This window comes from Streptomyces violaceoruber, assembly GCF_033406955.1.
GTDB classification, from domain to species: domain Bacteria; phylum Actinomycetota; class Actinomycetes; order Streptomycetales; family Streptomycetaceae; genus Streptomyces; species Streptomyces violaceoruber.
The window spans coordinates 7,675,103-7,784,953 of the sequence record NZ_CP137734.1 but is presented as its reverse complement, the minus strand read 5'-3'; the positions used below and the strand labels follow the sequence as shown (position 1 = coordinate 7,784,953).

Below are 109,851 nucleotides of genomic sequence, written 5' to 3'. Positions count from 1 at the left end.
TGAGGGCGTTGCCGAACCCGTCGACGAAGCCGAAGGAGAGCAGCAGGACGACCACGAGCAGGGCACCGACGACCGTGTCCCAGCGGACGGCGCGCGTCAGGGAGGTGTCAGCCATGGCGGGCGTTCCTCTTCTTCAGGGCGTTGGCCACGCGCAGCGCGACGATCCGGTCGACGGCGATGGCGAGGATGAGCAGGATGCCGTTGATGGCCAGCACCCACACGGAGCTGACGCCGAGGGCGGGCAGCACGCTGTTGATCGAGGTCAGCAGCAGCGCGCCGAGGGCCGCGCCGTAGACGCTGCCGGAGCCGCCGGTGAAGACGACGCCGCCGACCACCACGGCGCTGACGACGGTCAGTTCGTAGCCGTTGCCGGTGCCCGAGTCGACGTTGCCGAAGCGGGCCAGGTAGAGGGCGCCGGCGAGTCCGGCGAGGGCGCCGCAGAAGGTGTAGGCGGCCAGGATCCGCTTGCGGACCGGGATGCCGGCCAGCCGGGCGGCCTCCGGGTTGGAGCCGAGGGCGTACAGCTCGCGTCCGCTGCCGAAGTGCTTGAGGTAGTACGCCGTGGCGACGAGCACCGCCAGGGCGATCATGGCCAGCCAGGGCACGGCGGAGATGCCGCCGGAGCCGAAGTCGACGAACCCGCCGGGCAGGTCGGCCGCGGTGATCTGCCGGGAGCCGACCCAGATGGAGTCGATGCCGCGGATGATGTACAGGGTGCCGAGGGTGACGACCAGGGCGGGCACCTGGCCGAGGCTGACCAGCGCGCCGTTGAGCAGTCCGAATCCGACGCCCGTCAGCACGGCGAGCAGCACGGCCACGACGGGGTTGCCGCCGCCCTGGAGGTAGGTGCCGGCGGCGAAGGCGCTGATGCCGAGGGTGGAGCCGACGGACAGGTCGACGTTGCGGGTGATGACGACCAGGGACTGTCCGGTGGCGACCAGGACCAGGATGGTCGCGTTCAGCAGGAGGTCCTTGATGCCCTGCTCGGACAGGAACTCGCTGTTGCCGGCCTGGGTGATGCCGATCATCACCAGGAAGACGAGCAGGATGGCCAGTTCGCGCATCTTGAAGATGCGGTCCACCAGCCGGGTGGCGCCGGCCTTCGGCACGTCGGCCGCGGGCGCCTTCTCCGGTGCGGTGACCGTCATGCGGCGGCCCTCCCCGTCGCTGCGGCCATCACGGTCTCCTCGGTGGCGTCGGTGCGGGATATCTCGGCGGTCAGTCGGCCCTCGTGCATCACCAGGACGCGGTCGGCCATGCCGAGCACCTCGGGCAGGTCGGAGGAGATCATCAGGACGGCCACGCCGTCGGCGGCGAGCTGCGAGAGGAGCCGGTGCACCTCCGCCTTCGTGCCGACGTCGATGCCGCGGGTGGGCTCGTCCACGATCAGCACCTTGGGGCCGGTGGCCAGCCACTTGGCGAGGACGACCTTCTGCTGGTTGCCGCCGGACAGGGTGGCGACGGTGTCGGCGATGCGGGCGTACTTGACCTGGAGCTTGACCGCCCAGTCCAGGGAGCGGCTGCGCTCGGCGCCGCGGTCCACGAGGCCGGCCTTCACGGTCGTCCGCAGGCCGGTGAGCCCGATGTTGCGTTCGATGGACATGTCCATCACCAGCCCCTGGGCGCGGCGGTCCTCCGGGACGAGGGCGAGACCGGCGGCCATGGCGGTGGAGGGCGCGCCGTTGACGAGCGGCTTCCCGTCGACCTCCACTTCGCCCGCGTCCCAGCGGTCGACGCCGAAGACGGCGCGGGCGACCTCGGTGCGCCCGGCGCCGACCAGTCCGGCCAGCGCGACGATCTCACCGCGCCGCACCTCGAAGGAGACGTCGGTGAAGACGCCCTCGCGGGTCAGCCTGCGCACGCTGAGGGCCCTCTCGCCGGGGGTGACCTCCTGCTTGGGGTACAGCTCGTCGAGGTCGCGGCCGACCATGCGGCGCACCAGGTCGTCCTCGGTCATGCCCTCCAGGGGCTCGCTGGCGATCCAGGCGCCGTCGCGCAGGGTGGTCACCCGCGCGCAGATGTGGAAGATCTCCTCCAGGCGGTGGGAGATGAACAGCACTGCGGCGCCCTGGTCGCGCAGGGTGCGCACCACCCCGAAGAGCCGGGCCACCTCGCTGCCGGTGAGGGCGGCGGTCGGCTCGTCCATGATCAGGACGCGGGCGTCGAAGGAGAGGGCCTTGGCGATCTCCACGATCTGCTGGTCCGCGATGGACAGACCGCGCGCGGGCCGGTCGGGGTCGAGTTCGACGCCGAGGCGCAGCATGAGTGCGGCGGTGGCGTCGTGGGTCGCCTTGTGGTCGATGCGGCCGAGGGCGCGGCGCGGCTGGCGGCCCATGAAGATGTTCTCGGCGATCGACAGGTCGGGGAAGAGGGTGGGCTCCTGGTAGATCACGGCGATGCCGGCGTCGCGGGCGTCGCCGGGACCGTGGAACACGACCGGTGCGCCGTCGAGCAGCACGTGGCCGGCGTCCGGCCGGTGCACTCCGGCCAGCGTCTTGATGAGGGTCGACTTTCCGGCGCCGTTCTCACCGGCGAGGGCGTGCACCTCGCCGGGGAACAGCTCCAGGGAGACGTCCCGCAGCGCACGGACCGCGCCGAAGGACTTGGAGACGTCCCTGAGCGCCAGAACCGGGGCCGAACCCGTGTCGGACGGGTGGGTCATTGGGGGCTCCTCGACGACGCCGGCGGGACTGCCCTCACGGCGTCGTGAAAGGTTTCAACTCGGTTGCCGGGGACGTTAGGCAGCGAGGGTATGTCACGTCAATGGTTCCGAGACCAAAAACTTTCGATAGTCGAAGGTCACGACCGAGTCACGAACAGTTGGAGTGACCGGAAGGGTTGACACCCCTTCGGGTGGCTCATAACTTCGCGTTCTGAATCGTTTCACACATGGTCGTACTCACAGCAGGCCACGACCCGATGCCACAGGAGCGCCGAAGTGACCGAGCTCGCCGCGGTGAAAGCCGCGCTCAAGACCCAGGCCGTCGAGACGCCGTCGTGGGCGTACGGCAACTCGGGCACCCGCTTCAAGGTGTTCGCCCAGCCCGGTGTCCCGCGCGACCCCTTCGAGAAGCTGGACGACGCGGCGAAGGTGCACGAGTTCACCGGCGCGGCCCCGACCGTCGCCCTGCACATCCCGTGGGACCGGGTCGAGGACTACGCCGCGCTGGCGGCGCACGCCGAGAAGCGGGGCGTGCGGATCGGCGCGATCAACTCCAACACCTTCCAGGACGACGACTACAGGCTGGGCAGCATCTGCCACCCCGACGCGGCGGTGCGCCGGAAGGCCGTCGACCACCTGCTGGAGTGCGTCGACATCATGGACGCCACCGGCTCGCGCGACCTGAAGCTGTGGTTCGCCGACGGCACGAACTACCCGGGACAGGACGACATCCGGTCCCGGCAGGACCGGCTGGCCGAGGGCCTGGCCGAGGTGTACGAGCGGCTCGGCGAGGGGCAGCGGATGCTCCTGGAGTACAAGCTCTTCGAGCCGGCGTTCTACACGACGGACGTGCCGGACTGGGGCACGGCGTACGCGCACTGTCTCAAGCTGGGCGAGAAGGCCCAGGTCGTGGTCGACACGGGACACCACGCGCCGGGCACGAACATCGAGTTCATCGTGGCGACGCTGCTGCGGGAGGGGAAGCTCGGCGGGTTCGACTTCAACTCGCGGTTCTACGCCGACGACGACCTGATGGTGGGTGCCGCCGACCCGTTCCAGCTGTTCCGGATCATGTACGAGGTGGTGCGCGGGGGCGGGTTCACCTCCGACGTGGCGTTCATGCTCGACCAGTGCCACAACATCGAGGCGAAGATCCCGGCGATCATCCGGTCGGTGATGAACGTGCAGGAGGCGACGGCGAAGGCGCTGCTGGTCGACGGCACCGCCCTGGCCGAGGCGCAGGCCGCGGGGGATGTGCTGGAGGCGAACGCGGTGCTGATGGACGCGTACAACACGGACGTGCGGCCGCTGCTCCGGGAAGTGCGGGAGGAGTCGGGGCTGGACCCCGAACCCATGAAGGCGTACCGCTCCTGCGGGTGGGCGGAGAAGGTCGTTGCCGAGCGGGTCGGTGGGCAGCAGGCCGGGTGGGGGGCGTAGGCGTCCGCCGGGTTTCTGTCTTCTCGCGGGCTGCGGGCCGTATGTGGCTGGTCGCGCAGTTCCCCGCGCCCCTTCCAGGGGCGCTGCTCCTCGCCCTCGTTGAAAAGGACTGCCAAACATGGGTATCCACCCCTCAGCCGCCGCCCTCCTCGCCCGTTCCCATCGGCTCGGTGCCGATCCTCGCAACACCAACTACGCCGGCGGCAACGCGTCCGCCAAGGGCACCGGGACCGATCCCGTCACCGGGGGTGAGGTGGAGCTGATGTGGGTCAAGGGGTCCGGAGGGGACCTCGGGACGCTCACCGGGGCCGGGCTCGCCGTGCTGCGGCTGGACCGGATGCGGGCGCTCAAGGACGTCTACCCGGGCGTCGAGCGCGAGGACGAGATGGTCGCCGCCTTCGACTACTGCCTGCACGGCAAGGGCGGCGCCGCGCCCTCGATCGACACGGCCATGCACGGGCTCGTCGAGGCCGCACACGTCGACCACCTCCACCCCGACTCCGGGATCGCGCTGGCCTGCGCGGCGGACGGGGAGAAGCTGACCGCCGAGTGCTTCGGCGACACCGTGGTGTGGGTGCCGTGGCGGCGGCCCGGTTTCCAGCTCGGGCTGGACATCGCCGCCGTCAAGGAGGCCAACCCGCAGGCCGTCGGCTGTGTGCTCGGCGGGCACGGCATCACCGCGTGGGGCGACACCTCCGAGGAGTGCGAGCGCAACTCGCTGCACATCATCCGCACCGCCGAGGCGTTCCTGGCCGAACGCGGGAAGGCCGAGCCGTTCGGTCCGGTCATCCCGGCGTACGCGGCGCTGCCCGAGGCCGAGCGGCGGGAGCGGGCGGCGGCGCTGGCGCCGTACGTCCGTGGTCTGGCGTCCCGGGACCGGGCGCAGGTGGGACACTTCACCGACGCGGACGTGGTGCTGGACTTCCTCGCGCGCGCCGAGCATCCGCGACTCGCCGCGCTCGGCACCTCCTGCCCGGACCACTTCCTGCGCACGAAGGTGCGGCCGCTGGTCCTGGACGTGGCGCCGACCGCGCCGCTGGAGGAGGCGGTGGCCCGGCTCAAGGAGCTGCACGCGGCCTACCGCGAGGAGTACGCCGCCTACTACGAGCGGCACGCCGAGCCCGACTCCCCCGCCATGCGCGGCGCCGACCCGGCGATCGTGCTGGTGCCGGGTGTCGGCATGTTCAGCTTCGGCAAGGACAAGCAGACCGCCCGGGTGGCCGGCGAGTTCTACGTCAACGCGATCAACGTGATGCGCGGGGCCGAGGCGGTGTCGACGTACGCGCCGATCGAGGAGTCGGAGAAGTTCCGCATCGAGTACTGGGCGCTGGAGGAGGCCAAGCTCCGGCGGATGCCGAGGCCGAAGCCGCTGGCCACCCGTGTCGCCCTGGTCACCGGCGCGGGCAGCGGGATCGGGAAGGCGATCGCGCGGCGGCTGGTGGACGAGGGCGCCTGTGTGGTCGTGGCCGACCTGAACGCCGAGAACGCGGCGGCGGTCGCCGAGGAGCTGGGCGGGGACGACAAGGCCGTCGCCGTGACCGTCGACGTCACCTCCGAGGAGCAGATCGCCGCGGCGTTCCAGGCGGCCGCCCTCGCCTTCGGCGGGGTCGACCTGGTGGTCAACAACGCGGGGATCTCCATCTCCAAGCCGCTGCTGGAGACCTCCGCGAAGGACTGGGACCTCCAGCACGACATCATGGCCCGCGGTTCCTTCCTCGTCTCGCGCGAGGCCGCCCGGGTGATGACCGCGCAGGAGCTGGGCGGCGACATCGTCTACATCGCGTCGAAGAACGCCGTGTTCGCCGGCCCGAACAACATCGCCTACTCCGCCACCAAGGCCGACCAGGCCCATCAGGTGCGCCTGCTCGCCGCCGAGCTGGGCGAGCACGGCATCCGCGTCAACGGCGTCAACCCGGACGGCGTGGTGCGCGGTTCCGGGATCTTCGCGGGCGGCTGGGGTGCCAAGCGGGCGGCGGTGTACGGCGTGCCGGAGGAGAAGCTGGGCGAGTTCTACGCGCAGCGGACCCTGCTCAAGCGCGAGGTGCTGCCCGAGCACGTCGCCAACGCCGTGTTCGCGCTGACCGGCGGCGACCTGACGCACACCACCGGTCTGCACGTCCCGGTCGACGCCGGCGTCGCCGCCGCGTTCCTGCGATGAGCACCGCCATCGACACCAAGGCGTTCGCCGCGGTCGACCTCGGCGCGTCCAGCGGGCGCGTCATGGTCGGCCGCGTCGGCGCCGACCGGCTGGAGCTGACCGAGGCGCACCGCTTCCCCAACCGGCCGGTCCGTACGCCCGACGGGCTGCGCTGGGACGTCCTCGCGCTGTACGCCGGCGTGCTGGACGGTCTGCGGGCGGCGGGCCGGGTGGACTCGGTCGGCGTGGACAGCTGGGCCGTCGACCACGGTCTGCTGGACGCGGACGGGGTGCTGCTCGGCAACCCCGTGCACTACCGCGACGCCCGCACGGAGGGCGTCGCGGAGCGGGTGTGGGCCTCGCTGCCCGCCGGGGAGCTGTACGCGGCGACGGGGTTGCAGTACGCGCCCTTCAACACCCTGTACCAGCTCGTCGCCGCCCGGGGCACGGCCCAGTTCGCGGCGGCCCGGCGGCTGTTGCTCATCCCCGACCTGCTGACCTACTGGCTGACCGGCGAGCAGGGCACGGAGCTGACCAACGCCTCCACGACCCAGCTGATCGACCCCCGCACCCGGGACTGGTCACGGGAGGTCGCGGACCGGCTGGGGATCGACCTCGGCCTGTTCGCGCCGCTGCGCCGGCCCGGGGACCCGGCGGGGCTGCTGCGGCCGGAGGTGCTGGAGGAGACGGGACTGGCGGGGCCCGTGCCGGTGACGGCCGTCGGTTCGCACGACACCGCCTCCGCGGTCGCCGCCGTACCGGCATCGGGCGAACGGTTCGCCTACATCTGCACCGGCACCTGGTCGCTGGCCGGGCTCGAACTGTCCGCTCCCGTGCTGACCCAGGAGAGCCGGGCCGCCAACTTCACCAACGAGCTGGGGCTGGACGGCACGGTCCGATACCTGCGCAACATCATGGGGCTGTGGCTGCTCCAGGAGTCCGTGCGGGCCTGGGGCGACCCGGACCTGGGTGAGTTGCTGCTCGCGGCGGCGCGCGTGCCGGCGCTGCGGTCGGTGGTGGACGCGGGTGACGCGGGGTTCCTGGCGCCGGGGCGGATGCCGGAGCGGATCGCCGAGGCGTGCCGCGCCTCGGGGCAGCCGGTGCCCGAGACGCCCGCCGAGGTGACCCGGTGCATCCTCGACTCGCTGGCGCTGGCCCACCGCGCGGCCGTCGGGGAGGCGCAGCGGCTCGCCGGGCATCCGGTCGACGTCGTGCACGTCGTCGGCGGCGGCACCCGCAACGCGCTGCTGTGCCAGCTGACCGCCGACGCCTGCGGGCTGCCGGTGGTGGCGGGGCCGACGGAGGCCGCCGCGCTCGGCAACGTGCTGGTGCAGGCCCGCGCCCACGGCCTGGTCGGCGACCTCGCCGGGATGCGCCGGCTGGTTGCGCGCACCCAGTCGCTGACCCGGTACGAACCGCGCGGCGACCCGGCGCGCTGGCAGGCGGCCGCGGCCCGACTCGCCCACCGGTGAACCGGGGCTCCCGCAAGCCCGGTCGGCCGACTAGTCTGCACTCATCATTCATCCGATGATCGAACACGAGGAGCCGCGATGCGTGTCGCTCTGTTCCTGACCTGCGTCAACGACACGCTCTATGCGGAGACCGGTCGTGCCGTGGTGAGGCTGCTGACCAGACTCGGTGTCGAGGTCGACTTCCCGATGGCCCAGACGTGTTGCGGGCAGGCGCACTACAACACGGGTTACCGGCACGAGGCCGAGCCGCTGGCCCGGCACTTCGCGGACGTGTTCGCGGGCTACGACGCGATCGTGACGCCCTCGGGCTCCTGCGGCGCGATGGTGCGGGAGCTGTATCCGCGGATGGGTGAGCGGGCGCGGGCGGAGGGGCGCGGGGACACGCTCGCGACCGTGCTGGCGCCGGTGGTGCCGAAGACGTACGAGCTGACGGAGTTCCTGGTGGACGTGCTCGGGGTGACGGACGTGGGGGCGTACTACCCGCACACGGTGACGTACCACCCGACCTGCCACGGCCTGCGGAGCCTGGGCCTCGGCGACCGGCCGCGGCGGCTGCTGGAGGCGGTGAAGGGGCTGGAGCTGGTGGAGCTGCCGGGCGCCGAGGAGTGCTGCGGCTTCGGCGGCACCTTCGCCGTGAAGAACTCCGACGTGTCGGCGGCGATGGGCACGGACAAGGTCCGCAACGCCGAGTCCACCGGCGCGGACGTGCTGTGCGCGGCCGACAACTCCTGCCTGATGCACATCGGCGGGACCATGACGCGACTGCGCACGGGCATGCGGCCGGTGCACATCGCGGAGATCCTGGCGAGCACCGGGGAGGCGGCCGTATGAGCGGGACGTTCGTGGGCATGCCGGCCTTTCCCGTCGCGGCCCGGGAGGCCGTGGGCAACGAGACACTGCGCGGCAATCTGCGCCACGCCACCCACACCATCCGGGACAAGCGGGCCCGCGCGGTGGCTGAGCTGGACGACTGGGCGGCGCTGCGGGAGGCCGGGAAGCAGATCAAGGACCACACGCTGCGCCACCTCGACCGGTACCTGGTGCAGGTGGAGGAGGCGGTCACGGCGGCCGGCGGCACCGTGCACTGGGCCGCCGACGCGGACGAGGCCAACGAGATCGTCGCCCGCCTGGTCCAGGAGACCGGTGAGAGCGAGGTCGTCAAGGTCAAGTCGATGGCGACGCAGGAGATCGGCCTCAACGAGGCGCTTCAGGCCCGGGGCATCCACGCCTACGAGACCGATCTCGCCGAGCTGATCGTGCAGTTGGGCAAGGACCGGCCCTCGCACATCCTGGTGCCCGCCATCCACCGCAACCGCGGCGAGATCCGGGACATCTTCCGCTCCGAGATGAGCGAGTGGGGCCGCCCCGCGCCCGAGGGGCTGACGGACACGCCCGCCGAACTGGCGGAGGCGGCCCGGCTGCACCTGCGGGAGAAGTTCCTGCGGGCCAAGGTCGGCATCTCCGGCGCCAACTTCGTGGTGGCCGAGACCGGGACGCTGGTGGTCGTGGAGTCGGAGGGCAACGGGCGGATGTGCCTGACCCTGCCCGAGACACTGATCTCGGTCGTCGGCATCGAGAAGATCGTGCCGAGGTGGCAGGACCTGGAGGTCTTCCTGCAGACCCTCCCCCGCTCCTCGACGGCCGAGCGCATGAACCCGTACACCTCCATGTGGACCGGCACCACCGACGAGGACGGCCCCCGCACCTTCCACCTGGTCCTGCTGGACAACGGCCGCACCGACACGCTCGCCGACGAGGTCGGCCGCCAGGCGCTGCGCTGCATCCGCTGCTCGGCCTGCCTGAACGTGTGCCCGGTCTACGAGCGGGCGGGCGGGCACGCCTACGGCTCGGTGTACCCGGGCCCGATCGGCGCGATCCTCAGCCCGCAACTTCGGGGCACCGCAAGCGAGATCGACGCCTCCCTGCCCTACGCGTCCTCGCTGTGCGGTGCCTGCTACGAGGTGTGCCCGGTCGCCATCGACATCCCCGAGGTACTGGTGCACCTGCGGGAGCGGGTGGTGCAGGGCGGGGCGGCCGTCCGGGACGGCAACCGGGTGGTGCTGAAGCCGGCCAAGGGGCACGCCGCCGAGCGCGCGGCGATGCGGGCGGCACAGTGGGCGTTCACGCACCCGGGCGCGCTGCGGACCGGGCAGCGCCTGGCCTCGCGCACCCGTCGCCTGCATCCGCGCACGCTGCCCGGTCCCGGCCGGGCGTGGAGCGGCACCCGGGACCTCCCGGCGGTGCCCGCGGAGCCGTTCCGGGACTGGTGGCAGCGCACGCGCGGCGGGAAGGACGGAGCGAAGTGAGCAGCAGGGAACGCATTCTGGGCCGGGTGCGCCGGGCGCTGGCGGACGTGCCGGACGACGCGCGGCCCTACGAGGAGGCCGTGGCCCGGGAGTATCTGCGCGAGCACGGGCAGCGGTCCGTCGCACAGACGGTGGACCTGCTCGCCGAGAACCTGGCGGACTACCGGGCCCTCGTGCACCGGTGCACGGACGGGGAGTTGCCCGTGCTGTTGACGCGGCTTCTGGCGGCGCGCGGTTCGCGGAGCGTGGTGGTCCCGCCAGGGCTGCCACCGCACTGGCTGGCGGCGGTCGACGCGACCCGCGTCCACGACCGGGCTGCGAGCACCCCACAAGAACTCGACGGGGTCGACAGCGTGGTGACCGGCTGCGCCGTCGCCGTCGCCGAGACCGGCACGATCGTCCTGGACGGCTCCCCCGACCAGGGGCGGCGGCGCATCACCCTGGTCCCCGACCACCACATCTGCGTCGTGCGGGTGCCCGACCAGGTCGTGTCGTCGGTGCCCGGGGCGCTCGAGCGCCTCGACCCGGCCCGCCCGTTGACGTGGATCTCCGGTCCCTCCGCGACGAGTGACATCGAGCTGGACCGCGTGGAGGGGGTGCACGGCCCACGCACCCTGGAGGTGGTGCTGCTGAGCGGCGAGTAGCGCTGCCGGGGTGTCGCTGAGTACACCCCCCGATACGGGCTCTGCACCCAGTGTGGTGCGGCCTCGCTCTCCGTAGCGTCTTCCACGAGGCACCGCACAGGGCGTGCCACACGGAAGGTGATGAGGATGTTTCGCTCCGGCGCACGAGGCAACCACGACCCGGGCCCCGCCTCCGAGGCCCTCCGGCTCGTCAAGGTGACCCGGACGTACGGCTCGGCGGACAACGCAGTGACCGCTCTGGACGGGGTGACGCTGAGCCTGGGACGCGGCACGTTCACCGCGGTGATGGGGCCGTCCGGGTCGGGCAAGTCCACGCTGCTCCAGTGCGCGGCGGGCCTCGACCGGCCGGACAGCGGCATCGTGTGCGTGGACGGCAAGGAGCTGACGGGTGGCGGCGAGGCGGAGCTGACGAAGTTCCGGCGCGGCCGTGTCGGGTTCGTCTTCCAGCAGTACAACCTGCTGGAGACGCTGACCGTCGCGCAGAACACGGTGCTGCCGCTCAAGCTGGCCGGGCGGCGCGTCGACCGGAAGCGGGCGCGGGAGGTCCTGACGTCGGTCGGTCTCGGGGACCGGCTCGGCCACCGTCCCGACCAGCTCTCCGGCGGTCAGCGGCAGCGGGTGGCGATCGCAAGGGCACTGGTCACCGAACCGCGGGTGATCTTCGCGGACGAGCCGACGGGCGCCCTGGACACGCGCAGCGCCCGGCAGGTGCTGCTGCTGCTCCAGGAGGCGGCGCGGGTGCACGGGCGGACCGTGGTGATGGTGACGCACGACCCGGTCGCCGCGTCGTACGCCGACTCGGTGGTCTTCCTCGCCGACGGCCGGCTGGCGGGGCGGATGGACGCGCCGACCCCGGACGCGGTCGCGGAGCGCCTCGCCCACCTGGGCGACGACGTGCCGGCGGGGGTGTGAGCGATGTCCGTACTGGCTCTCCGGTCGATCCGGCGCCGCCCCGGGCGGTTCCTGGCGACGCTGCTGTCCGCCTTCCTGGGGGCGGCGATCATCATGGCGTTCAACTCGATGCACGACACGGCCGGGCAGGACGGCGTCGACCCGGTCAGCTCGGAGACGCTGGGCACGGCGGCGGGGGTCGTCGGCGGGTACGGAAGCCTGCTGGTGTTCTTCGCGGTGGCCTCGACGCTGACGGTCAACGTGCGTCAGCGCACCGCCGAACTGGACCTGCTGCGCTGCTCGGGGGCGACCCCGGCGCAGATCAGGCGGATGGTCGTGGGTGAGGCGGTGGCGGTGGCGCTGGTGGGCGCGGCGCTGGCGATCGGCCCGGCGATGCTCGGCGGTCGGGCGCTGCTGGACATGTTCCAGGACAGCGGCCAGGTGGCGCGGTCGGTGGACTACTCCTTCGGCCCCATCGCGCTGTCGAGCGGTGTGTCCATCACCCTGCTGGCGTCCGCGGGCGCCGCGTTCCTCGCGGTACGGCGCCTGACCCGCGGTGGCCGGGAGCGGACCGGCGCGAAGCGGTTCCTGGCCGGTGCGGCGCTGGTCACCGGTGCCTCGGCGGCGGGCGCCACCTTCCTGTTCTCCGCGACCGACGAGATGCTGATGGCGGCGCCGGCCTACGGGGCGATCCTGCTGTCGGTCGGTTTCGCGCTGCTGTCGCCGCGGCTGCTGAAGGGCGTGCTCGACCGGCTGCCCCTGAGCGGCGCGAGCGGCTGGCTGGCGGTGCGCAACCTGCGTCGGCGGGCGAGTCACCTGGCCGGGATCCTGGTCTCGCTGATCCTGTTCACCGCGGTGTCGACGGCGACGCTCACCATGCAGTCGGTGGAGAGCGACGCGGTGAAGGCCTCGGGGCTGGTGAAGTCGGTCGACGCCAAGAACCTGGAGACGCTGAACCTCACGGTGGTCGGCATCATCGCGGTGTTCGTCTGCGTGATGCTGGTCAACTCGCTGTACGCGGCGACGACGTACCGCTCGCGCGAGTTCGGTCAGCAGCGGCTGGCGGGAGCGACGCCGGGGCAGGTGCTGGCCGTGGTCGGCGCCGAGGGCGTGATCCTCACGGTCACGGGGGTGTTCTTCGGCACCGTGGCCGCACTGGCCGGAGTGGTGCCGTTCACGGTGGTCCGCACCGACGCGGTGCTGCCGGACCAGTTCCTCGGGGTGTGGCTCGCGATGGTGGCGCTGGCGGCGGCGGTGACGCTGGGGACGGGCCTGGGCACGGCCCGGCGGGTGCTGCGGACGCCGGCGGTGGGGGCGGTGACGTCGGCCGCGTGAGCGGCGGGGCGCAGGGGAAGGGGGCCGGCCGCCGTGGCGGTCGCCCCCTTCCCCGTGGCCGGCCGGCGCGCTAGTCGGCCTTGGCGTACTCCTTCGCCATGCTGCCCGCGAAGTCGTACACGACGCACTGTGCGTCGCCCACGACCCAGGCGTCGTGGCCCGGCGAGCAGACGAAGACGTCGCCCGGGCCCACCTCGCTCTCGGTGCCGTCGTCCATGCGGACGTGCATCCGTCCCTCGACCACGTAGCAGTTGTGGTGGATCATGCAGCTGTCGGTGCCCGCGATCGGCGCCACGGACTCCGACCAGCGCCAGCCCGGTTCGAAGGTGGCGACGGCGAAGTCGAGCCCTTCCATATGCACGGCCTCGATGTGCCCGCGGGGGAAATCGCGCCGCTCGTCCGGCTTGTCGAGCGTCTTTGCCTCCAGCATGACGCTCCTCCTTTCCCTGTCCCCACCACTCCATCGTCCGCCTGTCAACTCGGCGGCGCCATCCGGGGGACGCGCGCGCGGCTCAGCGGGGCGCGCCGCAGAGTTCGGCGAACCGGGCGGCGTCCACGTTGCCGCCGGAGAGGATCACGCCGACACGGCGCGGCAGGGCGTCGATCCGGCCGTTCATGAGGGCGGCCAGTGGAGTGGCGCCGCTCGGTTCGAGGACGGTCTTCAGCCGTTCGAAGGCGAACCGCATCGCGTCCCGGATCTCGTCGTCGGACACCAGCACGATCCCGTCGAGCAGGCGCCGGTTGAGGGAGAACGTCAGCTCGCCGGGGGTGGGCAGCGCCTGGCCGTCGGCGATGGTGCGCGGGACCGGCACGCTGACCCGCCGGCCCGCGGCCAGGGAGCGCCTGGTGTCGTCCCCGGCCTCCGGCTCGACGCCGATCACCCGCATGCCGGGGTGCAGTGCCTTGACCGCGGTGGCGCTCCCGGCGATCAGTCCGCCGCCGCCGACGGGGGCGACCAGCGCGTCCAGCTCCCCCGTCTCCTCGACCAGTTCGAGGGCGGCGGTGCCCTGGCCCGCGATGACGTGCGGGTGTTCGTAGGGCGGGATCAGGGTCAGCCCCCGGTCGGCGGCCAGCGCTTCGGCGACGGCCACACGGTCGCCGGTGTAGCGGTCGTAGGTGACGATCTCGGCGCCGTAGCCCGCGGTGGCGTCCCGCTTGGAGGGCGGCGCGTCCTCGGGCATGACGATCACCGCGGTCGTGCCCAGTTCACGGGCGGCCAGGGCGACCGCCTGGGCGTGGTTGCCCGAGGAGTAGGCGGCGATGCCCCTGGCCAGCTGCTCCGGGGTGAGGCGGGAGGCCGCGTTGTAGGCGCCGCGGAACTTGAAGGCGCCGACCCGCTGCTGGTTCTCGCACTTGAGGTGGACCTCGGCGCCGACGAGGGCGTCGAGGGTGCGCGAGCGCAGCACCGGGGTGCGGTGCGCGACGCCCTTGATGCGGGCCGCGGCGGAGCGGACGTCGTCGAGGGTGACCGGCGGGGTGGTGGTCGTCACGGGTGTCCTCAGGGGGTGTCGGCGGCCGGGCCGGTGTCGGCGCGGGCCTGGGAGAGGTAGTGGTAGGCGGAGGCGCGGGAGATGCCGAGCCGGGTGGCGACGTGCTCGACCGAGCGGCGTACGGCGAACACTCCGCGCCCGTCGAGGTCGCGGAACAGCTGCAGCCGCCGGTCCCGGTCCAGCGCCGCCCAACTGGTGTCGCGGCGCAGCGGGTGGGCGTCCACGATGGCGTCGACCACGGCGTCGATGTCGTCGCCGAAGGTGGTCGCCGGTACCTGGGCGGGGGCGCGGGCGGTCCCGGCGAGGGCGCCGAGGAGGGCGTGGGCGCGGTCGACGGCGGTGACGTCCAGGTTGACGCACAGGGCTCCGAACACGGCGCCCGTGGAGTCGCGCAGCACCATGGTGGAGGACTTGAGCAGAGTGCCGTCGGCCGTGCGGGTGACGTAGTTCAGCTCGTCGTGCGCCTCGTCGCCGCGGGCCAGCACGCGCATGCCGATCTCGCTCATCGCCCCGCCCACCGTCCGCCCGGTCACCGCCCCGGCGACGGCCACGACCGAGCGCTCGGGGCACCGGTAGTCGTGCAGCACCGCCTCGCAGACCGGTCCGAACGTCGCGGCGATCCCCTCGACGACGGGGCGCAGCGCGGCGAGGACGGCGTCGCGTTCGGCGTCCAGTGCGGGTTCGTTCATGCGACTCAGACTACACGTCCAGTCACTGGACGTGGAGTCCAAGGAGGGCGCCGTTTGACATCGGGACGGGATCTGATCATGCTTCTACTAATGAATTAATGAAAGCATGGAAGGTGACGTGGTCGAGTACCGGATCGATCGACAGAGCGGCATCCCGGCCTATGTGCAGATCGTGCGGCAGACCGAGCAGGCACTCCGGATGGGTGTGCTGCGGGTCGGGGACAAACTCCCGACCGCCAAGGAGGTCGTCGCCGCCACCGCCATCAACCCCAACACCGTGTTCCGGGCGTACCGCGACATGGAGCAGGCGGGCCTGGTCCGCTCGCGGCGCGGGCTCGGCACCTTCGTGACCCGGTCGCTGGCGCGGCCCGGCGCGGAGGACGACTCGCCCCTGCGGGCGGACGTCGCCGGATGGGTGGCACGGGCCCTGGCGGCCGGGCTGGAGCGGGACGACGTACTCGCCCTGGTCACGGCGGCCCTCGACGAGCACGACGAGCGACACGAGCACGACCCGGGCGACCGGGGACGGAAACAGGAGGACGCATGACCGGGCCTGACGAGCCCGCCGCGCTGCACGCCACGGACCTCGGGTTCCGCTACCGGGCCCGCGGCGACCGGGCGCTGCGGGACTGCGGGTTCACGGTGCCGCGCGGCCGCATCACGGCCCTGGTCGGCCGCAACGGCGCCGGCAAGAGCACGCTGCTGCACCTGGCCGGCGGGCTGCTGAACCCCACGCACGGGCGCATACGGGTGCTGGGCTCCGCGCCGGGCACCGCCGCGGCCCGCACCCGGGTGGCCCTGCTGACCCAGGACAGGCCGCTCTACCCGCGCTTCACCGTGGCCGACACCCTCCGCATGGGTGGCAAGCTGAACCCCTCGTGGGACCGGTCGGTCGCCGAGCGGGTCGTGCGCGAGGGCGACATCGCCCCGACGGCCAGGGTGGGCGAGCTGTCGCCGGGCCGGCGCACCCGCGTGGCGCTCGCCCTGGCCCTCGGCAAACGGCCGGACCTGCTCCTGCTGGACGAACCGCTCGCCGACCTCGACCCGGTGGTGCGCGCCGAGATCATGGCGACGCTGATGGCCGAGGCGGCGGAGCGCGAGGTCAGCATCGTGATGTCCTCGCACGTCCTGCCCGATCTGGAGCAGACCTGCGACTGGGTGCTGCTGCTGCGGGCCGGCCGGGTGGAGCTGAGCGAAGACGCCGACGCGCTCCGCGAGGGCCACACGCTGCTCACGGGGCACGTCGACGAGGAGCCGGCGCTGCGGGAGCACACCGTGGTGCGGCGCCGTACGCACGGGCGACAGCTGACCGCCCTGGTGCGCCCGCGGGGCCCGGTCGGCGGCGACTGGCACGTCGAGCGGCCCGGCCTGGAGGAGATCCTGCTCGGACACCTCCAGGAAGGTGCCGCGGCCGAGAACGGGGAGGCGGCGTGAAGGGCACGCTGTGGCTGGCCTGGCGCCAGCAACGGGCACTGATCGTCTGCGGCGCCGCGGTCCTGCTGGCCGCCGCCGCGCTCGCCGCGTACTCCCGCGCCGGCATGGTCGACGACCTGCGCAGCGGGCTGTTCGACGGCTGCGACCCCGGGCCGCTGTACTGCACCCGGGCGCCGGACGGACTGCCCCGGTTCCTGGACGTCGAGCCGCTCCGGCTGCTCGGCGCGCTCAACATCGCGCTGCCCGCCCTGGTCGGCATGTTCTGGGGCGCGCCGCTGCTGGGCCGCGACCGGGAGCTGGGCACCCACCGGATGGTCCTGACCCAGGGCGTCGGCCGGGCCCAGTGGTTCGCGTCCCGGTTCGCGCTGGCCGCGCTCGGCACCGTGATGCTGTCCGGCGCGCTGGCCCTGCTGTTCCGATGGTGGTGGGAGCCCGCGGCCAACCGCAGCTACGGCCTGTTCTGGTACGAGGCCACCGCGCTGACCGGCTCCGGGCCCTCCCTGGTCGCCGCCGCGCTGTTCGGGCTGGCGGTGGGCACCCTCGCCGGTCTGCTCACGCGCCGGGTGCTGTCCGCGATGGCCTGGACGCTGCTGGTCACCGGCGTGGTGGCGGTGGCGGTGCAGTGGACGCACCGGGCCCGCCTGCTGGTTCCGCCGCACCGGTACGTCAGCGACGGCTGGCAGCCCAAGGAGCCGATGGGCGACAAGTGGTCCACCGGGCACTACGGCCTGATCACCGGTTCCGGCCGCCGGGACTCCGCGCTGGAGTGCGCCTCCCCCTCCGGGCGGGAACTGCGGGAGTGCATGACGCGGCACGGGTATGTCTCCCGCTACTACGAGGCCAATCCGGCCGGCGACTACTGGAGCTTCCAGTGGACCGACACGGCGCTGCTCGGCGGCCTCGCCCTCGTCCTCGTCCTCGTCACGGTCCTCCTGCTGCGCCGCCGGGTCTGACACCGCGGCCGGCACCGCCCACTGCCCGAGTCCGCCGCCCGAGTCCCCCTGCCCGAGTCCCCCTGCCCGAGTCCCTCGTACGGAGGTCGTCCCCCCATGTCCAAGGACGCCAAGTCCCCGAAGAAGCTGCGCAGCAACCGCGCCGCGCTCACGCACAAGGTCGGGTACGCGCTGCGCCACCCCGAGCGCGTCGGCCCCTACGTCCGCCGGGCCGGCCGGGACGCGTGGCTGCGGGTCAAGCACCCCGACCACGTCGGCTACTACCGGGCGGTGATGGCCTCCGACGCCCGGCGCAGTCCCGAGGCCGCGGTCGGCAGCCGGACGCACGACCGCTGGCTGGCGCTCGGGCAGATGCAGTTCGACTACCTGGTCGAGCACGGACTGCGCCCCGGGCACCGGATGCTCGACATCGGCTGCGGCAACCTGCGCGGCGGGTGGCGGTTCATCGACCACCTCGACAGCGGCCACTACTACGGCGTCGACATCTCGCCGGACATCCTGATCGCCGCCAAGAAGACCCTGACCGAGCGCGGACTCCAGGCCAAGCTGCCCCACCTGACCATCACCGGGGACCTGCGGCTGGAGTTCCTGCCCGACGACCACTTCGACGTCGTCCACGCGCACAGCGTCTTCTCCCACTCGCCGCTGAACGTCATCGACGAGTGCCTGGCGCACGTCGGGCGCGTCCTGACGGACACCGGGTTCTTCGACTTCACCTTCGACCGGACGGAGGGCACCGAGCACCAGGTGCTCCGCGAGGACTTCTACTACCGCACGGACACGCTGCTCACCCTGGCCGCCCAGCACAACCTGCACGCGCGGTTCATGGAGGACTGGGAGAAGCGGCCGCACGGCCAGTCCAAGATCCGGGTGAGCCGCTCACCGCTGCCGTCGTAGACGGCCGATCCCGTGGCCCGGGGGCCGGACGGTTCGTCCGGCCCCTACGGGCGCGGGTCGACCCGCCGCCAGGCGGGCCGCGAGTCCGCGCCCCGGCGGCCGGCCGCCGCGGCGCAGCGCGGGCAGACCCGGCGGACGGCGTCGGCGGCGCCCCCGGACTCGGGCAGCACGTCGGTCCAGGCGACCGCCGGGAACCGGGAGAGCCGCGAGCGGTGGAGGGACAGGCCGCACACGGTCTCGTTCCTGCCCGGCTCCCGGGCGTGCACCTCGCCGGCCGGCAGCCAGCGGCGGTCGTCCTCGTCCCACCAGCGGCCCGAGGCCGCCACCTCGTAGCGCCGGGTCCTGGCCATGGCTCCCGGGTGCCCCGGAGGGACCGCGCCCACACGCGCGTACCTCCTCCTGTGTGATCACTCCGCAAGCCCTGCCCGTTCAGGGCGTTTTGTCTGCTTAACATGCGGGGTCCGCGCATCGCCCCGCTGTACGAGAGGACACCAGATGGCGCCCACGGGCCGACCCAGCGCACTGGCCGAGCACGCCTTCTCCCCCCACGACGCCGTGCTGGGCGCCGCCGCCCGGCACCTCGGCCGAAGGCGCTTCCTCACCGTGACCGCGGCCGCCGCCGCGCTCGCCTTCTCCACCAACCTCCCGGCCCGCGGCGCGGTCGCCGCGCCCGAACGCACCGCCCGGATCAGCAAGGATCCCTTCACCCTCGGTGTCGCCTCCGGCGACCCGCTGCCGGACTCGGTGCTGCTGTGGACCAGGCTGGCCCCCGAGCCGTTCCTGGAGGACGGCGGGATGGGCACGGATCGGGTCACCGTCGAGTGGGAGGTGGCCTTGGACGAGTACTTCGCGGGTGTCCTGTTCCGGGGGACCGCCGACGCCCACGCCGAGTACAACCACAGCGTCCACGTCGACGTGAAGGGCCTGACGCCCGGGACCGTCTACTACTACCGCTTCCGCGCCGGTGCCTGGCTCAGCCCGGCGGGCCGCACCCGCACCGCTCCGGCGGCGGGCAGCGCCACCTCGTCGCTGAAGCTCGCGGCGGTCGCCTGCCAGGCCTACATGGACGGCTACTACACCGTGCTCCGCCACGTCGCCCAGGACGACGTGGACGTGGTGTTCCACCTCGGCGACTACCTGTACGAGTACGCGGTGAACTCCGAGGGCGGGGAGCGCCGGTACACCGACGTCACCCTGCCCGACGTCTTCAACCGCGAGACGATGACCCTCGCCGACTACCGGCTGCGCTACTCGCTCTACAAGACCGACGAGGACCTGCGGGCCGCGCACGCCCGGCATCCGTTCGTCGTCGCCTGGGACGATCACGAGACCGAGAACAACTACGCGGGCAGCACCCCGGAGAACGACATCCCGCCGTCCGAGTTCCTGCTGCGCCGGGCCGCCGCGTACCGCGCGTACTGGGAGAACCAGCCGCTGCGCGCCGCCCAGCTGCCGCAGGGTCCCGACGCCCGGCTGTACCGCCGGCTGCACTGGGGCACGCTCGCCCAGTTCGACATCCTGGACACCCGCCAGTACCGCTCCGACCAGGCCTACGACGACCGGCCGCACGCCCCCGGCGCCGAGTCGGACGATCCGGCGCGCACCATCACCGGCGCCGAGCAGGAACAGTGGCTGCTCGACGGCTGGAAGGGCTCGACCGCGCTGTGGAACGTGATGCCCCAGCAGGTGTGCTTCTCCCAGCGCAAGTTCGACGTGACCGCCGACGCCGCGCTCTCCATGGACGCCTGGGACGGCTACCGGGCCTCGCGCGGAAGGGTGGTCGCCGGCGCGAAGGCCGCCGGGGTCGACAACTGGCTGATCCTCACCGGCGACGTGCACGTGGGCTACGCCCTCGACGTCAAGGAGGACTTCGACGACCCGGCGTCCGCCACGGTCGGCACCGAGGTCACCTGCACCTCGGTGGCCAGCGGCCGGGACGGCGTGGAGAAGCCCGCCAACTGGGACCTGTTCATGCAGGCCAACCCGCACATGAAGTTCTACAACGGCAAGCGCGGCTACGTCCGGGCCGAACTCGGCCGGCAGGCCACCCGCCTCGACTTCAAGACGGTCTCCGCCATCAGCACGCCCGGCGCCGCGGTGACCACGGCCGCGTCCTTCGTCACCGAGGCGGGCGAGCCGGGCCTGAAGCCCGCCTGATCCGGGCCCGCCGCGCCGGGAGGGCGTCCGCGTACTGCACATGGCACCCCCGGCGTCCCCCATCGCGCGAAACAGTCCGGGGTCGGGCTTCGCCGCGGATCTTTGCGGCAAGGCCTGTGACTTCGCCGCAGGCGCACCGTGATCCACGGTCGCCCACCGAACCCCCGCTGTCTCGCACAGCGCCCGAAGGAGGCACATCGCATGGTCGGCAGACACGCCGCGCGCAGCCGCCGCGCAGCCCTCACCGCGCTCGGCGCCCTGGTTCTGACCGCACTCCCCTCGGCCGCCTCGGCGGCGCCGCCGCCCGTCCCCGGACCGCGGCCCGCCGTGGCCCGCACGCCCGACGCCGCCACCGCGCCGGCGCGCATGCTGAGCGCGATGGAGCGCGACCTGAGGCTGGCGCCCGGACAGGCCGCGGCCCGGCTGGTCAACGAGGCGGAGGCGGGCACCCGCGCGGGCATGCTGCGCAACACGCTGGGCGACCGCTTCGCCGGTGCCTGGGTGAGCGGGGCGACCTCCGCCGAGCTGACCGTCGCCACCACCGACGCGGCGGACACCGCGGCCATCGAGGCGCAGGGAGCCAAGGCGGCCGTCGTGGGCCGGAACCTCGCCGAACTGCGCGCGGTCAAGGAGAAGCTGGACGCCGCCGCCGTCCGCACCCGGACCCGGCAGACGCCGGTCTGGTACGTCGACGTGAAGACCAACCGGGTCACGGTCCAGGCGACCGGCGCGTCGGCCGCGGCCGCCTTCGTCGAGGCCGCCGGTGTGCCGGCCGCGGACGTGGGCGTCCGCGTCTCGCCGGACCAGCCGCGGGTGCTGGAGGACCTGGTCGGCGGCGACGCCTACTACATCGACGACCAGGCCCGCTGCTCCATCGGCTTCTCCGTCACCAAGGACGACCAGGAGGGCTTCGCCACGGCCGGGCACTGCGGCGACCCGGGCGCCACCACCACCGGGTACAACGAGGCCGACCAGGGCACCTTCCAGGCCTCCACCTTCCCCGGCAAGGACATGGCCTGGGTGGGCGTCAACTCCGACTGGACCGCCACGCCGGACGTGAAGGCCGAGGGCGGCGAGAAGATCCAGCTCGCCGGGTCGGTGGAGGCGCTCGTGGGTGCCTCGGTGTGCCGTTCCGGTTCGACCACGGGGTGGCACTGCGGCACGATCCAGCAGCACGACACGAGTGTCACCTACCCGGAGGGCACCGTCGACGGGCTGACCGAGACCACGGTGTGCGCCGAACCCGGCGACTCCGGCGGCCCCTTCGTGTCGGGCGTCCAGGCGCAGGGCACCACGTCCGGCGGCTCCGGCGACTGCACCAACGGCGGGACCACCTTCTACCAGCCGGTCAATCCGCTGCTCAGCGACTTCGGCCTCACTCTGAAGACCACCTCCGCCGCGACTCAGACGCCCGCGCCGCAGGACAACGCGGCGGCGGACGCGTGGACCGCGGGCCGGGTCTACGAGGTCGGCACCACCGTCTCCTACGACGGCGTGCGCTACCGCTGCCTGCAGAGCCATCAGGCCCAGGGCGTCGGGTCACCGGCGAGCGTCCCGGCCCTGTGGCAGCGGGTCTGACGGACAGTCGTCCGGCGCGGGTCCGCCCGAAGCGGCCCGCGCCGGCCCGTGTCCCGGCGGGCTATCCCTCGGCGAGGAGCGCGTAGCCGGTGGCGATGAACGGGTCCCGGGCGCGGAATCTGCGGGTGCACACGGCGGCCAGGGCCGTGTCCGTGTCGGGCCGGAAGCCCAGGAACGCCTGCTGGCCCAGGGTGGCACCGCTGTGGAAGTACATCGGCCCGCCGTCCGTGGGGTGCCGGAACCACCCCACCGTGTGCACGTGCCGGTGTCCCAGCCCCCGTCGGAGCACCGGCACCCGCACCGCTCGCAGCGCGCCGGCGGCCGGTGAGCGGTCCGGGTCCAGGTGCGCCTCGAGGAAGGTGAGCAGGTCGTTGGGGGTGGACCGGACGGCTCCGGCGGCCTGGAAGCCGCCCGCGTCGAAGGGCGGCACGGGGGTGCGGCCGTCCTTGCGGTGGCCCACGGCGTCGGTCTCGGGGCCTTCCGCCCGCAGGGCGGTGCCGCTGAGGCCGAGGGCGCGCAGCACCTGTCCGGTGATCAGGTCCTCCCAGGCGGTGCCGGTGGTGGCGGCGAGGGCGTGGCCGAGCACGGAGACGCCGTAGTTGGAGTAGTGCCAGCGGGTACCGGGGCGGTGCTTGGGCTCGTGGCGCAGAAAGGCGTCGGTCAGCCGCTCGGCCGGGTAGCGGGCGTAGGGGTTGGTGTGCCAGGCGGGCAGCCCCCGGCGCAGGAAGCCGGCCGGCAGGGCGGGCAGTCCCGAGGTGTGGGTGATCAGGTGGGCGAGCGTCACGGGGTGCGGGCCGGGCGTCCTGCCGGGGTCCAGACAGCCTGCGGCCGGCTCCGCGCCGGTGACCACGCCGCGCCGGATCAGGCGCGTCAGCAGCAGCGCGGCGAACGTCTTGGACGCCGACCCGATCTCGTAGCGCAGGTCCTCGCGGGGTACGGCGGGCGGCGGGGCGGTGCCGCCCGCGCACAGGGTGCGGCGGCCGCGCCTCGAGACGGCGAGGACGACGTCGGGCGCGTCACAGGCGTGCACGGCCTCGGTCAGCCGCTCGCGCAGCGCCCTCTCGTCGCCCGGTGCCTGCTGCGGCGGGGCGGCCTCCTCGGTGGCGGGGACCCCCGGCCAGGGCGTGCGAGGGCCCGTCACGACGCGGTGTGCGCCAGCTCGGCGAGGGCGCGGGAGGTGGCCAGCAGGGAGGCGAAGGCGGCGACCAGCGTCGGGTGGTACACCACGTCGAACACCGTGTCGGGATCGCCCTCGGGCATCGTGCGTACGGCGGGCATGGCGCCGTCGGGCTGCTGCGCGGCGGCGAAGCCCCGCCAGGCCGCCTCGTCCAGGGCGGGCCGGGGCAGGCAGGCGTCCACGACGAGGAGTTCGCCGAGCAGGTCCCAGCGTTGCAGGTCCAGCCAGTCGTCGATCCACACCGGGAGCCAGGTGGCGAGGTAGTCGGCCACGCCGGGCGGCAGACCGCCCGGGTTCTCGCCCCAGTCGGTGAGGTGGAAGACGGTGTGGGTGATGTCGTAGGCGGTGTGGCCCTCGACCGTCCACGGCTCGGGGGTGCCGGCCAGCCATGTGCTGGGGACCAGGTCGGCCTCGGGCGGTCGCGCGGTCAGGCCGAAGCGGCGCTGGAAGGCGGACAGGCCCAGGCGCCGGGTCGGGGTCACCGGGAGGCGCGCCCAGCTGTCCAGCCGGTGGTTGAGGACCGTGGCGTGTTCGATCTCGGGCTGGCTGTGGCCCAGCTCCTTGAACGGCAGGTAGACCTCGAAGGGGACCGGCGAGAAGGGTTCGACGCGCTGGGCGCGCACCAGCATGCGGCCGCCGTCCAGGGTCTCGCGCCAGGTGTGGTCGAGCAGTTGGCGCGCGAGCTGGGCCTGCCGGGAACCCGCCACGCCCTCGCGGAAGAGCACCGTGCAGATCAGGGCGAGTTCGCCGATCGGCTTGAAGCGTTCGAGGAAGCCGATCTCGGGGTCCACGTCCGGCTCCAGGCGGAATCCGTCGCGGTGGGCCCACAGCCACTCCAGGGCATCGGCTCCGACGCGGTGGATCAGGCGGGTGTCCGTCATCCCGGCGCTCCTTGTCCGGCGTGTTGGGCCGCGTGCCGCATCTTCGGCGGGGGTGCCGTGGCCGCCGTGGTGAGTGCCGCCGCGAAGGCGGCCATCAGGGTGGAGTGGTAGCAGTCGGTGAAGTCGTAGGGGTCCGGCCCCGGGTCCGCTCCGGCGGCATCCTGGGCGGCTCCCTCCTCGGGGATCGCGCCGGACCCGGCCTGGGCGGCGGCGACCCGCTGCCAGGCGTCCTCCAGGACCGCCCCTTCCGGCGGGCGCGGCAGACTCGCCGCGACGGCGAGCAACTCGCAACTCAGGTCCCACATCCGGGCGTCCAGGCAGGTGTCGAGCCAGGGCGGCAGCCAGTGCAGCAGGTAGCCCGCCAGCCGGGCCGGCACTCCCCCGGGCGCGCGCCCCCAGTCGGTCAGGTGGAAGACGACGTGGGTGAGCGCGTAACCGGCCGCGCGTTCGAAGGTCCACGGTTCCGGCAGGCCGCCCAGCCAGGTGCGGTCCAATGCCTGCGGCACGTCCCCGTGCGGGTCGATGCCGCTGCGCCGCTCGGCCTCCAGCACGCCGAGGCGGCGGGTGGGGTACTGCTCGGTGAGCCGCCAGCCGCGGGTGCGGGTCAGCACCGCCGCGGACGCCTCGTAGCCGGGGTGCCTCAGCCCGGCCGAGGCGAAGGCCGCGTAGACCTCCAGCGGATAGGTGGCGAAGGGCTCCAGCGACTGCATGAGCGGGAAGAGTTCGCCCCGGTGGGTCTGCTGCCAGGCGAAGTCCAGCAGTTCGGACACGCGGGTGTGCAGCGGGTCCCCGGGCGGGGTGCACCGGGAGACGGAGGCGCAGACCTGGGTCAGCTCCCCCAGGGGCTTCCAGGTGCGGTTGACCTGGCCGTCGGCCGCCAGCGCGTCGTCACCGAGCGCGAAGCGGTCGCGGTGGGTCCACACCCAGTCCAGTGCGGCCGCCTCGACGTCGCGGACGCTCACAGCAGGACCCCGGCCGGCATCAGCCGGGCCGCCTCCAGTTGCAGGGCCACCCGCGGGTCCGAGCCGCCCATGAGGCGTACGAAGTCCAGTCCGGCCTCCAGGCCCAGGGTGTCGGGCACCCCGTCCAGGAGGGTGAGCCAGCGCCCGGCACCGGCGGCCTGCTGCCAGTCGCGGCGGCGCACCGCCCGCACGAAGCCGCGGGCCACGTCCACGGGACGGCCGCGTGCCACACGGGTCACGGCGCACTCCTCGCCGGGCAGCGCGAGCGGTGCCAGGACGGCGAGCTGGTGGGTCAGGAACTGCCAGCCGGCGTCCTCGAGCCAGCGGGCGTCGGGTTCACCGCCCGGCTCGTCGGTGAGCGGGACGTCCACGGGCGGTCCGGTCCGGCGCAGGGCGCGGGCCATGGCCCAGTGGCTCCACACGACGGTGGGCGCCGCGTCGGCGCGCGGCGGATGGGCCGCCACGGCGTCCTTGAACACGGCGAGTTGTCCGGGATCGGGCGGAACGCGCAGCAGAACGCTGGGCAGCAGGATGTCGGCGCCCAGGACGCGTACCGCCGCGCGGGCGACGCCCTCGCCGGTGCCGCCTGCCGTCAGGGTGCTGTTCCCCGCTCGCACGTGGTCTCCGCTCCGAAGAGCGGAGACCACGTCGGAAGCGAGGTCAAGCACCGTTCCCTGCAGGAGGGCCGATGTGCTCGACTGCTCCATGTCACTCTCCCGTCGGTCCGTCAACCCTTCTTCGGGCGCGGGGTCGGGGGCGAGAGCAGGAGGCTGGTGCCTCCGGACTGCAGGGCGAGTGCGGCGCACTCGCGGCTGTCGCGGAAGACTCCGTCGGGCTCGGCGGGGTCGAGTGCCGCGTCGATGTCGATGTTCTCGGTGCGGGTGACTTCCTCGAGCACCTTGTCCTTGGAAGGCATTTCACCATCTCCCTCTGGTAGCCAAATGGCCTTCACATCCAAGGGTGTCCGATAAGTCCCAGAACATGCCTCTCTTCACAAAATTCTCAGGAGGTCACTCATTCAACGAAACCGCGCGCTTCAGCCGCCACACGTGGTCCTCACGGAAGCCTTCGGTGCCGTCGGGCGCGACGCTCGGCCGACGGGCGGTCCGCCGGGTCTCGACACTCCACTCCCCCTCGGGCAGGGCGAGTTCGGCAAGGACGCCGTCCAGGGTGGGGAAGGCGGCGTCGAAGGGCGGTTCGGTCTGCCAGGAGGGCCAGCCGGCGTGCATGACGACCAGCAGGGCGCCGCCCGGCGCCACGGCCCGTGCGGCGGCGCGCAGCACCGCCTGCTGGTCGAGCGCGACCGGGGATTGCAGGTAGTGGGCGCTCACCAGGTCGAAGGAGCCCTCGGGGAAGGAGGGTCCCAGCTCGTGGCGCTCCCAGAGCACGCGGTCGCCCACCCCGGCCCCGTCGGCGTGCCCGGCGGCGCGTTCGAGTGCGGTGGCGGAGATGTCCACGCCGGTGACCCGCCAGCCGCGCGAGGCCAGCCACACGGCGTCCGCCCCCTCGCCGCAGCCGAGGTCGAGCGCGGTGCCGGGGGCGAGTCCACCCGCCTCCTGGACCAGCAACTCGTTGGGGCGGCCGCTCCACACGCGGCCGGTGTCGCGGTAGCGGGCTTCCCAGAACTCCGCGGCGGGAGCCGGCGCGGGGATGTCGGTCATGGTGCCTCCTGGGGCGGGCGCGGTCGTCTGCTCGGCGGGGCGCGAGAACGCGCGTCCCGTGTGCAGGCTGCCCCGGCCGGTCAGGAGGCGCCAAAGATGTTTGCCGGATCGGCAAATCCGGCGCCCACGGGCGTCCCCGTCAGCCCGTGAGCGCCTCCCGCCCGCCCTCGGCGGCGTCGGTGCGCACCCACACCGCATGCCGCGGGAAGGGGATCTCGACGCCCGCGTCGTCGAGCGCCTCCTTGACCCGGCGGCGCAGTTCGCGGGTGACGCCCCACTGCTGGAGCGGCACCGTCTTGACGGCGAGGCGCACCAGCATGCCGTCGGCGTCCAGGGACTGCACGCCCCACACCGCCGGGTCCTCCAGCAGGACGTCCGCGAAGTCCGGCTCCTCGCGCAGCGCGCGGCCGGTGTCCTCCAGGACGCGGTAGACGGTGTCGAGGTTCGCGTCGTGGGACACGGCGACGTCCAGGACGGCGCGGGCCCACTCCTGGCTGTCGTTGCGGACGCGCAGGATCTCGCCGTTGCGGATGTGCCACAGGCCGCCGTTGAGGTCGCGGACGTGGGTGAGGCGCAGGCCGACGTGCTCCACCTCGCCGACGGCCTCGCCGAGGTCGACCGAGTCGCCCACGCCGTACTGGTCCTCGACCATGATGAGCAGCCCGGACAGGTAGTCCGCGACCAGGCTCTGGGCGCCGAAACCGATGGCCAGGCCGACCACTCCGGCGCTGGCCAGCAGCGGGCCGAGGGCGATGCCGACCTGGTCGAGCACCATGGCCACGCCGACCATGAACAGCACGATGGTGACGGCGCTGCTGAGCACCGAGCCGATGGTGCGGGCCCGCTGTTCCCGGCGTTGCCTCGCCCGGGACCGGTCGCGGTGCAGGACGGCGGCGCCGCGGGACGGCCTGCGGGGGCGGCTGCGTTCGCTCTCGCCCGCCGACGGTTCCAGGACCCGCTGGACGACCCGGGTGATGGCCCGCTTGGCCACCGCGCGCAGCACGAGCAGAATCACGACGATGAGCGCGATGCGCAGCGGTATCCCGATCAGTGCCGTGGTGTGCTCGCCGACCCAGTCCGACCACGAGCCCGCCAGTTGCGGGTTCGTGGCCGGTTCGGCGGGCGGGGAGGTGTGCGACATCGGCTCGGCTGCTCCGTTCCTCGGGGGCGTCTTGTCCGTCGTCGGAGCCGCCTACCCAACCGCCGCGCGAACATGACGGCTTTCACCGGCGCCCGTCGGGGCACCCGCCCGGCGTCGTCCCTCGGTGGAAGGGGTCCCGGGCGTGGTCACCGTTGCCGTCCTGCTGCTGCCCACACTGGGTCTGCTGTTGTTCACCATGACGTATCTGGAGGACCGGCTGTTCGGTGATCCGGACCCGCCCCGGCACGCCCGGCGCCGGCATCTGCGTCTGCTCCCGGGCGGCGGGAGCGGCGCGGACCGCAGGACCGGCGCGGGCCGGGCGTCCGACCGCGACGCCGCCTGACGCCGCTCTCCGGCGCGCCGGAGAACCTGCGGGTCGGCGCGCGCCGGAGAACCTGCGGGTCGGCGAACCGGCAGGCCGCCCCGCCGCACGCACCCCGCCGAGCGGCGGGGCGGCCCGCCGGGCGATGCTGGTGCACACGGGACACACGTGGCACGGCCGAGGAGAGCGGATGGACACCGGGGAACAGCACGACGCGGACGACGAGTTCGTCCGGTTCTGGCAGGAGCGCCGGGTGTGCTTCCTGTCGACGCGGCGGGCCGACGGCACGCCGCACCTGGTCCCGGTCGGGGTGACGTACGACCACGCCACCCGCACGGCGCGGGTGATCACGAGCCGGGACACCGCGAAGGCGCGCAACGTGCGGCGGGCCGCCGGGGCGGTCGTCGCCGTGGGCCAGGTGGACGGCCGGCGCTGGTCCACGCTGGAGGGCGTGGCCCGTGTGCGCGACGACACCGGGGCGGTCCGCGACGCGGAGACCCGCTACGCGGCCCGCTACCGGCAGCCCCGGGCGAACCCGGAGCGGGTCGTCATCGAGATCGACGTACGGCGCTTCCTCGGCACCGTCCGCCCGTCGGAGCGGCGTCCGCAGGCGTGACGGCCCGGGCGGGGCGGCTCAGTCCCGTCCCGCCCGGGTCCGGTGTCCGAGCCGTCCGGGCCACCAGGCGACGGCGCCGATGTCGCGGGCGAGCGCCGGGACCAGCAGGGAGCGCACCACCAGCGTGTCCAGCAGGACGCCGAAGGCCACGATGAAGGCGATCTGCAGCAGGAAGGCCAGCGGGATCACCCCGAGTGCCGCGAAGGTCGCGGCGAGGACGACCCCCGCCGAGGTGATCACGCCGCCGGTGGCGGTGAGCCCGCGCAGGATGCCCTCGCGCACGCCGTGGCGCAGCGCTTCCTCCCGCACCCGGGACATGAGGAAGATGTTGTAGTCCACGCCGAGCGCGACCAGGAAGACGAAGCCGTACAGCGGGACCGAGGCGTCCGTGCCGCTGAAGCCGAACACATGGGTGAAGACGAGCGCCGAGACGCCCAGGGTGGCCAGGAAGTTCAGCGCCACCGTCGCCACCAGCAGGACGGGCATCAGCAGGGAGCGCAGCAGCAGGATCAGGATGACCAGGATGATGGCGAGGACCACCGGCACGATGAGGGTGCGGTCCTCGGCCGCGGTCTCCTGGGTGTCGTACTGCTGGGCGGTGTAGCCGCCGACGAGGGCGTCCGCCCCGGAGACCTCGTGGACGGCGGCGCGCAGCCGGACCACCGTGCTCTTGGCGGCGTCGCTGTCGGCGGGCGCTTCGAGCGTCGCGTCGATGCGTACGCGTCCGTCGACCACCAGGGGCGTACCGGCGCCGGGGCGGCCGGAGTCGGTCACCGGGGCGGCCGAGGCGACGCCGCGGGTGTCGCGGGCGGCCCGGAGGACCGGGTCGAGGCGGTCGGCCTCGGCGATGACGACGGCGGGGTTGCCGGAACCGCCGGGGAAGTGCTCGGCGAGGGTCTGCTGGGCGGCGACCGAGGGCGTGTCGTTCACGAAGATCTCGTCGAGCGGGACGCCCTTGGAGCTGAGGGTCGGCGCGAAGGCGGCGCAGGCGAGCAGCGCGGCCAGCGAGAGGGCCCAGATGCGGCGCGGAGCGCGGTCCACGAGCGCGGCGACACGGTGCCACAGCCGGTGTCCGGCCTCCGGGTCGCCGGTCCGCACCGGCTTGGCGGGCCAGTAGGCGGCCCGGCCGAGCAGGACCAGGACGGCGGGCAGGAAGGTGAGCGTGCTCAGCACCGAGCAGACGATGCCGATGGCACCGACGGGCCCGAGCGCGCGGTTGTTGGTCAGGTCGCTGAGCAGCAGGGCCAGCAGGCCGAGCGCGACGGTGGCCGCACTGGCGACGACGGCGCCCCAGGAGTCGCGCAGCGCGGCGCGCACGGCGCCGAAGCGGTCCGGATGGCGGGCGAGCTCCTCGCGGAAGCGGGCGGTGAGCAGCAGCGCGTAGTCGGTGGCGGCGCCGATGACCAGGATGGAGAGGATGCCCTGGACCTGTCCGTCGACGCGTACGACGTCGCGGTCGGCCAGGGCGTAGACGATGGCGCAGGACAGGGCCAGCGCGAAGACCGCGCTCAGGATGATGACCAGCGGCAGCAGCACGCTGCGGTAGACGAGCAGCAGGATCACCAGGACCGTGATCAGCGCGACGGCGAGCAGCAGTCCGTCGATGCCCGCGAAGGCGTCGGAGAGGTCGGCCTGGGAGGCCGCGGGCCCGGCGAGCTGCGCCCGGGTGCCGGGGACCTGCCCGGCGGCGTCACCGATGTCCGCCAGCACGTCCGGGAGCCGTTCGCCGAGGTCCGGCTCGACCTGGACGACGGCCTGGAGCGCCCGGCCGTCGTCCGAGGGCAGCGCGGGGCTCGCGGGTCCGACGATTCCCGGGTCGCCTTCGAGGCCCGCGACCGAGCGGGTGGCGGCCTGCTGGTGCGCGGTGACCGCGGCGTCGCCGTCGCCGTCGGCGGTCCAGACGACGATCACGGGGAGCGTCTCGTCCTGCTGGAAGGCCTGCTGCGCGTCGACGACCCGCGTGGACTCCGCGCTACGGGGCAGGAAGGAGGCCTGGTCGTTGGTGGCGACCTCGCCGAGCTTGCCGGCGTAGGGGCCGAGCGCTCCGCCGACGACGAGCCAGACCAGGAGGAGGAGCACCGGGACGAGCCATCGGGCGCGTCGGGGGCTTCGGGACGGTCGCGAGGGGGTGGACATCGGTGTCGGGTCTCCAAATCTCGGGGGGCGCTGGCACCAAATGCAGCTCGATCATAAACAATCTCAATCATCGAGTTATTTTGGGGTGCCGTCGGAGCGCCGGACGTCTCGACACGCCGCCGTCCACGGATGCGGCGGCCGGCTCAGCGGTCGTCCGACGCCACGTGGCTCAGCTCCTCGTTCAACGCCGCCAGGAAGCGGGCCACGACGGCCAGTTCGCCGTCGTCGAAGTGTGCGCGGGCGGCGACGGCGGCGTCGGCCAGCGGACGGAAGTACCGGCGGGCCGCCTCACGGGCCTCGGGCACGTAGTGCAGGTGGACGACCCGGCGGTCGGCGCTCTCCCGGACCCGGCGCACGTGTCCGGCGCGCTCCAGCCGGTCCACGCACGCCGTCACCGCGCCCGAGGTCAGCCCCAGGTGCCGACGCAGCCGTCCGGGCGTCATGGGTTCGGGCGCGTCCAGGATCGCCGCGAGGGCCTGGATGTCGGTGGCGTGCAGCGTGTGGGCACCGGCGAAACCGTGCACGACGCGGTTGATCTCGCCGTTCATCCGCCGCAGCTGGACGGCGAGGACGTGCAGGTCGCTCGCCTCGGGGCCGGATCCGGCCCCCCGCTCGTGCGCGTGCTGTCCGCGCTGGTTCGCTGTCGCCACGTGATCAGCGTATAGAAGGGTCGACCTTGGCCCGGACGCGTCAGCCCCGTCCCGTTCGGGGGAAGGGGTCACGGTGACGACTGTCCCGCGAGCGACGGAGCCCCATGAGCCAGACAGCCGAAGGACCCGGCAGCACGAGCGGCGGGGGTGCCGGGGCGGGCCTGCGCTGCCTGGTCACCGGCGCGACCGGATACGTCGGGGGGCGTCTCGTGCCCGAACTGCTCGACGCCGGACACCGGGTGCGGTGCCTGGCCCGCTCCCCGGACAGGTTGCGCGACCATCCGTGGGCCGGCAAGGCCGAGGTGGTGCGGGGCGACGTGACCGACGCCGACTCGGTGGCGCGGGCGATGGAGGGCGTCGATGTGGCCTACTACCTGGTGCACGCGCTGGGTAGTGGCGACGACTTCGAGGCGACCGACCGGCGGGCGGCGCGCACCTTCGCCGAGCGCGCCGCCGCGGCAGGCGTGCGGCGCATCGTCTACCTGGGCGGCCTGACCCCGGCCGGGGTGCCGGAGGGCGAACTGTCGCCGCACCTGCGCTCGCGGGCCGAGGTCGGCCGCATCCTGCTGGCCTCCGGCGTGCCCACGACCGTGCTGCGCGCGGCGGTCGTCATCGGCTCCGGGTCGGCGTCCTTCGAGATGCTGCGCTACCTCACCGAACGGCTGCCGGTCATGGTCACGCCCAGCTGGGTCCACACCCGCATCCAGCCGGTCGCCGTGCGGGACGTGCTGCGCGCCCTGGTGGGCAGCGCGACCATGCCTCGGGAGGTGTCCCGGACCTTCGACGTCGGCGGCCCGGACATCCTGACCTACCGGGAGATGATGGAGCGCTACGCCCGCGTCGCCGAGCTGCCCAGACGGCTGATCCTGCCGGTGCCGATGCTGTCCCCCGGGCTGTCCAGCCACTGGGTCGGGCTGGTCACACCGGTCCCGGCGGCCATCGCCCGCCCGCTCACCGAGTCGCTGCGGCACGAGGTCGTGTGCGGCGAGAACGACATCGTGCGGTACGTGCCGCCGCCCCCGGGCTACCCCCTCGGCTTCGACGACGCGCTGCGGCTGGCCCTGCAACGGGTGCGCGAGGCCCGGGTCACCACCCGCTGGTCGTCCGCGTCCGTACCGGGGGCGCCCAGCGACCCGCTGCCCACCGACCCCGACTGGGCCGGCGGCAGCCTCTACACCGACGACCGCGCGCTGGGCGTCGACGCGCCGCCGGACGCGCTGTGGCGGGTCGTCGAGGGCATCGGCGGCGACCACGGCTGGTACTCCTTCCCCCTGGCCTGGGCGGTCCGGGGCTGGCTGGACCGGCTGGTGGGCGGGGTGGGCCTGCGCCGGGGACGCCGGGACGCCGCGCGACTGCGGGTCGGCGACTCGCTGGACTTCTGGCGGGTGGAGGAGATCGTCCCCGGGCGGCTGCTGCGGCTGCGCGCCGAGATGCGGCTGCCGGGGCTGGCCTGGCTGGAGATGTACGCCGAGACCGACGACGCCGGGCGGACGCGGTACCGCCAGCGGGCGCTGTTCCATCCGCACGGGCTGGCGGGCCACGCCTACTGGTGGAGCGTGTCGCCCTTCCACGCCGTGGTCTTCGGCGGCATGGCCCGCAACATCGCCCGCGCAGCCGCCCGCGCAGCGGAACCGCCGGGCCCGGGCCCCGACGCCACCGGATCCTGAGCCCGACCGGGCCCCCGGCCCGCACCGGGGGCCCGGGGGCCCGTGCCCACGGCCCCGAGCCGCCCGGTGATCCATGGCTCTCCGGCCCTCCCCCATGCCCTGAAGCCGATCCGGGTGACCGAACGCTCTCCGGTCCGACGATGCCCGACACGCCCCACCGGGCCGAGGGCCAACAGCCGGGAGCCCGGCCCACGCGGCTCCCCGGCCCATCGCCGGCACCGCCGCCCCTGTGACCGGTCCGTCCCACGGCCCCGCACCAAGCCGGGTGGGCCTGCGCCTTCGGGCCGTCCGACCCGCACCGGGGCCGGGTACGGGCTCCGGTGACGCCGGACAGCGGGAACCGGGCCCGGCTTGCCCAGGCGGGGCGGGCGCTCCGACCGGGCGCGGCGGTGGTCAGCGCGTCCCCGCGCCGGGGGGCCGCCGGTCCGGTACCGTCGCCCGCCCGACATCCCCTGCGAGGAGCGCCATGGCCACGTCGGTCGTCCTGTTCACCCGCGATCTGCGGCTGCACGACCATCCGCCGCTGCGTGCGGCCCTGGACCGCTCCGATGCCGTGGTGCCGCTGTTCGTCCGCGACCGGGCCGTGGACGCGGCCGGATTCGCCGCGCCCAACCGGCTCGCCCTCCTCGCCGACTGTCTGCGGGACCTGGACTCGGGGCTGCGGGACCGGGGCGGGCGGCTGGTCGTCCGCTCCGGCGACCTGGTCGAGGAGGTGTGCGCGGTGGCCGGGGAGGCGGAGGCCGACGAGGTGCACCTGGCGGCCGACGTCAGCGCGCACGCGCACCGGCGCGAGGAGCTCCTGCGGTCCGCCCTGTCGGCGCGGGGCTGCCGGCTGCACGTGCACGACGCCGTGACCACCGTGCTGGCCCCGGGATCCGTCACCCCGGCCTCCTCCGACCACTTCGCGGTCTTCACGCCGTACTTCCGGCGCTGGAGCGAGCGAGCCGTCCGCGAGCCGCTGGCCGCCCCGCGCAGGGTCCGGGTCCCGGACGGCGTCGGCTCGGAGCCGCTGCCCGCCCGCGGGGACCTGACGGGGCTGTCCCCGGGGCTGCCGACCGGTGGGGAACGGGACGCCAGGAAGCGCCTGACGGCGTGGCTGCGCGGCGGCATCGCCGATTACGCGGACCACCACGACGACCTGGCCGGCGACGCCACCTCCCGGCTCTCCCCCGACCTGCACCTGGGTGCCCTCTCCCCCGTCGAGCTGGTCCACCGGGCCCGGCGTGCGGGCGGCCCCGGAGCCGAGGCGTTCGTGCGGCAGCTGGCCTGGCGGGACTTCCACCACCAGGTGCTGGCCGCCCGCCCGCACGCGTCGGCCGCCGACTACCGCACCCGGCACGACCGCTGGCGCACCGGCGCGGCCGCCGAGGCGGACGCCGCCGCGTGGCGGGACGGGCGCACGGGCTACCCGGTCGTGGACGCCGCGATGCGCCAGCTGCGGCACGAGGGGTGGATGCACAACCGGGGCCGGCTGCTGGTCGCCAGTTTCCTCACCAAGACGCTGTACGTGGACTGGCGGGTCGGCGCCCGGCACTTCCTGGAGCTGCTCGTGGACGGCGACGTGGCCAACAACCAGCTGAACTGGCAGTGGGCCGCGGGCACCGGTACCGACACCCGGCCGCACCGGGTCCTCAACCCGACCACGCAGGCGCGGCGGTTCGACCCCGACGGGGCGTACGTCCGGCGCTGGGTGCCCGAGCTGGCCGGGCTCGCGGGCCGCTCCGTGCACGAGCCCTGGCGGCTGGCGAAGGCGGCGCGTGCCGCGTACGACGCCTACCCCGACCCGATCGTCGACCTCTCCGAGGGCCTGGACCGTTTCAGGCGGGCCCGCGGACGCGACTGAGCCCCGGGCCGGGGGCGGGGGGAACCGTCAGCCGCGGGGGCCGTCCGGGCGGGAGGTGTGGTCCGGGTGGTTCCGGGTCCGGCGGACCTCCTTCAGCTCCGCCTCGTACAGGTGGCGGCGGCCCTCGGCGAGACGCGCCACCGCGTCCCGCTCCAGGTCCCGGAACGGCTGGTAGTACGTCCGGTCGTAGGCGTCGACGATCTGGAACGTCCAGTGGCCGGGGATGACGTTGCGGCCCAGTATCTCGGTGCGCACCCGCTCCGCCAGCTCCGGGTGCCCCGCGGCGCGCAGCAGCTCGACGGCGCGGTCGAGTTCGAAGTCCGCCGAGCCGGTGTGCTGGTGGAAGGCGAACAGGTGGCCGCGGGCGCACTCGGTCGTCTCCAGGGCCTTGGACAGGGAACCGAGGGCCTCGACGGTCTCGTCGCTGACCCCCTCGGGGCGCCGGTGCGGGTCGTCATCCATGGTGGGCCAGGGGGTCGTGGCCCCAGTTCATGAGCGAGTACCGCCACCGGGTGTCCTCGACGTCGCCCGACGGGCGCTGGGCCAGGTGGCGGCGGACGTAGCCGACGACCTTGCGCATGTGCTCGTAGTCGTCGTCGGAGAGGTCGCCCTTGTTCTTGTGCAGGATCTCGACGATCCGGCGTCCGGAGGCGTGTCCGACGGACTCGCCGCCGTCCTGGTGGTGCCCGGCGTCGCGCGACTCGTCGGTGTCGAGCCACCGGTCCAGTCCGGCCGGTGTCATGTTCACCAGTTCGTGGAAGTCGTCCCGGGTCCGGTCCTGCTCGTTGCCGTCCATGGTCCCTCACTTCTTCTTCAGCGCGGACGGCTTGTGCACCGCCGACCGGCCCGACCTGTCGCTGCGGACCTGGTACTGCGGATCGTCGGCGGAGGCGTCCACGGTGCGGCCGGCCGCCTCGGTGCGCTTGGTGATCTTCTTCTCCACCTCCCCCTCGGTGCGGGAGCCGTGGCTGCTCCAGGTGACCTTGTCGCCCTTCTTCAGGCGCTCGCGGTCGTCGCGGTTCTTCGCCATCGTGGTACTCCTTCGCCTGCGCGCCCCCGCCTTCGGCATCCAGGCCACCTGGGTTCCCAGCCGGGGTCGTCCCACTCGGCGGGGGCGGTGATTCGCGGCCGAACTATCCTGGTCGCGGCCCCGCCGTCGTTTCAGGAGCAGCCCGTTGAACACCAGCACAGCGACCCCGGACAGCTACTACGAGCGGATCGACGAGCACCGCTACAAGCCCACCCCGCACGCGGGCGGCGCGTGGAGCCCGGACGAGCAGCACTTCAGTCCGCTCGGGGGTCTGATCGTCCACGCCGTGGACCGCCATCTGGCGGGTCGTGCCGGTGCGGGCATGTCACTGAGCCGGATCAGCTTCGACATCCTGGGCCGCCCGGCGCTCGACGAGTGCGAGATACGGGTGGAGACCGTCCGGCCGGGACGCACCATCGAGCTGGTCGAGGCGACCGTGGTGACGGCGGACCGGTCGGTGGCACGGGCCAGGGTGTGGCTGCTGGCCGACGGGGACACGAGCGCCGTCGCCGGCGGCGGTGCCGACCGGCTCGCGTCGCCGGACACGCTGGCCCGCTGGCCGATGGACACCGAGTGGCCCGGCGGATACATCGCCTCCCTGGACGTACGCCCGCTGGCCCCGCCGCGGCCCGGTCGCACCACCGCCTGGGTCTCCACCGGCCTCGACCTGGTCGCCGGGGAGAGCGCGAGCCCGCTGGCCTCCTACGTCACGCTGGTCGACACGGCCAACGGCATCGCGGTGCGGCAGTCGCCGCGGGAGTGGATGTTCCCGAACGTCGATCTGACCCTGCACCTGCACCGCGCGCCGCGGGGGCGCTGGACCGGCCTGGACACCACCGTCGTCTTCGGGCCCACCGGTCAGGGCGTCACCAGCACCGTGCTGCACGACCTGGACGGCCCCGTGGGTCACGCCCAGCAGATGCTGACCGTCCGTCCGCAGCCCTGAGCAGCCCTGCCGGCCGGAGGGGTCAGCCCCGGCCCGCGGGCGGATCGGCGAGGATGCCCTCCAGCAGCCCGGTGGCCTGGCCGACCTCGATCAGGTACCCGTCGGGGTCGCGCAGGTAGCACCGCAGCTCGGCCTTCCGGTCGATCGGCGGGGTGAGGAACTCGGCGCCGAGCGCGCTCCACTCACGGTGGCAGCGCTCGATGTCGGCCACCCGGATGTTGAGGAAGCTCGTGGCCGTCCCGGGGTCGTCCGGCGGGCGCAGGGTGACGTCGGGTTTGTCCGGCGTCGGTCCCCCGCCCGGGTTCATGATGATCCAGCTGTTCGCGAGCTTGACGATGCACGGGTTCTCCGCGAGCACGACCTCGCCGCCGAGCACCTCGGAGTAGAAGGCACGCGAGCGCGGCACGTCGGCCACGGTGAGGAAGTGGGTGAGCAGCAGTCCCGACTCCGGTGCCGGCAGGTCTTCACGGCGCATTCCCATTCCTGGACCCCCACGCTCTTGTCACGGGTTTCGGGTTCCGGTTTTTCGGTGTCGGGTTTCCTCCGACATGCCCATCATGGACCGCACGGGGCCGGCCGGAAAGACGATCAAGAGGTCAAGAGGGCCTGAGGACCAGACGCCCCCGCACCTCGCCGGCCTCCAGCCTGCGGTGGGCCTCGGCCGTCATCGACAGCGGCAGCCGGTCGGCGATGCGCGGGCGCCACGGGGTGTCCGTGAGGACGCCCACGACGCCCCGCGCCGCCTCGGCGAGGTCGGCGGCCGTGGCGTTGCTGATGGCGAACCCGACGATGCTCGCGTCCTTCGTGTAGAGCCCGCCCACGGACAGTGCGGCCGGACCGGCGCCCAGTCCCACCATCGCGACCAGCCGCCCGCCCCGCGCCAGCGAGTCCACGGCCTCGGCGAGCACCCCGTGCCCGGACGTGTCCAGGTGCACGTCGTAGCCGTCGGGGGCGGCCCCGCGCACGCGGGCGCCGAGGTCGGGCGCGTGGTGGTCGAGGACCTCGGCGGCGCCCAGCTCACGGACCGCCGCCGCGTCCTCCGCCCGCGCCGTGGCGACCACGCGGGCCCCGGCCCGGGAGGCCAGGGCGACGGCGGCGCCGCCCACGTTCCCCGCGCCGCCCCCGACGTACACGGTCTCCCCCGCCCGCAGCCGGCCGTGCCGGAACAGCGCGAGCCAGGCGGAGGCCGCCGGGTGGGCGGCCGCCACCAGGTGCTCCGCGTCGATGCCGGCCGGCGCCGGGTAGAGGCGTTCGGCGGCGACCGTCGCGTACTGGGCGAAGGAACCCTGCCGGCCCGCGTGCCCGAGGCTGTTGCACCACACCCGCTGCCCGACGGCGAGGCCCGCGGCGCCGGGGCCGGCCACCGCGACCTCGCCCACCAGGTCACGGCCGACGACGAAGGGCAGCGGCAGCGGTGTGGCGTACGCACCGGACCGTACGAAGGTGTCCACGGGGTCGGCGGCGACGGCCGCCACCCGCACGAGCACGTCCGTGGGGCCCACCGGCGGCACGGCGAGTTCTCCGTACCGGATGGCGTCGGCCGGTCCGACGGCGTCGATGTACGCCGCCCGCATGACCTCCGGGACTGTGCCGTTCATGGCCTCATGCTACGAACCGCCCGGGGGCGGCGCAGCCGAGGGCCGCTCGCGCGGCCGGCGACCGCGGCGGGTGAGTCCCCAGGGCTTGAGGAGCGAGAGGACCGTCATGAACACGTAGGCGGACAGGGAGACCACCGGCCCGAAGAGCACGTCCCCCGCGTCGGGCAGCGGACGGCCGGCGGCCACGGCCGCGGCCGCGGCGTTCGCCCCGGGCCGCAGGGCGAAGAACGTGGCGACGGTCGTGCCCAGGGTCAGCCAGAACTTGGTGTACACCCACCGGTACCGGGCGAGGCCCCACGGCGTGCCCAGGGCCAGCACCAGTCCGCTCACCAGGGTGAGCAGGGCGAGGGGGAGCAGCAGCCAGTCGGCGAACAGCTTCATGCAGCGGACGGCGGCGTCCACCGCCACCGGTGAGGCGGCGGTGGCCGCGGTGACGCCGAGCGCGAGCAGCCCGAGGGTGAGCCCGAGCCAGGCGGCGGAGGCGACGACATGGACGACCAGGGAGGCCCTGCGTGCGGGGCGGCCGAGTTTCACGCCACCCACGCTGCCGGTCGGCGGCCGTCGGGGCGTCCCGCGGCGGGAGTATCCGGCCGTACTGGCCCGGGCGTACGCGGCGGGGGCGCCGTGACCCGGTCGGCGCAGGCCTCGGACGCCCGCACTGCGCGGGTCGGGCGCCCGTCCTAGCCTGGGCGTGTCGTCGAGGAATCGCCGCTAGGAGTTCCCATGCGTCTGCCCATCGAGCTCAGGCACGTCGCCCCGCGACTCGCCACCGGGGCCTTCATTCTCAATTCCGGCCTGGCCAAGCGGGGGGCCGATGAGCAGACTGCCGCCATGATGCACGGGATGGCGAAGAACACCTATCCGTTCCTCGGCAGACTGCGGCCCGCGACCTTCCTGCGCCTGCTTTCCGCCGGTGAGATCACGCTCGGTGCGGCGCTGCTCCTGCCGGTCGTGCCGACGGCTGTCGCGGGCATCGGTCTGACCGCCTTCTCGGCCGGGCTGGTGGGTCTGTACCTGCGCACCCCGGGCATGCGCGAGGAGGGCAGCCTGCGCCCGACGCAGGACGGGACGGCCCTGGCGAAGGACACCTGGATGCTCGGCATCGGGATCGGTTTCGTCGTCGACGGAGCCACCAGCAGGGGGTGCTGACGCCCTACGACACCGGTGCCCGGCACCAGTCCTGCTCGGTGAGGGACAGCATGGCCCCGACGGTGTCCTCGTCGGGCAGGGGTCCGTGGTCCCCCACGACCTTCAGCGCGGACGCCGCGGTGATGTGACCCAGGCGCAGGGCCCGGGTGAGGTCCGTTCCGCGCCACAGTCCGGCGAGGAATCCGGCGGCGAACGCGTCGCCCGCGCCCACCGGCTCCACGACCTCGGTGGCCAGCGCGGGCACGGTGCACGCGCCCTGCCCGGTGAACGCGGTGGCGCTCCGCCCGCCGTCCTTGACGACGAGGACGCGCGGGCCGCTCAGCAGCCGGCGGACGTCCGTCGCGGTCAGGCCGGCGCCCCACAGGTCCTGGGCCTCGTCCAGGCCGACGAAGGCGATGTCGGCGCGGTCGGCCAGGTCCCGGAGCACCGCGGCGGCCGTGTCCGGCGGCCACAGCGCGGGGCGGTGGTTGACGTCGAAGCTGACGGCGTGGGTGCGCCGCGCCGGCGGAGTGCGCAGGGCCCGTTCCACCAGGGCCCGGCAGGACGGGGACAGCGCCGGGGTCACCCCGGTCAGGTGGAGGAGGGCGGCCCCGCCGAACCGTTCGTCGTCCAGGACGTCGGGGCCGAGCGCCGAAGCCGCCGAACCCCGGCGGTAGTAGTGCACGCGGGTCCCGGCGGCGCCCGGCTCCTTCAGGAGCAGGCCGGTCGGCCGTGCCGGGTCGGTGCGTACGCCGGAGACGTCCACGCCCGCCCGCGCGACGGCCGCCCGAACCCGCCGGCCGAGCGCGTCGTCGCCGAGCGCCGAGACCCAGGAGACGGGCAGGCCCAGGTCCGCGAGGTACACGGCCACGTTCGACTCGGCGCCCGCCACCGACAGGCGCAGGGACTCGGTGTCGTCCAGCGAGTCCGGCGGGGCCGGGGCCATGGCCGCCATGGTCTCCCCCACACACACCACCGGTCCCCGCGGCGGCCGCCAGTGCCCCCCGGCCGGACCGGCCGCGCCCTCCACGGGCCCGCGTACGGGGGTGTCGTCGTGCTCCTCAGGCGCGGGCCGCGCGCCGGTCACGGCCGCAGCTCCCGTACGGCGGCGCGGAAGGCGCGGGCACGGGTGCGGAGGCCGTCGAGGCTGCCTCCGTCCGCGGCGTCGCCGATCAGCGGGGAGCCGACCCCGACCGCGGTGGCACCCGCCGCCAGATGGGCACGGGCCGCCGCCTCGTCGACACCGCCGACGGGCACGAGGGTCTCGTGCGGGAAGGGGCCGCGCAACGCCTTCACGTAGGCGGGTCCACCCGCCTGGGCCGCCGGGAAGATCTTCAGCGCGGTGGCGCCGAGGGCGCGCGCGGTGATGACGTCGGTGGGCGTCATGACACCGGCCAGGACGGGCATGCCCCGTTCGCGGGCCGCCGTGACCCCCTCCCCCAGCCCCGGCGTGACCGCGAAGTCGGCGCCGGCCCGGTGGGCGGCCACCGCGTCGTCCGCGCTGAGGACCGTCCCGGCGCCCAGGGGCCGGTCGGGGCCGAGGGCCGCTCTGGCGCGTTCTATGACCTGGAGGGCGTCCTTGCCGGTCAACGACACCTCGATGAGTTCCACGCCCTCCTCCGCCAGCGTCAGCACGGTGCGCAGCGCGGCGTCGGCGTCGTCTCCGCGCACGATGGCGACGAGGCGGTGTGCGGCCAGGGCAGCTCGCAGATCCACAGACTGGTCTCCTACTCCGGGGCATCGGGGGCGCGGGCCGGCCGGCCCGCAGCGGCACTCGACGGCCAGGTTAGAACGCCCCCGCACCTCGCCGGAGGCCGGGGTGACATCCCGTTACGTACGGGGTGTATCCGGCACGAACCCGGGGCGATGTCTAGATTGTGCGTTTTGCCCCATTCCTCATGGTGACCCGGGTGGAGGACATCCACGTGCGACGAGGTGAGGAACATGCTGGTGCTGGGTCTCCTGCTGATGGCGGGCGCCGCCGCCTTCGCAGGCCTGCTGATCGCGTACAACCTGTCCGGCGGTCCGGACTACACCGTGACCCTGCTCGGGAGCGAGCCATTCACGATCAGTACGCTCGGGGCGTTTCTCGGCGGCATCGCCCTGACCCTGATCTTCGGCATGGGCATGTGGATGCTCCTGGCCGGGACCGTCCTGGCACGCCACCGCGGCAAGAAGCGCCGCAGGGACCGGGAGACCGCCGAGCAGGCCGCCGCCGAGCGCGACGCGATGGCCGGCCGGCTGGAAGGCCGGGGCAGCACGAACGACGCGGCCGAGCCGGCCGGACACCGGCGCCCCGCCGCGCACCGGCCGCAGTGGCTGCGGCCGCACGGCCACCACTGACCGGCCCGGACAGGGGCCGGCCGGCCCGGCTCACCCGCCGGACCGGCTGGCCCTTCCCCTGTGCGCTCCACCGGCGGGCCGGTAAATGCGTTGGCGGTGACGCGAGCCTGTGATGGGATGAGCGACGACGGGGGCGGCTCCCCGGCGTGCATCCTTCTCACCTTCCTGAAAAGACCCGGCGCGCCCACTCTCCGCCCCCGTTCTTCCGTCTCTTCCGTGTTGAGCCGTCGTGGAGGGCTTCCTGTTGCTCGCTGCCGAGTCCGTACTGCTGCGCCGTGACCAGACCGTGTACGTGGACCGGGGGTCCGAGCCGGGCGGCGGGACGGGACCGGCACTGCGCCGGCTCGAGGCCGAACTGCTCGGCCGTGGCCACGTCGTCTCCGCGCAACTGCACGAGGTCCTGGCCTCGTTGGACTCCGAGGAGCTGGCGGCCGCGCACCTACGCACGGTCGGACTGGTCGACGACCTGCTCGGCTCCGACCGTACCCACACCCCGCTCTTCCGCCGCTTCCCGCGTACCTTGCCGCGCGACACCGAAGCGCTGTACGTGGACCGGGTCTTCGCCTACCTGCTCCAGCAGCCGGACCACCCTTGCGTGCTGTGCGGCGAGGCGCGCACCGTCCTGCCCGTGTCCCCCTGCGCGCACCTGGTGTGCCGGCTGTGCTGGGACGGGTCCGACTACGCGGGCTGCCCGCTGTGCCACCGCCGCATCGACGCCGACGACCCCTTCCTGCGCCCGGTCCGTGCCGTCGGCGCCGCCAAGGCGGCCGTACCGGGCCCCTTGCGGCTGCTGCGCCTGGGCACCGCCCTGGCCGCCGACGCGACCTCGGCGGTGGACGCCCTGCTGGCCCGCCGCACTCCGCTCTCCCCTCAGGACCGCTACGACCTGGTGACCCTGCTGCCGCTCACCCCGGCCGGGCGGGGCCTGCTGCCCGAGGATATCCCGGTCCGCGAGACCAAGGCGCTGGTGCTGGGCGCGCTGGTGCGCGAGGCGCCGCCGGGACTGCCCCTGCGCGACCTGCTGACCGAGCGGCTCACCACCGCCACCAACGTGCTGCGTCTGCTCGCCGTGATCGGCGGCGGTGACGCCGGGCTGGTGACGCCGTCGCGTTTCACGAACGTCCCGCGCTCCCTGCGCCGCGATCTGCTCTCCGTCCTCGACGGCCTGCCGACGCCGTTTCTGGTGGAGGACGTGCTGCGGCACCCCACGGCGTGGAAGCGGGCCGCGGAGGTCCTGCACCCCTTCGAGCGGCACACCCGGCATCCCCGGGCCGCCCTCGCCTTCGCGGTGCTGCGCGACACCCCGGTGGATCCGGGCACCGCGTTCGGCGCCGCCCTGCTCGGCACGGCCGCCGGGTACCCGGACGCCGTGCGTGTGACAGGTACGCGGATCCGCCCGGCCACCTGGTCGGGACGGCTGGAGCAGGCTCTGGCCGAGGGCGACGCGGGACGCGCGTCGGCCCTCGCCGGGGAACGCCCCGGTGAACTGGTGCGCCGGCTGGACGTGTTGCTGCGCCTGCACACCGGTGACGTGCTGGTCCCCGAACTGGCGTCGGCTCTTCGGCGCGGGCTGGCGAAGGTGGGGCCGGGCCCGCTGCTGTCGGCGCTCGGGGCGCTGCGGGTGCGCACCGAGGACCGCGACGGTGACCGCCGGGTGTTCTTCCCGCGCGGGGACGTCACCCGGGCCCTGTCCGTGCCCGAGCGGCGCCCCGCGCTTCCCACCTCACTGGTGTCGGACGTGGTCACGTCGTTGGAGGGGGAACTGCTGCGCAGGTTCGCCGCCGGGGAGCCGTACGAGCTGTCGGTGCTGGACGCCGGGCTGGCCGACCTCGTCGTGCCGTTCACCGAGCGGACCGCGGCGAAGGCCCTGGTGACCGTGGGGCGTGGCAGCACCCAGGCGCTCCCCGAGGGCGGCGTACTCCGGCTCTTCCTGCACTGGACCGAACCGCAGGGCAACCGCACCGACCTGGACCTGTCCGTCGCGTTCTTCGACGCCGGGTGGAAGTTCACCGGCCTGTGCGACTACACGAACCTGGTGCACGGCCGGGACGCGGCGGTCCACTCCGGCGACCTCACGTCGGCCCCGGCACCGCTCGGTGCCACCGAGTACGTCGACCTGGACCTGGAGCGCCTCGCGCGGCGCGGTGACGTCTACGCCGTCCCGCTGGTCTTCAGCTTCAACAACATCCCGTTCGAAGAACTGCCGGACGCGTTCGCGGGATTCATGGCCCTGCCCGCGCACGGCCCACGCGACGCGTCCTACGACCCGCGCACGGTCCGGCAGCGGTTCGACCTGGCGGGCGACTCGAAGGTGTGCCTGCCGATGATCGTCGACCTGGGCCGGCGGCGGGCGCTGTGGACCGACATCCACCTGCCGGCCACGGGCGGCTTCCAGAGCGTCCGTTCGCACGGCGGGGACGATCTGGCCGTGGTGGCCGCGGACCTCTGGCAGCAGTTCACCTCGGGGGGCCGGGTCACCCTGTGGGACCTCTCCGTCTGGCGGGCGGCCGCGCTCTCTTCGCAGGTGGCGGTGGTGTCCCGGGAAGCGGAGCCGCCCTGCTCCGCTACCGTCGGCGCCCCGACGAGACCGCGGCCGCGTTCGCCGTGAGGGTGTCGTCGCTGAAGGACGCCGAGGAGCGTCACGAGCACGTCGACCCCGACGCGGCCGCGGCCGGTCTCGCCGCCGGCAGGCGGATCTTCCTCGCGACGGTCCACGGGGACGTCCAGCCGCCGGGCGCGACGGGCACGGCCTACCGGCTCTTCCCGGGCACCGGCGATGCGCCGCGGACCCTGACCCGCGTGACCGCAGGAGACCTGCTCGCCGACCTGGCGTGAGCCCCTGCGGTGCCCTGGAGACGGCGGCACCCGGGCGGCCCGCGTCACTGCGAATCGACGCGGAACTCGAATTCGGGGCGGTCCCAGGGCACCGCGGGGGGACTCGCGCGCACGGTCCCGGTGCGTACCGCACCGACGCGGTGGTAGAAACCCTCGGCGGGGAGGTGCGACACGACCCTGACTCGGTCGAGCCCGGCGGCTCGGGCCTCCGACCGCATGTGCGCGACGAGCAGCCGTCCAATACCCCGTCCCTGCGCCTCGTCGGCGACGAACAGCAGGTCGAGCTCCGGTGGAACGAGGACGAGCGAGTAGAACCCGAGGACCCGGCCGCCCTCGCCGTCGGCACCGACGGCCACGAAGACACGATGGGCCTCGATGTAGTCGGGCCCGACCCGGTAGCCCGCGACCGCGGCCGCGTACTGCCCCGCGTAGGCGCCTGAGCCGCGCACGAGCCGAGTGAGCCGCTTGGCATCCCGCGCGACGGCCCTCCGTATCGTGATCGGCGGGCTGACCGGGGAAGTGCGAGGGCTCATACGCAGAGTATTTCCCACGGTGGCGCGCCTCGTGCGGCGGGTCGGCCGCTCGGGTCCCGGCCCGACGTCCTACCAACTCCTCACACCGCCGGAGTGTCGCCGGCCTTGCTGCCTGCCTTCCCGTTGCGACGACGGTCCGCGGCGTACATGAGGGCGACGCCGGCGAGGGTCCACAGGCCCAGGACGAGTGCCGGGCCGCCCGCGCCGGTCCCGTCGTAGAAGGCGTTGGCGCGCAGCAGGCTGCCGGAGGCGCCGGGCGGCAGGAGCTGACCGAGCGTCGACCAGCCGTCGGGCAGCCAGTACGGGCCGGTGGTGAGGCCGGAGAGCGGGTTGCCGAGGAACATCATCACGACGGAGCCCACACCGAACCCGGCGTATCCGAGCAGCGACTCCAGCCCGAGGAACGGGACGGCGAGCGCGGCCATGCCCAGCCCGAGGCCGAGGGATGTGACCCAGTAGTTGCCGTCGAGGGTGCCGATACCGAACTGGAGGACGGCGGTCACGGCGGCTCCACCGGCCAGCGCGAAGGCGACGACCCCGGCGAGCCGGGTCCGCAGGTTGGCGTGGCCGGGGAAGAACTGGAGCAGGGCGATGGCGGGCAGCATGCCACCGAAGATCATCGGCAGCGCAGCGGAGGCGAGTCCGGTGCCCCGCGGGTCGTCCTTCGGGAAGGGCACCACGTCGTGGACGGTCGCGGAGACGTGCTGCTGACCGGCGAGCGCGGTGCCGAGCCCGCTGATCGCGTTGCTGATCATCTGGCCGCCCGCCGTCGCCGTGTAGACGGTCATGCCGTCCTCGTCGAAGGCGAGGCCGCCTGCGGCGTCGCGCTCCTCGACGGCACGGACCAGGTCACGGGAGTTGTCGTACGCCGTGACCTCCCAGTCGTCGCCGGGGAGCTGCTTCTGCACGGCGGCCACCGCGGACTCCGGGCCCGTGACGCCGAGCGGAACGTGGTGGGGGCCGCCGTTGGCGGACGGCAGACCGAAGGCGCACAGCATGAGGGTGATCGCGGCGGTCAGGCCGACGACGATGGCGGCGAGTTTCGCCACGAGCCCCCGGCCACCGGGCGGTCCGGCTTCCGGGGTGTTGCCACTCGGCTGTGAGGTGGTGGCGGCGTCGAGGTTGGCAGACATGGCAACCGTTCCGTAGAGGTGTTCCGCCCTGGCAGACGGGGCGGAACGGCGGACGAAGTGCGGAGGCGTCCGACTCGGCCCGCAGATCGGGGCGCGCGGAGCGGACACCGGCGGCCGGGCACGCTCGGTGACGCCGACGACTTCACTATATAACTCATCAAGCAATGAGTTCATCGGGTGATGAGTTTTAGGCCGCGTCGTTCGGAGCGGGCATGATGGGGGCATGGAGAGCGTCAGCGATACGCGTGAGGTGGCTGGTTCCGGCCGCGAGCAGACCGGGGACACGGCGGGGACGGCTGCGGCGGCCGGTCAGGCGGCAGGTCCAGCGGCTGGTCAGGCGGCTGGTCAGGCGGCTGGTCAGGCCACGAAGCACGCCGGGGGCAGGCGGCCCGGGGAGACCCGTACGCGGGAGGCGATCCTGACCGCGGCACGGGTCTGCTTCGCCGAGCGCGGTTTCGACGCGACCAGCCTGCGCCGCATCGCGGAGACGGCGGGGGTGGACCAGTCGCTGGTGCACCACTTCTACGGCACGAAGGAGAACCTGTTCCTCCAGGCGCTGGAACTGCCGGGGAAGATCGAGGAGGCCATCACCGCCGCGGCGCAGGGCGGACTGGACGGGATCGGGGAACGCGTGGTGCGCGCCCACCTGTCGGTGTGGGACGACGTGTCGTCACGTCCGGCACTCATGACCATGGTGCGCTCGGCCGCCATCCACCGTGCCGCCGCCGCCCGGCTCCGTGAGACCGCGACCGGCATCCTGGCGCGCGCACTCGGCGGGGTGATCACGGGCGAGGACGCGATGCTCCGCACGAGCATGGTCGCCACGCAGCTCGTCGGGCTCGCCATGATGCGTTACGTGGCGCATCTCGAACCCCTCGCCTCGGCCGACACCGACACGGTGGCCCGCCACTACGGCCGCGCTGTTCAGGCGATCGTGACGGACAGGGACTGAACGGGCGTCCGGCCACGCGCGGCCGCCGAGCACCGTGACGGTGCCCGTGCGGGGCGCCACCGGGCACGCGACGTCGGCCCTGCGGGCTTCCTCGGCGGGTGGGGACCGGGTGCCGGTGATCGCCCAGCCGGTCCAGGCCGACGAGGACACCGTGTGCGAGGTGCTCCACCGCTTCAACGAGAGCGACGGCCACAGAAGGATGGCTCAGAGAAAGGCCGGCCCAGGAAGCGGCCGGCTCAGGAAACGGCCTGCTCAGGAAGCGGCCGGCTCGATGTCCCCCGCGAAGACGATGACCTGGTCGATGAGGCTCCGTCGCAGATGGACGACGTCCGTTCCCGCCAGGCGGGGGCCGCCGTCAGGTGTGCTGAAGACCCACCGGTACCGGGCCCATTCGTCAGGCATGTCCACCGCTGAGCAGCGCACCATGGTGCCGGTCCCCGCCGGGTGGCGCCTGATGTCCAGCACGAACCGCTCGACCTCCGCGATTCCCTCGCTGCGACCCAACGGTCCCCAGAAGACCACGTCCGAGGTCAGGGCCTGGGAGAGCAGGGCTGTCACATAGGTGTCGTCCGAGGCGTTGAACGCGGAGATGAACATGTCGATCGCGGAGCGTGCGGTCTCTTCCTGCATGCACCAGTAATACCAGCCGTTTCGTGTGCGCTGCCCCCACGAGCCGCCTTCCGGTCACGGTGAACCGGCTTCGGCTTCTCGGAAGCCATTGGGCTTCACTGCCCAGACGCCCACGGTGCCGTAAGCAGCGTCTCCGACCCGTGGGGGACCCGGATGTTCCCGGCGTCCTCAGGATCCGGGCCGGACGACCACCGCCAGCACCTCCATGCGTCCGCTGTGTTCGAAGTGAAGGGTGAAGGGCACCAGATCGCCCGCCTGCCAGCGTGCCGCGGCCGGGACGGTCACGTCGCTGCTGAGCGGCGACATGTCGAGGGTGCCTTCGGCGGGGACGGGGAGTGACTCCGTGGACCGGCGGTAAGCGGCTCCGCCGGCGGTCATCCGGTGGCTGCTGAGCGAGATGCCCTCAGGAACCTCGGACGACGTCACCCCGACCAGCCGGTCCTGGGCGCCCCCGGTGTTGGTGATCTTGAAGAACGCCGCTGTCTCCGGGACTCCTCGGGACGGGAGGAAGAGCCGTGCGTCGGTGACGCCGACGCGTGCGGGGGTGCCGGCGTTGCCCGTGGCGGTCCAGACCGCGAGAGCGCCCAGGGCCAACACGCAGGCGCAGATCGGTGCCAGGGCGGCCAGAGCCGTGTCCGCGAGTCGGCGCGGCGTGGGTGTCCAGGCGGAGGTGGTCATTGAAGGCTCTCCCCGCGGGCGGGCGAGGCGGACGGACGGCTGCGGGTCCGTGCCGGCTGCCAGGCACGCAGCCGCAGGCTGTTGCCGACCACGAGGAGTGAGCTGACGGACATCACCGCGGCGGCCGGCATGGGGCTGAGCAGGCCGACCATGGCCGGCGGCATGGTCACGACGTTGTATCCGAAGGCCCACAGCAGGTTGACCCGGATGGTGGCCAGCGTGCTGCGGGAGAGGCGGACAGCGTCGGCGAGGGCGTCGATGTCTCCGCGGACCAGGGTGACGTCGGCGGCTCCGATCGCCGCGTCGGTGCCGGTGCCCATCGCGATGCCGAGGTCGGCCCCGGCCAGGGCCGCGGCGTCGTTGACTCCGTCGCCGACGACGGCGACCCGGTGGCCCTCTTCCCGTAGTTCGCGGACGAGCCGGGCCTTGTCCTCGGGGGTGCGGCGGGCGTGTACGTCGTCGATGCGCAGGGCGGTGGCGACGGCGCGGGCGGGTGCCTCCCGGTCTCCGGTGGCCAGTACCGGCCGTACGCCCAGGCGCCGCAGCCGGTCCACGGCCCGGTAGCTGCCCGGCCGCAGTACGTCGCCGACCTCGATGAGCCCCTCGGTCACCCCGTCGACGCGGACCACGACGGGCGTGTGGGCGGCCGACTCCGCGCCGGACATCGCCTCGTCGAGCGGTACGGGCAGCTCGTCGTCCGGAGCCGTGACCTCCACCAGGCGTCCCTCAACCCTGCCCCGCACACCACGTCCCGGCAGAGCGGCGAAGTCGGTCACCTCCGGCAGCGACCCCGTCGGCATGGTGCGCCGGGCGTACGCCGTGACGGCTTGGCCCAAGGGGTGCTCGGAGCCCTGTTCGACCGCACCGGCCAGCCTGACCGCCTGCTCCTCGCCGATGCCCCGGGGCATCGCCGTGACCCGGGCGACGCTCATGTGCCCGGAGGTCAGGGTGCCGGTCTTGTCGAGGACCACGACGTCGATGTGCCGCAGTCCTTCCAGGGCCTGTGGGCCGCTGACCAGGACGCCGAGTTGGGCGCCGCGGCCGGTGGCTGCCATCAGGGCGGTCGGGGTGGCGAGACCGAGGGCGCAGGGGCAGGCGACGACCAGGACGGCCACGGAGGCGGTGATCGCCGCCTGGGGGTCGGCTCCGGCGCCGAGCCAGAAGCCGAGGACGGTGGCGGCCAGGGTGAGCACGACCGGGACGAAGACGCCGGCGACCTTGTCGGCGAGGCGCTGTGCCCGCGCCTTGCCCGCCTGTGCCTCGGTGACCAGGTGGGTGATGCGGGCAAGCCGGGTGTCGGCGCCGACCGCGGTGGCCCGCACCGCCAGCAGGCCGCCGACGTTCACGCTGCCGGCGATCACGGCCGTACCGGGAGCGACCTCGGCCGGTTCGCTCTCCCCGGTGACCAGGGAGAGGTCGACGGCCGAACTGCCCTCGACGACCGTGCCGTCGGTCGCCACGCGTTCTCCGGGCCGCACGACGAAGACCTGCCCCACCCGGAGCTCCTCGATCGGGATGCGGCGCCCGCCCGTGCCGTCGCGCACGGCGACCTCCTTGACGGCCAGCTCCGCCAGTGCGCGCAGGGCCGCTCCGGTGCCACGGCGGGCCCGCGCCTCCAGGTACCGGCCCGCCAGGACGAACAGGGGGACGCCGACGGCGGCCTCCGGGTAGATGTGGGCGACGCCGTCCGACGCCGTCGGCACCAGGCTGAAGGGCATCCGCAGGTCCGGATCACCGGCGCCGCCGAGGAACAACGCATAGGAGGACCAGGCGAAGGAGGCCACCACGCCCAGCGACACCAGGGTGTCCATGGTCGACGTCGAGTGCCGCAGTGCCCGCGCCGCCCGCCGGTGGAAGGGCCAGGCTCCCCAGGCCACGACGGGCGCGGCGAGCACGAAGCACAGCCACTGCCAGTTGCGGAACTGCCAGGCGGGGACCATGGACAGGACCAGCACGGGGACGGCGAGCAGGGCCGTGACCGTCAGCCGGTCGCGTTCCCGCTGTGCCTCCGTCCCGGCATCGTCATCGCTCCCGCGGCGCCGCTCTTCGACGGATTGGGGCAGCGCGGCGGTGTATCCGGCCTGTTCGACGGCGGCCACGAGCTGCTCCGGGAGCACCTCGGCAGGATGGTGCACACGGGCCCGCCCGGTGGCGAGGTTCACGCTCGCGCTGACACCGTCCAGCTTGGCCAGCTTCCTCTCCACCCGCGTCACGCAGGCCGCGCAGGTCATGCCGCCGACAGCGAGGTCGGTCACCTCCTGTACGGACGTCGGTTCGCCGGCCATCAGTGCCCGCCCCCGTGGTTCATGCCGCCCATGTCGTCGTCTTCCATGCCCGTGCCGCCGTCCCCATGACCGCCCTGGGTGATCCCGGGGCCGTGCATGCCGGGGGCGACGGGACCGACGCCCCTGCCGACGGCGTAGGAGGCGGCGAACGCCAGTACCAGCAGCACGAGGAACCCGCACAGGGCGGGAGGCGGCAGGATGCGCTGCACCAGGCCGTCCGGTGCGCGGGAAGCGGGTTGCCGTGTCTGCGCCATCTGTCGACTCTCCCGATCGGCTCGCGCGTCGCACGGCTCCCACTGGACTGGAACGGGCCGCACCGGTACAGGAGTCGGACGCGTCGGCACGTGAGTTCCCCCGGATGAATGTGACGCCCGTCACCGGGCAGGACAGCGGGTGTGCCGGGACCGTACCCGCAGGTGCCCGCCACGTCCTGCGGGGACACCGCCCGGTCACTCCCTACGCGAACAGGGCGAACATCACCGCCATCCCCAGGGCCATCACCGCGTGGCAGGCCGGGTCGAGTGCGGCGGTGGTGTCCGTACCGGCCGGTGCCGGACCGCCCGCGGGCAACGGCGCCCGTACCCGGGCGAGGTCGAGGGCCCGGGCGAGCCAGACCAGACCGATCGCGGTCAGGGCCACCGCGAGCAGGGCGGACGCCACGCTCGGTCCCGTGGCGGTGAGACTCATGGAGGCGAGACCCGATCCGGAGGCCGCGTGGCCCTCGTGCCCGCCGTGGCCCGTACCGCCCCCGTGACCCGCCATCGCGCCCGAAGTTCCCATCGCCGCGACCATCCAGGCCATGGCGCCCATCATGAGGGCGTGCGGCCAGGCGGCCCTCACCGCTCCGGACCTGGAGCGCTCACCGGGCCAGACCAAGGAGGCCGCAACGAACCACAGCGCACCCGCCGCGAACAGGACCACCTGGGGCGCCACGGCCAGGTCCATGCCCCACGGCCAGGCCATCGCGATCATGAGGACACCCATCGCGGCGTGCAGCAGGTGCCCCACCCGTCCGGTGAGGCCCGTCGTCGGCCGGACCAGCCGCCACAGCCCGTACAGTGCGGGTGCGGCGAACATCAGCGTCAGAATCCAGCGGAGTCCGTTCGCGGCGATCACGCGCCGGCCCCCGTCCCGCGTCGCCGCACCACGCCCACCGTCACGTCCACGACGAGGAACACCAGCAACGGCAGCCCGAACAGGGGCAGGTAGTAGCCGATGACGGCGGCGAGCACCAAGGCGGGGGCCAGGACGCGTCCCGGTATCCGCCGCCAGGCGCCGCGCGCCGGCGCACGGCCGAGAGCGAAACCCTCGCTGCGGGTCGGACGGCGCAGCCACCACATGCGGTACCCCCAGAGGATCATCGCGATCAGCCCGATCGCGAGCAGCGCCAGAACGATCTGGTTGACCAGGCCGAAGAGCAGACCCATGTGGGCGTTGATGCCCCAGCTCGTCAGCTTGGCCAGTACGGGGAAGTCGTCGAAACGCAGGGTCTGGGTCACCTCGCCGGTGGCCGGGGCGACCGCCACCGAGTCCTGCCGTACGGGCCAGGAACGGGTGTTCTCCTTCACGACGTACGCGGTTCCGGCCTCGGATGGCGGGGTGACGACCAGCACGCCGCGCAGGCCGGCGTCCTGCGCGGCGGCCACCGCCGCGTCGATGCCGACGTCCCTCGTTCTCCCGGCATCTTCCTTTCCGCTGCCGACGGCGGGAAGCGCGGTGGACACCGCGGGTGTGGAGCCGCCCAGCGCGTCCTGCACCTCTCCGATGCTCGCGCCCGCGTGACCGGACCAGGTCAGGCCGGTCGCCGACAGGCCGAGCAGGCCGACCGAGGCCCACAGTCCCACCGCACCGTGCCACGACATCGTGCGTCGCCGCCCCTTGGCACCACCGTCCGGCACCACCAGACGCCGCAACCGCTGCCGGTTGCGCGGAGTGCCGGCCCACAGGGCGAGTCCGCCGAGCACCTCCACCCACAGCCAGCTGGCGGCGAGTTCGCTGTAGTTGCGGCCGAACTCGCCCAGGTGCAGGTTCCGGTGAAGGTCGTCGAGCCACGCTCGCGCCGGCAGCCACTGGCCGAAGGTTTCCAGGGTGCCCAGTACCTCGTGGTCGTACGGGTCGACGAACGCGGTCAGTGTGTAGCCCTCGGCCAGCCCGTCCTTGCCGAAGGTGACGCGGGTGGAGTCGGTGGGGCCGGCCCCCTTGGTCACCGACAGCAGCGTGCCGTCCGGGACGGCGCGTTCGGCCGCGGCCACCTGCTCGGCGAGCGGTTCCGCCGAGCCCCGCGGCGTCACCTTCAACTCGTGCTCGTAGAGGACCGACTCGATCTGCGGTGCGGCCGTGTAGGCGAGTCCGGTCACCGCGGCGACGAGGAGGAACGGGCCGACGACCACACCGGCGTAGAAGTGCAGGCGCAGCAGCAGGGGACGCAGACTTGCCCGCGTCGTCCCGCTGCCGGCACCGGTCGCCGTCACGGGCTTGGTGACGTCTCCCGACCGGGGCGGCACGACTTCGGCCGCTGCGCTCGACGGTGGCGTCACCGGTGTGTCCGGCAGCGGTGGGCTCTCCGACATGTGCGTCTCTCTTCTCTCCCGGTGTCGACCGACCGAAGTGGTGCTCGCAGGAGGAGTCGGAGAGAGGCCGCCGCGAGTTCCCCGAGCCGAATGTGACGCACGTCGCGCAACGGCTCGGTACCGGCGGGGAGTTCCGGCCGATGCCTGTTGCCCCCTACGGCGTGTCGTTTGGATCAGGCCGGCCCCGGCCGGCGGTGCCCTGTGGCCGACCCGAGCGGGGTCTGGTGCGTGCAGCTGCAAGGCGGAGGAGGGCGTCGACGCGACGGGGGTCCCCCCGCCGCGTCGACGCGACGGGGGTCCCCCCGCGCGAGCGCAGTCGAGCGTGGGGGAGTCGGCAACCGACGACAACGCCGCAGATGCGCGTACCGGACCCCGCGACCCCGGCAAGATCCAAACGACACCCCTAGGGCGCCGGGCATCGGCCGGAAGGCTCTGGCCGGGGCGTCAGGCCGCGGCCCGCTCCGCCGGGTGGCGGGGGACGGACTCGTCCGCGGCCCACTCGGCCAGGGCCGTCCGGGCGCGGGACACCCGGGAACGCACCGTGCCGACCGGGCACCGGCTCATTTCGGCGGCCTCCGCGTACGGCAGCCCCAGGAGCTGGGTCAGGACGAATGCCTCACGGCGCTCACCGGGCAGCGAGTCGACCAGCTCCCACAGCGCGATGCCCTCGTCGAAGCCGGGAAGCCCCGTCGGCTGGGCGCGTTCGGCAGCGGCCTGCCAGTCGTCGGTGCAGGCGGTCCGGGGCCGGCACGCGGCGCGGCGCAGACTGTCGACGACGGCCCGGCGGGCGATGGACAGCAGCCACACGCGCGCCGACGAACGCCCCTCGAACCGGGGCAGTGCCGTGAGGGCGCGCAGGAACGTGTCCTGGGTCAGATCGTCCGCCGCCTGCACGTCGTCGGCGAGGTACGCCACGTAGCGGCGCACATCGCGTTGCAGCTCCCGGACGAAGCGGTCGACCGCCTCGCTGTCGCCCGCGGCGGCGGCGAGCGCCCAGGCGGTGACCGTGTCATCGGTCGCGGTGGGCAGGGCAGGGGTCATAGTGCTGTGGGTCCTTCCTGAGTCCCGCGCACACCGGCCGGGCACGGCACGGTGACCGTCGGCGGAGGCACGGGTGACGGGGAGAGTCCCGCCGCGCGGTGGCGCGGACGGGAGACCGCGGCCGCGCGGAGGGCGGTGGCGGTGTTCCGGCTGTCAGACGACAGCGGTCTCCCCGGGAGGGCCCCGGGTGGTGAGGACGTGGACGAGCAGGAGCTGCCGCAGCCGCCACCTCGGCCGCGGGGCCGGCCGGGGAGAGGGCGGAGCGGGAGGGGGGCAGAGCACGGCCAGGACCAGCCGCAACGGCACGAACGCGCGGTCCGCGCAGGCGCGGACCGTCTTGAAGAGCGCGCTCTCGCCCTGGGCCAGCCAGAGTCCGCACAGCAGAGCGGCCAGCAAGTGGGCGCCCAGCATGCCCCAGGAGGACATGCCGGCCATGTGCGTCATGTCATGCGCGCCGCCCGTTCCGGCGAGGGAGGCCATGCCGTGGCCGACCGACGCCAGGCTGTCGGCCCCGTGGGTGCCCGCGTGCTCCGGGTGGTGCGGACCCGCGGCTTTCGCGATGTCATGGGCCCGGGCAGCCTGGGCGGGTGTCGGGGCCGGGCCGCAGAGGAACTGGTCGGCCCACTGCCGAAGGGACCGCGTACGGTCCGGTGTGGTAGCGGGCCGGCCGCCGGACTGCGCGAGGGTGAAGGCGAGGTGCAGGCAGGCCTGCACGCCGACGGTCAGACCGGCCACCGTACGGCGACGCCGCTCGTGGGCCCCGACGGCCCAGCCGACGGCCCCGACGGCCGAGGCGCCGGAGAGGAGGACCCACCCGGGCAGCCCCTCCCCCGACATCAGCACGTGTCCGAGGGCGGCGAGCACCACGCAGACGGCGGCGAACACCGCGGCCCGCAGCACACGCAGAAACCCTCCGACCGACATGGCGCCCCATCCTGACACCCGGTGCACGAGCACCGACACCGGGGGGACCCCGCCCGGCCGGGCCACGGTCAGGCCGAAGCCCTCTGAGCGGCGGGCCGTTCCGCGTCCTCCAGCAGGTCCACCAGTGCGGCACGGGCCCGGGCGACCCTCGACCGGACCGTCCCGACCGGGCAACCACTCAGCTCGGCCGCCTCCGCGTAAGGGAGACCGACGAGTTGGGTGAGGACGAATGCCTCGCGGCGTTCGGCGGGCAGGGCGGACAGCAGATCGGCGAGGGCGATGCCGTCTTCGAAGCCCGGCAGACCGCGCTCCTGGGCGCGTTCGGCGGCATCCTGCCAGTCGTCGACGTCGGCGAGACGCGGCCGGGCCGACGCGTAGCGGTAGTTGTCGATCACCGCTCGGCGGGCGATGGACAGCAGCCAGACCCGGGCGGAGGAGCGGCCCTCGAAACGGTGCAGGCTGCCCAAGGCCCGCAGGAAGGTGTCCTGTGCGAGGTCGTCGGCGGCCTGCGGGTCGGCACTGAGGTACGCGACGAAGCGCCGGACGTCTCGGTGCAGGGCGCCGACGAACCTCTCGACGGCTTCCGGATCGCCACCGCGGGCAGTGAGCGCCCAGGCCGTGACCAACTCGTCGGCGGGTGTCCGCTCCTCGGGCGTTCTCGCGGGTCGATGGGTCTTGCCGCATGCGGCGGACAGGGCTGGACTGATCACCTGATGTCCCTTTCGGGGGGGGACCGGACGGCCGGCGGGCGGGCATCCGGGGACCGGACCGGGCGGCTCGCTCGAGGTGCGCACCAGTCGGGTGGGGGAAGGGGAAGGCGGGAGAACGCCGGACTCTCGGCGTGCCCCGAAACCCGAAGCCGTCCGGGGCCGGGGAGGACCGGAACGCTGTCGGGGAACCTGCTGTCTCAGACGACAGCGGTCCCTTCAGGCGGGCCCCGAGAAGTGATCACGTACACCAGGAGCGGCCGGCGCGGCCGGCGGTCCGAACGCCCACGGCTCAGGACGACGCGCGGACGGCACGAAGGCTCGGGAAGAGCGAGGAGCAGCCGCAGCGGAGCGGCCAACCGCCCGGCGACGGCCCGCAGAACGCGGAAGGTCGCGCGTTCGCCGTGTGCGAGCCACAGACCGGTCAGGACGGCGGCCAGCAAGTGGGCCGCGAGCATGCCCGTGGAGGACATCCCGCCGCTCACCGTATGACCGATTCCCGTCGCCGGGTCCATGACGTCCGTCGCTCCCATGGCGGATTCGCCGTCGGTCAGGGAGTGCACGGCATGACCGGTGTGAGTCGTGGCGCCCGGACGGTAGCCGGACGGCGTGAACTCGGGCGGGCCGTCCATGTGCATGGGCGACGTCGACAGCGCCTGAGCGTAGGAGAACCACTCGTGCAGCGCCGTCTGGGCCGCCACCACGGCGAAGGAGACCGGAAGAAGCCCGCGCTCCCGACCGGCCAGGCACCATGCGGCTCCGCCGCAGATCACGAGGGGGACGGCAAGAGCCCACCAGGGTACCGAGGCGTCCGACATCGTGACGTGCCCCAGGGCGGCGAGCAGCACGCAGACGGCCGCGAACACCGCGGCTCTCGTCGTGCGGAGACACCACCCAGCACTCATGGCGGCTCATCCTTGCAGTCTCGGCGCCCCGTCAGGGGGGAGTACGAGAAGTTCCCGGACTCGCGGCTCGACCAGCTCGCGGTGATTCACGTCACGTCCGCCCCGTGGGAACTTCGGACGGGTCGCATCCGACTACCTCCCCGAGAAGGTGCGTCTGTGACGACGGGGCAGACGGAGCGCACCGGACAGGACGGGCTGCCGGGACCGGCGACCGGGGAGGGCACGGTAAGAGCACTGACCACGCTGCCGGCCTGTGCCATGACCTTCTCGACGACGCGGTTGTTCCTGCTCGGGGCGCTCGGCCTCCGGCTCGTGGCGAACCTCGGTGTGTCACCGACGGTGCCGTCGTCGATGCTAGTGAAGGCTGGCAGGGCCCCGGTGACGTCGTTCTTCGGCCAGACCGGTGCGGGCGCCGGTGTCGATGACGGCCTCGATCGTCTTTCCCGTCGCCGCAGGCGTTATCGCCACGTGGCGACTGAGCCGGCGTATCAGTGTCCAGCCGAAGCCCCCCGGGGCCAAGGGGCGGCTGTGCGGTATGGCGCGGGGCATGTCCGGTGAGGCATCGGTGACGCTGACGGTGATGGTGTCGTCCGTGAGGCGGACGTCGAAGGCGGTCAGGCCACCTCCGTGCCGCTGGGCATTGGTGATCAGTTCAGTGACCACGAGCAGGACGTCGTCGATGATCACAGGCAGGGTGTCGGGGGCACGGGTCAGCAAGAGCTCCCGGACGTGAGCGCGGGCGGTCGCGGCGCTGAAGGGCGGCTGCAGCCGACCGGATTCGGTGTCCGTGGTGTTCATATACGCCTTTCATCCCGCTCGCCCGCGAAGCCTGGTTCGCGGCTGCCCGGGGCCGTGCGATGTACACCGTTCACTGTCGGCGAGTGCTGGACTTGCGGGCGTGGACCGTTTCAGTGGCGGTCGGAACCGTCTGCGCCACGGTGAAGGCACGGGCGACGTCGGTCAGCTCCAGCAAGCGCCGGAGAAGCGGGGTGACTTCGGCGAGTACCAGGGGGATGCCGGACGTCTGGTGCCGGTACTGGGCGGCGAGCAGCGTGTGCAGGAACGAGGAGTCGGCGAAGGTCACCTTGGCGAGGTCCACCACGGTGCCGGACGTGCCGGTCTCGGCGGGGAGGGCGAGCGCATGCGCCAGGGTTTCGGCCCCTTCGGCGTCGTAGTCTCCGGCGACCCGAACAATCCGCACGTCATCGACCACGGTGACGGTGACTTCGGCTTCGACGCTCATACCGTCATTCTCCTTGGGCGCCGGACGGTTGGGGAGACCGGGGGTGAGCCTGTCACTCGCCGGCCGTGCGGAGCGGGGCGTAGAGGCGGGACGGGCAACGTGGCGAGAGGTAACGCCGGTTCTTCACGGCTGCGCCGGCGGACGGGGGGCGCGTGCCGCTGCGGCGTGGCCCTGCTCGCCGGCGTTTCCCTCGGTCGGTGTCGTGCGCGTCGGGCGCGGCGTTGCGCAGACGTGAGTTCCTCCGCGGTGGCCCGGTCGAGATCGCCCATGATGTCGAGCGCTGCGCGGCCCCCGGGTGAGCAGGGCAAGGGCGCGGGGGAAGTCCCGCAGTTCGTTCTGGAGCAGGGCCGGACCGGGGTCGCGTACGCGTGCGGGTGCCCCGCGGGCCCGGAGGATGTCGCCGCGGTGATCGCCATGACGGCGATCAGCGTGCCCGAGGTCGCCGCTACCCGAGTGACGTCCTCACGGACGTGGGCCGGCTTCCTTCCGCGGGGGCTTCGACAATCGGCCGACGCGGGCGTACCCGCCGCCCCAAGCACCAGCACCAGCACCAGCACCAGCACCAGCACCGAGGCTGCTCATCGCGACCGTACAGGCAAACCGTCGTGTCAGGCCGGGCGCCGGGGCAGGCGTACCACCTGCACGAAGAAGTCGTCGATCTGGCGGACCGCAGCGATGAACTGGTCCAGATCGACGGGCTTGGTGACGTAGGCGTTCGCGTGCAGCTTGTAGCTGCGGAGAATGTCCTCTTCGGCCGACGAGGTGGTGAGCACCACGACGGGGATGTCGCTCAGATCCTGATCGGACTTGATCTTCTCCAGCACCTGACGCCCGTCGTACTTGGGCAGGTTGAGGTCGAGCAGGATGAGGTCGGGCCGCGGAGCCTCGGCGTGCCCGCCACGTCGGTAGAGGAAGTCGAGGGCTTCCTCTCCGTCCCGCACGACGTGCAGGGTGTTGCCGATCTTGTTGTCCTCGAACGCCTCGCGGGTCATCAGCTCGTCGCCCGGGTCGTCCTCGACGAGGAGCACGTCGATGGGGGTCGCGTCATAGGTGGTCATGACAGGGTCTTGTCCTCGGTGTGAGAGTCGGTGCCGTCGGCCGTGCCGTCGCCGGAGGGCAGGGTGAAGCAGATGCGAGTGCCACCGGTGTGGCCGGTGTCGAGCCGGATGTGACCGCCGTGGTGTTCGACGATCTTCTTGCACAGGGCCAGTCCGATGCCGGTCCCCCCGTAGGCGTCCCGGCCGTGCAGCCGCTGGAAGATGACGAAGACCTTCTCCGCGAACTCCTCAGGAATGCCGATGCCGTTGTCGGTGACGCACAGTCGCCAGGTACCGGGGCTGTCCGCATCCTCTTCGCAGGTGATCCCGACGTTCGGGGTGCGGTCGGGGTGCCGGAACTTGACGGCGTTGCCGACCAGGTTCTGCCAGACCATGCCCAGCAGCATCGGATCGCCGACCACCTTGGGGAGCCGCTCCGGTCGTTCGACGTGGGCGCCGGTCTCCGTGATGGCCGTGTCCAGGTTGGCCAGGGCCTTGGTGAGGACCTGGTCGAGGTCGACTTCGACCCGGGCGTCATTGAGGCGCCCGACCCGCGAGAAGGTGAGCAGGTCGTTGATGAGCACCTGCATGCGCTTGGCCCCGTCGACGGCGAAGTCGATGTACTGCCGGCCGCGGTCGTCGAGTTTGTCACCGTACCGCTTCTCCAGCAGCTGGCAGAAGGAGGCCACCTTGCGCAGCGGCTCCTGCAGGTCGTGCGAGGCGACGTAGGCGAACTGCTCCAGTTCGGCGTTGGAACGGCGCAGTTCCACTGCCTGCGCGTCCAGGTCGGCGGTCTGCCGGGTGAGGACCTCCTGCTGGCGGTAGGAGGCGTCGAGCTCGGCGACGATCCGCTGCCGCATGCCCTCGACCGCGTCCGCCACCGCGGCGAGGTCGGCCGGCCCTCCACCGAGGATCACATGGTCGAAGTCACCGCCGCTCACCCGGCGGGAGGCTCGACTGAGGGCCTTGACAGGACGGGCCACCAGCACCTTGACGAGAACCGCGAGGATCCCACCGGCCAGCAGAAAGACCGCCACCATGGCACCGAGGATCACGTTGCGCTCGGTGCGGGCCCCGGCAAGGTCCTCCTTGCCGTCCGCCACGGCCTCGGCGAGGTCCGCGTTCTGGGTCTCCCAGGCGTCGCGGATCTCGTCGAAGACCTTCTTCCCCCGCTCCACCGTGGCCCGGACGGACTTTCGGGACTCGCCGGAGGACACGTCGGCCACGAGCGGCTCGGCGTAGGTACGCCGCCAGTCGGCCGCCTGGCGCTCCACCGCCTCCAGGTCCGCGAGCAGCCGGGGCTGGTCCCCGATCAGCTCACGCAGCCGCGCCGCCGCACGGGCTTCCTCCGCCTTGCCCTGCGTGTACGGGGCGAGGAACTGGCGGTCGCCGGCAATGGCGTAACCGCGCGCCCCGGTCTCCTGGTTGATCAACCCCGCCTGCAGTCGGTACGTCTCCGTCTGAGCCGGCTGCAAGCGGTCGGCCAGCCGGTCGGTGACGTCCGACGTCTCCTCCAGCAGCCGGGCACCCACGACGCTGCCGCCTACGACCATGAGCACCATCAGCGCCAGGACCACGTGGAACCAGCCCTGCACCGTAAGCCGCCGGCCCATGCGCCGGTCGCCCGTCTCCTCACCCACTGTGTTCTCCGACACCGTTCTCGTTCGCCCGTCTCATTTCCAGCGCAGGTGCAGCACGGCCACGTCGTCGGCCAGGCCGCCCTGGCTCTCCGCGAGTGATTCGGCCCGCTCGATCAGCTCGTCGACGAAGGCGTCCGGGGGCAGGGTCGCCACCTCCCGCGCCATACGCAGCAGCCTTTCCTCGCCCAGCCGCTCCCTGCCACGGCCGATGTGTCCCTCGAAGAGCCCGTCGGTGAACAGCACCAAAGCCGCGTCCTGCGGCACCTTCAGTTCCCGCACCGGCCAGCGCGCGGCATCGGGTACGACGCCCAGCGCGGGACCGCCGTCGACCTCCACCCACTCCACTCGGTCGCCGGTGCGCAGCAGCAGTCCGGGGTGGCCGGCACGGATCATCCGCACATGCGGTTCCCCCGGTCGTCTGGTGAGGCTCGTCAGCGTGGCGAAGACCTGCGGTCCGCCGCGCTCGGCCACCAGGATCTCCTCCAGCCGGGCTATCTGTTCGGCGCCGGTGACGCCGCTGAGCACCAGGGTGCGCCAGGCGATGCGCAGTGCGACACCGAGGGCCGCCTCGTCGGGCCCGTGTCCGGAGACGTCGCCGATGAGCGCGTGTACGGCGCCGTCGGTGCTCTGCACGATGTCGTACAGGTCGCCGCCGAGCAGTGCGTGCGCGCGGCCGGGCCGGTAGCGGGTCACGACGTCCACCGTGGCGTCGTGCAGCAGGGGGCGGGGCAGCAGGCCGCGCTCCAGCCGGGCGTTCTCCTGAGCCTGCATCTGACTCGCCTGCAGGGCCACGGCCGCCTGCTCTGCCTGCTTGCGCTGGATCGCGTAGCGCACCGCCCGCCCGAACAGCTCGGGCTCGACACGCCCCTTGACGAGGTAGTCCTGGGCCCCGGCCGCCACCGCCGCCAGCCCTGTCTCCTCCTCCGCGAGGCCGGTGAGCACGACGACAGCGACCTGATCGGCGTGGACTCGAATGCCGGACACCGCTTCCAGGCCCTGGGTGTCCGGCAGGTTCAGATCCAGTAGGACGCAGTCGGGCCGCTCGGCCGCGAGCGCCTCGCGTGCCTCGGCCATCGAACGGACCCAGCGCAGGTCCATCTTCAACGTACTGTCGGCGACGAGTTCCTCCACCAGCAGGGCATCCCCGGGGTCGTCCTCGACCAGCAGAACCGAGGTCTCCCGCCATTGCCAGGATGTCCGCGAGTCGTCACTCCCGCCGGACGAGGGCACACGTATGCCCCATGGTTGCGACACCGACACGATGCTCCCGTCTTCCCGCCCCCTGCGTCGGGCAGGCTCCTGCTGCCGAAGAGCACCCGCCGACAGTTTACTGGACCTGTTCGCTCCTGTTTTCCCCGCGCACGGGGACACTCTGCGTCACCGTCGCACGCGTGCGAGCATCGGCCGCTCCCGGCATACGGCCCGAGGACCGGTGCGGGGTGCCGGCGGCGCCGACCGGCTGGTGCCGGCATTGCACCACTCGACCGTCGGCCGGGTCAGCGCAGCCTACCCCGCGGTTTCAACGGCACCGGCGGCAGTTCCGGTGCGGGCAGTGGAGCACCGTCGTACCCCTTCACGTCGCCGAACCGGGTGCCTTCCATCCGGTCCCGCCGTGCCTGCGCGATCTCCCCCATCGCCGCATCCGCCAAGATCACGGCGGGGATGGCTCGCCGCATACAGAGGCTGGCCCGGCCGTCCTCCTGCCCGCCGGCCGAGCAGCGCGAAACGCCGATCGCAGCGCACGAGCACTTCTCGCTTGCCGTCCAAGGGTTGGTCACAGCGGCTCGCGCGCATCTCAACGGTGCCGACGGGTGACCGGGCCGGACGGAGGCAGGCGTCCTGCTCGGCCCGCCTGCTCCGGAAGGTGCGCTCTGTGGCCCCGCCGGTCCGCTCCCCCTCAGGGTCCCGGCGTGGCCGTCCGGCCAGTTGAGCGCGATGGCGGGCACTTCCTCGTTCGTGCCGGCATCGCCGGCGCCCTCATCTGCTGTCGCAGGGTCTGTTGCCCTCGTGTTCGCCGACCGCCGGAGCAGCCGGCTCCCCCATGACCGGGTTCGTCGAAAACGGTCACCTGCTTCTCTGAGCTGGAGGCGAACCTGCGCAGTTGATCTCCTCATTCGTCCGAGGATGTGGTGGCCCCGGCTCCGCATCGCAGGCCGCGACCCGGCACCGGGCGGAGCCGCTGCCAGCCGTTCCTGGCGGTCTCGCAGACCTGGGCCGGCGATGTGCGCCACTGGGCGCCGTGGCCGGGGAGCACCCAGGTCGCCTGGAGTCCGACGGTGTTGTCGTTTCTGCACCTCGGGTCCTGGGCGCGGGGCAGCGAGCTCAGCTGCAGCAGTCGCAGTTGTGGGTGTCGGCACCGGCCTGCGGCGTCGCCCAGGTGGGAGCCGCGCAGCAGCCCCTGCCCTGCCAGGCGTCGCGGCCTTCCTTGACGGCGATGGCCGAGATGACGAGGGCAGCGACCGGGTCGGCCCATGTCCAGCCGAGCAGGAGGTTGACCAGCAGGCCAACCAGGAGTACGGCGGAGAGGTAGGTACAGAGCAGGGTCTGCTTGGAATCTGCGACGGCGGAGGCGGAGCCGATTTCTCGGCCGGCCTTGCGTTGGGCGGCGGACAGGAAGGGCATGATCGCCAAGGAGAGGCCGGCGAGCACGATGCCCGGAACCGAGTGTCCGGCTTCGCCAGTGCCGGTCAGCGCGCGCACGGAGTCGACGGTGACGTACAGGGCGAGCGCGAAGAAGGAGAAGGCGATGATCCGCAGGGTGCGCTTCTCACGGGCTTCCCGGACAGCAGGGTCGCGGGCGGAGAACTGCCAGGCTACGGCTGCGGCGGAGGAGACTTCGATGACGGAGTCGAGCCCGAAGCCGATCAGCGCGGTCGAGGAGGCGATGGTACCGGCCGTGATGGCGACGACTGCCTCGACGACGTTGTAGCCGATGGTCGCGGTGACCAGAAGGCGTATGCGTCGGGCCAGCGCATCCCGGCGGGCCGGGCTCGGGCCGAGAGATACCGCGGTCATTCAGCAGCACCCCTTCTCGTCCGCGTCCGGGCAGGTGCGGTCTGCATCGACAGCGACCACGGCGGCGCGCAGGTCGTCCAGCGCGTGTCCGAGACGTTCGTCGGCGAGTTCGTAGCGGCTGCGGCGGCCGTCCGGAACGGTGACGACCAGACCGCAGTCGCGCAGGCACGCCAGATGATTGGACAGCCGGGTGCGGGAGATCTGCAGAGCCTCAGCGAGGTCGGCCGGGTAGGCCGGGGCTTCGCGCAGGGTGAGCAGGATCCGGCAGCGGATGGGGTCGGCGAGCGCACGACCGAACCGCGCCAGGACTTCGATATCGGCAGCGAGAGTCAGCACTCTCCGAGAGTACACAAATCCTTGAATTCAGGGAATCCTGAATCGTCCGGCTGGGGTGCCCAGCGGCGGCTGATCTCGGCGGCTTACTCAGGGCGGAAGCTCGGAGGCGAGGTCCATCAGGGACCCCGTTCCCCTCCGTGGAAGGGGACGGGGCGCGGTGACGTACGCCGGATCACATCGCCACTACCCGCACGACGTGTCCGTTGCCGGTGAGGGTCCGGACGTCCTTGACGACAACCTCGCCGCCGTTGCTGACCACGCTGCGGGACGCACCCCCGTTGACGGACACCTGGTAGGTCCCCGCCGGCAGGTTGCGCAGCGTGATGTCGGGCGAATAGCTGCCCGTGACCACGCTCTGGAGGGTGACCCGGATGTCCCGCAGGTCGGCCGACACCTGCGCCCTGGTGAACCTCGCCTTGTCGATCTGGAGACCGAACTTCCCCTTGTTGTACAGCGCCAGACGCTGCCGCACTCCGTCCTTGGGGGTGATGACGTACGTCCCGTTCTGCTCGGTCACCTCGCCGCCGTAGGCATAGAGTCCGACGATCCGGTCCTCGACGACGTTGACGGTGGCGGCCCGCAGAGCGCCCCAGAACCCCAGGTCGGCTTCGCCCGACCACGCCCACCAGCCGTCCAGCAGGGGGATCCAGTTGTAGTTGCAGGTGCCCTTCTCGCTCTGGAACTGCCAGGAGGCAGCTCCGATGTTGGCGGCGTCGGCGCTGATCTGCCCCGCGTTGATGTTCGCCCAGCCGGCCAGGTACGCCCCGTAGGTGCTGCGCATCATCTCGTCGAACTCGCCGCCGCTGGTGGTGGCGTAGGAGTACAGGTAGTCCTGTTGTTGCCATGCCCCGAGCTGACACTCGTACCCGAGGTTCCACCAGGACTCGCCCATGTGCCGGTTGTCCGAGCCGTAGAAGTACCACAGCGGCTGGTTGCCGCGGGCGGCGAGGGACGCCCGGGTGACCTTGGCGGCCAGCGCGGTGTTGCCGTACATCTTGGCCAGGGTGTAGCAGGCCTCGAAGCCGGTGGTGTCGATGCTCATCTCTGACGCGAAGGGGTACTCCTGCGCGAAGATCTTGTCCCGTTTGCCCTGAAGGAAGCCGTCCAGGCGCTGGGCCTCGGCGCTGCGGCCCTCCTCCCTGAGCCGGGCGAGCATGTCGGGATGGAGCAGCTCGCCCATCAGGCCCAGATCGTGAGCGGCGTCCCCGATCGGAGTGGGCTGAGGGATCTTCGTGAACATCGCTTCGAGTGTCCGGTACCCCATCAGCAGGTACTCGGTGGCCGTGAGACGCGTCGTGATGTGCGGGTACCTCTTGGCGATCTTGTACAGGTTCAGGTACGTGTTCGCGATGTGCACGTAGTTGTACGCCCGCCAGACGCCCTGGTCCTTGGGGGTGCCGTCCTGCCCGTCGTACCAGCGGTACACCTGGTAGGTGCGCGTGCCGTTCTCGGTCCTGCCCTGGAGGTAGCCGAGGAGGAAGTGCTCGATGTAGTAGTCGAGCGAGGCGACCTTGTTCTGGTTCGGGGCGGAGACGTTCTTCTCGGAGAGGAAGGCCGCGGGGGCGAGTCCGAGGTCGTCGGAGCCGCCGGCCATCCATTCCTTCCAGCCGCCGCCGGGGTAGTCGTCCCAGGTGATCTGCTTCCTGCGGCTCATGTCCCACTGGAGGTAGGCGCCGTTGTATCCGCGGGCCGTCCTGGCCTGCTGTTTGGTGGCGAGGAACGTCGCGTGCGCGGTGACGAGTTCCTCGATCGGCTTGACCGAGTAGTACTGCAGTACCGACTGTCTGCCGTTGTCGTAGCGGACGGTGACCTGGTGGGCACCGAGCCCGGGGAAGGCGAGGTCGTACAGGGTGTAGCCCTTGCGGGTGCCTCGGGCGGTGACGGTGATGTTCTTGCCGCTCTCTCCGCCGACCTGCTGGATGCCGCCCTTGGCCCGCACCGCGAGGGTGGCCTTCGTATCCTGCGGGACGACCATGCCGGGCAGCGATACGGCGTCGACGACCCCGGCGTCGTAGAGGACGTTGCGCAGGTTCGCGTAGTCGGCCGCCCAGCGGAAGGTGAACCCGTACGTCCTCTCGGCCCCGGGTTCGAGGATCAGCGAGGTCGCTGGAAGGTACTTGGCCGTCTTCGTGGCCCGTTCGACGGAGATGTTCTTGGAGTGGATGAAGTACTCCACCACTCCTTCCCACGACGGGTCCTGCTCGGCGAACGGCCCTTCGTTGTACCGCGCCTTGTTCTTGAACTCCAGGGAGGTGCCGGCGTTGGGCACCATCACCAGGAACGGTCCGACTCCGTTGGGGCGCTGCCAGTAGATGTACGACCCGTCTTTGCCGACGAAGGAGTGGCGGCCGACGTTCTGCTCGTAGATCCCCTTCTGGTTGCCGCCGTTCCACCAGGCGTTCATCAGCAGGGGGAACCCGAGATCCTGGAATTCGAGACGCTCGGTGGACGTGTTCTTCAGGCGGATGGTCCATGCCAGCTGGTTCCCGCCCGCGCCGGCCAGTGTGTAGGCCTGAGTGAGCGTGAAGTCCCTGATGCCGTTCGCGTGGGCCGCGCTGCCGGTGTAGGCGGCAGGACGTAGTCGTCGCCGAACGACTCGTCGCGGTGGTGGGCCCCCATGCCGCCGGTGATGTAGGTGCGCCGGGCCACCGTTGCCTCCCACTGGCGTTCGACGGCTGCCAGGAGCTCGGTGTCGCCGGTCTCGACAGCCACGTCGGTGGCTCCGGCTGCGAGGTAGAGCACACGGACCGCGTGCCCGCGTAGCACGTCCGCCTCTCGTACGGGGTGGTCGTCCTGGTAGTAGGGGCGGCCGAACTCGATGTCGGGCAGAGTGCCGTGGCCGCGCCGCTCGACGAGCAGGCGGGCCTGTTCCAAGTAGCGGGACTCGGCGGTGGCGCGGGCGAGTTCGGCCAGGGCCGTCTCGATCTCGGGGTGTCCGCAGATGCCGTTGCCGTCCGCGCCGAACATGTCGCACACGTGGTCGGCAGCGCGCAGGGCGGTGCGGGCCCGAGCACCCCGCCGCCGCGGGTGCGTATTTGGGCGACGCCGGCCTGGATCAGATGCCCGAAGCAGTACAGCTCGTGGCCCCATTCCAAGTCGCTGTAGCGGGGTGCCTGCCCCGGGCGGCCGAAGCGGGTGTTGAGGTTGCCGTCGGGTTCCTGGAGGCCAACTCCGTCCAAGCCCTCACCGAGATCGTCCAACGCACCGGTCTGACCACTGTCCTGCCCGACGCCATCACCCACGACCACCCCCACCTCACCCTCGTCCGCGTCCGCGGCTACACACCCGCCCCATAACGGCTCGGCCCTGGACGCCCGTTCCCCGGCCCCGCCGACGCCCTAATGACAACACCACCACGGCAGAAACAGGCCACGAACTCCATCGACAACTGACGACGCGTCAGTAGAGTCAGCAAGGGTTAGCAAGTGTCCTGCCACAGCCACCCACAGATGGACACGCCCTCGACGGGTACGGCACAGCACCTCGGGCTTACAGCACATCCAACAGCCCGGCGCCCGCGAGGAGCCGGTGAAGGACGCCGCAGGACGGCCGACCGGCAACTACCGGCCCGTCAGCCATTTCCGCAGGTCAGCGAAGCCTCTCGCGCGGCTTCAGCGGTACCGCACGCAGTGCAGGGGAGGCAGCGGGGCGCCGTCGTAGCCCTCCACCTCGCCGAACCGTGTCCCTTCCATCCAGTCCCGTCGCGCCTGCACGATCTCTTCCTGCGCGGTCGCGTTGTCGCCCAGCGTCATGCGTGTGCAGCCGTCCCGGCCTTCGTCGTCGGTCGTTTGCGAAGCTTCGCTGATCAAGGACTCGCCGATCCTCGATCACTCCTCGACGGTCAAACCTTGCAGTGGACCGGAGGCCAGGACTCTGGCGGCGAAGTTCGCCAACTGCGCCCTCAGTCTTTCCCGTGGAATGCACCCTTCCCCGGCCAGGTGCTCGACGAGGTCGGCTCGTGTGGCGGCGAGCAGGGCGTGGGCGGTGAAGTCGCTGTCGGTCAGGCCGGGGATCTGCTCCAGTACGGCTCGGAGGAGGCTGTGCCACCGCTCGTAGTGTTCCGCCCGGTATGTGCTGCTGCTCCCGCCTTCCTCCAGAGCCAGCGCGAGGCGCCGGTTGTCGAGTTTGAAGCACAGGAGGGCATCGAGCAGGGCGGGTACGCGATCCCGCGGTGGGGTCGCGGGCCCCAGGGGTGGTGGGCCGGTCTCGACGGCCTGCCTGATCGGTTCGAGCCGTGCCCCGTACAGCGCGCGGAGCAGCCCGGCGCGATCGCCGAAGGCCCGGAAGAGCGTGCCCTTGCCGACGCCGGCCGCGGCAGCGACGTCGGCCATGGTGACGTCCTCGGGACTTTCGCGCCGAGCGAAGAGGGCGTCGGCGGCCGCGAGCACGGCCTCCCGGTTGCGGATGGCGTCCTTGCGAGACGTCTGGCGTTCGGGCATGCCGCTCCTTCCCATTGCAAAACGGACCCGTGGTCCATATCGTTGAAGCGGACCCAGGGTCCGGATTCTATGACTTGGAGGATACCCATGTCCGCACCGACCTCCCCGGCGGATCTGTACCGCCACAGCCTGCGACTGCTGCTCGACAAGGACATTGCCGCGTGGGTCGCACTGTGGGCCGAGGACGGCCTCATGGAGTTCCCCTTCGCCCCCGACGGCTGGCCCCGGCGTCTGGAGGGCAAGGAGGCCATCGCCGCCTACATGCGCCACTACCCCGACCACATCGACCTGCACGACTTTCCGGATCTGCGGATCCACCAGACCACCGATCCACAGACCGTCGTGGTCGAGATGCGCGGCGTCGGCCGCCTGGTGGAGAGCGACGCTCCCTTCGACATGACCTACATCGCCGTTGTGACCGTTCGAGAGGGGCACATCACCTCCTACCGCGACTACTGGAACCCGCTCGCTGTCCAGGAACCGGGCACTGACTTCACCGGGAGCAGCCGATGACCACCACCGGCACCACTCTGGTCATCGGCGCCACCGGCACCACCGGAAGCCGCACCGCCGCACAGCTGACGGCCGCGGGTCACCGCGTCAAAGCAGCCAGCCGCCAGGCCACCCCGGTCGCCGGCGCCGAGCCGGTCCCCTTCGACTGGTACGACCGCGCCACCCACGCGGCGGCCCTCGATGGCGTCGACCGCGTCTACCTCATACCGCCCCTGGGCGACACCGACCCCGCGGCGACCATGCTGCCGTTCCTCCAGCAGGCCCGCACCACCGGCGTGTGCCGCGCGGTGCTGCTGAGCTCCTCGGCCATCCCCCAGGGCGGCCCGGCGGTGGGAATGGTGCACCAGGTCCTGCCCGATCTGTTCGAACAGTGGGCGGTACTGCGGCCCTCGTGGTTCATGCAGAACTTCACCGGCACGCACGCGCACGCTCGCAGCATCCGAGACGAGGGCACCATCTGGACCGCCACAGAAGGCGGCCGGGTCGGCTTCATCGACGCCGAGGACATCGCGGCCGTCGCCGCCCGCGCTCTGACCGACGAGCAAGCCCCCAACACCGATCTCATCCTCACTGGACCCGAGGCACTCAGCCACGACGACATCGCCGCAATCATCACCGAGGTCTCCGGTCGGACCGTGGTCCACCGCCGTCTGCCCTACGAGCAGATGCGCGATCGCCTCACGACACAGGTGCCGGTGGAGTTCGCCGCAATGCTGGCCGGCATGGACCGTGCCATCGCCGAAGGAGCAGAGGACCGCGTCACCGGCACCGTCCAGCGCCTCACCGGTCGACCCCCGCGCACCTTCCAGGCCCTCCTCGAGGGACGGCCTCTCCTGGGGTGATGCTGTCAACAAGGTTGATGTACGCCATATTTGCCGATGCGTCGTACTCGACCCGCCTTGCTGGCCTTCCCCGTTGTTCGCCGACCTGGGGTGTCAGGTCATGGTCTTCCGGAGTCGGGGGCGAACCTGTTGGGGTTCGCGCTGTTGCCGAATTCTTCGAGGTGGAGGCCCGGTTCCCGGAGGACACCGGGGAGATCCCGGTGCCGGGTGTGTCGTACGTCGCCCAGCAGGTGAAGGTTTCTGCGGAGGAGTGGGCCGCGTACGACTGGTCGAGGCGGGCGATCAAGCGGCTATCCCGCCAATGAGGGCCGTGCGCCGGCCGTCCCCCCTTTAGAGTGGGCTTCTGTGCTCTACGGAAGATCTTCGGAAGTCAGTGCGCTCGACGAGGTGATCGCACAGGCCCGCCATGGCTGCGGCGGGGCGGTGGTGCTCCGGGGTGAGGCCGGGGCGGGCAAGACCGCCCTGCTCGACGCAGCGGCCGCGCGGGGCGAGGCGATGAGGGTGCTGCGGACCGGCGGCGTCGAATCCGAGTCGGACCTGGCGTTCGCGGCGTTGCACCAACTGTTGTGGCCGGTGGCCGGATTGCTCGACGCGCTGCCCGCTCCGCAGCGCGACGCCGTGCGAGCGGCCCTGGGGCACGTCGCCGGTGGCGCGGGCGACCGCTTCCTTCTGGGCGCCGGCGTGCTGTCGTTGCTGGCCGAGGCCGCCGGGCCGGAGGGCCTCATCTGCGTGGTCGATGACTTCCAGTGGGTCGATCGCGCCTCGGCCGACGCGTTGCTGTTCGCCGCCAGGCGGTTGGGCGCCGAACGGATCGCGATGGTGCTCGCTGTCCGCGGCGACGCTCCGGTCAGGGGCGTGACGTCGACGGTGGGCGTGCGCGGCCTGCCCGAGGATGCCGCGGCCGAGCTGTTGGAATCCAGGCACGGGATGCCGGCCGGCCCGGTGAGAGGAGAACTCATCAGGCTGACCGGGTCGAACCCTCTGGCCCTGAATGAGATTGCCGCCCGGCTGACGCCCGCACAGCTCGCGGGCCGCGAACCGCTGCCCGACCCGTTGCCCGGTGGTACCCGGCTCTTCGGCGATCGGGTGACCGGGTTGTCGGCCTCCGCTCGGCTGGTCGCCCTGCTCGCCGCCGTCGAGACCGACCTCGAGGTGGTCATGAGCGCCGCTGAGCGGCTGGTGGCGGGGTCGGGGGAGGTGGCTCTGGCAGAGTTGGAGGGGAGTGGGCTGGCCGAGGTGTCAGGCTCAGGTCTGCGCTTTCGTCACCCGCTCGTGCGATCCGCGATTCACGAGGCGGCCACCCCGGCCGAGATCCGACACGCGCACGCCGTCCTGGCGGAGTTGACTGGGGGCGACCGTAGGGCCTGGCACCTGGCCGGAGCCGCCCTGGGCCACGCCGAGCCGGTCGCCGTCGCGCTGGAGGAGGCCGCCGAGCGGGCTCGCGACCGCGGCGGGTACGGCGCCGCCGCCGCTGCCCTGATCAGGGCTGCCGAGCTGACCCCCGAGCCGCGCGCTCGTGCCGTCCGGCTGAAGGACGCCGCCACGGCGGCCTGGCTCGCCGGCCGGCCGGGACAGGCGGAATCGCTGCTGGCCGAGGCAGCCGAAGGGGTCGGCGGGGAGATCACACTCGCGATGGAGATCGCCCAGCTCCGGGGCCGGTTCGAGCTGAACTCGGGAAACGCGGCCGAGGCCGTGCGGATCCTGGCGGCGGGCGACAGCCTGGGCATACTGGCCGATGCCGTGGAGGCGGCCTCGTACGTCGGCGACACGGCGGCCGTCGTCGAGTTCGGCCGACGGGCGGCGGCGCACCCCGAAGGATTCCTGCGGGACACGGTGGCCGGGATCGGCCTGACTCTGGACGGCGACGTTGCCGGACCGGCCTTGCTGCGGCGGGCACTGGCGCGGACGGACGGGCTGGAGGACGCGGCCGGCTACCTGTGGGCGGCGGCCGCGGCCAGCGCTCTGGGCGAGCTGGATGTGGCGACCGAGATGGCCGAGCGGGCCGGGCGAGTAGCCAGGGTGTCGGGGATGGCCGGGCAGTTGCCCGTCGTGCTGGAGTTCGTGGCGACCGCCGAGCGCCTCGCCGGGCGGCTCGCGCGCAGCCGGGCAGTCTCCGAGGAGGGCCTGGCACTGGCGCGGGAGGCCGGGTACGAGAACACGGTAGCCGCGCACCTGGCCAATCTGGCGGTGCTTGCGGCCCTGCGTGGCGAGGAGGAGCCCTGCGAGCGGCACTCCCGCGAGGCGCTGGCCATCGCCCTGCCACACCGGGTGGGGCTGTACGCGGGGGTGGCCGCGTACGCGCCGGCCGTGCTCGACCTGTGTCTGGGCCGCTACGCGTCGGCCCATGACCGCTTCCGGGCGCTCGCGGTGGCGGGGCCCGGCGCGGGGCATCCGACCGTGACGTGGCGGAGCATGCCGGACCGGGTGGAGGCCGCGGTGGGTGCGGGGGACGAGGCCGGTGCCCGGGCGGCGGTTTCGGCCTATGCGCGATCCACCGAACACGCCGCGACGCCCGAGTCGCGCGCGCTGCTGGCCCGCTGCCGCGGCCTGGCCGAATCGGACGAGGAAGCTCTCGGTGAGGCTCTGCGGCTGCACACCAATCCGTTCGAGGCGGCCAGGACGGCCCTGCTGCTGGGCGAGCGTCAGCGCCGCGCACAGCGGCCGGGCCAGGCGCGAGCACATCTGCGGAAAGCGTGGGAGATTTTCGAGCAGGCCGGCGCCCGGCCGTGGGCGCGACGCGCGCAGGAGGAGCTGCGGGCGGCGGGCGAGAACGCCGGCGCCCCGCCCCCCAGCGTGCTCGACGCGTTGACTTCGCAGGAACTGCGCATCGCCGGCCTGGTCGCCGAAGGGTTGTCGAGCAAGGAGATCGCCGCTCAGCTCTTCTTGAGCCCGCGTACGGTCGAGTACCACCTGTACAAGATCTATCCGAAGCTGGGCATCGGCTCCCGTACGGATCTGGCACGGCTAGTAGTTCTACGGAAGGCACCCGTAGCTGCGGACGACATGCTGTGACGCATGCGAAACGTAACCATCTGGAGTGAAGAGTTCGGTGCCGAGACGGACACGCCGATCCTTTTGATCATGGGGTCGATGTCGCAGGGCATCTTGTGGCCGGACGAGTTCGTCGGCCGCCTGGCCGCCGGAGGCCGCCGGGTGATCCGGTACGACCACCGTGACACCGGCAGGTCGGGCACCGTCGACTTCGCGACCGATCCGTACACCTGGGACGACATCAAGAACGACGTCTACCGCGTACTGGCGGCCCACGGTCTGGACAGCGCCCACCTGGTGGGCCACTCGGCGGGCGGGCTGCTCAGCCAGCTCATCGCCGTGGAGGCCCCGGAGCGGGTGCGCTCGCTGACCGTCATCGCCTCCTCGCCGCTCGGTCGCGGTGAGGGCCAGGTGCTCCTGCGCGCCCTGACGGGCCAGCCGCAGCCCAAGGGCAGCCTCCCAGAGCCGGAGCAGGAGTTCGTGGAATTCCTGCGCGCGCTGATGGCCGCCCCGCCGGCTCGAGACCGCCCCGCGCTGATCGACAGCATGATCGCCGAGCAGCGCGTACTGCACGGCACCGGGCTGCCCTTCGACGAGGACGCGGCGCGCCGACTGCAGGAACGCGTCTACAGCCGGGCCCGCGATCTGTCGGCGGCGTCCAATCACCGGCTGGCCGCAGGGGTCAGCCCAGACTTCGAACCGGTGGACGCGCTGCACCGGGTGAAGGCGCCCACGCTGGTCATCGAGGGCAGCCACGAGCCAGTCAAACCGGGGCACGGTGCGCTCATCGCCGAACAGATCCCGGGGGCAAGGCTGATGACCGTGGCGGGCATGGGGCACACGCTGCCGCTGGAGACCCACCAGGAGCTGGCAGACGCGATCCTCACGCACACGGCCGAGTGAGGAAGTCCGTTGCAGAATCCCTGTGGTCATCCCTGCGTTCCCGCATCGAAGTGGCGAACCTGACTCAGCGCTTCGGCGCCAGGCTCGCCGTCGACCGGCTCAGTCTGAGCATTCCGCCCGGAATGTTCTACGGCATCGTGGGCCCCAACGGCGCCGGCAAGACCACCGCCCTGACTGCCATGTGCGGGCTGCGCCGTCCGACGGCGGGCTCGGTCAGGGTCGCCGGTCACGATCTGCGCACCGCGCGGGAGGCCGCGCTCGCGCAGCTCGGCGTCATGATGGACGGGCTGTCCTTGCCCGAACGGCTGACCGCCGGCGAGGTCCTGCGCTACAGCGCGGGGCTGCGCGGTCTGGACGGCGGCTGGCGTGCGCGGGCGGACGACCTGCTGGAGATCCTCGGACTGGACGCGGTTCCACGCACGCTGATCGTGGAGTACTCCACAGGCATGCGCAAGAAGATCAGTCTTGCGCTGGCGTTGCTGCACCGGCCCCGAGTACTCGCTGGACGAGCCGTTCGAGGCGATCGACCCGGTCTCGGCCCGCTCCATCGAGCAAGTGCTCACGCAGTACGTCGACGCCGGTGGCACGGTGGTCATGTCGAGCCACATCATGGAATTCGTCGAGCGCACCTGCCGCCGGATGGCAGTGGTGGCGGAGGGCCGGGTACTGCTCGAGGGGCCGGTGGAGCAGGTGGCCGCCGGCACGACGCTGAACGAGCGGTTCGTCGAGCTGATGGGCGCCGATCCCGTGCGTCCGCTGGAGTGGCTCGCGTGACCCGCGCCTTGTTCGCGCTCAGACTGCGCCTGCTCCGCAACGGCCCGCACAACGAGCGCGCCTTCAGTCTGGTCACCGGACTCATCCTGGCCGCCCTCGTGATCGCGGGCGCGTCCTTGACCACCCATGGCGTGATCCATGAGGGCTGGATCGCCGTGGCGCTCACGGTGTGGGGTGGCATGTGGCTGTTCGGACCGCTGGCCCAGCCCCGTCATGATCCGTCGGTCATCTCCCGCGAGTGGTGGCGCGGTTATCCGCTGCGGTCGTGGCGGCTGGCACGTGCACTGTCGTGGACCGAACTGCTGGGCATCGGCCCGCTGATCACGCTGGCGTGCCTGTCGTCGCTGGTGGTGCTGGCCGCGCCGGGCGGTACGGCGGCGGTGACGGCCGCCATCGCCGCGGCCCTGGCCCAGCTGTATCTGCTCATCTGGGGGGGGCAAAACGGTGGCGGCACTGGCCGGCTGGCTGCTGCAGACCCGGGTCGGAGTGACGCTGGCCGCGTCCTACCTGGCCGACCTGCTGCGCAGCCGCGAACGCCTGGTCGTCTTCGGCGTCACCCGCGTCCGTCGCCTCGTCAGCCGCGTCCGCGCCGACCTCGATGAGCTCACCGACGAGGACCGCGCCCAGATCCAGCAAGCCGTCCAGGTCGTCGGCCGCATCCGCCAGGTCGTCTCTCTCGGCCTGCCCCGAGTCCGTCAGCCCCTGCCCGACCTGCGTCGCACGCGATCGCCGGACATGAGCAAAGGGCCCTTCAACCTCACCTGATGGCAGGTCAGCAAAGTCAGCATTGAGTCAGCAAGTGTCTTGCAACAGCTGGCCACAGACAGCCACACCGTGGGATCGCCAACCACTCCGGCCTGAGGCCGGCGAGCTGTTCAGGAGCATTCCGGCAGGCGGGCCGAAAATGAGAGGATTGCTGGCAGCCTACCCGCGACGGTCAGCCGAATCGACGCATCTCCGCAGGTCAACGCGTCCTCCCTCGCGGTTTCAACGGCACCGCCGGCAGCGCCGGGGCAGGCAGTGGCGCCCCGTCGTACCCCTTCACCTCGCCGAACCGGGAGCCCTCCATCCAGTCCCGCCGCGCCTGTACGATCTCCTCCTGCGACCGTCCGATCCAGTTCCAGAACATGATCAGCTCCTCCTCGAACGGCTCGCCGCCCAGGAGCATCAGCTCCGCGTCCGAGTCGGCACGCAGGGGCAACTCGTCGCGGCCGCAGCCGAGGTAGAGCATCGAGCCCGGCACCAGGGGCACGCCGTCGACGTGGGCCTCGCCGCTCATGGCCAGTACGGCGTACTCGAAGTCCCGTTCCAGCGGCAGGCGTACGTCCGTGGAGCCGGTGAGGGCCAGGTCGGCGCCGACGAGGGGGGTGTACGTGGTGCCGGGCGAGGTGGCGGTGTCGAGGGTGCCGAGGAGCACGGTGGCGGCCAGGCCCGGGGCGGTGACCCGGGGCAGCTCGGCGTGGAACTCGAAGTGGGGGTCGGTGTGGCGGTGGGCGTCCGGGAGGGCCACCCACAGCTGCGCGCCGTGCAGGAGGCGCGCGTGCGGGCGCGGGCTCTCCTCCGAGTGGCTGATCGCGCGGCCGGAGGTCATCAGGCCCAGCTGGCGCGGGCGGATGGTCTGCAGGCTGCCGGTGGAGTCGCGGTGCAGTACCTCGCCCTCGTGCAGCCAGCTCACCGTCTGCAGGCCCATGTGCGGATGCGGTGGCACCTGCATGCCGGGCTCGTCGGCGATGTCGTCGGGGCCGTAGTGGTCGACGAAGCACCAGGCGCCGACCATGCGCCGGCCCAGGTTGGGCAGCAGTCGGCGGACCTCGGTGGACTCGCCGAGCTTGACGTTGCGGGGGCTGAGAAGTTCCCGTACGGGTTCCGTCACCACGAAGCCGCGGCCGCCGCAGGGACTGGGTACGGCTTCGCGATCAAGGTTGCTCATGCCGCCCAACCTAGACCCGGCGGGGCCTTCGCGTCAGACGGACCGCGGGCCGTCACCGTGGCGGGCGACGGCGTCCCCCCGCGCACCCGCGCGCGCACCCGCGGGCGCCTCCCTCAGTAGTGGAATGTTCAACCGTGCGGCGTGGTTGCAGGGCCCGAAGGAGGTTTCCAGTGGACATGACGTACTACGACCACGGAACGCCGGCGGAGCGCTGGGAGCGCGCGCGGATGTTCTTCGACGCCAAGGACTACGCCGCCGCGGCGCGCGTCCTGGACGGACTGGTCGCGCAGGTGCCCGAGCAGACCGGCCCCCGGCTGCTGCTGGCGCGCTCCTACTACCACTCGGCCCAGCTGCGGCGGGCGGAGGCCGAGCTGCGGGTCGTCGTCGAGCGCGATCCCGTCGAGCACTACGCCCGGCTGATGCTGGGCCGCACCCTGGAACGGCAGGGCCGGCAGGAGGAGGCAGACGCCCAGTTGCGGATCGCCTCGGCCCTCGCGGGCGACTTCGCGGAACTCTGAGCGACGACTCGGAGCGTGGCATCCTGGCGCGATGGGAACCGCGATGGGAACTCCGAGTGATCGTGTCCCGCTGGCCGAGCGGGTCGAGGAACTGCTCGCCGTCGGCGGCCCGTTGCCGATCGTCGCGGCCGGTGATCCGGTGCTGCGGCGCGCGGCCGAGCCGTACGACGGGCAGGTGGCGCCCGCGCTCTTCGAGCGGTTCGTCGAGGCACTGCGGCTGACCATGCACGCGGCGCCCGGCGTGGGCCTGGCCGCGCCGCAGGTCGGGGTGGGGCTGAGGGTCGCGGTGATCGAGGACCCGGCGCCGGTGCCGGACGAGGTGCGGGTGGCGCGGGGGCGGGTGCCGCAGCCGTTCCGGGTGCTGGTGAACCCGTCGTACGAGCCGGCCGGCGCCGGGCGGGCCGCGTTCTTCGAGGGGTGCCTGAGCGTGCCGGGCTGGCAGGCCGTGGTGGCGCGCCACGCCGAGGTGCGGCTGCGGGCACGCGACGAGCACGGCCGGGCGGTGGACGAGGTGTTCGCGGGCTGGCCGGCCCGGATCGTGCAGCACGAGACGGACCACCTCGACGGCACGCTGTATCTGGACCGGGCCGAACTGCGCTCGCTGGCCTCGAACGCGGCGATGGCGGAGCTCTGGTCCCAGCCGACGCCGCGGCGGGCGGCGTCGGCGCTGGGATTCGAGCTGCCCGGCCCGGCGGCCTGACCGCCCGCCCGGACGGGCCGGCGACTCCGCTCGCCGGGTCCGGGCCGGGCCGGCCGGACCGTCAGTTGTCCCGGTAGGTCTCCAGCAGCCTCAGCCACACCTCGCTGATCGTCGGGTACGAGGGGACCGCGTGCCACAAGCGGCTGATCGGTACCCGGCCGGCGACGGCGATCGTCGCGGAGTGGATCATCTCGCCGACGCCCGGGCCGACGAAGGTGACACCGCGGACGATCTCGTCCTCCAGGTCGACCACCATGCGGGCGCGGCCCTTGTAGCCGTCGCCGTACAGGCTCGACCCCGCCACGGCGATGGGGACGTCGACGGCGCGGACCCGGTGTCCCGCCTGCTCGGCCTCGGCCAGGGTCAGGCCGACGGACGCGACCTCGGGGTCGGTGAACACCACCTGGGGCACGGCGTCGTGGTCGGCGGTCGCGGCGTGCGCGCCCCAGGGGTCGGACTCCAGGATCGGCACCCCGGAGGCGCGGGCGGCGATGGCGGCACCGGCGATGCGGGCCTGGTACTTGCCCTGATGGGTGAGGAGGGCGCGGTGGTTGACGTCGCCGACGGCGTAGAGCCAGTCGCTGCCCTCCACGCGGAGGCTGTCGTCGACCGGCAGCCAGGAACCCGGCTTCAGGCCGACGGTGTCCAGTCCGATGTCGCCGGTGCGCGGCGTCCGGCCGGTGGCGAAGAGGATCTCGTCGGCCTCCAGGCGGTCGCCGGTGTCGGTGACGGCGACGACGGTGCCGTTCTCGCGGGTGACGGACTCGACGGAGACGCCGGTGCGGATGTCCACGCCGGCCTCGGTGAGCGACTCGGCGACCAGTTCCCCGGCGAACGGCTCCATGCGGGCGAGCAGGCCGCCGTCGCCGCGCACCAGCATCGTCACCCGGGAGCCGAGGGCCTGCCAGGCGGTGGCCATCTCGACGGCGACGACTCCGGCGCCGACGACGATCAGCCGGCCGGGCGCGCGCTCGGCGCTGGTGGCCTCGCGGCTGGTCCAGGGGCGTACCTCGGCGAGTCCGGGCAGCGGGGGCAGGGCGGCGGCGCTGCCGGTGCAGACGGCGACGGCGTGCCGGGCGGACAGGGTCCGGCGGGTGCCGTCGGGACCGGCCACCTCCACCGTGCGCGGTCCGGCGAGCCGCCCCTGTCCGCGGTACAGGTCGGCGCCGATGCCCTCGACCCACTGGACCTGGCCGTCGTCCTTCCAGTGCGAGGTGAACTCGTCCCGGCGGGCGAGGACGGCAGTGGCGTCGAGGGGTTCCTGGAGCGACTGGGCGAGGCCGGGCAGGCGGCGGGCGTCCGCGCGGGCGAGGACCGGGCGCAGCAGGGCCTTGCTGGGCATGCACGCCCAGTAGGAGCATTCGCCGCCGACCAGTTCGCTCTCCACGATCGCGGTGGACAGTCCGGCCGCCCGGGTGCGGTCGGCGACGTTCTCGCCGACGGGGCCCGCGCCGATCACGACGACGTCGTACGTGAGGGAATCCGATTGCGTCATGGGGTCAGTCTGGTGGGTGGTGTGCGGCGTGGCCACATGGGTACGTGCGCGGAATACCCACCAGGTCGGCAGTGTTGTGCCGACGGCTTCTCCCCCGAAACCAGGAAGAGGGATCACCTCATGACCAGCACCGTGGAACTCACCAAGGAGAACTTCGACCAGACGGTCACGGACAACGAGTTCGTGTTGATCGACTTCTGGGCGGAGTGGTGCGGTCCGTGCAAGCAGTTCGGGCCGGTCTACGAGAAGGCGGCGGAGGCCAATCCGGACCTGGTGTTCGGCAAGGTGGACACCGAGGCGCAGCCCGAGCTGGCGCAGGCCTTCGGCATCAGTTCGATCCCGACGCTGATGATCGTGCGGGAGCAGGTGGCCGTGTTCGCGCAGCCGGGCGCGCTGCCGGAGGCGGCCCTCACCGACGTGATCGGCCAGGCCAGGAAGCTGGACATGGACGAGGTCCGCAAGGCGGTTGCCGAGCAGCAGGCGCAGGCCGGGCAGAACGGCCAGGAAGGCCAGGAAGGCCAGTAGCGGGCGGTTCGGCCGCCGGTCAGCTCGACTCCCGGTGCACCACCGTCGCGCCCAGCACCTTGTGGCGTTCGGGCGCGGCGCCGGGGGCGTGCACCGCCCGGTCGACGAGTGCGGCCAGGTCGCGGCCGGCGGGCAGTTCCAGGTGGACGGTGCTCAGCCGGGGCCGCAGCAGCCGGCCCAGCATCAGGTCGTCGGCGCCGATCACGGCGGCGTGGCCGGGGATGTCGAGGCCCTCGTCCTGGAGGGCCCGCATCAGCAGCATCGCGTACTCGTCGTTGTACGCGAACACCGCGTCGAGCCCCAGGGGGCGCCAGCGCGCCGCGAGGCGGGCGGCGTCCCCTTCGTCGTAGGCGAGGGGCAGCTCGGTGACGGTGGCGTCGGTGCCGGACACGGCCTCGCGGGCGCCCGCGAGGCGCGGCGCCGAGAAGACGTCCAGGCCGCCTTCCGCGGGCACGACGACGCCGATTCTGCGGCGTCCGCGGTCGTACAGGTGGCGGGTCGCGCCGCGGCCGACGCCCGCCTGGTCCGTGAGCAGCGCGTGCGCTCCGTCGACGGCCTCGGGGCCGAGGGTGACGACCGCCCGGGCGCCGGAGCGTTTGAGGACCTCCACGCCCTGCGGGCCGAGGTCGGAGCCGGGTGCGAGGACGGCGACCGGGCGGAGTTCGGCCCAGGCGCGGGCGGCCTCGTCGCCGCGCAGGCCGACGGTGCCGTACTGCACGACGGTGTAGTCGAGGCGGCCGAGCGCCCACTGGAGTTCGCTGAGGAACCGGCTGTAGAGCGGGCCGGCGGGGAAGGACGGCGCCGGCATCAGGACCATGCGGCTGTGCCCGGCGCGCAGTGAGCGGGCCGCGGCGTGCGGGACGTAGCCCAGTTGCCGGGCGGCCTCGCGGACGCGGCGGCGGGTGGGTTCGCTGATCCGTACGGTGCCGGTGTTGTTGAGGACGTAGGAGACGGTCGCGCGCGACACACCGGCCAGCCGGGCCACATCGGCGCTCGTGGGTACGGAGCGCGGTGCGGAGGGGTCGGAGGGCGGTGGATTCGGTATCTGCACCATGACGTACGGCATCCTGGCAGAAGCCGGACGGGAGCCGTCGGGCGGGGCAACGCCGTCCGCGGCGTACGGAGTTCAGGCCAACGGCGCGACGGCCGGGGGCACGGACCCGGGGTCCGGGGTGTCGGTGCGGGTGACCCGCGCGACCAGGTCGAGCCAGCCCTCCCGCACGCGTTCGGCGGGCAGCCCGCACTGCCGGGTGAGGTGGTGGATCAGGGCCGCGTCGAGGTAGGCCATGAGGGTGTGCGAGAGCAGTTCGCTGTCGGCGTCCGGCACGGCCTCCCGCAGCAGCAGGGCCACATGGTGGCGCAGGAAACGGCGCGGCGGGAAGGTGTGGCGGCGTTCGGCGCTGGGCTCCCCGGCCAGGAGGAGGTCCAGTTCGTCGATGGAGCGGCGCAGCAGCGCGCAGCCGAAGGCCCGCAGCCGCTCCACCGGGGGTGCGCCCGGGCCCAGGGGCGGCGGACCGCTCAGGAGCGCGGCCTGGAACTTGCGCTCCGAGTGGTCGAGCAGTGCCGCGAGGAGCCCGGTGCGGTCGCCGAAGCGGCGGAAGACCGTGCCCTTGCCCACGCAGGCCGCGGCGGCCACCGCCTCCATGGTCAGGGCGCCCGCGCCGTGCTCGGCCACCAGCCGCTCGGCGGCCTCCAGGAGCCGGGCGCGGTTGCGCGCGGCGTCGGCGCGCAGGCAGGGCTCGTCCTCGTCGGTCCCGGTGCCGAGTTGCAGCAGCTCGGGCGGACCGGCGTTCTCCTGGGGCTGCGGGAGGGGTGGCGGGGCGGCGGGCATGAAGCCAGCGTAAAGCATCGGGAAGAGAACTGGACCGCGGTCCGTTTAAGATGCTAGAAATTAAACGGACCCCGGTCCGGATTGTTACCGCAGTGTTTCGGCACGCCTGCCGACACGTGTTCCAGCAGTGGGAGTACTCATGTCTGTCCGCATCCTTGCGCTCGTCGGCAGCCTTCGCGCCGGTTCGCACAACCGTCAGCTCGCCGAGGCGGCCGTCAGGTTCGCACCGGAGGGCGCCGAGGTGCAGCTGTTCGAGGGGCTCGCCGAGATCCCCTTCTACAACGAGGACATCGACGTCGAGGGCAGCGTCCCGGCCGCCGCCGCGAAGCTGCGCGAGGCCGCCCAGGGCGCGCAGGCGTTCCTGCTCTTCTCGCCCGAGTACAACGGCACCATCCCGGCCGTCCTGAAGAACGCCATCGACTGGCTGTCCCGCCCGTACGGCGCCGGCGCCTTCACCGGCAAGCCCGTCGCCGTGGTCGGCACCGCCTTCGGCCAGTACGGCGGCGTGTGGGCGCAGGACGAGGCCCGCAAGGCCGTGGGCATCGCCGGCGGCAAGGTGATCGAGGACATCAAGCTGTCCATCCCCGGCTCGGTGACCCGCTTCGCCGAGACCCACCCGGCCGACGACGCCGAGGTGGCCGCCCAGCTGACCGAGGTCGTGGCCCGGCTGCACGGCCACGCGGACGAGGCCATCGCCGCCTGACCGGCGCGAGAGCACGTCGTACGGGACCGGAGCTCGGCCGAGCTCCGGTCCCGCCGTGTGTCAGGCCACCGCCGCGGCGGCCAGCGCGCGCAGCTCCTCCAGCGCGGCCGCGACCGCCGCGCGACGGTGCCCGCCGCTGCGCGTGCAGGTCAGCAGTTTGCGGTGCGGCCGGCCGGCGCAGGGCACGCGGACGATCGGCAGCTCGGGGGTGAGCCGGGCGAGCCGGGGCACCAGCGCGACGCCGAGCCCGTGCGCGACCAGATGGGCCGTGACGTTCCAGTCCACCGCGAGATGGACCACGTCGGGGGTGAACCCGGCGGCACCGCAGGCCGCCACCATGTGCGTCCGGCAGGGACTCTGCGGCAGCGGCGCGACCCAGGCCTCGTGGGCCACGTCGGCGAGGTCGGCCTCCGCCCGTCCGGCCAGCGGATGGTCCACGGGGACCACCAGGTCGAACGGCTCGTCCAGGAGTGGCCGCTGTTCGAAGCGCGTGTCGGCCGAAGGCGGGCTGACCGGGGTCGCCTCCACCACCGCCAGATCGCTCTCCCCCTCGAAGAGCAGGTCGAAGCTCTCCGCCACCTCGACCTCCCGGATCCGCACCGACAGCCGGGGGTGCCGCTCGCGCAGCCGCGCCGCCATCGGGGCCAGCAGGACGGCGACGGCCACCGGGAATCCCGTCACCCGCAGCGGTCCGGCCGGGGACCCCTCCCCCGCCCGCAGATCCTGTTCCGCCTCGTCCCAGCGGGCCTCGATCGCGTCGGCGTGCTCCAGCAGGCTCTCCGCGGCGGCGGTGAGCCGCACCCCGCGCCCCTGCGGCTCCAGCAGGTCGACGCCCAGGTCCCGGGCGAGCTGCCGGATCTGCTGGGAGGCGGCCGAGGTGGTGAAATGCAGGGCGCGGGCCGCCGCGGTGACGGTGCCGTAGTGGGAGACGGCCCGGAGCACGTGCAGCCTGCGCAGATCAATCATGAAGTGCACGCTTCACGGTGGAGTCCGTAAAGTCAACCTGGACGTGAACGGATCCGTGGCCGCACCCTGTCAGTGGCGCCACGGTGGGACCCAGAGCCCACACCGGCATCCCGACGTACCACTGACCCGCGAGGAGTCGCCATGCCCAGCACGACCGGTCTCGTCTGCCCGCACTGCGGGTGGCCCGACGGCGCCGAGCCCTTCCAGGTGCTGTCCGCGCACCCCACCGGAGCGGGCGGCACGCTGTGGACCCGGTGCGCCTGCGGTTCGCTCCAGGCCCGTGTCGTCGACGGCCACGGCACCCGCGTGGTCTCGCGCGGCAGGCCCACCCCCGCCGGCTGCTGAGCGCCTGCGCCGACCGGGCGACTACGGCGCTTACGGCGCCTACCAGGCCAGCGGGCCCGCCGCGTCGAAGTAGCCCCCGGTGGGTCCGTCCGGGCCCAGCCGGGCCATCCGGACGATCACCTCGGCGCCCTCGGCCACGGTCTGCGTACCGGTGTTGCCGTTCAGATCGGTCGCGGTGAAGCCGGGCTCGACCGCGTTGATCCGCATCCCGGGGAACGCCTTCGCGTACTGCACGGTCAGCGCGTTGACCGCGGTCTTGGACGCCGGGTAGGCGAGCCCGGGGTAGCCGTACCCCGGGCTCCGGGGCGAGGTGAGCCCCGTCAGGGAGGCCAGGCCGCTGCTCACGTTGACCACGACGGGCGCGGCGGAGCGGCGCAGCAGCGGCAGGAACGCGTGGGTCACGCGCACCACACCGAAGACGTTGGTCTCGAAGACGGTGCGCAGCAGGTCCGCGGTCGTGCCCTCGGCCCCGGTCACGGAGTTGTGCTCGCCGCGCTGCTCGATGCCGGCGTTGTTGACCAGTACGTCGAGGCCGCCGCCGGCCGTCACGGTCCGCACGGCGGCGGCGACGGAGGCGTCGTCGGTGACGTCGAGGACCAGGGGCCGCGCGCCCAGTTCCTCGGCGGCGCGGCGGCCGCGCTCGGGGTCGCGGGCGGCGGCGTAGACGGTGTGGCCCGCGGCGAGGAGGCGGCGGGCCGTCTCGAAGCCGAGGCCCTTGTTGGCTCCGGTGATCAGTGTGGTGGTCATGGGGAGAGCCTGCGGCGTGCGGGGGCGGGCAGCCAGGCGTCCGGTCTTCCTGGGACCACGGGTACCAGGAAGACCGGACGTCCGCGGTGTTCACTGGGGGCATGACGGCTACGGAGTTCGGGCGGGCGCTGCGGCTGCGCAGGGACCGGGTCTCCCCCGAGGCGGCGGGGCTGCCCGCGGGCGGGCACCGGCGGGCGGCGGGGCTGCGGCGCGAGGAGCTGGCCCTGCTGGCCGGCATCTCCGTCGACTACGTCACCCGCCTCGAACAGGGCCGGGCGGCCAACCCGTCGGCTCAGGTCGTCGAGGCCCTCGTACGGGCACTGCGGCTGCCGGCCGAGGAGCGCGCGCATCTGTTCCGGCTGGCCGGGCTGGCGCCGCCGGGCCCCGAGGCCGTTCCCGCGTACATCCCGCCGAGCGTCCACCGGCTCCTGGACCGGCTGGCCGGCACGCCGGTGGCGGTGTACGACGCGATGTGGACGCTGCTGCTGGCCAACCCGCCCTACGCGGCGTTGATGGGTGATCCGTCCGAGTGGCACGGTCCGGAGCGCAACGGCGTGTGGCGCAACTTCGTCGGGCCGGGCAGCCGGGCCCGGTACACGCCGGGGGAACGCCGGTCCTTCGAGTCGGCACTCGTCGCGGACCTGCGGGCCACCGCCGCCCGCTATCCCGCCGACCGGCGGCTCGGCCGGCTGGTCGCGGAGCTGCGCGCCCGCAGCGAGCGGTTCGCCGAACTGTGGCGGGCGGACGCGGTCGGCCGGCACGAGGCGGCGCGCAAGACCATCGACCATCCGCGGGTGGGGCCCGTCGTGCTGGACTGCGACGTGCTCGGTGTGGCGGGCAGCGATCTGCGGATCATGGTCTACACGGCCGAACCGGACACCGCCGACGCGGAGCGGCTCGCGCTGCTCACGGTCCTGGGCACCCAGGAGCTGGTGGAGTAGCCCGCGTCAGTGGCCACCGTCATGCCCGCTCCCGCCGCCGCGTGGCCCACAGGCTGGTCGCCGTGGTGACCGCGAGGACCAGCACGATGAACCCGAGCGAGAAGGGGATGCCGATCTCGGGCACGTGGACGCCGGACTCGTGCAGGGCGTGCAGCACCAGCTTGACGCCGATGAAGCCGAGGATGACCGACAGACCGTAGGAGAGGTGCACCAGCCTCTTCAGCAGACCGCCGATGAGGAAGTACAGCTGCCTGAGGCCCATCAGGGCGAAGGCGTTGGCCGTGAACACGATGTACGGGTCCTGGGTCAGCCCGTAGATGGCGGGGATGGAGTCCAGGGCGAAGAGGATGTCGGTGAACCCGATGGCGAGCATCACGACCAGCATCGGGGTCATGACCCGCCTGCCGTTCTCCTCCACCCACAGCCGGGTGCCGTGGTAGCGGTCGGCGACGCCGAAGCGGCGCTCGATCGACTTGAGCAGCTTGTTCTCCTCGTACTCCTGCTCGTGCTCGTCCTTGCGGGCGTCCTGGATGAGCTTCCAGGCGGTCCAGATCAGGAAGGCGCCGAAGACGTAGAAGACCCAGGAGAAGGCGGAGATGATCGCCGCGCCGGCCGCGATGAAGGCGGCCCGCAGCACCAGCGCCACCAGGACGCCGATCATCAGCACCCGCTGCTGGTACTGCGAGGGCACCGCGAACTTCGCCATGATCAGGACGAAGACGAAGAGGTTGTCGACGCTCAGCGACTTCTCGGTGAGGTACCCGGCGAAGAACTCCCCGCCCGGCCCGCCGCCGCCGAACACGAGCAGCCCCACGCCGAACAGGCAGGCCAGGACCACCCAGACGGCCGTCCAGATCCCGGCCTCCCGCAGGGACACGTCGTGCGGCTTGCGTCCGACGAAGAAGTCGGCGGCGACGAGGACGCACAGGCCCGCGACGGTCAGCAGCCAGACGCTGAGGGTGACGTTCACCGGTGCTCCTCGTGCGGTACGGATCGCGTACGGACGGTCCTTGATCAGGGTGTTTCCGGGATGCGGCGCAGGCAACCCGGCACGGTGCGCGGCTCCACGCGCCGACAACGGCGCGCGCCGGCCGATTCCGACGTGACGGGAGCCCCCGATGACCCTTCGGCCCTCGCCTCCCCACCCCGACCGCCGGGGCCCGCGCATCGGCGTGCTGGGTTCCTACGGCGGCTTCAACACCGGCGACGAGGCGATCCTGACCTGCGTGCTGGGCTGTCTGCGCGGCCGGCGGCCGGACGCGTACCTCGTCGTGCTGAGCCGGAACGCGGAGCACACCCGCGCCCATCACCCCGACGCCGACGAGGTGGTGGCCTGGGAGGGGGTCAGCCGCAACCACGTCCTCGACGTGCTGCCCGGCCTGGACCTGCTGGTACTGGGCGGCGGCGGCATCCTCTACGACGGTGAGGCGCGGCGCTATCTGCGGCTGGTGCGGGCCGCGCAGACCCGGCACGTGCCCACGTTCGCCTACGCCGTCGGCGCCGGGCCGCTCACGGACCCCGAGGACCGGGACGCGGTGCGCACGGTGCTGGCGGAGATGGCCGACGTCGTCGTACGCGACGAGGAGTCGCGGCTGGTGCTGGAGGAGGTCGGCCTGGAGCGGGAGGTCGCGGTGACCGCCGACCCGGCGCTCCTGCTGGCCCCGGAGCCGTTCACCGAGGCGATGATGCGCGACGAGGGCATCCCGTCCGGCACCCGGCTGGTGGGGATGTCGGTGCGCGAGCCGGGGCGGGCCGCCGAGAAGCTCGACGAGGGCGGCTACCACGCGCTGCTCGCCGACGTCGCGGACTTCCTGGTCCGCCGGCTGGACGCGCGCGTGGTGTTCCTGCCGATGGAGCGGCACGACGTACGGCACGCGCACGCCGTGCTGTCCCACATGACCGCCCCCGACCAGGGCCGCATCCTGCACGGCGACTACAGCCCGGGGCAGGTCCTCGGCTTCATGCGCCATCTCGACGTGGCCGTGGGCATGCGCCTGCATTTCGTGATCTTCGCCGCGCTCACCGGCGTACCGGTGCTGCCGCTGCCGTACTCCGGCAAGGTCTTCGACTTCGCGCGCCGGCTGGGCGCCCCGGCGCTGGTGGGGGTGGCGCGGGAGCAGGCCGGGCTGCTGCTGGCGGAGGTGGACCGGCTGTGGGACGAGTACCCGCGGCGCCGGGACGACCTGCGGGGCCGGATGGGCGAACTGTCCGCGTCCGCGCGGGAGACCTGCGAGCGGTGCGGGGCCCTGCTCGACGAGATCGCTGCCGCACGCGGGCCGGGCGGCACCCCCGCGGCGGGTGCGGGCCCCTGCCGCGCCGAGCCGCGGCCGCTGAACGCCTGACCGGAGGGTGAGCGATGCCGATCCTGGAAGAGCCCCACGAGTCCCGCACCATCACCCTGCCGCCCCGCCCGGCCCGGCTCGGGGGCCGCTGCGACGTCCTGGTGGTGGGCGGCGGCCCCGCCGGCTTCGCGGCCGCGGTCGGCGCGGCCGACGCCGGGGCCGACACCGTGCTGGTGGAGCGGTACGGCTTCCTCGGCGGCAACGCGACCGCGGCGCTGGTGATGCCGCTGATGTCGTTCCACAACGAGCACAAGCAGGCCGCCTTCACCGAGGCCGGGGACACCTCGCGGCTGCTGCCCACCGACCACGGCGAGGGCGAGCCGGTGGTCGCGGGCGTCCTGTGGCAGCTGCTCGACCGGCTGACGGGCCGCGGCGGCTGTCTGCCGCCCTCCCCGAAGACCGGGTACACGGTCCCCTTCGATCCGGAGCTGTTCAAGTTCTGTCTGCTGGAGATGGCGGACGAGTCGGGGGTCCGGATGCTGTTCCACTCCTTCGCCTCCGGCGCGCTGCCGTTGGACGACGGCCCGGGCTGGCGGGTGGTCTTCGAGACCAAGTCGGGGCCGGTGGTGATCGACGCCGGGGTCGTCGTGGACGGCACGGGCGACGGCGACGTGGCGGCGGCCTGCGGGGCGCCGTACGAGGTCGGGCGGCCGGAGGACGGGCTGGTGCAGCCCATGACGCTGATGTTCCGCGTCGCCGACTTCGCCCGGCCGGACTTCGCCGCGTACGTGCGCGAGCACCCGGACCAGTGGCGGGGCGTGCACGGACTGTGGGACCTGATCGAGGAGGCCAGGAAGAACGGCGAACTGCGGCTGCCGCGCGAGGACATCCTCTTCTTCGCGACCCCGCACCCGCACGAGGTCGCCGTCAACAGCACGCGGGTGAACCGGGTCCTCGGCACCAGCGTCTGGGACCTCACTCGCGCCGAGTACACGGCCCGGCACCAACTGGCGGAGATCGACCGCTTCCTGCGTACCCGCGTGCCGGGCTTCGAGGAGTCGTACGTGGTGCAGAGCGGCACGCACGTCGGCGTCCGGGAGAGCCGGCGGGTGGTCGGCGACCACCGGCTGACCGGTCACGACATCCTGGCGGCGCGCACCTTCCCGGACGTGATCGCGCACGGCGCCTACCCGGTCGACATCCACAACCCGCGCGGCTCCGGCACCGTCCTCAAGCGGGTGCCGCGGGGCAGTTTCTACGACATCCCGCTGCGCTGCCTGCTGCCCCGGGACACCGACCGGCTGCTGGTGGCGGGGCGGTGCATCTCCGGGACGCACGTGGCGCACTCGTCGTACCGGGTGATGCCCATCGCCATGGCCACCGGTCACGCGGCCGGGGTGTGCGCGGCGCTGACCGTACGGCACGGCAGCGGGCCGCGCGGTCTGCCCTACCGGCTGGTGCAGCGGGAACTGCTCCGGCAGGGGGCGAGGCTGCGGACGGAGCCGCACTAGCTCCCGGTCAGCTCGCCCAGTCCAGCAGGCGTTCCCGGTTCTCGGGGGCGCGCAGGTGGGCGAGGGACTCCTTCTCCAGCTGGCGGACGCGTTCGCGGGTGAGGCCCACGTGCTGGGCGACCTGTTGCAGGGTGCGGGGGCGGCCGTCGTGCAGCCCGTAGCGCAGGCTGAGGATCAGGGACTCGCGAGGTGCGAGGGTGCCGACGGCCTCCCGCAACTCCGCCGCGAGCGCCTGGAACTCGGCGACCTCGGGGGCGCGCAGCACCTCGGTGTCGGGGATGAGGTCGCCGACGACGGTGTCGCCGGTCTCGTCCACGGGGGTGTCCAGGCTGACCGCGTCCCGGCCCACCCTGCGCAGCCAGACGACCTTGTCCACGTCGATGCCGCTCTCGGCGGCGACCTCCTCGGTGGTCGGCTCCCGGTCCAGGCCCGCGCGGAGCTTGCGTTCGACCTTGGCCAGCTTCTGGAGCTGCTCCACGACGTGGACCGGCAGCCGTACGGTGCGGGCGTGGGTGGCCAGGCCCCGTTCGATGGCCTGGCGGATCCACCAGGTGGCGTACGTGGAGAACTTGAAGCCCTTGGTGTGGTCGAACTTCTCCACGGCCCGGATCAGTCCGAGGTTGCCCTCCTGGATGACGTCGAGGAGCGGCAGTCCGCGGTGGGCGTGGCGCTTGGCCATCGACACCACGAGCCGCAGGTTGGCCCGCACCATGTGGTCCTTGGCCTCCTGGCCGTCGTGGACGGTCTCCTCCAGCGTGCGGCGCCGCCGGGGCGTGGGGGCGGGCTCGCCGGTGTCGGCCGTCTCCAGTTCCTCCCTGGCCCGGACTCCCGCCTCGATACGGGTGGCGAGCCGTACCTCGTCCTCGGCGGTCAGCAGGGGGGTGGCCCCGATCTGGGTCAGGTACTGGCCGAGCAGGTCGGGTTCCTCGTCGGGTTCGGGGATGCGGGTGCGCAGCCGCGCGGTGCGGGTGGTGGCGCGGCGGTCGTCCCGGGTGCGTGCCGTCGGTGTGCGTGCCGTGGGCGCCATGTCGTTTCCTCCGTCCGCTTCCGGATCACGGGCTTCCGGACCCGTGTCCGCTTCTCAGCCGGCGGACCACCACCAGCAGGTCGGCGGCCGCCAGCAGGGTGAGCGCCGCGCACACCACGGCGACGACCACGAGCATGCCGCGGCCGGGGCTGTCGCCGGGGGCGGTGTCCGCGGCCCACACGCCGAAGAACACGGCGCCCGCGAGGAACAGCGGCGGGAAGACCGCCGACAGCAGCAGTCTCAGCCGCAGGGCGCTCCGTGCGTGGATCGGTTCGCTCATGACGGCTCGCTCACGACGGTTCGCTCATGACGGTTCGCTCATGACGTGCCTCCCCGCGGTCGGGGGTGCCGGTGGCCGTGTGTCAGTGGCCGGGTGCGGCCCGGCTGATGTCCGCGAGCGCGGAGTGCGGGTCGTCGGTGGCGGCGAGGTCGCCCAGGGTGACCACGCCGACCGGGACACCGCCGTGCTCGACGACCGGGAGCCGGCGCACGGCGTGGCGGGCCATCAGCTCGGCCGCGCGGTCGGTGGTGTCGTCGGGTTCGAGGGTGACGACCGGCGGGGGCGTGCACACCGCGCCGACCGTGGTGGCCTCGGGGTCCCGTCCGGCGGCGACGCCGCGCAGCACGATGTCGCGGTCGGTGAGGACGCCGAACAGGTCGCAGTCGTAGGTCACCAGGACGTCGCCGACGTCCTCCTCGCGCATCAGCCGGGCCGCCCGGGCCACCGTCGTCATGGGCTCGACGGCCACCGCGGCCGGTGACATCACGTCTCGGATGCGCCGTGTCATTTCACGCCTCCCGGGGTCGGTACGTGTCGGTACGGGACTGCCTGCGGGCCGCGTAGCCCGCACCCGGGCCGGTAAACCGCTCCGCGACGCCGGGCTCAGCCGGGGTCGATCAGGGCCAGGCCGATGTCCGGACGGTGGATCTTGGCCAGCTCCGCCGGGCTGTCCCGGACGACGACCTCCAGCGTCGGCCAGACCCGGCCGGACAGCAGGTGGCCGCCGCGGGTGGAACCGTCGGACAGGCCCAGTACGGCGTGCAGGTGCGGGGTGGGTCCGTCGTCGGCGACGGCGATGTCCCCGATGAGGGACAGCACCTCGCACTGCTCCCGCACCGGGATGTGCCGGTAGTCCTTGGCCTGCCGGTCGAACCAGCCGACGACCGCCTGGGAGAAGGCGCCCACGGCGGTCACCTGGGAGGCCCCCAGGGACCGCTCGCGAGCGAAGGCGGTCAGCTCGGCGACCGCGTCCTCACCCTGGTCGAGCACCACCACGTACACCGCGGACGGACCCTCCTGGACCTGCTGCCACTTCATGGCCCGGCGGGTACCCGGCGCGGGCCGGGGCAACCCCGGTGGGCGTCCCGGCCCGGGGCCCGGAGCGAGGACCGCCTCCAGGGCCCGTGCGGGCCCGATGAGCGTCGCCGCCGGGGACAGCGGGCGACGCTCGTCATGGCGCACGCTCGGCATCGGCACCGGCAGGCCCGCCACCGGCAGGCCCGCCACCGCCCGGCCGCCCCCGTCGCGCACGGGGCCGCGAGGGCATCCCGCCGATGTGGCGCGACCGCCGGTGGCAGACGCCCGACCGGGACCCGATCGGAACGTGGGTGCACGGCCGGATCGCCCTGCCCGGCGACGCCGCGCACCCGCCGCCGCCGTACATGGCGCAGGGCGCGCGCGATCACGCCGATCGAGTCACGCCGGTCCGGCCGGCCCCGGCACACCTGTGACGACCAGGACCCCGCCGGGTCGCTCTGCCGCCGTCACGCCTCCAGGGCCCGGCGGATCGCGCCGAGCCAGCCGTCGACCGGACCGAAGGTGAGCAGCCCGCTGCCCGCGCCCGCGAGTTCACCGGACGCGGGCAGCAGCCTGTCGTGGGTCCGCCGCAGCGCCGGGCGGTCGTCGAGGGCGAGGGCGAGCGCGGCCTCGGCGCAGCACAGCGCCTCGTAGAGGAGGTCGGGCGGCGGTTCGGCCAGGGCCCGCAGGGCGTTTCGGGCCTCGGTGCCGCGGCCCTCGGCCAGCAGGGCGAAGGGCTCGGCCCAGGGACGGTACGGTCCCCAGTCCGCTCCCGGGTCCACCTCCGCGGGCCGGCCGTGGGCCAGGCGCAGGCCGAGCAGGGCGAGGTGCAGGAGCCCGCGTTCCAGGCCGGGCATCCCCGCGCCGTCGAGCCGGGCGGCGGCCGACCGGTAGGCGGCCTCGGCGCTGTCGTGGGAACCGGCGGACGGGCCGGCGGTGGCGGCCCGGCGCAGGGCCAGGTACCAGGCGGTGAAGACGGCCACGAGGGGCCGTTCGTGCCGTTCGGCGAGGCGGTCCACGGTCGTCGCGTGCTCGTCGGCGGCCGTGAAGTCGGCGCGCGCCGAGCGGGCCTGGAGCCGGATCAGATGGCCGAGCACCTCGTAGTTGACCAGGCCGTGCCGGGCGCCGAGGGCGATGAGTTCGGCGCCGATGGTGTCCCGGCGCGGCGCCAGTCCGGCTCGGGTGCAGGACTGCATGAAGACGCCGTTGAGGGCGAACGCGAGCAGGGCGGGGTCGTCCAGGCGGCGGGCGATGCCCTCGGCCTCGGCGGCGGCCCGCGGCCCTCGCGGGGAACGCACGCCCCGCGACTCCAGGGCGACCGTGGCCAGCAGACGGCAGCGTGCCGCCTCGGTGGCGGGACCCTCGGGCAGGGCGCCGAGGGTGCGCTCGGCGGCGTCGACGAGGCGCCGCGCCAGGGCGGGGTCGTCGCTGCGGGTCCAGTTGGCGGGGACGTCGTAGGCACCGATCACCCGGGCGGTCAGTTCCGCGTCGCCCGTCTCCTCCGCCGCCTGGACCGCCGTCATCCGGTGCTCCCGGGCGGCCTCCAGGCCACCGCCGCCGGTGACCGCGAGGCTTCGCAGCAGGCCGACGGTGGATTCCAGGCGGGCCCGGGAGCCGGCGGCGACCGTGCGGTCGTACGCCTCGGTCGCGCGGGCCCACAGCCGGGCCGCCGGGTCGGCCGGTTCGCCGGGCGGGTCCAGGTCCGGGTCCTGGGCGAGGATGCCGGCCTCCAGGCGGCGCAGCCGCGGGCCCGGGTCGATGCCGAGCCGCCCGGCCAGCAGGGCGCGGGCCCGGCGCAGCACGGCGAGGGCGTCCGCCTGCCGTCCGGTCCGGTACAGGGCGAGCGCGAGCAGCCGCCAGGACTCCTCGCGCCAGGGGTGCTCGGTGAGGTGCGCGTCCAGGTCGGGGACGGCCTCGGCGGCGCGCCCGAGTTCCACGAGCAGCTCCGCGCGCCGCTCGACGGCGCGCAGCCGCAGCTCGGTGAGCCGGGAGCGTTCGCCGCGGGCCCAGTCCGCCGCGCCGAACCCGGCGTAGGCGGGTCCCCGCCACTCCCCCAGCGCCGCCCGCAGCCGCTCGGGGGCCTGAGCGGCCGGCAGCCGGTCCGCCTCGGCGACGGCGGCCTCGAAGCGCCACGCGTCCACGGTGTCCGGCGCCGCGCGCAGGGCGTAGCCCGGTCCCTCGGTGACCAGCAGCCGGGCGGGGGCGCGCGGCGGCCGGTCGGGTTCCAGGGCGCGGCGCAGGTCGCCGACGAAGGTGCGCACCGCTCCGACGGCCCGCGGCGGCGGGGCGTCCCACAGGTCCTCGACCAGGCGGGCGACGGGGACGACCCGCCGCCGGGCCAGGATCAGCCGGGCGAGCACGGCGTGGTGCCGGGGGCCCTTGAGGGCGAGGGCGTGGGAGCCGCGCCGGGCGGTGACCGCTCCGAGCACACCGAACGTGACCGCTTCCATGTCCGTGTTCCGTCCGCTCCGATCCGCCACCGCGTGTGCGATCACCACGGTACGCGTGCGGGCCGGTACCCGGTCGGTCGTCGGCCGGCTGCCGGTCGGTCGCCGGTCGGTCGCCGGCCGGCTGCTGATCCGTTGCTGATTGGGGCGCGGCAGCCTCGAAGGCGTCACCAGGACGTGTGACACGAGCAGGAACAGAGAGGCGCTGACCACCATGACCACCCAGACCACCGTGGAACCGGCCATCCCCGGCTTCACCCACGAACGCGTGACGGTCGCCGACGGCGTCGGCCTGCACGTGGCCGTCGGCGGCACGGGCAGCCCGGTCGTGCTGCTGCACGGCTTTCCCCAGACCCATCTGATGTGGCGGCACGTCGCCGCCGACCTGGCGGCCGACCACACGGTCATCTGCCCCGACCTGCGCGGATACGGCGCCAGCGACAAGCCCGCCGACCCGGACGGCACCGCGTACGCCAAGCGGGCCATGGCCGCCGACGTGGTCGCCCTGGCCCGGGAGCTGGGGCACGAGCGGTTCGCGCTGGCCGGTCACGACCGGGGCGCGCTGGTCGCGGTGCGCGCCGGGCTCGACCACCCCGACGCGGTGACGCACCTGGCCGCGCTGGACGGGCTGCCGACGCTGGACATGTGGGACGTCCTGCACGGCACGACGGCGGCGGTCGGCTTCCACCTGTATCTGATGGCGCAGCCGCCGGGGCTGCCGGAGCAGCTGATCGGCGCCGCGCCGGACGCGTTCTTCGGTCACTTCCTCGACGTCTGGACCCGGGACCCGGACGCCCTGCCCGCCGACGTCCGCGCCGCCTACCTGAAGGCGTCCCGCGAGGCGGTGCCGTCCATCGTGGCCGACTACCGGGCCTCGGCCGGCGTCGACGTGGACCACGACCGGGCGGACCGGGAGAACGGCAACCGGCTCCGGATGCCGGTGACCGTGCTCCAGCAGGACTGGGGCACCGCTCTCGGCTACGACGCCGCCGCGCTGTGGCGGGCGTGGGCCCCGGACCTGCGGCACGAAACCGTCGGGTGCGGGCACTTCATGGCCGAGGAGGCGCCGGACGAGGTCGCCGGGGCACTGCGCGAGCTGCTCACCCGGTAGCACCCGCCTCGGAGCGTGTGCACAACGGTCGGTTGTACGTGCCGCCCGGCCGGTTGTTTGATCCGCCCGGCCCCGGCTCGCTTGGATGTCGGGCGTGACGGAGTCGGGTGTGGTCGAGTCGGACGTGGTGGGCGGCAGATCGTTGGGGCGGGGGTTCGGATGGCTGTGGGGTGCGTACACGGTCAGCACGTTCGGCACGCGGCTGGCCTTCGACGCCTTTCCGTTGATCGCGGTCATGGTGCTGGACGCCGGTCCGGCACGGGTGGCGGCGCTCTCGGCGGCCGGCCTCGCGGTGGGTGCGGTGGTGGCCGTGCCGCTCGGGCCGTGGGTGGAGTTCCGGCGCAAGCGGCCGGTGATGATCGCGACGGACCTGCTGCGGTGCGCGGTACTGCTGAGCGTGCCGCTCGCGTACGCCCTCGGCCGGCTCGGCTTCGCCCAGCTGCTGGTCGTGTCGGTCGTCGTCGCCGCGGCCGACATCACCTTCAGGGCCGCGGCCGGTTCCTGTCTCAAGGCGCTGGTGCGAGGGCCGGACCTGCTGCGGGCCAACGGCCGGTTCGAGGCGACGACCTGGACCGCGGCCATGCTCGGACCGCCGGTCGGCGGGGCCGCGATCGGGCTCTTCGGCCCGGTGGTGACGGTGGCGGCCGACGCGGTCAGCTATCTCCTCTCGGCGCTGGGCATTCGCGCGATCGGGGGCGGGGAGCCGCACCCGCGGCGCGCGGCGGCGAGCCGGCTGCGCGCCGGTGACCTGCTGGACGGCTGGCGGTACGTGCTCGCCTCACCGGCCCTGCGTCCGCTGTTCCTCAACATGGTCCTGGTCAACGGTCTGATCATGGCGACGGCACCGCTGCTGGCCGTGCTCATGCTGGGCGACCTGGGGTTCGCCCCCTGGCAGTACGCGCTCGCCTTCGCGGTGCCGTGCCTCGGCGGGCTGGTCGGCTCGCGCATGGCCGGACCGCTCGTGGCCCGCTTCGGGGAGCACCGGGTGCTGGTGACCAGCGGCGTGCTGCGCGTGTGCTGGCCCGTGGGGCTGGCCTTCGTCGGTCCGGGGACCGGGGGGCTGATCCTGGTGATGGCCGTCGAGTTCGGACTGATCGCGTCCGTGGGCGTGTACAACCCGGTGTACGCCACCCGTCGGCTGGAGCTGACGCCCGCGGACCGGGTGGCGCGCACGCTGTCGGCCTGGACGGTCAGCGGGAAGCTGACGACCGCCGCGCTGACCGCGCTGTGGGGACTGCTGGCCGGCCTGACCGGGACGCGTACGGCCGTCGCGCTCGCGGGCGTGCTGCTCCTGACGACCCCACTGCTGCTGCCGCGACAGCCCCACACGTCCGCTCCCTCCCCGTCCCGGCCCGCCGCTGACGGCTGAGGTCCCCCGGTCGCGCCCACGCCGCCGCCGCCGCGGCCCAGGCCGGGCAAGCGCCGAGAGCCCCGGCGAACCGAACGCGACAGCCCGTCCACCACGCCCCGCCCGGCGCACCCGGCGCAACGCCCATCGCGCCCCGCCCCGAACCGGCCGACCGGACGCGGAGGCCCGTCGGACCCCCGCCCCGCACGCCCGCCGCGCACGCCCGCGCCGGCACATCCGCACCCGGGCCGGGCCGGGCGGGGCAAGCAACCGAAGGCCCCGGCGAACCGTGCCCGGCACCCCGGGCGCCACACGCGCCCCGTCGGGACACCCGGCCCCGGACCGACCCGTCGAACGCGGAAGAAGACCGCACGCCCCCTCAGGCCTGCGGCGACGCGTCCGCGCGCAGGCCGGGGAAGCACCGGCGGGCCTCGGCGAACAGGCCCGGGTAGTCGGTGCCGTGGGTGACCGCGGCGGCGAAGAGGGCGCCGAGCGCGGCGCGCAGGGGGTCCGGATCCGCGGCGGCACGCAGGGCGGGCAGGGCCAGGGCGCGGCACAGTGGGGCCCCCTGGCCCGCGCCGGGCGGGTCGGGCGCGGTGAGGGCGGTGCGGGCGTCGGTGAAGAAGCGGTCCCAGGCCCGCCGGGGATCGTCGAACGGGGCCGGCAGGGGCTCGCCCCGGTCCAGCGCGGCCAGCGCGGGCGCGATCCAGTCGACGCCGTCCAGTCCGGCGGCGGTGAGGGCCCGGCGGGCGGCCCAGCGGGCGAGGCCGCGCTGGGTGGCCGGGCACGCCGCGTCGACGGCGTCGAGCAGCTCCCGGTCCAGCGGTACGAGCCCGCGCGCGTCGGCACCGGCCTCCCGCACCCGCCGGCTGGGCAGCCGGCCGCCCCAGGACCGGATCTCGGCACGCTCCCGCTCGGTCCGCGCCCCCGGAACGGTCGGCTCCAGGGCGCGCGCGCAGCGGTGCCGGTGTGCGGCGCTGCGCGAGGTCTGCCTGACCACCCGGTCCGCGGTGGGCGGCGCCGGCCAGAACTGCAGCAGATACTGGCCGACCGGTCCCGCGTCCCGGACCGTGGCGGACGCGGCCCCCGCACCGCCGTCCATGCCGCGTCCGCAGTAGCGCACCCGGTGGTCGGCGGCCGGCAGGGCCCATTCGCACAGTGCGCCGCGGCCGCAGGGCAGGACGGCGGTCGAGGCGGTCAGCGGGCGGAAGGACGTCTCCACCACGTCCTCCCAGCGGTCGTCGAGGGGCGGCGCGGTGCCGTGCACCTCGACGGTCAGGGCGACTTTTCCACTGCTCAGGCCCGTGCAGAGGAAGAGGCAGCCCGGGACGGCCGCGCCGCACAGGCCGTTGGTCTGCCCGGCGCAGGCCTCCGACGGCACCGGCGCCCACGGCCCGGGACGGCTGTCCACGTGGAACCGCCCGTGGACGACCGGTAGTTCACCCCTGTACACCGTCCGCATCCGCACGGCCAGTCCCCCTCGCATCCGGCACTTCGAGGCCACCAGTATGCGGAGGGGGTCTGACAACGGTCCCGGCCATGGGCCGGTGACGGCCTCGGGGACGCCGGTCAGCAGGCCCCGGGCACGTCCTCGGTGACGCCGTTCAGCGGCGAGGCGGGGTCGCTGCCGTAGGGGCGGGTGAAGGCCTCCATGCCGTGCCCGGACGGGTCGGTGAAGTACACGCCCCGGCCGCCGTCGTTGCGGTTGATCCTGCGCGGGTGCCGGCCGGGCGGGTCGGCCTGGATGGGGATCCGGCCCTCGACGAGCCGGGCGAGGATGCCGTCGAAATCGTCCTCGGAGACGAGGAACGCGTAGTGCTGCACGGGGATGTCGATGTCGACGGTGGCGAAATCGAGGGTGACGCCGTTGGCGGTCGTCACGGGCAGGAACATTCCGGCCGGTTCGCCGACCTCGAGACCGAGGACTTCGGCGAGGAAGTGGGCGGACTTCTCCCTGTCCTGGGAGAGAACGATGGTGTGGTTGAACTCGACTGACACGGGGCAATGCCTCCACGGGCATCTCCGCGGCGCCTCCATGCCTCACCCGGACGGTGACCGACACGCGATGCCGCGTGATGATCATACTCCCCGGACCCGCCCCCGCGTCCACCCCCGAACCGCCCCTGACCCACCCCCTGATCGATCAGGCGGGCCAGTGCGCTGACGTAGTTCCGGCTCTCCAGGAGCGCCGCGACGATCCGCATGCGGTGCGGGTTGCCCAGCGCGGAGAGCACCTTGAGCAACTCGTCACCGGTCAATGCCGGAGGTGGGGCCTCGGGCATCGCACGGCACGGGCCGTCCGCTGCTGCACATGCACCTGCGGCGTCTGGAGGCCGCGGGCCTGGTGACCGGCACGCTCGAGGTCGCGGAGGACGGCAAGACGGTGAAGTACTACGACGTCACCCCGTTCTTCCACGAACTCACCCCGCGGGTCGTCGCGCAGGCGGCCGCGACGCTCACCGACACCACCGAGACCGACCGGACCACCGGCCGGAGTGCGAAGGAGGAAGCGAAGTGAACGAGGACGTGGTGACTCTCGCCGCAGGGGCCGAGGAGCTGGGGGTCCTGGTCGGCGCCGTGGGCGCGGCCGGGTTCTTCGGCCTGATGATCGTGATCGTCTGGCAGGTCGCCGCCACCTGGCGGGACCGGATGCCGGCGGCACGCGAGGGGCAGTACAAGGAGCTGGCCACGCGGTACGCGCGACTCCTGGAGGACACGGTGGAGTTGCAGCGCCGCACGGTGGAGGAGCAGCGGCAGACCCTCGACGAGCTGACCCGGAGCCGGCTCGCGGTCGGCTCGATGGAGAAGATGATGCGCGAGATCGAGTAGACGCCGCCACCGGGCGCCGCCGCACATGTACGGCCGGGAGCCGCAACTCCCGGCCGTACCACGGCGGAACACACCCGACACCCGACATCGCCAGATGTCGGGGGGTGATCACCTCGCCGGCGTCGTGCTCGCCGTGGCCTTCGCCGTCTTCGCGGGGCTGCCGCTGGTGACCGTGGCGCAGCCGGGCGTCCTGGTCGGGATCGGGGTCCTGCCGGACGCCTTCCTGGTGCGTACGGTGCCGGTGCCCGCCCTCGCGCTCGACCCGGACCGCCGGTTCTGGTGGCCGGGCGCGCTGGGCCGGCGCCCGGCACGGCAGGAGGCGCCGTCCGTCAGCCCGACTGGGAACTGTCCTTCAGCTCCCCCCAGCCGTGCCAGCGCTCCACCTCGATCCAGGCGCTGACCCGGGGACGCTCCCGGTTCGGGTACGGGTTGCCCGTGTAGTGCCGGGAGAGACGGTCGATGCCGGAGAGGTCCTCGTCGTCGCTCATCTCGGCGACGCGGCCGATGAGGGTGACGTGGGTGTACCAGTCGTCGCCCGAGAGGACGGTGAGGGTGACGCGCGGGTCGCGGCGCAGGTGTCCCAGGCGCACGCGGCCCGCGTCGAGGTTGATCAGCACCCGGCCGTCGTCGTCCCACACGTACCAGGTGGGCGTGGAGACGGGGGCGCCGTCCTTGCGGAGGGTGGCCATGACGCACGGGTTGGGGCGGCGCAGCAGTTCGACGGCCTCGGGCGGCAGCGGCGGCTTCGACATGCGGACTCCTCGCGGTGTGGTGTGGTCCGGCACCGGGTCCGAGTCCGGGCGCCGGTGTCGGGGTGTCTCATGCACCCGGTACCCCGGGTGGGCTCAGTCGCTCGCCTTCTCCTCGAAACTGGCGAAGTAGGCCGCCGCCATGTCCTCGTCGCCGTGTCCCTGGGCGGCGGCCCGGGCGAAGCGTTCCGCACCGGCCGCGGCGAGGTCCAGCCGGACGCCGTTCGCCTCGCCGGCCTCGACGATCAGGCGGGCGTCCTTCTCGGCGGTGGCGACGGCGAACTGGGCCGGCCTCAGCGCGCCGTCGCGGATCAGGCCGGCCTTGGCCCGCAGGTAGCCCATGTCGAGCGGACCACCGGCGATGGCGTCGAAGAAGGTGTCCGGGTCGACGCCCAGGGCCTTGGCGAGCGAGAGGGTCTCGCCGCCGGCGTTGGTGACGGCGAGGACCCAGCTGTTGGCCACCAGTTTCAGCCGGGTGGCGCTGCCGGCCGCGCCGTCCTCTCCGGTCCACACGGTGCGCGAGCCGACGGCGTCGAACACGGGCGCCACGGTGTCGCGCGCCTCGCCCGGACCCGCCGCCAGCACCAGCAGCTGACCGGCCTCGGCGGGCTGCCGGGTGCCGAGGACGGGGGCGTCGAAGAAGACGAGGCCCCGCTCGTGGGCGTAGGCGGCCAGGTCGGCGACCGCGTCGACGCCCGCGGTGGTGGACTGCGCCCACACGGTGCCGGGCCGCAGGCCGGGCTCGGCCCGCCGCATCACGTCGAGGGCGGCCGGGCCGTCGTACAGCATCGTGAGGACGACGTCGGCGCCGCGTACTGCCTCCTCCGGGCTGCCCGCGACATGCGCGCCGTCGGCGGCCAGCGGCTCGGCCTTGGCGCGGCTGCGGTTCCAGACGCGGACGGCGTGTCCGGCGCGGGCGAGGTTGCGGGCCATCGCGGCACCCATGATGCCGGTGCCCAGGACGCTCACGGTGAGCTGGTCGGTCATGACGTCGCCTTCTGACTCGTACTGTCTCGTGTCGCCGGTGGCCGGGCTCCTGCGAGCCGGGCCCGGGGGCCAGCCTGCCACCGGACGCGGGTCCCCGCGCGTCCGCGCGGACCCGTCCCGTACGGTACGGCCGTGAACGCCTTCACCGACGACATCGACAGCAACGGCGAGACCGCCCCGGGCCGTTACGGCCCCGCCGCCACCACCGAGGCCGACCCGCGGGAGGTGGGCCGGGTGCGGACCGAGTACTCCCCCGCGCACGACGGCGATCCCGATCCCGGTGAGATCGTCTGGACCTGGGTGCCCTACGAGGAGGCGGACGGCCGCGGCAAGGACCGGCCCGTGCTCGTGGTGGCCCGGGAGGCGGCCGGGACGGTGCTGGCCGTGCAGCTGTCCAGCAGGCGGCACGACGGGGACCGGGAGTGGGTGCCGATCGGCAGCGGGCCCTGGGACCGCTCCGGGCGGGACTCCTGGGTCGACGTGGACCGGGTGCTGCGGCTGCACGACGCGGGGATGCGCCGCGAGGCGTGCGCCCTGGACCGGATGCGCTTCGACCTCGTACGGCAGCGGCTGCGGGAGCGCTACGGCTGGACCTGACCTGGGCGGACGGCACCCTCCGGGAAGGCCCGCTCGAAGGCCGCCCGGACGGTGGCGCCCGGGGTGCGGTCCAGGATGCCGAAGGCCACCCGTTCGAAGGCACCGGCGAACCGCCCGCCGGGCCCGAGCAGTGTCCGGAACGCGCCCGCCACCTGAGCGGGGTCGTTGCGGAACACGCCGCAGCCCCAGGCGCCGAGCACCAGCCGCCGGTACCCGTGGGCCGCGGCCGTCTCAAGCACCCGCTCGGCGCGCCCGGCGAGGGCGGCGGGCAGGCCGGCGGCGCGCTCCGGGGCCGTGCGCAGCACCACGCCCGCGTTGGGCGCGGCGGAGGTGAGGAACCCGGCCGTGAACGGCTCGTCCAGCAGGCGGCCCCGGTCGTCCCGGAACACGGGTACGCCGGGCGAGTGGACGACGCGGTCCGTGTAGAACGGGTCGCGGTGGGCCCGGTGGTGGTCGTAGAACTCGCGCGCCCGCAGCAGGCAGGTGTACAGGGCGGAGGCCCGGCACAGGGCCTCCTCCTGGGCCTGGGCGCCATTGAGGTAACCGCCGCCGGGGTTGCGCGCGGAGGCGAAGTTGAGCACGGCGACGTCGCCGCCGAGCCGCCGGGCGGCCTCCAGGCTGCTCTCGCCGGTGACCTCGAAGGCCGTGCGCGCCCCGGCCGGAACGGTCACCTCGACTGGCCCCGGCCCGTACATCCGCGTACCGTCCCGGGCCGCCCCGACCGCGGCCGCCAGGGGCACCTCACGCCCGTCGGACGTGCGGTAGGACCCGGCCGCGACGATCTGCTCCGTCTGCTGTGCGATGCCCCGCAGGCGCGCGCTCACGGCGCCACCCCCGTGGACGCCGTGACCGCGCGCGGCGCGGTCTCCCCCGTCGTGCTCATGCGGGAATCCTGGGTGATGCTGAGGGTGCGGTGCAACGGAGTTTCCCGACCGGCGAACGACGTGGAAAACCCTCGGAAACGGGCGAATCACGGAGATTACCGAGCGGGAACGTCCCGAAATGCATCCTTGTGCGGAGCGGCACGAGGGTCTTGGGTGGGACGAGTGTGCCGGCCCGGCCCACCGCAGAGGGGCCGGCGGCATGGTGGAATCTCAGGAGGATCCCGACATGTCCGATTCGGTTGGTGGCTGCATCCGGCCCCGTACCGCGGTCAGTGAGGCCGAGGTCGAGGCGCTGGTCCGCGGCATCTGCTTCAAGACCGGTCCGCCCAGGCTCCTCGGCGTCGAGGTGGAATGGCTCGTCCACGAACTGCGCGCGCCGCGGCTCCCCGTGTCACCCGAACGGCTCCAGGCGGTGTACACCGCGCTGCGGGCCGTGCCCCTGAGGTCGGCGCTGACCGTCGAACCCGGCGGCCAGCTGGAGCTGAGTTCGCTCCCCGCCGCCTCGCTGACGGAGTGCGTCCGCTCCGTCTCCGCCGATCTGGAAGCCGTCCGCGCCGTGCTGCGCGAGGACGGCCTCGCCCTGGTCGGCCTCGGCCACGATCCCTGGCACCCGCCGCGCCGCTACCTGCGGCAGCCGCGCTACGACGCCATGGAGTCCTGTCTCGACCGCACCGGCCCCGGTGGCCGCTTCATGATGTGCGCCTCGGCCTCGGTGCAGGTGTGCGTGGACGCCGGGCACGAGGAGCCGGGGCCACTGGGACACGTGCGCCGGTGGTGGCTGGCCCACCACCTGGGCGCGGTCCTGCTGGCCGCGTTCGCCAACTCCCCGCTGTCCGGCGGGCACCCCACCGGCTGGCGGTCCACCCGGCAGCTGCGGTGGACGCAGATCGGCGCCGGGCGGGCGGGCGGTCCCCCGCTGGACAGCGACCCGCGCGGCACCTGGGCGCGGCACGTGCTGGACGCCCCGGTGATGTGCGTGCGCCGCGACGGCGGCCCCTGGGACGTGCCGGAGGGCCTGACGCTGCGGGAGTGGACCCGCGAGCTGGTGCCCCGGCCGCCGACCCGGGAGGACCTCGACTACCACCTCACCACGCTCTTCCCGCCGGTCAGGCCGCGCGGCCACCTGGAGCTGCGCATGATCGACGCGCAGCCCGGGGACGACGGCTGGATCGTGCCGCTGGCGGTGACCGCCGCGCTGTTCGACGACCCCGAGGCCACCGAGACCGCCTACCGGGCCGTCAAGCCCCTGGCGGAGCGCACCCTGGGCCTGCCCGCGCCGCACAATCCGCTGTACGAGGACGCGGCCCGTGACGCCCTCACCGATCCCGAGCTGCGCGAGGCGGCCGTCACGTGTTTCACCGCGGCACTCTCCGCGCTGCCCCGGCTCGGCGCGAGCACCGGGGTGACGGACGCCGTCGCCGCGTACCGGGAGCGCTACGTCCTGAGGGGCCGCTGCCCCGCCGACGATCTGCTGGACATGCCGGGCGGCGCGGACCGTGGCCCGCACGGGAGGGAGACCCGCTCATGACCGACCCCACCGACGCGCCTGCGACCACCACCGCCGAGGCACTGCGGGAGCGGGCCCTGACCACGCTGGTCACCGCCCGCGAGCGCACCACGCTGCTCACCAGCTGTGTGGAGGGTCCCGACCTGACCGCCCAGGTGTCGCCGCTGATGTCCCCCCTGGTGTGGGACCTGGCGCACATCGGCAACCAGGAGGAGCAGTGGCTGCTGCGCGCGGTCGCCGGGCAGGAGGCGATACGCCCGGAGATCGACAGCCTGTACGACGCCTTCGAGCATCCGCGCTCCGAGCGGCCGAGCCTGCCCCTGCTGTCGCCCGCCGAGGCCCGCAGGTACGCCTCGGACGTGCGCGGGCGGGCCCTGGACGTGCTGGAGGCCACCGCGTTCGACGGGACGCGGCTGACGGAGGCGGGCTTCGCCTTCGGGATGATCGCCCAGCACGAGCAGCAGCACGACGAGACCATGCTGATCACGCACCAGCTGCGCAAGGGGCCGCAGGCGCTGACCGCGCCCGACCCGGATCCGGTGCCGCTGTTCACCGGGCCGGCCGAAGTCCTGGTGCCGGGCGGCCCGTTCGCCATGGGCACCTCGACCGAGCCGTGGGCCCTGGACAACGAACGCCCCGCGCACCGGCGCGAGGTGGCGCCGTACTTCATCGACACCGTCCCGGTGACCAACGGCGCCTACCGGGCGTTCATCGACGACGGCGGCTACGACGACCCGCGCTGGTGGACCCCCGAGGGCTGGGACCACATCCGCCGGCACGCCGTCACCGCCCCGCTGTTCTGGCGCCGGGACGGCGGGCAGTGGCTGCGGCGCCGCTTCGGGGTGACCGAGGCGGTACCGCCCGACGAGCCGGTGCTCCACGTGTGCTGGTACGAGGCCGACGCGTACGCCCGCTGGGCCGGGCGCCGGCTGCCCACCGAGGCCGAGTGGGAGAAGGCCGCGCGGTACGACCCGGCCGGGGACCGCGCCATGCGCTATCCCTGGGGCGACGCCGACCCGGGCCCGGAGCACGCCAACCTCGGGCAGCGGCACCTGCGCCCGGCTCCTGCGGGCAGCTACCCGGCCGGTGAGTCGCCGCTCGGTGTACGGCAGTTGATCGGCGACGTCTGGGAGTGGACGTCGAGCGACTTCGCCCCGTACCCGGGTTTCAGGGCGTTCCCGTACAAGGAGTACTCGGAGGTGTTCTTCGGCCCCGAGTACAAGGTGCTGCGCGGCGGTTCGTTCGCCGTGGACGCGGTGGCCTGCCGGGGCACGTTCCGCAACTGGGACTATCCGGTCCGGCGGCAGATCTTCTCCGGGTTCCGTACGGCCCGGTCGGCGTCGGCGGAGGTCGCCTGATGTGCCGGCACCTGGCCTATGCGGGCCCCGCGGAACCCCTGGGCGACCTCCTCGTGGCGCCGCCGCACGGTCTGTACCGGCAGTCGTGGGCGCCGCGGCACCAGCGGTACGGCACGGTGAACGCCGACGGGTTCGGCGTCGGCTGGTACGCCGACGGCGACCCGGTGCCCGCCCGGTACCGCCGGGCGGGGCCGATCTGGGCGGACCAGTCCTTCGCCGACCTGGCGCGGGTGGTGCGGACCGGTGCGCTGCTCGCGGCGGTGCGGGACGCGACGCTGGCCGGTGCCGACGCGGAGGCGGCCGCGGCGCCCTTCGCCGCGGGGGCCTGGCTGTTCAGCCACAACGGTGCCGTGGCGGGCTGGCCGGGGTCGCTGGCTCCGGTGGCCGCGACGCTGCCGCCCGGTGAGCTGCTGTCGCTGGAGGCGCGCAACGACTCGGCGCTCGTGTGGGCGCTGGTCCTGGCCCGGCTGCGGGCCGGGGACGACGAGGGCCGGGCGCTGACCGAGACGGTGCTGGAGGTGGCCGCGGCGGCCCCGGCCTCCCGGCTCAACCTGCTCCTCACCAACGGCTCCACCATCACCGCCACCACCTGGGGCGACACCCTGTGGTACCTGTCCCGCCCGGGGGGCGGCACGGTCGTCGCCTCCGAGCCGTACGACGACGACCCCCACTGGCGGGAGGTCCCCGACCGCACCCTGCTGACGGCGAGTCGCACGGACGTGCGACTGACCCCGCTCAAGGACCCGGGCGGGGCCGCCGCCCCCGCCCTCGGCCCGACCGACGCTTTCGTCTCTGCGAAGGAGCCCCGCACGTGAGCCAGTTCCGTCTGACCCGGACGCTGCCCGAGGACGCCACGGACGCCGCCCTGCGCGCCGACGTCCTGGCGGGCCTGACGAGCACGCCCAAGTGGCTGCCGCCGAAGTGGTTCTACGACGCGCGGGGCAGCGAGCTGTTCGAGGCGATCACCGCGCTGCCCGAGTACTACCCGACCCGGGCCGAGCGGGAGATCCTCGTCGACCGGGCCGGGGAGATCGCGGCGGCGACCGGTGCCCGCACCCTGGTGGAGCTGGGCTCCGGCTCCTCGGAGAAGACACGCGTGCTGCTGGACGCGCTCACCGAGCGGAACGGACTGCGCGGCTACGTGCCGGTCGACGTGAGCGAGAGCGCCCTCGTCCAGGCCGGACAGGCGCTCGTCGCCGAGCGCCCCGGCCTCCAGGTGCACGCGCTGATCGCCGACTTCACGGCCGGGCTGACGCTGCCCGACACGCCGGGCCCCCGGCTGGTGGCGTTCCTCGGCGGCACCATCGGCAACCTGCTGCCCGGGGAACGCGCCGAGTTCCTGGCCTCCGTGCGCTCCCTGCTCTCCCCGGGCGACACCCTGTTGCTGGGCACGGACCTGGTCAAGGACGAAGGGGTGCTGGTCCGCGCCTACGACGACGCGGCCGGGGTGACGGGCGAGTTCAACAAGAACGTGCTGTCCGTGGTGAACCGCGAGCTGGAGGCCGACTTCGCGCCCGCGGCCTTCGAGCACGTGGCGCTGTGGAACGCCGAACGGGAGTGGATCGAGATGCGGCTGCGCTCGCGCACCGCGCAGGCCGTGAAGATCCAGGCGCTCGACCTGGCCGTGGACTTCGCGGACGGGGAGGAGTTGCGCACCGAGGTGTCCGCGAAGTTCCGGCGGGAGGGTGTGCGGGCCGAGCTGGCGGCGGCCGGTCTCGACCTGGCCCACTGGTGGACGGACGGCGGCGACCGTTTCGCCCTGTCGCTGAGCGTGGCGCGCTGAGTCCGGGGCGCCGGCCCGCGCCCCGGCACCCGCCGGTCAGCGCGTGTTGACGTCCAGCAGTTCGGTGATGCGGTCGGAGGCCTTGCGGGCCTCCGACTTCGCCTTCGCCCCCTTGAGCACCTTCGTCATGTACTCCTTGATCGGGTTGTCCGCCTCGACCGCGCCCCACCGGGGCGTACCGGGGGTCGCCCGGCCCTGTGCGGCGCCGGCCGCCATGGCCTCGATCCCCTCCTCGCCGGAGACGTCCTTGGCGAGCGACTTCTTGTTGGGGACGTAGTTCATGGTGCGGGCCAGGTCGGTGTTCCACTTGGTGCTCACCAGCGCCTCGACCACGGCCCGGGCGCCGTCCTCCTGGTCGGTGTTCTTCGGGACGACGAGGTCGGAGCCGCCGGTGAAGACGGCGCCGGGCTTGTCGGCGCTCTTGCCGGGCACGGGGAAGAAGCCGATTTTGCCCTTGAGTTCGGGGTTCTCGCGCAGGATGGACTGGGCCTGGCCCGGCACCGCGATGATCTGTGCGATCTGTCCCTTCGCGAAGACCCCGGCCTGCGGCGGGTGTTCCTCGTCGGCGTCGACCGGGCCGTCGCCCAGGGCCTGCAGTTCGCGGTAGAAGGCCATGCCGCGCAGGGCCGCCGCGGAGTCCAGGGCGCCCGTCCAGACGCCGCCCTCGCCGTCCTGGGTGGCGAGTTCGCCGCCCTCGTCCCAGATGAGTCCGGAGAGCGTGTACCAGTCCTGCCCGGCCAGGTAGATGCCCTGGTCGCCGTTCTTGTCGAGCTTCTCCGTGGCGGTGAGCCACTCCTCGCGGGTGCGGGGCGGCTCGCCCACGCCGGCCTGCTCGAAGAGGTCCTTGCGGTAGATGACGACGCGGTTGGCGGCGTACCAGGGGATGCCGAACTGCTGGGACAGCCACTGCCCCGGTTCGGCGAGACCCGGCAGCCAGTCGCGGATGCCCCAGTCGCGCATCGACTCCAGGGTCAGGTCCTGCAGCCGGCCTCCCTCCGCGTACTGCGGGACCTGGGTGTTGCCGACCTCGATGACGTCGGGGCCGTCCGTGCCGTCGGCCTTCAGCGCGGCCTGCACCTTGTCGCCGATCCCGGTCCACTCCTGGATGCGGACGTCGAGGTCGAGGTCGGGGTGGTCGGCCTCGAAGCCCTCGGTGAACCGCTTCAGGAAGTCCTGCGAGGCACTGTCCTTCATCAGCCACACGGTGACGGTGTGCCGCTCGCTCCCGCCGTCCTGCGAGATCAGGCCGCAGCCGCTGAGCACGGTGGCGGACACACAGACAAGGGCGAGGAGGCGACGTCTCACGAGGGGTCCTTCTGACTGACGAACAGAGGGCGCGGACAGGTGTGTCCTGCACACGCGAAGGGAGACCCGACGTGGGGGACGAGCCCGAGGCTCGAACGGGTGTCTGGGATTTTGGTATGGACCATTACAAAGGTCAAGGGGAGGTACCGGTGGGTTCCGCCCCGAAGGCCGATGCCTCGCGCTCCGTCCCGTCTTGGGGCACGGTGGAGTGACGCAGGGCACACCGCTGCCCCGTGGAAGGGAGCACCGCATGTCGAACCACACCTACCGGGTCACCGAGGTCGTCGGCACCTCGCCCGACGGAGTCGACCAGGCCGTCCGCAACGCGGTCACGCGCGCCTCGCAGACCCTGCGCAAGCTGGACTGGTTCGAGGTGACGCAGGTGCGCGGCCAGATCGAGGACGGGCAGGTCGCGCACTGGCAGGTCGGCCTCAAGCTCGGCTTCCGCCTGGAGGAGTCCGACTGACGGCTTCGGAGGCCCCTTCGGCGGCCACGTCCCTCAGGTGCGGCCCTCGCGCTCCTGCGCCACGCGCAGTTCGGCCGACCGGGCCGCCCAGCGTGCCCTGAGCACGGGGAATCCGGCCCGTTCGGCGTCGTCGCAGACCAACTCGTCGTCGTCCACCAGGACCCGGACCTCACGGGTCCGCGCGAGCCGCCGCAGGATCTCCAGCTTGGTGCGCCGGGCGGGCCTGCGGTCGGCGTTGCCGCGCATGTGCACGGCACCGTCCGGCAGGCCGTGCGCGGCCAGCCAGTCGAGCGTGTCGCGCCGGCAGCGCTCGGGCCGTCCAGTGAGGTAGACGATCTCGCACTCCTTGGCGCTCTCCCGCACCAGCGCGATGCCCTCCGCGAGCGGCGGATCGTGCGGCGCGGCGGCGAAGAAGGCGTCCCAGTCACGGGGCCTGCGCTCCAGGAACCGTTGCCGGTGCGCGGTGTCGGCGAGGGTGTTGTCCAGGTCGAACACGGCCACCGGGGGCCTGCTGCTGTCGCTCACCCGCCCACCCTAGGGGGTGTCGTTCGGA

At 73.2% G+C, this 109,851-nt stretch carries 113 protein-coding genes and 6 pseudogenes (1 of these 119 running past the window's edge); 51 read left to right on the top strand and 68 right to left on the bottom strand.

Annotated features, from left to right (window positions below):
• The 3 genes in view from R2E43_RS35075 to R2E43_RS35065 are tightly spaced (each overlapping or abutting the next) and all read right to left on the bottom strand, a layout consistent with a single transcriptional unit that may run on beyond the window.
• Positions 1-115: the 5' portion of an ABC transporter permease gene (locus R2E43_RS35075; protein ID WP_003978051.1), read on the bottom strand. Its footprint begins 899 nt before the window's first position; only the first 115 of its 1,014 coding nucleotides appear in the window; it begins with the start codon at positions 113-115; the stop codon falls past the left edge of the window.
• Complete coding sequence (locus tag R2E43_RS35070; protein ID WP_003978050.1) at positions 108-1,148, bottom strand: ABC transporter permease; 1,041 nt, start codon at positions 1,146-1,148, stop codon at positions 108-110. Before R2E43_RS35070 ends, R2E43_RS35075 begins: the two co-directional genes overlap by 8 nt.
• Positions 1,145-2,662 (bottom strand): sugar ABC transporter ATP-binding protein, encoded by a 1,518-nt coding sequence (locus R2E43_RS35065; RefSeq protein ID WP_003978049.1) that lies wholly within the window; start codon positions 2,660-2,662, stop codon positions 1,145-1,147. The genes R2E43_RS35070 and R2E43_RS35065 overlap by 4 nt, the downstream gene beginning before the upstream one ends.
• 276 nt (positions 2,663-2,938) lie before the next feature.
• Here R2E43_RS35065 and rhaI point away from each other — a divergent pair, with 276 nt between their 5' ends.
• The 8 genes from rhaI (at position 2,939) to R2E43_RS35025 (ending at position 12,884) form a co-directional block, all read left to right on the top strand.
• Positions 2,939-4,099, top strand: coding sequence for an L-rhamnose isomerase (gene rhaI / locus R2E43_RS35060; RefSeq protein WP_003978048.1), 1,161 nt, complete (start codon positions 2,939-2,941; stop codon positions 4,097-4,099).
• A gap of 118 nt (positions 4,100-4,217) precedes the next feature.
• Entirely contained in the window at positions 4,218-6,257 is a 2,040-nt protein-coding gene (locus R2E43_RS35055; protein WP_003978047.1) for a bifunctional rhamnulose-1-phosphate aldolase/short-chain dehydrogenase, read from the top strand.
• Complete coding sequence (locus R2E43_RS35050) at positions 6,254-7,708, top strand: rhamnulokinase (RefSeq protein WP_003978046.1); 1,455 nt, start codon at positions 6,254-6,256, stop codon at positions 7,706-7,708. Before R2E43_RS35055 ends, R2E43_RS35050 begins: the two co-directional genes overlap by 4 nt.
• A gap of 78 nt (positions 7,709-7,786) precedes the next feature.
• Positions 7,787-8,539 (top strand): (Fe-S)-binding protein, encoded by a 753-nt coding sequence (locus R2E43_RS35045; protein WP_332056961.1) that lies wholly within the window; start codon positions 7,787-7,789, stop codon positions 8,537-8,539.
• Positions 8,536-10,014 carry a LutB/LldF family L-lactate oxidation iron-sulfur protein gene (locus tag R2E43_RS35040; RefSeq protein ID WP_011027372.1) on the top strand — a complete coding sequence of 493 codons (1,479 nt, stop codon included), beginning with the start codon at positions 8,536-8,538 and terminating at the stop codon, positions 10,012-10,014. Before R2E43_RS35045 ends, R2E43_RS35040 begins: the two co-directional genes overlap by 4 nt.
• Complete coding sequence (locus R2E43_RS35035; protein ID WP_332056960.1) at positions 10,011-10,658, top strand: LutC/YkgG family protein; 648 nt, start codon at positions 10,011-10,013, stop codon at positions 10,656-10,658. Before R2E43_RS35040 ends, R2E43_RS35035 begins: the two co-directional genes overlap by 4 nt.
• A 120-nt stretch (positions 10,659-10,778) precedes the next feature.
• Complete coding sequence (locus R2E43_RS35030) at positions 10,779-11,570, top strand: ABC transporter ATP-binding protein (RefSeq protein ID WP_016325260.1); 792 nt, start codon at positions 10,779-10,781, stop codon at positions 11,568-11,570.
• Between the two features lie 3 nt (positions 11,571-11,573).
• On the top strand, positions 11,574-12,884 hold the full coding sequence (locus R2E43_RS35025) for an ABC transporter permease (RefSeq protein WP_319126481.1): 1,311 nt from the start codon (positions 11,574-11,576) through the stop codon (positions 12,882-12,884).
• A gap of 70 nt (positions 12,885-12,954) precedes the next feature.
• Here R2E43_RS35025 and R2E43_RS35020 read toward each other — a convergent pair whose 3' ends face one another.
• The 3 genes from R2E43_RS35020 to R2E43_RS35010 form a co-directional block, all read right to left on the bottom strand.
• On the bottom strand, positions 12,955-13,314 hold the full coding sequence (locus R2E43_RS35020) for a cupin domain-containing protein (RefSeq protein WP_003978039.1): 360 nt from the start codon (positions 13,312-13,314) through the stop codon (positions 12,955-12,957).
• 82 nt (positions 13,315-13,396) lie between these two features.
• Positions 13,397-14,374 carry a pyridoxal-phosphate dependent enzyme gene (locus tag R2E43_RS35015; protein ID WP_003978038.1) on the bottom strand — a complete coding sequence of 326 codons (978 nt, stop codon included), beginning with the start codon at positions 14,372-14,374 and terminating at the stop codon, positions 13,397-13,399.
• Between the two features lie 8 nt (positions 14,375-14,382).
• On the bottom strand, positions 14,383-15,063 hold the full coding sequence (locus R2E43_RS35010; RefSeq protein WP_003978037.1) for a helix-turn-helix transcriptional regulator: 681 nt from the start codon (positions 15,061-15,063) through the stop codon (positions 14,383-14,385).
• A gap of 106 nt (positions 15,064-15,169) precedes the next feature.
• Here R2E43_RS35010 and R2E43_RS35005 point away from each other — a divergent pair, with 106 nt between their 5' ends.
• The 4 genes from R2E43_RS35005 to R2E43_RS34990 all read left to right on the top strand — a co-directional run bounded on the left by R2E43_RS35005 (position 15,170) and on the right by R2E43_RS34990 (position 18,347).
• Entirely contained in the window at positions 15,170-15,610 is a 441-nt protein-coding gene (locus R2E43_RS35005) for a GntR family transcriptional regulator (RefSeq protein ID WP_003978036.1), read from the top strand.
• Positions 15,607-16,497, top strand: a complete 891-nt coding sequence (locus tag R2E43_RS35000; protein WP_003978035.1) for an ATP-binding cassette domain-containing protein — start codon at positions 15,607-15,609, stop codon at positions 16,495-16,497. Before R2E43_RS35005 ends, R2E43_RS35000 begins: the two co-directional genes overlap by 4 nt.
• Positions 16,494-17,450 carry a transporter gene (locus tag R2E43_RS34995; RefSeq protein ID WP_003978034.1) on the top strand — a complete coding sequence of 319 codons (957 nt, stop codon included), beginning with the start codon at positions 16,494-16,496 and terminating at the stop codon, positions 17,448-17,450. The genes R2E43_RS35000 and R2E43_RS34995 overlap by 4 nt, the downstream gene beginning before the upstream one ends.
• A gap of 96 nt (positions 17,451-17,546) precedes the next feature.
• Positions 17,547-18,347, top strand: a complete 801-nt coding sequence (locus tag R2E43_RS34990) for a class I SAM-dependent methyltransferase (RefSeq protein ID WP_003978033.1) — start codon at positions 17,547-17,549, stop codon at positions 18,345-18,347.
• Positions 18,348-18,391: 44 nt separating this feature from the next.
• Here R2E43_RS34990 and R2E43_RS34985 read toward each other — a convergent pair whose 3' ends face one another.
• On the bottom strand, positions 18,392-18,697 hold the full coding sequence (locus R2E43_RS34985; protein WP_038535289.1) for a hypothetical protein: 306 nt from the start codon (positions 18,695-18,697) through the stop codon (positions 18,392-18,394).
• Between the two features lie 145 nt (positions 18,698-18,842).
• Here R2E43_RS34985 and R2E43_RS34980 point away from each other — a divergent pair, with 145 nt between their 5' ends.
• Together R2E43_RS34980 and R2E43_RS34975 are read left to right on the top strand one after the other, a co-directional pair.
• A complete protein-coding gene (locus R2E43_RS34980) occupies positions 18,843-20,504 on the top strand; it encodes an alkaline phosphatase D family protein (RefSeq protein ID WP_003978031.1) in 1,662 nt (553 codons plus the stop codon).
• A 201-nt stretch (positions 20,505-20,705) separates the two neighbouring features.
• Positions 20,706-22,082: an alpha-lytic protease prodomain-containing protein gene (locus tag R2E43_RS34975; RefSeq protein ID WP_011027377.1), complete on the top strand. Its 1,377-nt coding sequence runs from the start codon at positions 20,706-20,708 to the stop codon at positions 22,080-22,082.
• Positions 22,083-22,143: 61 nt separating this feature from the next.
• On the opposite strand, the gene R2E43_RS34970 is transcribed toward R2E43_RS34975, so the two are convergent.
• From R2E43_RS34970 to R2E43_RS34940, 7 genes are all read right to left on the bottom strand, one after another.
• On the bottom strand, positions 22,144-23,223 hold the full coding sequence (locus R2E43_RS34970) for a serine hydrolase domain-containing protein (RefSeq protein WP_003978029.1): 1,080 nt from the start codon (positions 23,221-23,223) through the stop codon (positions 22,144-22,146).
• Positions 23,220-24,140, bottom strand: a complete 921-nt coding sequence (locus R2E43_RS34965; RefSeq protein WP_003978028.1) for a DUF6895 family protein — start codon at positions 24,138-24,140, stop codon at positions 23,220-23,222. Before R2E43_RS34965 ends, R2E43_RS34970 begins: the two co-directional genes overlap by 4 nt.
• The gene (locus R2E43_RS34960) at positions 24,137-25,102 is read right to left on the bottom strand and encodes a DUF6895 family protein (RefSeq protein WP_003978027.1); all 966 of its coding nucleotides are present in this window, start codon (positions 25,100-25,102) and stop codon (positions 24,137-24,139) included. Before R2E43_RS34960 ends, R2E43_RS34965 begins: the two co-directional genes overlap by 4 nt.
• Positions 25,099-25,809, bottom strand: coding sequence for a hypothetical protein (locus R2E43_RS34955; RefSeq protein ID WP_011027379.1), 711 nt, complete (start codon positions 25,807-25,809; stop codon positions 25,099-25,101). Before R2E43_RS34955 ends, R2E43_RS34960 begins: the two co-directional genes overlap by 4 nt.
• 20 nt (positions 25,810-25,829) lie before the next feature.
• A complete protein-coding gene (locus R2E43_RS34950; protein WP_003978025.1) occupies positions 25,830-26,018 on the bottom strand; it encodes a hypothetical protein in 189 nt (62 codons plus the stop codon).
• A gap of 94 nt (positions 26,019-26,112) precedes the next feature.
• Positions 26,113-26,763: a class I SAM-dependent methyltransferase gene (locus tag R2E43_RS34945; protein WP_193484503.1), complete on the bottom strand. Its 651-nt coding sequence runs from the start codon at positions 26,761-26,763 to the stop codon at positions 26,113-26,115.
• A gap of 139 nt (positions 26,764-26,902) precedes the next feature.
• On the bottom strand, positions 26,903-27,904 hold the full coding sequence (locus R2E43_RS34940; RefSeq protein WP_003978023.1) for a mechanosensitive ion channel family protein: 1,002 nt from the start codon (positions 27,902-27,904) through the stop codon (positions 26,903-26,905).
• Positions 27,905-28,046: 142 nt separating this feature from the next.
• Here R2E43_RS34940 and R2E43_RS34935 point away from each other — a divergent pair, with 142 nt between their 5' ends.
• Both R2E43_RS34935 and R2E43_RS34930 read left to right on the top strand, forming a co-directional pair.
• Positions 28,047-28,247, top strand: coding sequence for a hypothetical protein (locus R2E43_RS34935; protein WP_193484505.1), 201 nt, complete (start codon positions 28,047-28,049; stop codon positions 28,245-28,247).
• Positions 28,248-28,416: 169 nt separating this feature from the next.
• Entirely contained in the window at positions 28,417-28,842 is a 426-nt protein-coding gene (locus R2E43_RS34930) for a PPOX class F420-dependent oxidoreductase (RefSeq protein ID WP_332056959.1), read from the top strand.
• Positions 28,843-28,860: 18 nt separating this feature from the next.
• Here R2E43_RS34930 and R2E43_RS34925 read toward each other — a convergent pair whose 3' ends face one another.
• Positions 28,861-30,978 carry an MMPL family transporter gene (locus R2E43_RS34925; RefSeq protein WP_193484510.1) on the bottom strand — a complete coding sequence of 706 codons (2,118 nt, stop codon included), beginning with the start codon at positions 30,976-30,978 and terminating at the stop codon, positions 28,861-28,863.
• A gap of 143 nt (positions 30,979-31,121) precedes the next feature.
• Positions 31,122-31,628 (bottom strand): MarR family winged helix-turn-helix transcriptional regulator, encoded by a 507-nt coding sequence (locus R2E43_RS34920; protein ID WP_003978019.1) that lies wholly within the window; start codon positions 31,626-31,628, stop codon positions 31,122-31,124.
• Positions 31,629-31,732: 104 nt separating this feature from the next.
• On the opposite strand from R2E43_RS34920, the gene R2E43_RS34915 reads away from it, so the two are divergent.
• Together R2E43_RS34915 and R2E43_RS34910 are read left to right on the top strand one after the other, a co-directional pair.
• Positions 31,733-33,295: an SDR family oxidoreductase gene (locus R2E43_RS34915; protein ID WP_319215474.1), complete on the top strand. Its 1,563-nt coding sequence runs from the start codon at positions 31,733-31,735 to the stop codon at positions 33,293-33,295.
• Between the two features lie 466 nt (positions 33,296-33,761).
• Positions 33,762-35,138, top strand: coding sequence for a cryptochrome/photolyase family protein (locus tag R2E43_RS34910; RefSeq protein ID WP_193484514.1), 1,377 nt, complete (start codon positions 33,762-33,764; stop codon positions 35,136-35,138).
• Positions 35,139-35,165: 27 nt separating this feature from the next.
• Here the strand turns inward: R2E43_RS34910 and R2E43_RS34905 are convergent, their stop codons facing one another.
• From R2E43_RS34905 to R2E43_RS34895, 3 genes are read right to left on the bottom strand one after another with little or no spacing between them, the layout of a single operon-like run.
• Positions 35,166-35,600, bottom strand: a complete 435-nt coding sequence (locus R2E43_RS34905) for a hypothetical protein (RefSeq protein ID WP_011027385.1) — start codon at positions 35,598-35,600, stop codon at positions 35,166-35,168.
• Positions 35,593-35,934, bottom strand: a complete 342-nt coding sequence (locus R2E43_RS34900; RefSeq protein ID WP_003978015.1) for a DUF3140 domain-containing protein — start codon at positions 35,932-35,934, stop codon at positions 35,593-35,595. The genes R2E43_RS34905 and R2E43_RS34900 overlap by 8 nt, the downstream gene beginning before the upstream one ends.
• A 6-nt stretch (positions 35,935-35,940) precedes the next feature.
• Positions 35,941-36,168 carry a hypervirulence associated TUDOR domain-containing protein gene (locus tag R2E43_RS34895; protein WP_003978014.1) on the bottom strand — a complete coding sequence of 76 codons (228 nt, stop codon included), beginning with the start codon at positions 36,166-36,168 and terminating at the stop codon, positions 35,941-35,943.
• Between the two features lie 145 nt (positions 36,169-36,313).
• On the opposite strand from R2E43_RS34895, the gene R2E43_RS34890 reads away from it, so the two are divergent.
• Complete coding sequence (locus R2E43_RS34890; RefSeq protein ID WP_003978013.1) at positions 36,314-37,114, top strand: thioesterase family protein; 801 nt, start codon at positions 36,314-36,316, stop codon at positions 37,112-37,114.
• Between the two features lie 22 nt (positions 37,115-37,136).
• Here the strand turns inward: R2E43_RS34890 and R2E43_RS34885 are convergent, their stop codons facing one another.
• From R2E43_RS34885 to R2E43_RS34875, 3 genes are all read right to left on the bottom strand, one after another.
• The gene (locus R2E43_RS34885) at positions 37,137-37,589 is read right to left on the bottom strand and encodes a VOC family protein (protein ID WP_016325268.1); all 453 of its coding nucleotides are present in this window, start codon (positions 37,587-37,589) and stop codon (positions 37,137-37,139) included.
• Between the two features lie 121 nt (positions 37,590-37,710).
• Positions 37,711-38,712 carry a zinc-binding dehydrogenase gene (locus R2E43_RS34880; RefSeq protein ID WP_210983642.1) on the bottom strand — a complete coding sequence of 334 codons (1,002 nt, stop codon included), beginning with the start codon at positions 38,710-38,712 and terminating at the stop codon, positions 37,711-37,713.
• A gap of 9 nt (positions 38,713-38,721) precedes the next feature.
• Complete coding sequence (locus tag R2E43_RS34875) at positions 38,722-39,246, bottom strand: DUF2269 family protein (RefSeq protein ID WP_319216716.1); 525 nt, start codon at positions 39,244-39,246, stop codon at positions 38,722-38,724.
• Positions 39,247-39,435: 189 nt separating this feature from the next.
• Here R2E43_RS34875 and R2E43_RS34870 point away from each other — a divergent pair, with 189 nt between their 5' ends.
• Positions 39,436-39,861, top strand: a complete 426-nt coding sequence (locus R2E43_RS34870) for a hypothetical protein (protein ID WP_003978009.1) — start codon at positions 39,436-39,438, stop codon at positions 39,859-39,861.
• A gap of 4 nt (positions 39,862-39,865) precedes the next feature.
• Here R2E43_RS34870 and R2E43_RS34865 read toward each other — a convergent pair whose 3' ends face one another.
• Together R2E43_RS34865 and R2E43_RS34860 are read right to left on the bottom strand one after the other, a co-directional pair.
• Positions 39,866-40,927: a sugar kinase gene (locus R2E43_RS34865; protein WP_319216717.1), complete on the bottom strand. Its 1,062-nt coding sequence runs from the start codon at positions 40,925-40,927 to the stop codon at positions 39,866-39,868.
• Positions 40,924-41,556, bottom strand: a complete 633-nt coding sequence (locus R2E43_RS34860; RefSeq protein ID WP_265695384.1) for a bifunctional 4-hydroxy-2-oxoglutarate aldolase/2-dehydro-3-deoxy-phosphogluconate aldolase — start codon at positions 41,554-41,556, stop codon at positions 40,924-40,926. Before R2E43_RS34860 ends, R2E43_RS34865 begins: the two co-directional genes overlap by 4 nt.
• A 228-nt stretch (positions 41,557-41,784) precedes the next feature.
• Between R2E43_RS34860 and R2E43_RS34855 the strand changes: the two genes are divergently transcribed.
• The 3 genes from R2E43_RS34855 to R2E43_RS34845 all read left to right on the top strand — a co-directional run bounded on the left by R2E43_RS34855 (position 41,785) and on the right by R2E43_RS34845 (position 45,018).
• The gene (locus R2E43_RS34855; RefSeq protein WP_332056958.1) at positions 41,785-42,183 is read left to right on the top strand and encodes a hypothetical protein; all 399 of its coding nucleotides are present in this window, start codon (positions 41,785-41,787) and stop codon (positions 42,181-42,183) included.
• Positions 42,184-42,427: 244 nt separating this feature from the next.
• Positions 42,428-44,791 (top strand): MXAN_6230/SCO0854 family RING domain-containing protein, encoded by a 2,364-nt coding sequence (locus tag R2E43_RS34850; protein ID WP_332056957.1) that lies wholly within the window; start codon positions 42,428-42,430, stop codon positions 44,789-44,791.
• 2 nt (positions 44,792-44,793) lie between these two features.
• A complete protein-coding gene (locus R2E43_RS34845; protein ID WP_332056956.1) occupies positions 44,794-45,018 on the top strand; it encodes a hypothetical protein in 225 nt (74 codons plus the stop codon).
• Between the two features lie 44 nt (positions 45,019-45,062).
• Here R2E43_RS34845 and R2E43_RS34840 read toward each other — a convergent pair whose 3' ends face one another.
• Together R2E43_RS34840 and R2E43_RS34835 are read right to left on the bottom strand one after the other, a co-directional pair.
• A complete protein-coding gene (locus R2E43_RS34840; RefSeq protein ID WP_003978004.1) occupies positions 45,063-45,551 on the bottom strand; it encodes a GNAT family N-acetyltransferase in 489 nt (162 codons plus the stop codon).
• A gap of 80 nt (positions 45,552-45,631) precedes the next feature.
• On the bottom strand, positions 45,632-46,684 hold the full coding sequence (locus tag R2E43_RS34835) for a hypothetical protein (protein WP_193484522.1): 1,053 nt from the start codon (positions 46,682-46,684) through the stop codon (positions 45,632-45,634).
• Positions 46,685-46,907: 223 nt separating this feature from the next.
• Here R2E43_RS34835 and R2E43_RS34830 point away from each other — a divergent pair, with 223 nt between their 5' ends.
• Entirely contained in the window at positions 46,908-47,636 is a 729-nt protein-coding gene (locus R2E43_RS34830) for a TetR/AcrR family transcriptional regulator (RefSeq protein ID WP_332056955.1), read from the top strand.
• Positions 47,637-47,888: 252 nt separating this feature from the next.
• On the opposite strand, the gene R2E43_RS34825 is transcribed toward R2E43_RS34830, so the two are convergent.
• The 19 genes from R2E43_RS34825 to R2E43_RS34735 all read right to left on the bottom strand — a co-directional run bounded on the left by R2E43_RS34825 (position 47,889) and on the right by R2E43_RS34735 (position 67,614).
• The gene (locus R2E43_RS34825) at positions 47,889-48,266 is read right to left on the bottom strand and encodes a hypothetical protein (protein ID WP_003978001.1); all 378 of its coding nucleotides are present in this window, start codon (positions 48,264-48,266) and stop codon (positions 47,889-47,891) included.
• A gap of 168 nt (positions 48,267-48,434) precedes the next feature.
• Complete coding sequence (locus R2E43_RS34820) at positions 48,435-48,944, bottom strand: copper chaperone PCu(A)C (protein ID WP_093455511.1); 510 nt, start codon at positions 48,942-48,944, stop codon at positions 48,435-48,437.
• Complete coding sequence (locus tag R2E43_RS34815) at positions 48,941-51,229, bottom strand: heavy metal translocating P-type ATPase (protein WP_332056954.1); 2,289 nt, start codon at positions 51,227-51,229, stop codon at positions 48,941-48,943. Before R2E43_RS34815 ends, R2E43_RS34820 begins: the two co-directional genes overlap by 4 nt.
• Positions 51,229-51,483, bottom strand: coding sequence for a hypothetical protein (locus R2E43_RS34810; protein WP_332056953.1), 255 nt, complete (start codon positions 51,481-51,483; stop codon positions 51,229-51,231). Before R2E43_RS34810 ends, R2E43_RS34815 begins: the two co-directional genes overlap by 1 nt.
• 202 nt (positions 51,484-51,685) lie before the next feature.
• Positions 51,686-52,345, bottom strand: a complete 660-nt coding sequence (locus R2E43_RS34805; RefSeq protein ID WP_093455513.1) for a DUF5134 domain-containing protein — start codon at positions 52,343-52,345, stop codon at positions 51,686-51,688.
• The gene (locus tag R2E43_RS34800; RefSeq protein ID WP_093455514.1) at positions 52,342-53,799 is read right to left on the bottom strand and encodes a PepSY-associated TM helix domain-containing protein; all 1,458 of its coding nucleotides are present in this window, start codon (positions 53,797-53,799) and stop codon (positions 52,342-52,344) included. The genes R2E43_RS34805 and R2E43_RS34800 overlap by 4 nt, the downstream gene beginning before the upstream one ends.
• Positions 53,800-54,243: 444 nt before the next feature.
• Positions 54,244-54,840 carry a sigma-70 family RNA polymerase sigma factor gene (locus tag R2E43_RS34795; protein WP_030869213.1) on the bottom strand — a complete coding sequence of 199 codons (597 nt, stop codon included), beginning with the start codon at positions 54,838-54,840 and terminating at the stop codon, positions 54,244-54,246.
• 153 nt (positions 54,841-54,993) lie between these two features.
• Positions 54,994-55,764 (bottom strand): hypothetical protein, encoded by a 771-nt coding sequence (locus R2E43_RS34790; RefSeq protein WP_332056952.1) that lies wholly within the window; start codon positions 55,762-55,764, stop codon positions 54,994-54,996.
• 68 nt (positions 55,765-55,832) lie between these two features.
• Positions 55,833-56,474 (bottom strand): sigma-70 family RNA polymerase sigma factor, encoded by a 642-nt coding sequence (locus R2E43_RS34785; RefSeq protein WP_003977993.1) that lies wholly within the window; start codon positions 56,472-56,474, stop codon positions 55,833-55,835.
• A gap of 197 nt (positions 56,475-56,671) precedes the next feature.
• The gene (locus R2E43_RS34780) at positions 56,672-57,376 is read right to left on the bottom strand and encodes a hypothetical protein (protein WP_189282763.1); all 705 of its coding nucleotides are present in this window, start codon (positions 57,374-57,376) and stop codon (positions 56,672-56,674) included.
• Positions 57,377-57,730: 354 nt separating this feature from the next.
• A complete protein-coding gene (locus R2E43_RS34775) occupies positions 57,731-58,174 on the bottom strand; it encodes an ATP-binding protein (RefSeq protein ID WP_003977991.1) in 444 nt (147 codons plus the stop codon).
• A gap of 70 nt (positions 58,175-58,244) precedes the next feature.
• Positions 58,245-58,619, bottom strand: coding sequence for an STAS domain-containing protein (locus tag R2E43_RS34770; RefSeq protein ID WP_189282764.1), 375 nt, complete (start codon positions 58,617-58,619; stop codon positions 58,245-58,247).
• Positions 58,620-59,227: 608 nt separating this feature from the next.
• A complete protein-coding gene (locus R2E43_RS34765) occupies positions 59,228-59,677 on the bottom strand; it encodes a response regulator (RefSeq protein ID WP_003977989.1) in 450 nt (149 codons plus the stop codon).
• A complete protein-coding gene (locus tag R2E43_RS34760) occupies positions 59,674-61,269 on the bottom strand; it encodes a sensor histidine kinase (RefSeq protein ID WP_011027406.1) in 1,596 nt (531 codons plus the stop codon). Before R2E43_RS34760 ends, R2E43_RS34765 begins: the two co-directional genes overlap by 4 nt.
• Positions 61,270-61,329: 60 nt before the next feature.
• On the bottom strand, positions 61,330-62,532 hold the full coding sequence (locus R2E43_RS34755; protein WP_374105102.1) for a PP2C family protein-serine/threonine phosphatase: 1,203 nt from the start codon (positions 62,530-62,532) through the stop codon (positions 61,330-61,332).
• A 1,086-nt stretch (positions 62,533-63,618) separates the two neighbouring features.
• Entirely contained in the window at positions 63,619-64,311 is a 693-nt protein-coding gene (locus R2E43_RS34750) for a cation transporter (RefSeq protein WP_193484528.1), read from the bottom strand.
• The gene (locus tag R2E43_RS34745; RefSeq protein WP_003977984.1) at positions 64,312-64,647 is read right to left on the bottom strand and encodes an ArsR/SmtB family transcription factor; all 336 of its coding nucleotides are present in this window, start codon (positions 64,645-64,647) and stop codon (positions 64,312-64,314) included.
• A gap of 172 nt (positions 64,648-64,819) precedes the next feature.
• Entirely contained in the window at positions 64,820-67,108 is a 2,289-nt protein-coding gene (locus R2E43_RS34740; RefSeq protein WP_332057146.1) for a DUF5695 domain-containing protein, read from the bottom strand.
• Positions 67,105-67,614, bottom strand: a complete 510-nt coding sequence (locus R2E43_RS34735) for a beta-L-arabinofuranosidase domain-containing protein (RefSeq protein WP_332056951.1) — start codon at positions 67,612-67,614, stop codon at positions 67,105-67,107. Before R2E43_RS34735 ends, R2E43_RS34740 begins: the two co-directional genes overlap by 4 nt.
• Before the next feature lie 191 nt (positions 67,615-67,805).
• On the opposite strand from R2E43_RS34735, the pseudogene R2E43_RS34730 reads away from it, so the two are divergent.
• Positions 67,806-67,913 (top strand): annotated as a pseudogene (locus tag R2E43_RS34730) (transcriptional regulator CynR); the annotation flags it as partial.
• A 322-nt stretch (positions 67,914-68,235) separates the two neighbouring features.
• Here the strand turns inward: R2E43_RS34730 and R2E43_RS39045 are convergent.
• Positions 68,236-68,375 (bottom strand): annotated as a pseudogene (locus R2E43_RS39045) (pirin family protein); the annotation flags it as partial.
• A gap of 99 nt (positions 68,376-68,474) precedes the next feature.
• The gene (locus R2E43_RS34720) at positions 68,475-69,086 is read right to left on the bottom strand and encodes a TetR/AcrR family transcriptional regulator (RefSeq protein WP_332056950.1); all 612 of its coding nucleotides are present in this window, start codon (positions 69,084-69,086) and stop codon (positions 68,475-68,477) included.
• Positions 69,087-69,173: 87 nt separating this feature from the next.
• Here R2E43_RS34720 and R2E43_RS34715 point away from each other — a divergent pair, with 87 nt between their 5' ends.
• From R2E43_RS34715 to R2E43_RS34690, 6 genes and pseudogenes are all read left to right on the top strand, one after another.
• On the top strand, positions 69,174-69,599 hold the full coding sequence (locus R2E43_RS34715) for a nuclear transport factor 2 family protein (protein WP_193484534.1): 426 nt from the start codon (positions 69,174-69,176) through the stop codon (positions 69,597-69,599).
• The gene (locus R2E43_RS34710; RefSeq protein ID WP_193484536.1) at positions 69,596-70,441 is read left to right on the top strand and encodes an NmrA family NAD(P)-binding protein; all 846 of its coding nucleotides are present in this window, start codon (positions 69,596-69,598) and stop codon (positions 70,439-70,441) included. The genes R2E43_RS34715 and R2E43_RS34710 overlap by 4 nt, the downstream gene beginning before the upstream one ends.
• A gap of 345 nt (positions 70,442-70,786) precedes the next feature.
• Positions 70,787-73,453, top strand: coding sequence for a helix-turn-helix transcriptional regulator (locus R2E43_RS34705; RefSeq protein WP_332056949.1), 2,667 nt, complete (start codon positions 70,787-70,789; stop codon positions 73,451-73,453).
• A 78-nt stretch (positions 73,454-73,531) separates the two neighbouring features.
• Positions 73,532-74,335 carry an alpha/beta fold hydrolase gene (locus R2E43_RS34700; protein WP_237530305.1) on the top strand — a complete coding sequence of 268 codons (804 nt, stop codon included), beginning with the start codon at positions 73,532-73,534 and terminating at the stop codon, positions 74,333-74,335.
• 122 nt (positions 74,336-74,457) lie between these two features.
• A pseudogene (locus R2E43_RS34695) lies at positions 74,458-74,775 on the top strand (ATP-binding cassette domain-containing protein); the annotation flags it as partial.
• A 25-nt stretch (positions 74,776-74,800) separates the two neighbouring features.
• Positions 74,801-75,109 carry an ATP-binding cassette domain-containing protein gene (locus R2E43_RS34690; RefSeq protein WP_308407023.1) on the top strand — a complete coding sequence of 103 codons (309 nt, stop codon included), beginning with the start codon at positions 74,801-74,803 and terminating at the stop codon, positions 75,107-75,109.
• Between the two features lie 250 nt (positions 75,110-75,359).
• Here the strand turns inward: R2E43_RS34690 and R2E43_RS34685 are convergent, their stop codons facing one another.
• Entirely contained in the window at positions 75,360-75,536 is a 177-nt protein-coding gene (locus tag R2E43_RS34685; protein WP_332057154.1) for a hypothetical protein, read from the bottom strand.
• 17 nt (positions 75,537-75,553) lie between these two features.
• Here R2E43_RS34685 and R2E43_RS34680 point away from each other — a divergent pair, with 17 nt between their 5' ends.
• Positions 75,554-75,874, top strand: coding sequence for a hypothetical protein (locus R2E43_RS34680; protein ID WP_332056948.1), 321 nt, complete (start codon positions 75,554-75,556; stop codon positions 75,872-75,874).
• A 199-nt stretch (positions 75,875-76,073) separates the two neighbouring features.
• Here R2E43_RS34680 and R2E43_RS34675 read toward each other — a convergent pair whose 3' ends face one another.
• Positions 76,074-77,039, bottom strand: coding sequence for a pirin family protein (locus R2E43_RS34675; protein ID WP_332056947.1), 966 nt, complete (start codon positions 77,037-77,039; stop codon positions 76,074-76,076).
• 170 nt (positions 77,040-77,209) lie between these two features.
• Between R2E43_RS34675 and R2E43_RS34670 the strand changes: the two genes are divergently transcribed.
• Both R2E43_RS34670 and R2E43_RS34665 read left to right on the top strand, forming a co-directional pair.
• Positions 77,210-77,557: a tetratricopeptide repeat protein gene (locus tag R2E43_RS34670; RefSeq protein ID WP_003977977.1), complete on the top strand. Its 348-nt coding sequence runs from the start codon at positions 77,210-77,212 to the stop codon at positions 77,555-77,557.
• Positions 77,558-77,600: 43 nt separating this feature from the next.
• Complete coding sequence (locus tag R2E43_RS34665) at positions 77,601-78,257, top strand: peptide deformylase (protein WP_193484540.1); 657 nt, start codon at positions 77,601-77,603, stop codon at positions 78,255-78,257.
• A 61-nt stretch (positions 78,258-78,318) separates the two neighbouring features.
• Here R2E43_RS34665 and R2E43_RS34660 read toward each other — a convergent pair whose 3' ends face one another.
• The gene (locus R2E43_RS34660; protein ID WP_030869185.1) at positions 78,319-79,752 is read right to left on the bottom strand and encodes a dihydrolipoyl dehydrogenase family protein; all 1,434 of its coding nucleotides are present in this window, start codon (positions 79,750-79,752) and stop codon (positions 78,319-78,321) included.
• A gap of 120 nt (positions 79,753-79,872) precedes the next feature.
• On the opposite strand from R2E43_RS34660, the gene trxA reads away from it, so the two are divergent.
• The gene (gene trxA / locus R2E43_RS34655) at positions 79,873-80,277 is read left to right on the top strand and encodes a thioredoxin (protein ID WP_011027416.1); all 405 of its coding nucleotides are present in this window, start codon (positions 79,873-79,875) and stop codon (positions 80,275-80,277) included.
• 19 nt (positions 80,278-80,296) lie between these two features.
• On the opposite strand, the gene R2E43_RS34650 is transcribed toward trxA, so the two are convergent.
• On the bottom strand, positions 80,297-81,331 hold the full coding sequence (locus R2E43_RS34650) for a LacI family DNA-binding transcriptional regulator (RefSeq protein ID WP_332056946.1): 1,035 nt from the start codon (positions 81,329-81,331) through the stop codon (positions 80,297-80,299).
• A gap of 72 nt (positions 81,332-81,403) precedes the next feature.
• Positions 81,404-82,108 (bottom strand): TetR/AcrR family transcriptional regulator, encoded by a 705-nt coding sequence (locus R2E43_RS34645; protein WP_106517526.1) that lies wholly within the window; start codon positions 82,106-82,108, stop codon positions 81,404-81,406.
• A gap of 139 nt (positions 82,109-82,247) precedes the next feature.
• Here R2E43_RS34645 and R2E43_RS34640 point away from each other — a divergent pair, with 139 nt between their 5' ends.
• The gene (locus R2E43_RS34640; RefSeq protein WP_003977971.1) at positions 82,248-82,811 is read left to right on the top strand and encodes an NAD(P)H-dependent oxidoreductase; all 564 of its coding nucleotides are present in this window, start codon (positions 82,248-82,250) and stop codon (positions 82,809-82,811) included.
• 60 nt (positions 82,812-82,871) lie between these two features.
• Here the strand turns inward: R2E43_RS34640 and R2E43_RS34635 are convergent, their stop codons facing one another.
• Positions 82,872-83,777, bottom strand: coding sequence for a LysR family transcriptional regulator (locus R2E43_RS34635; protein WP_193484548.1), 906 nt, complete (start codon positions 83,775-83,777; stop codon positions 82,872-82,874).
• A gap of 141 nt (positions 83,778-83,918) precedes the next feature.
• Here R2E43_RS34635 and R2E43_RS34630 point away from each other — a divergent pair, with 141 nt between their 5' ends.
• Positions 83,919-84,122, top strand: coding sequence for a hypothetical protein (locus tag R2E43_RS34630; protein ID WP_016325524.1), 204 nt, complete (start codon positions 83,919-83,921; stop codon positions 84,120-84,122).
• 39 nt (positions 84,123-84,161) lie between these two features.
• Here R2E43_RS34630 and R2E43_RS34625 read toward each other — a convergent pair whose 3' ends face one another.
• On the bottom strand, positions 84,162-84,869 hold the full coding sequence (locus R2E43_RS34625; RefSeq protein WP_011027419.1) for an SDR family NAD(P)-dependent oxidoreductase: 708 nt from the start codon (positions 84,867-84,869) through the stop codon (positions 84,162-84,164).
• Positions 84,870-84,970: 101 nt separating this feature from the next.
• Between R2E43_RS34625 and R2E43_RS34620 the strand changes: the two genes are divergently transcribed.
• Positions 84,971-85,810, top strand: a complete 840-nt coding sequence (locus R2E43_RS34620; RefSeq protein ID WP_011027420.1) for a helix-turn-helix transcriptional regulator — start codon at positions 84,971-84,973, stop codon at positions 85,808-85,810.
• 19 nt (positions 85,811-85,829) lie between these two features.
• Here R2E43_RS34620 and R2E43_RS34615 read toward each other — a convergent pair whose 3' ends face one another.
• Entirely contained in the window at positions 85,830-86,780 is a 951-nt protein-coding gene (locus R2E43_RS34615) for a TerC family protein (protein WP_319708462.1), read from the bottom strand.
• 148 nt (positions 86,781-86,928) lie between these two features.
• On the opposite strand from R2E43_RS34615, the gene R2E43_RS34610 reads away from it, so the two are divergent.
• Together R2E43_RS34610 and R2E43_RS34605 are read left to right on the top strand one after the other, a co-directional pair.
• Complete coding sequence (locus R2E43_RS34610) at positions 86,929-88,152, top strand: polysaccharide pyruvyl transferase family protein (RefSeq protein ID WP_332056945.1); 1,224 nt, start codon at positions 86,929-86,931, stop codon at positions 88,150-88,152.
• Between the two features lie 14 nt (positions 88,153-88,166).
• Positions 88,167-89,603 (top strand): FAD-dependent oxidoreductase, encoded by a 1,437-nt coding sequence (locus R2E43_RS34605; RefSeq protein ID WP_011027423.1) that lies wholly within the window; start codon positions 88,167-88,169, stop codon positions 89,601-89,603.
• A 7-nt stretch (positions 89,604-89,610) separates the two neighbouring features.
• Here R2E43_RS34605 and R2E43_RS34600 read toward each other — a convergent pair whose 3' ends face one another.
• From R2E43_RS34600 to R2E43_RS34575, 5 genes are all read right to left on the bottom strand, one after another.
• A complete protein-coding gene (locus R2E43_RS34600) occupies positions 89,611-90,630 on the bottom strand; it encodes a sigma-70 family RNA polymerase sigma factor (protein ID WP_003977963.1) in 1,020 nt (339 codons plus the stop codon).
• A gap of 25 nt (positions 90,631-90,655) precedes the next feature.
• A complete protein-coding gene (locus R2E43_RS34595; protein WP_093455520.1) occupies positions 90,656-90,910 on the bottom strand; it encodes a DUF6343 family protein in 255 nt (84 codons plus the stop codon).
• Positions 90,911-90,992: 82 nt separating this feature from the next.
• Positions 90,993-91,418, bottom strand: coding sequence for a CBS domain-containing protein (locus R2E43_RS34590; protein WP_093455521.1), 426 nt, complete (start codon positions 91,416-91,418; stop codon positions 90,993-90,995).
• A 95-nt stretch (positions 91,419-91,513) separates the two neighbouring features.
• Positions 91,514-92,161 (bottom strand): PPC domain-containing DNA-binding protein, encoded by a 648-nt coding sequence (locus R2E43_RS34585; RefSeq protein ID WP_332056944.1) that lies wholly within the window; start codon positions 92,159-92,161, stop codon positions 91,514-91,516.
• A 233-nt stretch (positions 92,162-92,394) separates the two neighbouring features.
• Positions 92,395-94,377: an AfsR/SARP family transcriptional regulator gene (locus R2E43_RS34575; protein WP_332056943.1), complete on the bottom strand. Its 1,983-nt coding sequence runs from the start codon at positions 94,375-94,377 to the stop codon at positions 92,395-92,397.
• A 229-nt stretch (positions 94,378-94,606) separates the two neighbouring features.
• On the opposite strand from R2E43_RS34575, the gene R2E43_RS34570 reads away from it, so the two are divergent.
• A complete protein-coding gene (locus R2E43_RS34570) occupies positions 94,607-95,485 on the top strand; it encodes an alpha/beta fold hydrolase (protein WP_332057145.1) in 879 nt (292 codons plus the stop codon).
• 85 nt (positions 95,486-95,570) lie between these two features.
• Complete coding sequence (locus R2E43_RS34565) at positions 95,571-96,854, top strand: MFS transporter (RefSeq protein WP_332056942.1); 1,284 nt, start codon at positions 95,571-95,573, stop codon at positions 96,852-96,854.
• A gap of 358 nt (positions 96,855-97,212) precedes the next feature.
• On the opposite strand, the gene R2E43_RS34560 is transcribed toward R2E43_RS34565, so the two are convergent.
• From R2E43_RS34560 to R2E43_RS34550, 3 genes and pseudogenes are all read right to left on the bottom strand, one after another.
• Entirely contained in the window at positions 97,213-98,244 is a 1,032-nt protein-coding gene (locus R2E43_RS34560; RefSeq protein ID WP_332056941.1) for a hypothetical protein, read from the bottom strand.
• 158 nt (positions 98,245-98,402) lie between these two features.
• Positions 98,403-98,831 (bottom strand): VOC family protein, encoded by a 429-nt coding sequence (locus R2E43_RS34555; protein WP_003977955.1) that lies wholly within the window; start codon positions 98,829-98,831, stop codon positions 98,403-98,405.
• A 143-nt stretch (positions 98,832-98,974) separates the two neighbouring features.
• Positions 98,975-99,115: pseudogene (locus R2E43_RS34550) on the bottom strand (ArsR family transcriptional regulator); the annotation flags it as partial.
• A gap of 5 nt (positions 99,116-99,120) precedes the next feature.
• On the opposite strand from R2E43_RS34550, the pseudogene R2E43_RS34545 reads away from it, so the two are divergent.
• From R2E43_RS34545 to R2E43_RS34535, 3 genes and pseudogenes are all read left to right on the top strand, one after another.
• Positions 99,121-99,351, top strand: a pseudogene (locus R2E43_RS34545) (helix-turn-helix transcriptional regulator); the annotation flags it as partial.
• A complete protein-coding gene (locus tag R2E43_RS34540) occupies positions 99,348-99,662 on the top strand; it encodes a hypothetical protein (RefSeq protein ID WP_030869150.1) in 315 nt (104 codons plus the stop codon). The pseudogene R2E43_RS34545 and the gene R2E43_RS34540, both read left to right, overlap by 4 nt.
• Positions 99,663-99,777: 115 nt before the next feature.
• A pseudogene (locus R2E43_RS34535) lies at positions 99,778-100,062 on the top strand (MMPL family transporter); the annotation flags it as partial.
• Here the strand turns inward: R2E43_RS34535 and R2E43_RS34530 are convergent.
• Both R2E43_RS34530 and R2E43_RS34525 read right to left on the bottom strand, forming a co-directional pair.
• Positions 99,992-100,414 (bottom strand): PPOX class F420-dependent oxidoreductase, encoded by a 423-nt coding sequence (locus tag R2E43_RS34530; protein ID WP_003977952.1) that lies wholly within the window; start codon positions 100,412-100,414, stop codon positions 99,992-99,994. The pseudogene R2E43_RS34535 and the gene R2E43_RS34530 sit on opposite strands and share 71 nt — an antisense overlap.
• A gap of 93 nt (positions 100,415-100,507) precedes the next feature.
• On the bottom strand, positions 100,508-101,398 hold the full coding sequence (locus R2E43_RS34525; protein WP_011027435.1) for an NAD(P)-dependent oxidoreductase: 891 nt from the start codon (positions 101,396-101,398) through the stop codon (positions 100,508-100,510).
• Between the two features lie 132 nt (positions 101,399-101,530).
• Between R2E43_RS34525 and R2E43_RS34520 the strand changes: the two genes are divergently transcribed.
• Positions 101,531-101,995, top strand: a complete 465-nt coding sequence (locus R2E43_RS34520) for a type II toxin-antitoxin system PemK/MazF family toxin (RefSeq protein WP_011027436.1) — start codon at positions 101,531-101,533, stop codon at positions 101,993-101,995.
• Here the strand turns inward: R2E43_RS34520 and R2E43_RS34515 are convergent.
• On the bottom strand, positions 101,980-102,819 hold the full coding sequence (locus R2E43_RS34515; protein ID WP_030869145.1) for a TIGR02452 family protein: 840 nt from the start codon (positions 102,817-102,819) through the stop codon (positions 101,980-101,982). The two genes, R2E43_RS34520 and R2E43_RS34515, sit on opposite strands and share 16 nt — an antisense overlap.
• Positions 102,820-103,105: 286 nt before the next feature.
• On the opposite strand from R2E43_RS34515, the gene egtA reads away from it, so the two are divergent.
• The 4 genes from egtA to egtD are packed head-to-tail and all read left to right on the top strand — an operon-like array spanning position 103,106 to position 107,527.
• On the top strand, positions 103,106-104,407 hold the full coding sequence (egtA, locus tag R2E43_RS34510) for an ergothioneine biosynthesis glutamate--cysteine ligase EgtA (RefSeq protein ID WP_193484559.1): 1,302 nt from the start codon (positions 103,106-103,108) through the stop codon (positions 104,405-104,407).
• Positions 104,404-105,744: an ergothioneine biosynthesis protein EgtB gene (egtB, locus tag R2E43_RS34505; protein ID WP_193484561.1), complete on the top strand. Its 1,341-nt coding sequence runs from the start codon at positions 104,404-104,406 to the stop codon at positions 105,742-105,744. Before egtA ends, egtB begins: the two co-directional genes overlap by 4 nt.
• On the top strand, positions 105,744-106,559 hold the full coding sequence (gene egtC, locus R2E43_RS34500; protein ID WP_136209103.1) for an ergothioneine biosynthesis protein EgtC: 816 nt from the start codon (positions 105,744-105,746) through the stop codon (positions 106,557-106,559). Before egtB ends, egtC begins: the two co-directional genes overlap by 1 nt.
• Positions 106,556-107,527, top strand: coding sequence for an L-histidine N(alpha)-methyltransferase (gene egtD / locus R2E43_RS34495; protein WP_016325533.1), 972 nt, complete (start codon positions 106,556-106,558; stop codon positions 107,525-107,527). The genes egtC and egtD overlap by 4 nt, the downstream gene beginning before the upstream one ends.
• A 36-nt stretch (positions 107,528-107,563) precedes the next feature.
• On the opposite strand, the gene R2E43_RS34490 is transcribed toward egtD, so the two are convergent.
• Complete coding sequence (locus R2E43_RS34490) at positions 107,564-108,832, bottom strand: extracellular solute-binding protein (RefSeq protein ID WP_011027442.1); 1,269 nt, start codon at positions 108,830-108,832, stop codon at positions 107,564-107,566.
• A gap of 250 nt (positions 108,833-109,082) precedes the next feature.
• Between R2E43_RS34490 and R2E43_RS34485 the strand changes: the two genes are divergently transcribed.
• On the top strand, positions 109,083-109,298 hold the full coding sequence (locus R2E43_RS34485) for a dodecin (protein ID WP_016325534.1): 216 nt from the start codon (positions 109,083-109,085) through the stop codon (positions 109,296-109,298).
• A 33-nt stretch (positions 109,299-109,331) separates the two neighbouring features.
• On the opposite strand, the gene R2E43_RS34480 is transcribed toward R2E43_RS34485, so the two are convergent.
• Positions 109,332-109,823: a phosphatase domain-containing protein gene (locus R2E43_RS34480; RefSeq protein ID WP_003977943.1), complete on the bottom strand. Its 492-nt coding sequence runs from the start codon at positions 109,821-109,823 to the stop codon at positions 109,332-109,334.
• Between the last annotated feature and the right edge of the window lie 28 nt (positions 109,824-109,851).

Excerpts from the sequence above, each read along its gene's own strand:
- R2E43_RS34855 (WP_332056958.1), top strand. The coding sequence starts at position 41,785 with ATGCTGGTGCTGGGTCTCCTGCTGATGGCGGGCGCCGCCGCCTTCGCA.
- R2E43_RS34810 (WP_332056953.1), bottom strand. The coding sequence starts at position 51,483 with ATGGCGCAGACACGGCAACCCGCTTCCCGCGCACCGGACGGCCTGGTG.
- trxA (WP_011027416.1), top strand. The coding sequence starts at position 79,873 with ATGACCAGCACCGTGGAACTCACCAAGGAGAACTTCGACCAGACGGTC.
- R2E43_RS34775 (WP_003977991.1), bottom strand. The coding sequence starts at position 58,174 with ATGAACACCACGGACACCGAATCCGGTCGGCTGCAGCCGCCCTTCAGC.
- R2E43_RS34945 (WP_193484503.1), bottom strand. The coding sequence starts at position 26,763 with ATGACCGACATCCCCGCGCCGGCTCCCGCCGCGGAGTTCTGGGAAGCC.
- R2E43_RS34590 (WP_093455521.1), bottom strand. The coding sequence starts at position 91,418 with ATGACACGGCGCATCCGAGACGTGATGTCACCGGCCGCGGTGGCCGTC.
- R2E43_RS34830 (WP_332056955.1), top strand. The coding sequence starts at position 46,908 with ATGGAGAGCGTCAGCGATACGCGTGAGGTGGCTGGTTCCGGCCGCGAG.
- R2E43_RS34735 (WP_332056951.1), bottom strand. The coding sequence starts at position 67,614 with ATGTTCGGCGCGGACGGCAACGGCATCTGCGGACACCCCGAGATCGAG.
- R2E43_RS34825 (WP_003978001.1), bottom strand. The coding sequence starts at position 48,266 with ATGCAGGAAGAGACCGCACGCTCCGCGATCGACATGTTCATCTCCGCG.
- R2E43_RS34815 (WP_332056954.1), bottom strand. The coding sequence starts at position 51,229 with ATGGCCGGCGAACCGACGTCCGTACAGGAGGTGACCGACCTCGCTGTC.
- R2E43_RS34605 (WP_011027423.1), top strand. The coding sequence starts at position 88,167 with ATGCCGATCCTGGAAGAGCCCCACGAGTCCCGCACCATCACCCTGCCG.
- R2E43_RS34650 (WP_332056946.1), bottom strand. The coding sequence starts at position 81,331 with ATGGTGCAGATACCGAATCCACCGCCCTCCGACCCCTCCGCACCGCGC.
- R2E43_RS34885 (WP_016325268.1), bottom strand. The coding sequence starts at position 37,589 with ATGCGCCGTGAAGACCTGCCGGCACCGGAGTCGGGACTGCTGCTCACC.
- R2E43_RS34980 (WP_003978031.1), top strand. The coding sequence starts at position 18,843 with ATGGCGCCCACGGGCCGACCCAGCGCACTGGCCGAGCACGCCTTCTCC.
- egtA (WP_193484559.1), top strand. The coding sequence starts at position 103,106 with ATGTCCGATTCGGTTGGTGGCTGCATCCGGCCCCGTACCGCGGTCAGT.
- R2E43_RS35010 (WP_003978037.1), bottom strand. The coding sequence starts at position 15,063 with ATGAACGAACCCGCACTGGACGCCGAACGCGACGCCGTCCTCGCCGCG.
- R2E43_RS34990 (WP_003978033.1), top strand. The coding sequence starts at position 17,547 with ATGTCCAAGGACGCCAAGTCCCCGAAGAAGCTGCGCAGCAACCGCGCC.
- R2E43_RS34610 (WP_332056945.1), top strand. The coding sequence starts at position 86,929 with ATGACCCTTCGGCCCTCGCCTCCCCACCCCGACCGCCGGGGCCCGCGC.
- R2E43_RS34790 (WP_332056952.1), bottom strand. The coding sequence starts at position 55,764 with ATGTCGGTCGGAGGGTTTCTGCGTGTGCTGCGGGCCGCGGTGTTCGCC.
- R2E43_RS34565 (WP_332056942.1), top strand. The coding sequence starts at position 95,571 with ATGTCGGGCGTGACGGAGTCGGGTGTGGTCGAGTCGGACGTGGTGGGC.
- R2E43_RS34910 (WP_193484514.1), top strand. The coding sequence starts at position 33,762 with ATGGCCACGTCGGTCGTCCTGTTCACCCGCGATCTGCGGCTGCACGAC.
- R2E43_RS34630 (WP_016325524.1), top strand. The coding sequence starts at position 83,919 with ATGCCCAGCACGACCGGTCTCGTCTGCCCGCACTGCGGGTGGCCCGAC.
- R2E43_RS34675 (WP_332056947.1), bottom strand. The coding sequence starts at position 77,039 with ATGAGCAACCTTGATCGCGAAGCCGTACCCAGTCCCTGCGGCGGCCGC.
- R2E43_RS34700 (WP_237530305.1), top strand. The coding sequence starts at position 73,532 with ATGTCGCAGGGCATCTTGTGGCCGGACGAGTTCGTCGGCCGCCTGGCC.
- R2E43_RS34985 (WP_038535289.1), bottom strand. The coding sequence starts at position 18,697 with ATGGCCAGGACCCGGCGCTACGAGGTGGCGGCCTCGGGCCGCTGGTGG.
- R2E43_RS35005 (WP_003978036.1), top strand. The coding sequence starts at position 15,170 with ATGGAAGGTGACGTGGTCGAGTACCGGATCGATCGACAGAGCGGCATC.
- R2E43_RS34930 (WP_332056959.1), top strand. The coding sequence starts at position 28,417 with ATGGACACCGGGGAACAGCACGACGCGGACGACGAGTTCGTCCGGTTC.
- R2E43_RS34485 (WP_016325534.1), top strand. The coding sequence starts at position 109,083 with ATGTCGAACCACACCTACCGGGTCACCGAGGTCGTCGGCACCTCGCCC.
- R2E43_RS34800 (WP_093455514.1), bottom strand. The coding sequence starts at position 53,799 with ATGTCGGAGAGCCCACCGCTGCCGGACACACCGGTGACGCCACCGTCG.
- R2E43_RS34795 (WP_030869213.1), bottom strand. The coding sequence starts at position 54,840 with ATGACCCCTGCCCTGCCCACCGCGACCGATGACACGGTCACCGCCTGG.
- R2E43_RS34955 (WP_011027379.1), bottom strand. The coding sequence starts at position 25,809 with ATGGAGCAGTCGAGCACATCGGCCCTCCTGCAGGGAACGGTGCTTGAC.
- R2E43_RS34780 (WP_189282763.1), bottom strand. The coding sequence starts at position 57,376 with ATGAGTGCTGGGTGGTGTCTCCGCACGACGAGAGCCGCGGTGTTCGCG.
- R2E43_RS34575 (WP_332056943.1), bottom strand. The coding sequence starts at position 94,377 with ATGGAAGCGGTCACGTTCGGTGTGCTCGGAGCGGTCACCGCCCGGCGC.
- egtB (WP_193484561.1), top strand. The coding sequence starts at position 104,404 with ATGACCGACCCCACCGACGCGCCTGCGACCACCACCGCCGAGGCACTG.
- R2E43_RS35050 (WP_003978046.1), top strand. The coding sequence starts at position 6,254 with ATGAGCACCGCCATCGACACCAAGGCGTTCGCCGCGGTCGACCTCGGC.
- R2E43_RS34925 (WP_193484510.1), bottom strand. The coding sequence starts at position 30,978 with ATGTCCACCCCCTCGCGACCGTCCCGAAGCCCCCGACGCGCCCGATGG.
- R2E43_RS34905 (WP_011027385.1), bottom strand. The coding sequence starts at position 35,600 with ATGGATGACGACCCGCACCGGCGCCCCGAGGGGGTCAGCGACGAGACC.
- R2E43_RS34525 (WP_011027435.1), bottom strand. The coding sequence starts at position 101,398 with ATGACCGACCAGCTCACCGTGAGCGTCCTGGGCACCGGCATCATGGGT.
- R2E43_RS34840 (WP_003978004.1), bottom strand. The coding sequence starts at position 45,551 with ATGAGCCCTCGCACTTCCCCGGTCAGCCCGCCGATCACGATACGGAGG.
- R2E43_RS34665 (WP_193484540.1), top strand. The coding sequence starts at position 77,601 with ATGGGAACTCCGAGTGATCGTGTCCCGCTGGCCGAGCGGGTCGAGGAA.
- R2E43_RS34600 (WP_003977963.1), bottom strand. The coding sequence starts at position 90,630 with ATGGCGCCCACGGCACGCACACCGACGGCACGCACCCGGGACGACCGC.
- R2E43_RS34710 (WP_193484536.1), top strand. The coding sequence starts at position 69,596 with ATGACCACCACCGGCACCACTCTGGTCATCGGCGCCACCGGCACCACC.
- R2E43_RS34915 (WP_319215474.1), top strand. The coding sequence starts at position 31,733 with ATGAGCCAGACAGCCGAAGGACCCGGCAGCACGAGCGGCGGGGGTGCC.
- egtC (WP_136209103.1), top strand. The coding sequence starts at position 105,744 with ATGTGCCGGCACCTGGCCTATGCGGGCCCCGCGGAACCCCTGGGCGAC.
- R2E43_RS34835 (WP_193484522.1), bottom strand. The coding sequence starts at position 46,684 with ATGTCTGCCAACCTCGACGCCGCCACCACCTCACAGCCGAGTGGCAAC.
- R2E43_RS34660 (WP_030869185.1), bottom strand. The coding sequence starts at position 79,752 with ATGACGCAATCGGATTCCCTCACGTACGACGTCGTCGTGATCGGCGCG.
- R2E43_RS34530 (WP_003977952.1), bottom strand. The coding sequence starts at position 100,414 with ATGTCGAAGCCGCCGCTGCCGCCCGAGGCCGTCGAACTGCTGCGCCGC.
- R2E43_RS35065 (WP_003978049.1), bottom strand. The coding sequence starts at position 2,662 with ATGACCCACCCGTCCGACACGGGTTCGGCCCCGGTTCTGGCGCTCAGG.
- R2E43_RS34765 (WP_003977989.1), bottom strand. The coding sequence starts at position 59,677 with ATGACCACCTATGACGCGACCCCCATCGACGTGCTCCTCGTCGAGGAC.
- R2E43_RS34950 (WP_003978025.1), bottom strand. The coding sequence starts at position 26,018 with ATGCCTTCCAAGGACAAGGTGCTCGAGGAAGTCACCCGCACCGAGAAC.
- R2E43_RS34895 (WP_003978014.1), bottom strand. The coding sequence starts at position 36,168 with ATGGCGAAGAACCGCGACGACCGCGAGCGCCTGAAGAAGGGCGACAAG.
- R2E43_RS34820 (WP_093455511.1), bottom strand. The coding sequence starts at position 48,944 with ATGACCACCTCCGCCTGGACACCCACGCCGCGCCGACTCGCGGACACG.
- R2E43_RS35000 (WP_003978035.1), top strand. The coding sequence starts at position 15,607 with ATGACCGGGCCTGACGAGCCCGCCGCGCTGCACGCCACGGACCTCGGG.
- R2E43_RS34965 (WP_003978028.1), bottom strand. The coding sequence starts at position 24,140 with ATGACGGACACCCGCCTGATCCACCGCGTCGGAGCCGATGCCCTGGAG.
- R2E43_RS34595 (WP_093455520.1), bottom strand. The coding sequence starts at position 90,910 with ATGAGCGAACCGATCCACGCACGGAGCGCCCTGCGGCTGAGACTGCTG.
- R2E43_RS35040 (WP_011027372.1), top strand. The coding sequence starts at position 8,536 with ATGAGCGGGACGTTCGTGGGCATGCCGGCCTTTCCCGTCGCGGCCCGG.
- R2E43_RS34940 (WP_003978023.1), bottom strand. The coding sequence starts at position 27,904 with ATGTCGCACACCTCCCCGCCCGCCGAACCGGCCACGAACCCGCAACTG.
- R2E43_RS34620 (WP_011027420.1), top strand. The coding sequence starts at position 84,971 with ATGACGGCTACGGAGTTCGGGCGGGCGCTGCGGCTGCGCAGGGACCGG.
- R2E43_RS34770 (WP_189282764.1), bottom strand. The coding sequence starts at position 58,619 with ATGAGCGTCGAAGCCGAAGTCACCGTCACCGTGGTCGATGACGTGCGG.
- R2E43_RS35070 (WP_003978050.1), bottom strand. The coding sequence starts at position 1,148 with ATGACGGTCACCGCACCGGAGAAGGCGCCCGCGGCCGACGTGCCGAAG.
- R2E43_RS35045 (WP_332056961.1), top strand. The coding sequence starts at position 7,787 with ATGCGTGTCGCTCTGTTCCTGACCTGCGTCAACGACACGCTCTATGCG.
- R2E43_RS34640 (WP_003977971.1), top strand. The coding sequence starts at position 82,248 with ATGTCTGTCCGCATCCTTGCGCTCGTCGGCAGCCTTCGCGCCGGTTCG.
- R2E43_RS34715 (WP_193484534.1), top strand. The coding sequence starts at position 69,174 with ATGTCCGCACCGACCTCCCCGGCGGATCTGTACCGCCACAGCCTGCGA.
- R2E43_RS34870 (WP_003978009.1), top strand. The coding sequence starts at position 39,436 with ATGCGTCTGCCCATCGAGCTCAGGCACGTCGCCCCGCGACTCGCCACC.
- R2E43_RS34750 (WP_193484528.1), bottom strand. The coding sequence starts at position 64,311 with ATGACCGCGGTATCTCTCGGCCCGAGCCCGGCCCGCCGGGATGCGCTG.
- R2E43_RS35020 (WP_003978039.1), bottom strand. The coding sequence starts at position 13,314 with ATGCTGGAGGCAAAGACGCTCGACAAGCCGGACGAGCGGCGCGATTTC.
- R2E43_RS34760 (WP_011027406.1), bottom strand. The coding sequence starts at position 61,269 with ATGGGCCGGCGGCTTACGGTGCAGGGCTGGTTCCACGTGGTCCTGGCG.
- R2E43_RS34625 (WP_011027419.1), bottom strand. The coding sequence starts at position 84,869 with ATGACCACCACACTGATCACCGGAGCCAACAAGGGCCTCGGCTTCGAG.
- R2E43_RS34720 (WP_332056950.1), bottom strand. The coding sequence starts at position 69,086 with ATGCCCGAACGCCAGACGTCTCGCAAGGACGCCATCCGCAACCGGGAG.
- R2E43_RS35025 (WP_319126481.1), top strand. The coding sequence starts at position 11,574 with ATGTCCGTACTGGCTCTCCGGTCGATCCGGCGCCGCCCCGGGCGGTTC.
- R2E43_RS34900 (WP_003978015.1), bottom strand. The coding sequence starts at position 35,934 with ATGGACGGCAACGAGCAGGACCGGACCCGGGACGACTTCCACGAACTG.
- R2E43_RS35055 (WP_003978047.1), top strand. The coding sequence starts at position 4,218 with ATGGGTATCCACCCCTCAGCCGCCGCCCTCCTCGCCCGTTCCCATCGG.
- R2E43_RS34645 (WP_106517526.1), bottom strand. The coding sequence starts at position 82,108 with ATGCCCGCCGCCCCGCCACCCCTCCCGCAGCCCCAGGAGAACGCCGGT.
- R2E43_RS34975 (WP_011027377.1), top strand. The coding sequence starts at position 20,706 with ATGGTCGGCAGACACGCCGCGCGCAGCCGCCGCGCAGCCCTCACCGCG.
- R2E43_RS35030 (WP_016325260.1), top strand. The coding sequence starts at position 10,779 with ATGAGGATGTTTCGCTCCGGCGCACGAGGCAACCACGACCCGGGCCCC.
- R2E43_RS34635 (WP_193484548.1), bottom strand. The coding sequence starts at position 83,777 with ATGATTGATCTGCGCAGGCTGCACGTGCTCCGGGCCGTCTCCCACTAC.
- R2E43_RS34880 (WP_210983642.1), bottom strand. The coding sequence starts at position 38,712 with ATGAACGGCACAGTCCCGGAGGTCATGCGGGCGGCGTACATCGACGCC.
- R2E43_RS34685 (WP_332057154.1), bottom strand. The coding sequence starts at position 75,536 with ATGAGCAGATACAGCTGGGCCAGGGCCGCGGCGATGGCGGCCGTCACC.